This window comes from Frondihabitans sp. PhB188, from assembly GCF_003752365.1.
Classification (GTDB): Bacteria; Actinomycetota; Actinomycetes; order Actinomycetales; family Microbacteriaceae; genus Frondihabitans.
In genome coordinates, this window is the sequence record NZ_RJUO01000001.1 from 571393 (window position 1) to 686188 (window position 114796).

Annotated in this window: 106 protein-coding genes, 2 tRNA genes and 1 pseudogene (2 of these 109 running past the window's edge); 28 read left to right on the plus strand and 81 right to left on the minus strand. The window is 70.3% G+C overall.

The genetic code is table 11. The features are described from left to right. Positions 1-86, minus strand: the 5' end (the start) of a protein-coding gene (locus EDF46_RS02665; protein ID WP_123504716.1) for a hypothetical protein. The gene continues 331 nt to the left of window position 1, outside the view; 86 of the gene's 417 nt are visible here — the first part of the coding sequence; it begins with the start codon at positions 84-86; its stop codon lies beyond the left edge, outside the window. An 82-nt stretch (positions 87-168) separates the two neighbouring features. Between EDF46_RS02665 and EDF46_RS02670 the strand changes: the two genes are divergently transcribed. Further along, the gene (locus tag EDF46_RS02670) at positions 169-378 is read left to right on the plus strand and encodes a hypothetical protein (protein ID WP_123504717.1); all 210 of its coding nucleotides are present in this window, start codon (positions 169-171) and stop codon (positions 376-378) included. On the opposite strand, the gene EDF46_RS02675 is transcribed toward EDF46_RS02670, so the two are convergent. The 3 genes from EDF46_RS02675 to EDF46_RS02685 all read right to left on the minus strand — a co-directional run bounded on the left by EDF46_RS02675 (position 376) and on the right by EDF46_RS02685 (position 2747). After that, a tRNA-Ile gene (locus EDF46_RS02675) sits at positions 376-449 on the minus strand. The two genes, EDF46_RS02670 and EDF46_RS02675, sit on opposite strands and share 3 nt — an antisense overlap. Before the next feature lie 31 nt (positions 450-480). Next, the gene (locus tag EDF46_RS02680) at positions 481-1755 is read right to left on the minus strand and encodes a glycosyltransferase (RefSeq protein WP_123504718.1); all 1275 of its coding nucleotides are present in this window, start codon (positions 1753-1755) and stop codon (positions 481-483) included. 77 nt (positions 1756-1832) lie between these two features. Further along, entirely contained in the window at positions 1833-2747 is a 915-nt protein-coding gene (locus EDF46_RS02685; protein ID WP_233579764.1) for a DMT family transporter, read from the minus strand. Between the two features lie 40 nt (positions 2748-2787). Here EDF46_RS02685 and def point away from each other — a divergent pair, with 40 nt between their 5' ends. Together def and EDF46_RS02695 are read left to right on the plus strand one after the other, a co-directional pair. Then, on the plus strand, positions 2788-3363 hold the full coding sequence (gene def / locus EDF46_RS02690; protein ID WP_123504719.1) for a peptide deformylase: 576 nt from the start codon (positions 2788-2790) through the stop codon (positions 3361-3363). A gap of 85 nt (positions 3364-3448) precedes the next feature. Further along, positions 3449-3521: transfer RNA gene (locus EDF46_RS02695), tRNA-Asn, on the plus strand. A 131-nt stretch (positions 3522-3652) separates the two neighbouring features. On the opposite strand, the gene EDF46_RS02700 is transcribed toward EDF46_RS02695, so the two are convergent. The 9 genes from EDF46_RS02700 to dusB form a co-directional block, all read right to left on the minus strand. Next, complete coding sequence (locus tag EDF46_RS02700) at positions 3653-4660, minus strand: D-isomer specific 2-hydroxyacid dehydrogenase family protein (protein WP_123504720.1); 1008 nt, start codon at positions 4658-4660, stop codon at positions 3653-3655. Between the two features lie 41 nt (positions 4661-4701). Continuing rightward, positions 4702-5553 (minus strand): ATP-binding cassette domain-containing protein, encoded by an 852-nt coding sequence (locus tag EDF46_RS18510; RefSeq protein ID WP_123504721.1) that lies wholly within the window; start codon positions 5551-5553, stop codon positions 4702-4704. A 3-nt stretch (positions 5554-5556) separates the two neighbouring features. After that, positions 5557-7242 carry an ABC transporter ATP-binding protein gene (locus EDF46_RS02710; protein ID WP_123504722.1) on the minus strand — a complete coding sequence of 562 codons (1686 nt, stop codon included), beginning with the start codon at positions 7240-7242 and terminating at the stop codon, positions 5557-5559. Beyond that, on the minus strand, positions 7239-8249 hold the full coding sequence (locus tag EDF46_RS02715; RefSeq protein ID WP_123504723.1) for an ABC transporter permease: 1011 nt from the start codon (positions 8247-8249) through the stop codon (positions 7239-7241). The genes EDF46_RS02710 and EDF46_RS02715 overlap by 4 nt, the downstream gene beginning before the upstream one ends. A 2-nt stretch (positions 8250-8251) precedes the next feature. Further along, the gene (locus EDF46_RS02720; RefSeq protein ID WP_233579867.1) at positions 8252-9304 is read right to left on the minus strand and encodes an ABC transporter permease; all 1053 of its coding nucleotides are present in this window, start codon (positions 9302-9304) and stop codon (positions 8252-8254) included. Between the two features lie 120 nt (positions 9305-9424). Next, a complete protein-coding gene (locus tag EDF46_RS02725) occupies positions 9425-11083 on the minus strand; it encodes an ABC transporter substrate-binding protein (protein ID WP_233579766.1) in 1659 nt (552 codons plus the stop codon). Between the two features lie 180 nt (positions 11084-11263). Next, positions 11264-13165 carry a DNA primase gene (gene dnaG, locus EDF46_RS02730; RefSeq protein WP_123504726.1) on the minus strand — a complete coding sequence of 634 codons (1902 nt, stop codon included), beginning with the start codon at positions 13163-13165 and terminating at the stop codon, positions 11264-11266. Positions 13166-13226: 61 nt separating this feature from the next. Continuing rightward, on the minus strand, positions 13227-14540 hold the full coding sequence (locus EDF46_RS02735) for a deoxyguanosinetriphosphate triphosphohydrolase (RefSeq protein ID WP_123504727.1): 1314 nt from the start codon (positions 14538-14540) through the stop codon (positions 13227-13229). Positions 14541-14591: 51 nt separating this feature from the next. Further along, on the minus strand, positions 14592-15740 hold the full coding sequence (dusB, locus tag EDF46_RS02740) for a tRNA dihydrouridine synthase DusB (protein ID WP_123504728.1): 1149 nt from the start codon (positions 15738-15740) through the stop codon (positions 14592-14594). A gap of 167 nt (positions 15741-15907) precedes the next feature. Between dusB and EDF46_RS02745 the strand changes: the two genes are divergently transcribed. Then, positions 15908-16396, plus strand: a complete 489-nt coding sequence (locus tag EDF46_RS02745) for an aminoacyl-tRNA deacylase (protein WP_123504729.1) — start codon at positions 15908-15910, stop codon at positions 16394-16396. A 7-nt stretch (positions 16397-16403) separates the two neighbouring features. On the opposite strand, the gene EDF46_RS02750 is transcribed toward EDF46_RS02745, so the two are convergent. The 5 genes from EDF46_RS02750 to EDF46_RS02770 form a co-directional block, all read right to left on the minus strand. Further along, the gene (locus EDF46_RS02750) at positions 16404-16592 is read right to left on the minus strand and encodes a hypothetical protein (RefSeq protein ID WP_123504730.1); all 189 of its coding nucleotides are present in this window, start codon (positions 16590-16592) and stop codon (positions 16404-16406) included. After that, positions 16589-17260: a DsbA family protein gene (locus tag EDF46_RS02755; RefSeq protein ID WP_123504731.1), complete on the minus strand. Its 672-nt coding sequence runs from the start codon at positions 17258-17260 to the stop codon at positions 16589-16591. Before EDF46_RS02755 ends, EDF46_RS02750 begins: the two co-directional genes overlap by 4 nt. A 51-nt stretch (positions 17261-17311) precedes the next feature. After that, positions 17312-18160: a type IV toxin-antitoxin system AbiEi family antitoxin domain-containing protein gene (locus EDF46_RS02760; RefSeq protein WP_123504732.1), complete on the minus strand. Its 849-nt coding sequence runs from the start codon at positions 18158-18160 to the stop codon at positions 17312-17314. A gap of 136 nt (positions 18161-18296) precedes the next feature. Beyond that, positions 18297-19682: a glycine--tRNA ligase gene (locus tag EDF46_RS02765; protein ID WP_123504733.1), complete on the minus strand. Its 1386-nt coding sequence runs from the start codon at positions 19680-19682 to the stop codon at positions 18297-18299. 68 nt (positions 19683-19750) lie between these two features. Continuing rightward, on the minus strand, positions 19751-20776 hold the full coding sequence (locus EDF46_RS02770) for an aminotransferase class V-fold PLP-dependent enzyme (RefSeq protein ID WP_123504734.1): 1026 nt from the start codon (positions 20774-20776) through the stop codon (positions 19751-19753). Between the two features lie 70 nt (positions 20777-20846). Between EDF46_RS02770 and EDF46_RS02775 the strand changes: the two genes are divergently transcribed. Together EDF46_RS02775 and EDF46_RS02780 are read left to right on the plus strand one after the other, a co-directional pair. Then, positions 20847-21794, plus strand: a complete 948-nt coding sequence (locus tag EDF46_RS02775) for a LysR family transcriptional regulator (protein WP_123504735.1) — start codon at positions 20847-20849, stop codon at positions 21792-21794. Positions 21795-21919: 125 nt separating this feature from the next. Continuing rightward, positions 21920-22597, plus strand: a complete 678-nt coding sequence (locus EDF46_RS02780; protein ID WP_123504736.1) for a hypothetical protein — start codon at positions 21920-21922, stop codon at positions 22595-22597. Between the two features lie 168 nt (positions 22598-22765). Here EDF46_RS02780 and EDF46_RS02785 read toward each other — a convergent pair whose 3' ends face one another. Both EDF46_RS02785 and recO read right to left on the minus strand, forming a co-directional pair. Next, positions 22766-23554: an isoprenyl transferase gene (locus EDF46_RS02785; RefSeq protein ID WP_123505167.1), complete on the minus strand. Its 789-nt coding sequence runs from the start codon at positions 23552-23554 to the stop codon at positions 22766-22768. Between the two features lie 86 nt (positions 23555-23640). Continuing rightward, a complete protein-coding gene (recO, locus tag EDF46_RS02790) occupies positions 23641-24399 on the minus strand; it encodes a DNA repair protein RecO (protein WP_123504737.1) in 759 nt (252 codons plus the stop codon). 34 nt (positions 24400-24433) lie between these two features. On the opposite strand from recO, the gene EDF46_RS02795 reads away from it, so the two are divergent. After that, positions 24434-25129 (plus strand): trimeric intracellular cation channel family protein, encoded by a 696-nt coding sequence (locus tag EDF46_RS02795; protein WP_233579769.1) that lies wholly within the window; start codon positions 24434-24436, stop codon positions 25127-25129. A gap of 33 nt (positions 25130-25162) precedes the next feature. On the opposite strand, the gene leuA is transcribed toward EDF46_RS02795, so the two are convergent. The 11 genes from leuA to hrcA all read right to left on the minus strand — a co-directional run bounded on the left by leuA (position 25163) and on the right by hrcA (position 36337). Then, positions 25163-26923 carry a 2-isopropylmalate synthase gene (gene leuA, locus EDF46_RS02800; RefSeq protein WP_123504738.1) on the minus strand — a complete coding sequence of 587 codons (1761 nt, stop codon included), beginning with the start codon at positions 26921-26923 and terminating at the stop codon, positions 25163-25165. 138 nt (positions 26924-27061) lie between these two features. Then, positions 27062-27769, minus strand: a complete 708-nt coding sequence (locus EDF46_RS02805; RefSeq protein WP_123504739.1) for a response regulator transcription factor — start codon at positions 27767-27769, stop codon at positions 27062-27064. Then, positions 27766-29049 (minus strand): sensor histidine kinase, encoded by a 1284-nt coding sequence (locus EDF46_RS02810; protein ID WP_123504740.1) that lies wholly within the window; start codon positions 29047-29049, stop codon positions 27766-27768. The genes EDF46_RS02805 and EDF46_RS02810 overlap by 4 nt, the downstream gene beginning before the upstream one ends. 104 nt (positions 29050-29153) lie before the next feature. Next, positions 29154-30074: a GTPase Era gene (gene era / locus EDF46_RS02815; RefSeq protein WP_123504741.1), complete on the minus strand. Its 921-nt coding sequence runs from the start codon at positions 30072-30074 to the stop codon at positions 29154-29156. After that, positions 30071-31453, minus strand: a complete 1383-nt coding sequence (locus tag EDF46_RS02820) for a hemolysin family protein (protein ID WP_123504742.1) — start codon at positions 31451-31453, stop codon at positions 30071-30073. The genes era and EDF46_RS02820 overlap by 4 nt, the downstream gene beginning before the upstream one ends. Before the next feature lie 6 nt (positions 31454-31459). After that, on the minus strand, positions 31460-31921 hold the full coding sequence (gene ybeY / locus EDF46_RS02825; protein WP_123504743.1) for an rRNA maturation RNase YbeY: 462 nt from the start codon (positions 31919-31921) through the stop codon (positions 31460-31462). Then, positions 31918-33009: a PhoH family protein gene (locus EDF46_RS02830; RefSeq protein WP_370454037.1), complete on the minus strand. Its 1092-nt coding sequence runs from the start codon at positions 33007-33009 to the stop codon at positions 31918-31920. Before EDF46_RS02830 ends, ybeY begins: the two co-directional genes overlap by 4 nt. Further along, on the minus strand, positions 33002-33367 hold the full coding sequence (locus EDF46_RS02835) for a histidine triad nucleotide-binding protein (protein ID WP_123504745.1): 366 nt from the start codon (positions 33365-33367) through the stop codon (positions 33002-33004). Before EDF46_RS02835 ends, EDF46_RS02830 begins: the two co-directional genes overlap by 8 nt. A gap of 46 nt (positions 33368-33413) precedes the next feature. Beyond that, positions 33414-34145, minus strand: coding sequence for a 16S rRNA (uracil(1498)-N(3))-methyltransferase (locus tag EDF46_RS02840; protein WP_123504746.1), 732 nt, complete (start codon positions 34143-34145; stop codon positions 33414-33416). A gap of 2 nt (positions 34146-34147) precedes the next feature. Continuing rightward, positions 34148-35254 carry a molecular chaperone DnaJ gene (dnaJ, locus tag EDF46_RS02845; RefSeq protein ID WP_123504747.1) on the minus strand — a complete coding sequence of 369 codons (1107 nt, stop codon included), beginning with the start codon at positions 35252-35254 and terminating at the stop codon, positions 34148-34150. 45 nt (positions 35255-35299) lie between these two features. Continuing rightward, positions 35300-36337 carry a heat-inducible transcriptional repressor HrcA gene (gene hrcA, locus EDF46_RS02850; protein ID WP_123504748.1) on the minus strand — a complete coding sequence of 346 codons (1038 nt, stop codon included), beginning with the start codon at positions 36335-36337 and terminating at the stop codon, positions 35300-35302. Between the two features lie 164 nt (positions 36338-36501). Between hrcA and EDF46_RS02855 the strand changes: the two genes are divergently transcribed. Beyond that, entirely contained in the window at positions 36502-36975 is a 474-nt protein-coding gene (locus tag EDF46_RS02855; protein ID WP_123504749.1) for a DUF4870 domain-containing protein, read from the plus strand. A 68-nt stretch (positions 36976-37043) separates the two neighbouring features. On the opposite strand, the gene hemW is transcribed toward EDF46_RS02855, so the two are convergent. The 5 genes from hemW to EDF46_RS02875 all read right to left on the minus strand — a co-directional run bounded on the left by hemW (position 37044) and on the right by EDF46_RS02875 (position 42335). Next, positions 37044-38270 (minus strand): radical SAM family heme chaperone HemW, encoded by a 1227-nt coding sequence (gene hemW / locus EDF46_RS02860; protein WP_123504750.1) that lies wholly within the window; start codon positions 38268-38270, stop codon positions 37044-37046. 2 nt (positions 38271-38272) lie between these two features. Beyond that, a complete protein-coding gene (locus tag EDF46_RS02865) occupies positions 38273-38923 on the minus strand; it encodes a DUF1990 family protein (RefSeq protein WP_123504751.1) in 651 nt (216 codons plus the stop codon). A gap of 133 nt (positions 38924-39056) precedes the next feature. Then, positions 39057-39218 carry a hypothetical protein gene (locus EDF46_RS18250; protein WP_158614137.1) on the minus strand — a complete coding sequence of 54 codons (162 nt, stop codon included), beginning with the start codon at positions 39216-39218 and terminating at the stop codon, positions 39057-39059. Positions 39219-39262: 44 nt separating this feature from the next. Beyond that, positions 39263-41113 (minus strand): translation elongation factor 4, encoded by a 1851-nt coding sequence (gene lepA / locus EDF46_RS02870; protein WP_123504752.1) that lies wholly within the window; start codon positions 41111-41113, stop codon positions 39263-39265. Positions 41114-41192: 79 nt separating this feature from the next. After that, the gene (locus EDF46_RS02875) at positions 41193-42335 is read right to left on the minus strand and encodes a pyridoxal phosphate-dependent aminotransferase (RefSeq protein WP_123504753.1); all 1143 of its coding nucleotides are present in this window, start codon (positions 42333-42335) and stop codon (positions 41193-41195) included. Positions 42336-42537: 202 nt separating this feature from the next. Here EDF46_RS02875 and rpsT point away from each other — a divergent pair, with 202 nt between their 5' ends. Next, entirely contained in the window at positions 42538-42798 is a 261-nt protein-coding gene (gene rpsT, locus EDF46_RS02880; RefSeq protein ID WP_123504754.1) for a 30S ribosomal protein S20, read from the plus strand. A 192-nt stretch (positions 42799-42990) separates the two neighbouring features. Here rpsT and holA read toward each other — a convergent pair whose 3' ends face one another. The 5 genes and pseudogenes from holA to EDF46_RS02905 form a co-directional block, all read right to left on the minus strand. Next, entirely contained in the window at positions 42991-44019 is a 1029-nt protein-coding gene (gene holA, locus EDF46_RS18640; protein ID WP_123504755.1) for a DNA polymerase III subunit delta, read from the minus strand. A gap of 580 nt (positions 44020-44599) precedes the next feature. Continuing rightward, positions 44600-46261, minus strand: a pseudogene (locus tag EDF46_RS18645) (ComEC/Rec2 family competence protein); the annotation flags it as partial. Positions 46262-46341: 80 nt separating this feature from the next. Continuing rightward, entirely contained in the window at positions 46342-46995 is a 654-nt protein-coding gene (locus EDF46_RS02895; RefSeq protein WP_233579772.1) for a ComEA family DNA-binding protein, read from the minus strand. A gap of 100 nt (positions 46996-47095) precedes the next feature. Then, the gene (leuS, locus tag EDF46_RS02900; protein WP_370454039.1) at positions 47096-49708 is read right to left on the minus strand and encodes a leucine--tRNA ligase; all 2613 of its coding nucleotides are present in this window, start codon (positions 49706-49708) and stop codon (positions 47096-47098) included. Positions 49709-49782: 74 nt separating this feature from the next. Next, positions 49783-51168, minus strand: a complete 1386-nt coding sequence (locus EDF46_RS02905; RefSeq protein ID WP_123504759.1) for an anthranilate synthase component I family protein — start codon at positions 51166-51168, stop codon at positions 49783-49785. 12 nt (positions 51169-51180) lie between these two features. Between EDF46_RS02905 and EDF46_RS02910 the strand changes: the two genes are divergently transcribed. Continuing rightward, a complete protein-coding gene (locus tag EDF46_RS02910) occupies positions 51181-51909 on the plus strand; it encodes an aminotransferase class IV (protein WP_123504760.1) in 729 nt (242 codons plus the stop codon). A gap of 31 nt (positions 51910-51940) precedes the next feature. Continuing rightward, positions 51941-54295 (plus strand): excinuclease ABC subunit UvrA, encoded by a 2355-nt coding sequence (locus tag EDF46_RS02915; RefSeq protein WP_123504761.1) that lies wholly within the window; start codon positions 51941-51943, stop codon positions 54293-54295. Positions 54296-54416: 121 nt separating this feature from the next. Here EDF46_RS02915 and cydC read toward each other — a convergent pair whose 3' ends face one another. The 9 genes from cydC to EDF46_RS02960 form a co-directional block, all read right to left on the minus strand. Further along, positions 54417-56093: a thiol reductant ABC exporter subunit CydC gene (gene cydC, locus EDF46_RS02920; RefSeq protein ID WP_123504762.1), complete on the minus strand. Its 1677-nt coding sequence runs from the start codon at positions 56091-56093 to the stop codon at positions 54417-54419. Then, positions 56090-57766, minus strand: a complete 1677-nt coding sequence (gene cydD, locus EDF46_RS02925) for a thiol reductant ABC exporter subunit CydD (RefSeq protein WP_123504763.1) — start codon at positions 57764-57766, stop codon at positions 56090-56092. Before cydD ends, cydC begins: the two co-directional genes overlap by 4 nt. Positions 57767-57804: 38 nt before the next feature. Then, positions 57805-58809: a cytochrome d ubiquinol oxidase subunit II gene (gene cydB, locus EDF46_RS02930; protein WP_123504764.1), complete on the minus strand. Its 1005-nt coding sequence runs from the start codon at positions 58807-58809 to the stop codon at positions 57805-57807. Positions 58810-58826: 17 nt separating this feature from the next. Further along, positions 58827-60239 carry a cytochrome ubiquinol oxidase subunit I gene (locus EDF46_RS02935; protein WP_123504765.1) on the minus strand — a complete coding sequence of 471 codons (1413 nt, stop codon included), beginning with the start codon at positions 60237-60239 and terminating at the stop codon, positions 58827-58829. A 254-nt stretch (positions 60240-60493) separates the two neighbouring features. Then, on the minus strand, positions 60494-61420 hold the full coding sequence (locus EDF46_RS02940) for an ABC transporter substrate-binding protein (RefSeq protein WP_123504766.1): 927 nt from the start codon (positions 61418-61420) through the stop codon (positions 60494-60496). Further along, complete coding sequence (locus EDF46_RS02945) at positions 61420-62226, minus strand: ABC transporter permease (RefSeq protein WP_233579773.1); 807 nt, start codon at positions 62224-62226, stop codon at positions 61420-61422. The genes EDF46_RS02940 and EDF46_RS02945 overlap by 1 nt, the downstream gene beginning before the upstream one ends. Next, positions 62163-62843 carry an ABC transporter permease gene (locus EDF46_RS02950; RefSeq protein ID WP_123504767.1) on the minus strand — a complete coding sequence of 227 codons (681 nt, stop codon included), beginning with the start codon at positions 62841-62843 and terminating at the stop codon, positions 62163-62165. Before EDF46_RS02950 ends, EDF46_RS02945 begins: the two co-directional genes overlap by 64 nt. Then, positions 62840-63685, minus strand: coding sequence for an ABC transporter ATP-binding protein (locus EDF46_RS02955; protein ID WP_123504768.1), 846 nt, complete (start codon positions 63683-63685; stop codon positions 62840-62842). Before EDF46_RS02955 ends, EDF46_RS02950 begins: the two co-directional genes overlap by 4 nt. A 152-nt stretch (positions 63686-63837) precedes the next feature. After that, positions 63838-64476: a TetR/AcrR family transcriptional regulator gene (locus EDF46_RS02960; protein ID WP_233579775.1), complete on the minus strand. Its 639-nt coding sequence runs from the start codon at positions 64474-64476 to the stop codon at positions 63838-63840. 92 nt (positions 64477-64568) lie between these two features. Between EDF46_RS02960 and EDF46_RS02965 the strand changes: the two genes are divergently transcribed. From EDF46_RS02965 to EDF46_RS02975, 3 genes are all read left to right on the plus strand, one after another. Beyond that, complete coding sequence (locus tag EDF46_RS02965; RefSeq protein WP_123504770.1) at positions 64569-65273, plus strand: SOS response-associated peptidase; 705 nt, start codon at positions 64569-64571, stop codon at positions 65271-65273. A gap of 113 nt (positions 65274-65386) precedes the next feature. Then, the gene (locus EDF46_RS02970) at positions 65387-66394 is read left to right on the plus strand and encodes an App1 family protein (protein ID WP_123505170.1); all 1008 of its coding nucleotides are present in this window, start codon (positions 65387-65389) and stop codon (positions 66392-66394) included. 65 nt (positions 66395-66459) lie between these two features. Then, positions 66460-66948, plus strand: coding sequence for a GNAT family N-acetyltransferase (locus tag EDF46_RS02975; RefSeq protein ID WP_123504771.1), 489 nt, complete (start codon positions 66460-66462; stop codon positions 66946-66948). A 93-nt stretch (positions 66949-67041) separates the two neighbouring features. Here the strand turns inward: EDF46_RS02975 and EDF46_RS02980 are convergent, their stop codons facing one another. Continuing rightward, positions 67042-67794: an SDR family oxidoreductase gene (locus tag EDF46_RS02980; RefSeq protein ID WP_123504772.1), complete on the minus strand. Its 753-nt coding sequence runs from the start codon at positions 67792-67794 to the stop codon at positions 67042-67044. Positions 67795-67959: 165 nt separating this feature from the next. Between EDF46_RS02980 and EDF46_RS02985 the strand changes: the two genes are divergently transcribed. Together EDF46_RS02985 and EDF46_RS02990 are read left to right on the plus strand one after the other, a co-directional pair. Further along, complete coding sequence (locus EDF46_RS02985; RefSeq protein WP_123504773.1) at positions 67960-68301, plus strand: DUF6504 family protein; 342 nt, start codon at positions 67960-67962, stop codon at positions 68299-68301. A gap of 60 nt (positions 68302-68361) precedes the next feature. Continuing rightward, on the plus strand, positions 68362-70218 hold the full coding sequence (locus tag EDF46_RS02990; protein ID WP_123504774.1) for a glycoside hydrolase family 15 protein: 1857 nt from the start codon (positions 68362-68364) through the stop codon (positions 70216-70218). Between the two features lie 184 nt (positions 70219-70402). On the opposite strand, the gene EDF46_RS02995 is transcribed toward EDF46_RS02990, so the two are convergent. Further along, the gene (locus tag EDF46_RS02995) at positions 70403-71779 is read right to left on the minus strand and encodes a glucose-6-phosphate dehydrogenase (protein WP_199738176.1); all 1377 of its coding nucleotides are present in this window, start codon (positions 71777-71779) and stop codon (positions 70403-70405) included. A gap of 303 nt (positions 71780-72082) precedes the next feature. Between EDF46_RS02995 and EDF46_RS03000 the strand changes: the two genes are divergently transcribed. The 3 genes from EDF46_RS03000 to EDF46_RS03010 all read left to right on the plus strand — a co-directional run bounded on the left by EDF46_RS03000 (position 72083) and on the right by EDF46_RS03010 (position 77311). Then, positions 72083-75580, plus strand: coding sequence for a DNA polymerase III subunit alpha (locus tag EDF46_RS03000; protein ID WP_123504775.1), 3498 nt, complete (start codon positions 72083-72085; stop codon positions 75578-75580). Between the two features lie 229 nt (positions 75581-75809). Beyond that, positions 75810-76847 (plus strand): glutathione S-transferase family protein, encoded by a 1038-nt coding sequence (locus tag EDF46_RS03005; protein ID WP_123504776.1) that lies wholly within the window; start codon positions 75810-75812, stop codon positions 76845-76847. After that, positions 76844-77311, plus strand: coding sequence for a TraR/DksA family transcriptional regulator (locus EDF46_RS03010; RefSeq protein ID WP_370454040.1), 468 nt, complete (start codon positions 76844-76846; stop codon positions 77309-77311). Before EDF46_RS03005 ends, EDF46_RS03010 begins: the two co-directional genes overlap by 4 nt. A gap of 7 nt (positions 77312-77318) precedes the next feature. Here EDF46_RS03010 and EDF46_RS03015 read toward each other — a convergent pair whose 3' ends face one another. Continuing rightward, positions 77319-78062: a TetR/AcrR family transcriptional regulator gene (locus tag EDF46_RS03015; RefSeq protein ID WP_123504777.1), complete on the minus strand. Its 744-nt coding sequence runs from the start codon at positions 78060-78062 to the stop codon at positions 77319-77321. A 115-nt stretch (positions 78063-78177) separates the two neighbouring features. Here EDF46_RS03015 and EDF46_RS03020 point away from each other — a divergent pair, with 115 nt between their 5' ends. The 4 genes from EDF46_RS03020 to EDF46_RS03035 all read left to right on the plus strand — a co-directional run bounded on the left by EDF46_RS03020 (position 78178) and on the right by EDF46_RS03035 (position 82489). Then, complete coding sequence (locus EDF46_RS03020; RefSeq protein WP_158614138.1) at positions 78178-79098, plus strand: NAD(P)-binding domain-containing protein; 921 nt, start codon at positions 78178-78180, stop codon at positions 79096-79098. Positions 79099-79161: 63 nt separating this feature from the next. Then, on the plus strand, positions 79162-80427 hold the full coding sequence (locus tag EDF46_RS03025) for a GAF domain-containing protein (protein ID WP_123504779.1): 1266 nt from the start codon (positions 79162-79164) through the stop codon (positions 80425-80427). Positions 80428-80540: 113 nt separating this feature from the next. Next, positions 80541-82082, plus strand: a complete 1542-nt coding sequence (locus EDF46_RS03030; protein WP_123504780.1) for an aldehyde dehydrogenase family protein — start codon at positions 80541-80543, stop codon at positions 82080-82082. Then, positions 82082-82489 (plus strand): DUF779 domain-containing protein, encoded by a 408-nt coding sequence (locus EDF46_RS03035; RefSeq protein WP_123504781.1) that lies wholly within the window; start codon positions 82082-82084, stop codon positions 82487-82489. Before EDF46_RS03030 ends, EDF46_RS03035 begins: the two co-directional genes overlap by 1 nt. Before the next feature lie 15 nt (positions 82490-82504). On the opposite strand, the gene EDF46_RS03040 is transcribed toward EDF46_RS03035, so the two are convergent. Then, a complete protein-coding gene (locus EDF46_RS03040; protein WP_123504782.1) occupies positions 82505-83074 on the minus strand; it encodes a hypothetical protein in 570 nt (189 codons plus the stop codon). Positions 83075-83207: 133 nt separating this feature from the next. Here EDF46_RS03040 and rplU point away from each other — a divergent pair, with 133 nt between their 5' ends. From rplU to EDF46_RS03055, 3 genes are all read left to right on the plus strand, one after another. Further along, positions 83208-83519, plus strand: coding sequence for a 50S ribosomal protein L21 (gene rplU, locus EDF46_RS03045; RefSeq protein WP_123504783.1), 312 nt, complete (start codon positions 83208-83210; stop codon positions 83517-83519). A 15-nt stretch (positions 83520-83534) separates the two neighbouring features. Further along, the gene (gene rpmA / locus EDF46_RS03050) at positions 83535-83789 is read left to right on the plus strand and encodes a 50S ribosomal protein L27 (RefSeq protein WP_123504784.1); all 255 of its coding nucleotides are present in this window, start codon (positions 83535-83537) and stop codon (positions 83787-83789) included. A gap of 301 nt (positions 83790-84090) precedes the next feature. Then, complete coding sequence (locus EDF46_RS03055; protein WP_123504785.1) at positions 84091-85056, plus strand: phosphodiesterase; 966 nt, start codon at positions 84091-84093, stop codon at positions 85054-85056. Between the two features lie 22 nt (positions 85057-85078). On the opposite strand, the gene EDF46_RS03060 is transcribed toward EDF46_RS03055, so the two are convergent. The 9 genes from EDF46_RS03060 to EDF46_RS03100 form a co-directional block, all read right to left on the minus strand. After that, a complete protein-coding gene (locus EDF46_RS03060) occupies positions 85079-86605 on the minus strand; it encodes a stealth family protein (protein WP_370454041.1) in 1527 nt (508 codons plus the stop codon). 148 nt (positions 86606-86753) lie between these two features. After that, positions 86754-87128, minus strand: coding sequence for a DUF6804 family protein (locus EDF46_RS03065; RefSeq protein WP_123504787.1), 375 nt, complete (start codon positions 87126-87128; stop codon positions 86754-86756). A 41-nt stretch (positions 87129-87169) separates the two neighbouring features. Further along, entirely contained in the window at positions 87170-87739 is a 570-nt protein-coding gene (locus EDF46_RS03070) for a GDSL-type esterase/lipase family protein (RefSeq protein ID WP_233579777.1), read from the minus strand. A gap of 2 nt (positions 87740-87741) precedes the next feature. Next, positions 87742-89295 carry an SDR family oxidoreductase gene (locus EDF46_RS03075; protein WP_123504789.1) on the minus strand — a complete coding sequence of 518 codons (1554 nt, stop codon included), beginning with the start codon at positions 89293-89295 and terminating at the stop codon, positions 87742-87744. A 33-nt stretch (positions 89296-89328) separates the two neighbouring features. Continuing rightward, the gene (locus tag EDF46_RS03080) at positions 89329-90321 is read right to left on the minus strand and encodes a bifunctional riboflavin kinase/FAD synthetase (RefSeq protein WP_123504790.1); all 993 of its coding nucleotides are present in this window, start codon (positions 90319-90321) and stop codon (positions 89329-89331) included. A gap of 2 nt (positions 90322-90323) precedes the next feature. Continuing rightward, positions 90324-90791: a hypothetical protein gene (locus tag EDF46_RS03085; protein ID WP_123505173.1), complete on the minus strand. Its 468-nt coding sequence runs from the start codon at positions 90789-90791 to the stop codon at positions 90324-90326. A gap of 46 nt (positions 90792-90837) precedes the next feature. Next, positions 90838-91206 (minus strand): hypothetical protein, encoded by a 369-nt coding sequence (locus EDF46_RS03090; protein ID WP_123504791.1) that lies wholly within the window; start codon positions 91204-91206, stop codon positions 90838-90840. After that, complete coding sequence (truB, locus tag EDF46_RS03095; RefSeq protein WP_370454061.1) at positions 91203-92120, minus strand: tRNA pseudouridine(55) synthase TruB; 918 nt, start codon at positions 92118-92120, stop codon at positions 91203-91205. The genes EDF46_RS03090 and truB overlap by 4 nt, the downstream gene beginning before the upstream one ends. 31 nt (positions 92121-92151) lie before the next feature. Next, positions 92152-92715, minus strand: a complete 564-nt coding sequence (locus EDF46_RS03100; protein ID WP_123504793.1) for a hypothetical protein — start codon at positions 92713-92715, stop codon at positions 92152-92154. 23 nt (positions 92716-92738) lie between these two features. On the opposite strand from EDF46_RS03100, the gene EDF46_RS03105 reads away from it, so the two are divergent. Beyond that, positions 92739-93608 carry an A/G-specific adenine glycosylase gene (locus EDF46_RS03105; RefSeq protein WP_233579779.1) on the plus strand — a complete coding sequence of 290 codons (870 nt, stop codon included), beginning with the start codon at positions 92739-92741 and terminating at the stop codon, positions 93606-93608. 97 nt (positions 93609-93705) lie between these two features. Here EDF46_RS03105 and rbfA read toward each other — a convergent pair whose 3' ends face one another. The 16 genes from rbfA to EDF46_RS03185 form a co-directional block, all read right to left on the minus strand. Further along, entirely contained in the window at positions 93706-94206 is a 501-nt protein-coding gene (gene rbfA / locus EDF46_RS03110) for a 30S ribosome-binding factor RbfA (RefSeq protein WP_123504794.1), read from the minus strand. Positions 94207-94289: 83 nt separating this feature from the next. After that, a complete protein-coding gene (infB, locus tag EDF46_RS03115) occupies positions 94290-97082 on the minus strand; it encodes a translation initiation factor IF-2 (protein ID WP_123504795.1) in 2793 nt (930 codons plus the stop codon). Positions 97083-97248: 166 nt separating this feature from the next. Continuing rightward, a complete protein-coding gene (locus EDF46_RS03120; RefSeq protein WP_123504796.1) occupies positions 97249-97527 on the minus strand; it encodes a YlxR family protein in 279 nt (92 codons plus the stop codon). A 47-nt stretch (positions 97528-97574) separates the two neighbouring features. Then, positions 97575-98588 (minus strand): transcription termination factor NusA, encoded by a 1014-nt coding sequence (nusA, locus tag EDF46_RS03125; protein WP_123504797.1) that lies wholly within the window; start codon positions 98586-98588, stop codon positions 97575-97577. 62 nt (positions 98589-98650) lie between these two features. Next, positions 98651-100402 (minus strand): proline--tRNA ligase, encoded by a 1752-nt coding sequence (locus EDF46_RS03130; RefSeq protein ID WP_123504798.1) that lies wholly within the window; start codon positions 100400-100402, stop codon positions 98651-98653. A gap of 49 nt (positions 100403-100451) precedes the next feature. Further along, positions 100452-101378, minus strand: a complete 927-nt coding sequence (locus EDF46_RS03135; RefSeq protein ID WP_123504799.1) for a hypothetical protein — start codon at positions 101376-101378, stop codon at positions 100452-100454. Further along, positions 101375-102406, minus strand: coding sequence for a VWA domain-containing protein (locus EDF46_RS03140; RefSeq protein ID WP_123504800.1), 1032 nt, complete (start codon positions 102404-102406; stop codon positions 101375-101377). Before EDF46_RS03140 ends, EDF46_RS03135 begins: the two co-directional genes overlap by 4 nt. Continuing rightward, positions 102403-103404: a VWA domain-containing protein gene (locus EDF46_RS03145; RefSeq protein WP_123504801.1), complete on the minus strand. Its 1002-nt coding sequence runs from the start codon at positions 103402-103404 to the stop codon at positions 102403-102405. Before EDF46_RS03145 ends, EDF46_RS03140 begins: the two co-directional genes overlap by 4 nt. Further along, positions 103395-103871 carry a hypothetical protein gene (locus EDF46_RS03150; protein ID WP_123504802.1) on the minus strand — a complete coding sequence of 159 codons (477 nt, stop codon included), beginning with the start codon at positions 103869-103871 and terminating at the stop codon, positions 103395-103397. Before EDF46_RS03150 ends, EDF46_RS03145 begins: the two co-directional genes overlap by 10 nt. Next, positions 103858-104745: a DUF58 domain-containing protein gene (locus EDF46_RS03155; protein WP_123504803.1), complete on the minus strand. Its 888-nt coding sequence runs from the start codon at positions 104743-104745 to the stop codon at positions 103858-103860. The genes EDF46_RS03150 and EDF46_RS03155 overlap by 14 nt, the downstream gene beginning before the upstream one ends. Positions 104746-104748: 3 nt before the next feature. After that, the gene (locus tag EDF46_RS03160) at positions 104749-105777 is read right to left on the minus strand and encodes a MoxR family ATPase (protein ID WP_123504804.1); all 1029 of its coding nucleotides are present in this window, start codon (positions 105775-105777) and stop codon (positions 104749-104751) included. Beyond that, positions 105774-106922, minus strand: a complete 1149-nt coding sequence (ispG, locus tag EDF46_RS03165; protein WP_199738177.1) for a flavodoxin-dependent (E)-4-hydroxy-3-methylbut-2-enyl-diphosphate synthase — start codon at positions 106920-106922, stop codon at positions 105774-105776. The genes EDF46_RS03160 and ispG overlap by 4 nt, the downstream gene beginning before the upstream one ends. Before the next feature lie 150 nt (positions 106923-107072). Beyond that, the gene (locus tag EDF46_RS03170; protein ID WP_123504806.1) at positions 107073-108440 is read right to left on the minus strand and encodes an RIP metalloprotease; all 1368 of its coding nucleotides are present in this window, start codon (positions 108438-108440) and stop codon (positions 107073-107075) included. 103 nt (positions 108441-108543) lie between these two features. Further along, positions 108544-109626: a 1-deoxy-D-xylulose-5-phosphate reductoisomerase gene (gene dxr, locus EDF46_RS03175; RefSeq protein WP_123504807.1), complete on the minus strand. Its 1083-nt coding sequence runs from the start codon at positions 109624-109626 to the stop codon at positions 108544-108546. Positions 109627-109681: 55 nt separating this feature from the next. Next, positions 109682-110674, minus strand: coding sequence for an FKBP-type peptidyl-prolyl cis-trans isomerase (locus tag EDF46_RS03180; RefSeq protein WP_123504808.1), 993 nt, complete (start codon positions 110672-110674; stop codon positions 109682-109684). Between the two features lie 94 nt (positions 110675-110768). Further along, on the minus strand, positions 110769-111257 hold the full coding sequence (locus EDF46_RS03185; RefSeq protein ID WP_123504809.1) for an OsmC family protein: 489 nt from the start codon (positions 111255-111257) through the stop codon (positions 110769-110771). Positions 111258-111302: 45 nt separating this feature from the next. On the opposite strand from EDF46_RS03185, the gene EDF46_RS03190 reads away from it, so the two are divergent. Further along, on the plus strand, positions 111303-112322 hold the full coding sequence (locus tag EDF46_RS03190) for an asparaginase (protein WP_123504810.1): 1020 nt from the start codon (positions 111303-111305) through the stop codon (positions 112320-112322). Between the two features lie 19 nt (positions 112323-112341). On the opposite strand, the gene EDF46_RS03195 is transcribed toward EDF46_RS03190, so the two are convergent. Both EDF46_RS03195 and EDF46_RS03200 read right to left on the minus strand, forming a co-directional pair. Beyond that, positions 112342-112890 carry a hypothetical protein gene (locus EDF46_RS03195; RefSeq protein ID WP_148061126.1) on the minus strand — a complete coding sequence of 183 codons (549 nt, stop codon included), beginning with the start codon at positions 112888-112890 and terminating at the stop codon, positions 112342-112344. 199 nt (positions 112891-113089) lie between these two features. After that, a protein-coding gene (locus EDF46_RS03200; RefSeq protein WP_370454042.1) for a zinc-ribbon domain-containing protein crosses the window boundary here: on the minus strand, positions 113090-114796 show its 3' portion. It continues 312 nt past the right edge of the window; the window shows 1707 of its 2019 coding nt (coding positions 313-2019); the start codon falls outside the window, past its right edge — the gene reads right to left on this strand; its stop codon occupies positions 113090-113092.

Here is a 114796-nt window from a genome sequence, read left to right on the forward strand (position 1 = left end):
GTGGCCGTGCCGCCGATCGGGGCGATCTCGACGCGCCAGGCGTCCTCGTCGCGGGACACGGTCACGTCGTACTTCAGAGAAGGCATGCGTCGAGTCTGGCAGACCGCCGGGCCGCGCGTTCCGCCTGCCACCACGCGTCGAGACTCGCGACGGCGTAGGTTGAGGCCCATGGACTCACGGACCGGGCGCATCACCCTCATCGTCGTCGGCGCGATCGTCGTGGTGGTCGGGGGCGTGTTCGCTGGCCAGGGGGCCGATCTGATCCCCGGCAGCTCCATGACCGGTGACCGGAAGTGGCTGGTCATCGGCGGCATTCTGGTGATCGTCGGGCTCGTGCTCGTGGTCCGGGGCCTTCGCAGGCGCCGTTCTGACACGTAGGGCGGACGGGACTTGAACCCGTGACCGAGCGATTATGAGTCGCCTGCTCTGACCAGCTGAGCTACCGCCCCGCATCCGCGCTCGGGCCGCTGGACGGCCCGGCTACGACGACGAAGAGGACTCGGTCTGCGAAGCACGCGCGGTGTCGGCGACCGGGTCGGCCACCGCCTGACCACGATACAGCTTCTCGAATGTGTCGAGTGTGCGGCCGATGTCGTGCGGCTCGATCATCTTCAGGCTCGCCGTGCGCATCGCGACGTAGTTGGCATCGGACTTCTCGAGCACGAGAGTCAGCTTCTCAGCGAGGTCGTCGGCGTCGCCCGGGCGGAACAGATAGCCGTTCGACCCGTCGTCGACGAGGTGCGGCAGGGCCATGGCGTCGGCCACGACGATGGGCAGCCCTGAGGCCATGGCCTCGAGGCTCGCGATGCTCTGGAGCTCGGCCGTCGACGGCATGCAGAAGACGGTCGCGTCGGTGAGCGTGCGGCGCAGCTCGTCGTCGGAGAGGTAGCCGGCGAACGTGACACGGTCGGCCAGACCGAGGTCGGCCGTCATCTGCGTGAGACGCCCGAGGAGGTCGCCGCCGCCGACGATGACGAGCTTCGCGTCGAGGGTGGGCGAGAGCTTGGTCATCGCCTGCAGGAGCACGTCGATGTGCTTCTCGCCAGTGACGCGGCCAACGAAGACGATGGTGTTGTCTTTCGGGCGTCCCGGCTTGGCCGTGTAGTCGGAGGCGTCGATTCCGCAGGAGATGGCGTAGACGCCGGTGATGTTCGTCGCCGCCTCCAGGAAGCCCGCGGCCTTCTTGGTCGGCGTCGTGATCTCCTGCACGTACTCGTAGGTGTGAGCGGCGTCCTGCCAGGCCTTCGTCACGATCCAGTCTTTGAGGCGCTTCGGCATCGGAGGGAAGTGATCGACGAGGTTGTCGGGCATGAAGTGGTTGGTCGCGATGATCCGGATGCCGCGATCGTGGGCGACCTTGGTGAGGCCGCGACCGATGATGATGTGCGCCTGGATGTGCACGACGTCGGGCTTGAACGACTCGACGATGCGGCGGGAGTGGAATTTGACGGTCCACGGCGTCGCGAAGCGGAGCCAGTCGTGCAGCGGCCAGCGGGTCGAGTTGAGGCGGTGGACCGTGAGCACCTGCCCGTCGTGCTCCTCGCGGAAGGTGCCGTGCTTGCGAGTCGCTGCGGGAGCGACGACGTGCACGTCGTGGCCGCGTCCGGCGAGGCCGACCGCCAGGCGCTCGGTGAAGTTCGCCGCGCCGTTGACGTCGGGCGGAAACGTGTCGCCGGCGAGGAGCACCCGCAAGGGCCTCTGCGGGGTGACGGTGGAGGGGGCGGGACTGTCGCCGGGGGCGGTGTCGTGGGTCACGGGGAGGTGGCGTCCTTACCGGTGGTGACGGGCGGCTGGAGAAACGGCCTGAGGCCAGTGGTTGGGCCCAGGCTAGCTCAGCGGCTCGCCTGCGGGTGGTGTTTGGCGAGCTGGAAGACGCCGTAGACGGCCAGAGCGCCCGCGGCGAGGTAGAAGATGGCAGCCCACCACGGGGCCGTCGAGGCCTCCCCCAGAACCAGGACGCCCACGCCGACGGCGACGAGCGGATCGACCACGGTGAGTCCCGCGATTACCAGGTCGGGCGGTCCGGACGAGTAGGCGTTCTGCACGAAGTAACCGCCCAGGGAGCCCGCGGCGATGAGGAACGCGGCGCAGACGAACGTCAGAGCGTCGAAGTTCGACGACTCGATCCTGTTGATGATCACCTTCGCCAGTGTGGCCACGAAGCCGTACAGGAAGCCGGCGCCGATGATGTAGAACAGCGCCCGGATCCGGGTGCGGAAGAGCAGGAAGGCGGTCAGCCAGATCGCGAAGACGAATGCGAGGATCACCAGCACAGTCACGAGCTGGCCGGTCGTGATGGCGGGCTCGGTCGCCGTCAGGGCGGCGACGGTGACGAACAGGCCCACGCCGCCGACGCAGAACAGGATGGCGCGTTTCGACTGGCGGTCGAGACGCTGACGCGTCGTCCGGGAGTTCAGGATCGCCGTGACCACGAGGGCCACGGCGCCGAGGGGCTGCACGACGATCAGCGGCGCGAAGCTGAGGCTCGTGAGCTGGAACACGATGGCGAGCCCGAGCATGGCGCTGCCGATGACCCAGGACGGGCGACCGAGGAGACGCAGCATCTGGCCGACCTTGAGGCCCTTGGCGGCTCCGCCCGAGGCGCGCTCCACCTTGGCCACGCCGCGGTGCTGGAGCTGCGCGCCGACCGACAGGAAGATTGCTCCGACGAGCGCGATGGGGATCCCGATGGCCTGATGCGTGCTCAGCGTGACCGGCGTGGCGAGGACGTCGAGAGGCAGTGGCACTCCCTCACGCTACCGCGACGGCCGCCGATAGGCTGAGTGAATGGCTGTACGACCGATAACCATCACCGGCGAGCCCGTGCTCCACGAGCCCGCTGCGCCCGTCACCGAGTTCGACGAGTCGCTCCGCGAGCTCGTCGCCGACATGTTCGACACGATGGACCAAGCGCCCGGCGTGGGCCTCGCCGGGCCGCAGGTCGGCGTGGGCCTGCGGCTCTTCGTCTACTCGTGGTCGGACGACGACGGCGAGGCCTGGCGCGGCGTCGCGATCAATCCGCAGCTGTGGCAGACGCCGCTCGTCCCCGAGTCGGTCGACGAGCTCGACGACGAGCTCGAGTCGGAGGGGTGCCTGTCGATCCCGGGCGAGCGGTTCCCGCTTCGACGCGCCGACGGCGTCCTCCTCCGCGCGGTCGACATCGACGGCGAGCCCTTCGAGATCGAGGCGTACGGCTGGCTGGCACGCATCTTCCAGCACGAGTACGACCACCTCGACGGCCTTCTGTACGCCGATCGCGTCGACTACCCGTTCGCCAAGGCCATCTCGAAGGTGGCCAAGAAGAAGGGCTGGGGCGTGCCCGGCAACACCTGGATGCCCGGTCTCGACCACCCCGAGGGCTGAGGTGTTCATCAGCGGCCGAAACGTTTGCTAGAGTTGTGGTCGCTGTTCAAACGGATCACATCCAAGCGACACGAACAGCTGCCATTCCTCGATAGCTCAATTGGCAGAGCAGCCGGCTGTTAACCGGCAGGTTCTTGGTTCGAGTCCAAGTCGGGGAGCGAAGCCCCCACGGCTCCACCCGTGGGGGCTTTTTTCCTGTCCGCGCGCTGATCACACGTGGGGCGGCGATCTATCGGGGCGGCCCCAGGGGCTGGTGCGGCGTCGGAGGCGGCTACCGCCCGGCGGCGGTCTAGTAGCCGGCCGCCGGGTCGACCACGCCGATGAACTCCCCGTCGCCCGAGAGGGCGGCGACATTGTGCCGGATCCGCTCGGCGAGGAGCGGAGCCGTCATCTCGGGCGTGTCGGCCTGGTGCGGCGTGATCAGGGCGCGGGGCTCGGTCCAGAGCGGGTGTCCGTCGGGCAGGGGCTCGGGGTCGGTGACGTCGAGTCCGGCGCCCCAGAGCGACTCGGCCCGGAGCGCCTCCACGAGCGCATCCGTGTCGACGAGGCCTCCTCGCGCGATGTTCACGAGCACCGCCGTGTCTTTCATCAGGTCGAACTGGCTCGCGCCGAACATCTTCGCGGTGTCGTCTGTCATCGCCGCGGCGACGATCACGACGTCGGCGTCGGGAAGGACCTCGTCGAGCGACGACGCCGCCACGGTGCGGGCGGCGCCCGGAACCGGCGACGTGCTGCGGCGCACCACGGTGATCGACGTGTCGAACGGCTCGAGCAGGCGCATGATCTCGAGGCCGATGCCGCCGGCGCCGACGATCACGACGTTGAGGCCGTAGAGCGAGATGCCCTTGGGTACTGTCGCCCAGCTCGACGCGCGCACTCGTTCCGGGAACACGCGGAGGAGCGCCAGCGTCAGCGCGACGGCGTGCTCGGCGACCGGCTCGGAGTAGGCGCCCTTGGCACTCGTCCACAACGGCCGCGGCGAGTCGGCGTACTTCTTCATGATGGGCGCGAACATGTCGACACCGGCCATGGGCAGTTGCACCCATTCGATGTTCGGGTGCGTCGTCAGCACCTCGTCGAGCTCGTCGATCGCCTTGTGCGACAGCCACATGAGCCCGCGGGTCTCGTCGTCGATCGGTCCGAGAGTCCCGCCGCCCGCCTCGACAGCGTCGACGACGTGCTGCTCGACCGACGGGCCGACGGCGATCGGGCCGGGGGTGGGGCGGCGCTCGTCGGGGACGACGGGGGACGGGGTCAGGACGGCGCGGTGGCCGCGCGCGGCGGAGCTGGAAGTCACGGGTGCCTTTCTGGCGGTGGTGCTCGGGATCGGGCTCGGCCTCAGCGGTGTTTCTTGGGTGTGCGGTCGGATGCCGGGATGATGTCGATGGGCGACGTCTGCGACAGCACCTTCACGTACGGGTCGACCGTCTGCTCCAGCACGACGTCGAGCTCGCCGAGGCCGACCAGGCGCCCCGCCCGCAGGACGGCGACGCGGTCGGCCACCGCGCGGGCCTCGCCCACGGACGACGTCACGACGACGGCCGAGAACGAGCGGCCGGTGTGGATGCTCCTGAGCAGCTCGAGCACCGACTGGCGCACGAGGGCGTCGACGCCCCGGGCGGGCTCGTCGGCGATCAGGACGGTCGGCTCGAGCACGAGGCTGCGGGCCAGGGCGATGCGCTGGCGCTGGCCGGAGCTGAGCTCCCAGGTCTGCTTGCGCATCGTCGACATCGGAAGGTGGACGGCGTCGACGAGCTGGGCGACGCGGTGGCCCGCCTCGATGCGGTCGAAGCGGCGGTCGCGCTCGTACAGCGGCTCGGCGACGGCCTCGGCGACGGTCAGATCGGGCTTGAGCGCGTCGCCGTCGCTCTGCGACAGGTAGCCGACCCGCGAGGTCAGGCGGTCGCGTCGGCGCGACGAGATCGTGCGGATCCGCTCGCCGAGCACGAAGAGCTCGCCGCCAGCGATCCGGGGCGAGCCCTCAGGTGGTCGTCGACCGTGGGCCAGACCGGCCAGAGCGCGTGCGAGCGTGGACTTGCCGGAGCCCGCCTCGCCCAGCACGCCGAGGATCTCCCCCGACGCGACGGTCAGCGTGACGCCGTCGACAGCCCGGACCTCCGCGTGGCCCGACCGGGCCGGGTACAGCAGCGACAGGTCGTCCGCCACGAGGACGGGAGCTTCGACGGCCATGACTCAGGACTCCTGGTTCGTTTCTGCTCGGGTGAGCGCAGCCAGAGCCTCGCGGCGCCGCGCCTGCTCGGCCGGATCCGGGACGGGGAGCGACGCGAGCAGGCGCTTGGTGTACGCGTGCTCCGGAGCCCCCAGGACCTGGTCGTTCGGCCCCGATTCGACGAGGTCTCCATGGAACAGTACGCCGATCCGGTCAGCGAGGATGTTCACCACGGCCAGGTCGTGGCTGATGAAGAGCGCCGCGAAGCCCAGGTCTTTCTGCAGCTCGGCGAACAGCTCGAGCACGCGCGCCTGCACCGACACGTCGAGCGCGCTGGTCGGCTCGTCTGCGATCAGCAGCGTGGGGTCGAGGGCGAGCGATCGTGCGAGGCTGGCGCGCTGGCGCTGGCCGCCGCTGAGCTCGTGCGGGTAGCGGTCGCCGAACGCCTTGGGCAACTGCACCGCCTCCAGGAGCTCGTCGACCCTCCCCCGGGCCGCGCGGGCGTCGCCCGCTCGTCCATGCACGATGAGGGGCTCGGCCACGCACTCGGCGATCGTGAGCAGCGGGTTGAACGACGAGGCCGGGTCTTGGAAGACGAACCCGATGTCGGCTCGCTTCGGCTTGAAGTCGCGCTCCCGGACGCCGTTCATCTCGACGCCGAGCACCTCGAGAGACCCGCCCGTCACCCTGGTGAGACCCGCGATCGCCCGGCCGATGGTGGTCTTGCCCGAGCCGGACTCGCCGACGAGGCCGAGCACCTGCCCCTTCGCGATCGTGAAGTCGACGCCCTTGACGGCGCGGAAGCCGCCCCGGCCGAGCCGACCCGGGTACTCGATCTCGAGCCCCGAGGCGCGTACGACGACCTCGGCGTCGGCGGCAGGCGCCGCCTGGTGGCCGCGCGCCTCGAGACGCGGCACGCTGCCGAGCAGGCGCTTCGTGTAGTCGTCCTGCGGGCTGGCGAACAGCGTCGCTGCGTCGGCCTCCTCGACGACCCCCCCGAGGTACATCACGGCGACGCGGTCGGCGAGGTCGGCGACCACGCCCATGTTGTGCGTGATCAGCACGATCGCGGCGCCGAACTCGTCGCGGCACCGGCGCAGCAGGTCGAGGATCTCGGCCTGGACCGTCACGTCGAGCGCGGTGGTCGGCTCGTCGGCCACGATCACCGACGGGTTGAGCACGAGGGCCATCGCGATGACGACCCGCTGCTTCTGGCCGCCCGAGAACTGGTGCGGGTAGTAGTCGACACGGGTCGCAGGATCAGGGATGCCGACGCGACGCAGGATGTCGATCGCCCGCTTCCTCGCCTCGCGCCTCGACACCTTGCCGTGCGCGCGGATGCCCTCCGCGATCTGCCAGCCGACCGTGTAGACGGGGTTGAGGGCCGTGGAGGGCTCCTGGAACACCATCGCGACATCGGTGCCGCGCAGCTCGCGCACGCGCTTGGGCCCGACCGAGAGAACGTCTTCGCCAGTGAGGAGCACCGCACCCGAGGCGACGGCGGTGTCGGGGAGGAGGCCCAGGATCGTCTTGGCGGTGACGGTCTTGCCCGATCCTGACTCCCCTACGATCGCGAGGACCTCGCCGGCTCTCACCTCGAGCGACACTCCCTGGACGGCGGGCACGTCGCCGCCGTCGGTGGCGAAGGTGACCTCGAGGTCTCGGATGTCGACGGCCTTCAGGCGGTCGTCGTGAGCGGTGTCGGTCATGCTCCGGCCCCTTCGGTCGTGGCGGCCGCTGGCAGCGGCGTGGTCGCGGCTGTGCGCCGCTTGGCCCGGCGTCGGGTGCGGAGGCGCGGGTCAGCCAGGTCGTTCAGGCTCTCGCCGACGAGGGTGACGCCGAGCACGAGCAGCACGATCGCCGCGCCGGGGAAGACGCCCGTCCACCAGATGCCGCTCGCCGTGTCGGAGAGGGCCCGGTTGAGGTCGTAGCCCCACTCGGCGGCGGCGGTGGGACCGATGCCGAAGCCGAGGAACCCGAGGCTGGCGAGGGTGAGGATGGCCTCGGACGCGTTCAGCGTCAGGATGAGCGGAAGGCTGCGCGTGGCGTTCCTGAGCACGTGCTTGAACATGATGCGGGCGGTCGACGAGCCCACCACCTTGGACGACTCGACGAAGGCCTCGGCCTTGAGCCGGACCGCCTCGGCGCGGACCACGCGGAAGTACTGCGGCACGAACACGACCGTGATCGAGATCCCGGCCGCGACGATGCCCCCGAGCAGGCTCGACTGGCCGCCCGAGATCACGATCGACACGACGATCGCGAGCAGGAGCGACGGGAAGGCGTAGACCGCGTCGGCGATGACCACGAGAACGCGGTCGAGCCAGCCGCCGAGGTAGCCGGAGACGAGTCCGAGCACGACGCCGATGGTGACCGACAGGATCACGGCCACGATGACGACCGAGATCGCCGTCTGCGCGCCCCAGACCACGCGGCTGAACACGTCGTACCCGCCGACGGTCGTTCCCCAGATGTGCTCGCCGCCCGGCGCCGCCTGGCGGGGGAAGGCTCCCGCGTCGTCGCGGAGCTGGCCGAACCCGAACGGGGCGATCAGCGGGGCGAAGATCGCGGTGAGGATGAACACCAGGCAGATGACGATGCCGGTGATGAGCATGCCGCGCTGGAGGCCGACGCTCCGGCGGAGCTGCGCGACGACGGGGAGGCGCTTGTACCAGGGTGCGCGCTTGTCTTTGGCTGCGGCGAGGACGTTCGTCATGATCAGTACCTCACTCGCGGGTCGATGAACGCCGCGACGATGTCGACGATGAAGTTGGTGACCGCGACGATGACCGCGAGAAGGGCGACGATGCCCTGCACCGCCACGAAGTCGCGTGCCGAGAGGTACTGCTGGAGCTCGAAGCCGAGGCCGCGCCAGCCGAACGTGGTCTCGGTCAGGACGGATCCGCCGAGCAGCATGGCGATCTGCAGGCCCATGACCGTGATGATCGGGATGAGCGCCGGCTTGAGGGCGTGTGCGCGCACGAGCTTGATCTCGGAGACCCCGCGCGAGCGGGCGGCGTCGATGTAGTCGGCGCCGAGCGTGCCGATGACGTTCGTGCGGACGAGGCGCAGGAACACGCCGCCGGTGATCAGGCCGAGGGCGAGGGCGGGCATGACCGCGTGGGCGAGGACGTCGGTGATGATCGTCGGGTTTCCCGTGCGGAGCGCGTCGATGATGTAGATGCCCGTCGGGTTCGGGATGCCGCCGAGCGCCAGCTCGATCCGGGTCGACGCGCGGCCGCCGAGCGGGAGCCAGCCGAGCCAGACCGAGAAGACGAGCTTGAGCAGGAGGCCGGCGAAGAACACCGGGGTCGCGTAGGTGAAGATCGCGAAGACGCGGAGGATCACGTCGGGCCAGCGGTCGCGCACGTAGGCGGCCAGCATGCCGAGCGGGATGCCCACGATGAGCGCGACGATGAGCGCGTAGAACACCAGCTCGATCGTGGCGCCGCCGTAGGTCAGGAGGATGTCGATGATCTTCTGGTGATCGGTCAGCGTCGTGCCGAAGTCTCCGCGAGCGAGCTGCCCGAGGTACTCGCCGTACTGGACGATGATCGGCCGGTCGTAGCCGGCGGCGTGCAGCCGCTCCTGCAGCTGGGCCGGGGTCAGGCGTCCGCCGACCGCGGCCGTGATCGGGTTGCCGACCACGCGCATGAGGAAGAACACGAGGGTGACGAGGATGAACACCGTCGGGAAGATCAGCAGGAAGCGGATCAGGACGTAGCGCCCGAGCCCGCCTCCCCGCGTTCGCTCGCGGCGGGGGCCGGACACGGCGGGCGCCGTCGGCGAGGTGTCGTTGAGAACTGTCACGTCACTCCTGGGATTGCGAGGGAAGGGGTGTCTGCCCCGACGACTGAGGTCGCCGGGGCAGACACCCCGATGGAGCTGCTGCTACTTCGAGAGAGCGGCGTAGCGGAACTTGAAGGAGGCGTCGAGCGTGTCGTCGACACCCTTGACGTCCTTGCCGGAGACCGCGACCTGAGCACCCTGCAGGAGGGGCAGCGTCGAGATGTCGCCCGCCTCGAGGGTCTGGATCTCCTGGATGTCCTTGGTGCGCGTCGCCTTGTCGGTCTCGCTGCGCTGAGCCTCGATCAGCGAGTTGACCTTCGAGTCGCTGTAGTGGTTCAGCAGGAATCCGCCGGGGACGTCCTTGCCGTCCGATCCCGGCGAGGGGAGGAAGAACGGCGTCAGGTAGTTGTCGGCGTCGCTGTAGTCGGGGAACCAGCCCAGCTGGTACAGCGGGTAGGCGTCTTTGGTGCGCTGCGTGCTGTACGTGTCGTAGAGCGTCGACTGGAGGTTGACCGTGAAGAGACCGGTCTCTTCGAGCTGCGACTTGATCAGGGCGTACTCGTCGTCGGAGGACGCGCCGTAGTGGTCGGGCGTGTACTGCAGGTTTAGCGTGACCTTGCCCGAGATGCCGGCGTCTTTCAGGGTCGACTTGGCCTTGTCGGCGTCGGGGCCGCCGTCGCCGTCGCCGTAGAGGGTCTTGAACGGCGTGATGGCGCCGGTCAGGCCGTCGGGCACGGGCGAGTAGAGCGGCGTGTAGCTGCCCTTGTAGACGTCCTCGGAGAGCGCCTGGCGGTCGACCGAGTCGGCGACGGCCTTGCGGACCGCGAGAGCCTTCGCGGCGTCGGCGTCGGCGGTCTTGGCGCCGTAGGGCATGGTGTCGAAGTTGAAGACGATGTAGCGGATCTCGCCACCGGGACCGTTGTGCACGGTGACGTTGGAGTCTTTCTTCAGCGAGGCCAGGTCGGTCGGGCTCAGCGAGCGGTACGCCACGTCGACGTCGCCCTTCTGGACGGCCAGCTTGAGGTCGGTCTCGTCGGTGAAGTACTGGGCGGTGACCGACTTCGACTTCGGGGTTCCGAGAAGGCCCTTGTAGCCGTCGAACGCCTTGTACTGGATCAGCTCTTTCGGCTTGTACTGGGTGATCGAGTACTGACCGGCGAAGCCCTCGCCCTTGACGATGGCGGCATCGGAGGTCACCTTGGTGGCGCTGAAGACCTGCTCGTCGACGATCGGGCCCGCGGGGCTCGACAGCACCTGCGGCCAGGTCTGGTCGTTCGCCGTCTTGAGCGTGAACACGACGGTGGTGGGGTCGGGGGCCGCGGTGCTCTTGAGGTTGGAGAGCAGCGACGACGGGCCGTTCGCGTCGGCGATGGCCAGCTGGCGGTCGAACGTGAACTTCACATCGGACGACGTGAGGTCGTCGCCGTTCGCGAACTTCAGGCCGCTCTTGAGCTTGACCGTGTACTCGGTCGGGGCCGTGAACGAGGCGCTGGTCGCGATGTCGGGCTTGACGTCGGGCGAGCCGTACGGGGTGTTCAGGAGGAACGGGTACACCTGGTTCATCACGGCGAAGGAGCCGTTGTCGTACGAGCCCGCCGGGTCGAGCGAGGTGATGACGTCGGAGGTGCCGACGATCACGCCGTCGAGGCTGTCGGTGGTGGTGGAGCCGCCGGAGGCGCAGCCTGCGAGGACCAGGGCGGCAGCGACAGCGCCGCCCACTCCGATCGCGGCGCGACGACCGAGCGAAGACTTCGAATTCACGTGGTGTACCCCTTTGTGTCGGTGCGTGAGCCCCGCGGCTGCCGATGCTGTGATCGCCGGCGGGGCTTTCATTCTTTCGATAGGACCGGGCCGCTGCGCAATTTGAGGCGAAGTGTTTACAGGCCCGCAACGAGCCGCGCACGACTTGTGCGTCAGCGCACGACTTTTGCGTGCACGAGCCTACTCGTTGCGCAGAGTGCGTCGTGCCGCCTCGACGGACACGAGCTTCTCTCCGATCTCGCGCCGCCGCTCGGGCTCGGTCTTCGCGTCGGTGCGGTGCATCTGGCCGAGGAGCTCGGCCTTCTGCCGGAGCAGGTCGCGCTCGACGAGCGACGACAGGATCCCCTGACAGTAGGTCGCGACGTCGCGCCCCTCGCGCTCGGGAAGGGGCCCGCCGGCGAGCTCCTTCACCAGCCCCAGGAAGGGAGCAGGCGTCTGCTCCAGCACGGCCTCGACGAAGTCGCGGTCGGTCAGGCGGTCGAGGCTGGCGGCGACGGCGTCGCGGACGACGGCGAGCGAGCCGTTGACGAAGACGGCGAAGGCCGCCTGGGCGGTCAGCTCGGACGGCACCGCGTCAGGGTGCTGCAGGATCGCCATCAGGGCGTCTCGCTCGAGGCGGGTCGACGGGTCGTCGGGCAGCCGCAGGATGCTCGGACCCTCGTCGATCGGCCCGGCCGGCCGCTCGGGAAGACTGGTGATGGACTGCCGCGAGGAGTCGCTGGACGGCGCGAGCCGCTCGATCGCCTTGGGGGCGGTCTTGGCCGCGAACACGGCCGGCTCGACGTCGGACGGGTCGAGGCCGAGCCAGCCCGCGAGCTGTCGGATGTACCCCTGGAACAGCGCCGTGTCGCGAATGCCCGCGACGACGGGTGCGGCGCTCCGGAGCGCAGACGATCGACCCTCGACGGTCTCGAGGTCGAAGCCCTCGAGCGTGCGCTTGATCATGAACTCGAACATCGGACGGCGGCTGGTCACCAGTCGACGGACGGCGTCGTCGCCGCGGTTCAGGCGCAGATCGCAGGGGTCGAGCCCGTCGGGAGCGACTGCGACGAAGGTCTGGGCCGCGAAGCGCTGCTCCTCGGCGAAGGCGCGGCTCGCCGCGTTCTGCCCCGCCGCGTCGGGGTCGAACGTGAATACGACCTCGCCGGCGACCGACTGGTCGAGCCCGCTCAGGTCGCCGAGCATCGGCCGCAGCGCCTTGATGTGGTCGACGCCGAACGAGGTGCCGCAGGTGGCGACGGCCGTGGTGACCCCGGCGAGATGGCAGGCCATGACGTCGGTGTAGCCCTCGACGATGACGACCTGCTTCTGCTTCGAGATGTCGCGGCGGGCGAGATCGAGCCCGTAGAGCACCTGCGACTTGTGGTAGATCGGCGTCTCGGGCGTGTTGAGGTACTTCGGGCCCTGGTCGTCGTCGAGGAGCCGCCGGGCGCCGAACCCGATGGTGGCGCCGGTCACGTCGCGGATCGGCCACAGGAGACGCCCGCGGAACCGGTCGTAGGGGCTGCGGTCGCCCTGGCTGAGGAGCCCGGCGGTGACGAGCTCCTCGTCGCTGAAGCCGCGGCCCTTGAGGTGCGACCGGAGCGCGTCGAACGACTTCGGTGCGAAGCCGGTGCCGAAGCGGGCGGCCGCTGCCGGGTCGAAGCCGCGCTCCCCCAGGAACCGGCGCGCCGGATCGGCGTCGGGTGCGGTCAGGTGCTCGACGAAGAACTCGCCCGCGGCCTGGTTGGCCGCGAGCAGCCGCGCGCGGTTGCCGTGGTCGCTGGCCTGGCCGCCGTCTTCGTAGTGGAGGGTGAAGCCGACGCGGGCGGCCATGCGCTCGACGGCCTCCTGGAACGTCGTGTGGTCCATCTGCTGCACGAAGCTGAAGACGTCGCCGTCTTCGCCGCAGCCGAAGCAGTGGTAGCGGCCCACCTGCGGGCGCACGTGGAAGCTCGGGCTGCGCTCGTCGTGGAACGGGCACAGGCCCTTCATCGAGCCGATGCCGGCGCCCTTGAGGGTCACGTAGTCGGAGACGATGTCGACGATGTTGATGCGACTGCGCACCTCGTCGATGTCGGCGCGCTTGATCAGCCCCGGCACGCGGCACCCCTTTCGAACTCGCTCACTCTACGGCCGCCCACCGACGTTCGCGACGCGGGCACTACGGCCGCACGAGGCGGTCATGCCAGGCCATCGCGCTCTGGTCGGTGAGCGACGCCACCTGGTCGACGATCACGCGCCTGCGAGCGTCGTCGTCGACGGCGACGGCCCAGTCGGCGCGGAATCCGGCGTCGAGCTCGGAGGACCCCGTCGCCCACAGTGCGTCGGCGAGGCTCGAGAGCACCTCGCGCTGCTGCACGTAGATCGGCTGGCGGGTGTTGCGGGTCATCACGAAGGCGGCGACGATGCCCTTGAGGGCGGCGATCTCGCCGATGATCTCGGCGGGGATCACGACGCTGGCCGAGAAGCGCGTCAGGCTCGCCTGCGGGTAGTGCTGGTGCGTCGCCTCGGTGGCCGAGCCGGCGAAGCGGCCGATCAGCTGGCTGGTGAGGTTCTTCAGCCTGGCCTGGTCGAGGCGGCCGCCGTCGTAGTCGTGCAGCCAGACGTCGAGCGATCGCAGGCGGTCGAAGGCCTCGGTCAGCTCGTCTCGGCTGAGCTCGCCGCCCACCCACGCGTGCATCGCGTCGATGAGCGAGTCGTGACCCACCTTCGACGAGAGCGAAGCCACGTCGATGTAGCCGTTGACCACGGCGTCTTCCAGGTCGTGGACGGAGTACGCGATGTCGTCGCTGAGGTCCATCACCTGGGCCTCGATGCAGCGCTGGCGACGCGGGGCGCCCAGGCGGAGCCAGTCGAACGCCGGGGTGTCATCGTCGTAGAAGCCGAACTTGGTGCGACCGCCGGGGTCGGCGACACCCTGGGCCGCGGGCCACGGGTACTTGCAGCTCGCGTCGAGGCTGGCCCGGGTGAGATTGAGCCCGTAGCTGCGACCCGAGCCGTCGATGACCTTGGGCTCGATCCGGGTCAGGAGCCGGAGCGTCTGGGCGTTGCCCTCGAAGCCGCCGATGCCCTCGGCCCAGTCGTTCAGGGCCTTCTCGCCGTTGTGCCCGAACGGCGGGTGCCCGAGATCGTGGGCCAGGCACGCGGTGTCGACGACGTCGGGATCGAGGCCGAGGCTCGTGGCGAGCTCTCGACCCACCTGCGCGACCTCGAGCGAGTGCGTGAGGCGGTTGCGGGCGAAGTCGAGACCCGCGGTCGGGCTCAGCACCTGCGTCTTGGCGGCGAGTCGCCGGAGCGCGCTCGAGTGGAGGAGGCGCGCTCGGTCCCGGGCGAAGTCGCTGCGGCGGTTCGAGTGCTCCTCCGGGAGCCAGCGGTCGCTGTCGCGCTCGTCGTAGCCCGCAGCGGGCTCGGCGAACCGGGCGTTGCCGGCCGCGGTCGTCGACTCGGACGCGGTGACGTGTGTGCTGTTGTCGATGACTGTGCCCTTCGGGCGGTGGGAGGACGGTCGGGTGGAGCGGCGGACGCGTCAGCCCCCGCTGTGGTGCAGCTCGGCGGCGGCCAGCTCTTCGCGGAACGACTCGTCGAGCTCGCGGCTCTCGAGCCAGCGGTCCGGGAGCGACGGGCGCTTCGGGCTGCCGGCGCGCCCGCGCGGGCCCTCGGCGTCAAGGCCCGGGTAGCCCTGCGACCAGTCCATGGTGCCGAGCAGGTCGTCGATCTCGGGGAGGCTCGACGAGGCGGCCAGCGCCGCGCGGACGTCGCCGCCGACCGGGTAGCCCTTGAAGTACCAGGCGACGTGCTTGCGCATGTCTCGGCAGGCGCGCCCCTCGTCGCCCTCGTAGAACTCGATCAGCAGCTCGGCGTGCCGGCGGAAGGCCTGCGCGACCTCGCCGAGCGTGGGCTCGGCCTTCAGGTCTTCACCGCGGAACGCAGCCGCCAGGTCGCCGAACAGCCAGGGCCGCCCGAGGCAGCCGCGGCCGACGACGACGCCGTCGCAGCCGGTCTCGGCGACCATGCGAATGGCGTCGGCGGCCGACCAGATGTCGCCGTTGCCGAGCACCGGGACGTCGGTGATCGCCTCTTTGAGGGTCGCGATGGCCGACCAGTCGGCGTGCCCCGAGTAGAACTCGGCGGCTGTCCGCGCGTGGAGCGCGATCGACGCCACGCCGGCGCCCTCGGCGGCCTTGCCGGCCTCGAGGTACGTCAGGTGGTCGTCGTCGATGCCCTTGCGCATCTTGATCGTCAGGGGGACGTCGCCGGCGGCCTTCACGGCCCGCTCGACGATCTCGCGGAACAGCCCGAGCTTCCAGGGCAGAGCCGACCCGCCGCCGCGCCGCGTGACCTTGGGCACCGGGCAGCCGAAGTTGAGATCGATGTGGTCGGCGCGGTCTTCGGCGACGAGCATCGTGACGGCCTCGGCGACGGTGTTGGGCTCCACCCCGTAGAGCTGGATGCTGCGCAGGGTCTCGCTCTCATGGTGCTTGATGAGGCGCATCGACTCCGGGGTGCGCTCGACGAGGGCACGGCTGGTGATCATCTCGCTGACGTAGAGCCCGGCGCCGTACTCGCGGCACAGCCTGCGGTACGCCGTGTTGGTGATGCCCGCCATCGGCGCGAGTACGACGGGCGAGCCGACCTCGATGGGGCCGATTCGCAGCGGGGCGGTCGGCAGCGCCATGGCGCGTGCGGGCGGAGTGGCCGCCGCAGGAGCTGGCGACACCGGTACCGGGTGCGAGAGAGTTGTTGTCATCGGGATCGATTATCCCATCCCCTCGTACGTCCCACCGGCTGAGCGCCCAGCCTGTGGAGACCGTCCCCCTCTGTGGCGACCCGTGGAGAGACCAGATGACCGCAACGCCCGGAACCGACCGTCTGCTCGCCGACGCCGAGGCGCGAGGGCTGGCCGTCGAGGTCGTCGACCGTCCCGAGGCGGGGAGCCTGGTGGAGGCCGCTTCGGTGCTGGGAATCGACCCGTCGACGATCGTGAAGAGCCTCGTGGTGAAGAGGCACGACGGGCAGTTCCTGTTCGCGCTGGTTCCCGGTGGTCGGCAGATCTCGTGGTCGAAGCTGCGCGCGGTGGTGGGGGTGAACAAGCTGTCGATGCCGTCGCCCGACGTCGCCCTCGAGGCGACGGGCTACGAGCGCGGCACGATCACGCCGATCGGGAGCACGACGGCGTGGCCGGTGTACGCCGACGAGCGGATCGCAGGAACCCGCGTCGCCCTCGGAGCCGGAGCCCACGGGCGCAGCGCCTTCGTCGAGGCCGACGCGCTCCTCGCCGCCTACGGGGCGACCGTCGCCGACATCACCGACGACGAGAGGCCGCGCGACTAGCGCCCGTTCAGAGGGCTGCGCCCTCGTCGAGAGCCGCGGCCACGGCACGGGCCGAAGCCGCTGCGGCCTCGTCATGGGTGGGCTCGATGTCGACGTCGCCCGCCGTCACTCCGTTGAGAGGCAGCGGCACCAGGCAGGAGTCGCCCTCGCACGCCATCGCGTCGGCATCGCCGAGCATGGTGAACGGGGTGCTCACTCGGCGCCCGTCGGCTGGGGCGCGGCCTCGGCGGCCACCGTCTCGAGCACGTTCGCGAACGTCGCGGGATCCTGCGCCCCCGACACCCCGTACTTGCCCTCGAAGACGAAGAACGGCACGCCGTTGATGCCGAAGGCCCGCGCCTGCTCCTGATCGGCACGCACCGACGGCAGGAACTCGCCCGACTCGAGCGCAGCCAGCGCCTCCGCGCGGTCCAGCCCCGCCTCGGCGGCGACGTCGGCGAGCACATCCAGGCGGCCGAGGTGCCGGCCGTCCTCGAAGTAGGCCTGGAGCAGGCGCTCCTTCATGTCGACCTGCATGCCCTTCGACTTCGCGAAGTGGATCAGCTCATGCGCCTTCACGGTGTTGGTGTGGTGCATGGCCTCGAAGTCGTAGGCGAGTCCCACCGATGCGGCGATGCCGCGGACGTTGTCGAGCATGCCCTGGGCCCGGTCGGTCGGGATGCCCTTGTGGACGGCGAGGAACTCGGCCTCGTTGCCCTCGAAGTCGACGGGGGTGTCGGGCGACAGCTCGAACGAGTGGTACTCGACCTCGACGTCGCCGTCGAACGCGTCGACGGCCTTCTCGAACTTGCGCTTGCCGATGAAGCACCAGGGGCAGGCGATGTCGGACCAGATGTCGACCTTGATGGGGGCTGCAGAACTCACGGTGGCCCGAACACGGCACGGCTCGCCCGTATTCCGGCCTTCAGCCAGTCGTTACCTGCGCGGCCGTGGTCGTGATCGCCGAGGCGCCCAATGCGTGGTCAGTGCCGTCTCGATTGCGCCCAGGACCCTCGGCCAATCGGCGCGCACCATCGCGTAGGAGGCGCGCATCGCGATCCGGCCATCGGTCAGGATAGCGAGGTCCTTGAGCCGGTCGGTCTCGAACGTGTCGGCGTGGAACGTGCGGCCATCGAGCTCGAGAGCGACGACACCGTCGATGACCAGGTCTATTGCGCCCAGGCCGAGCGGCACCTGAGAGGTCACGTGGTGTCCCGCGCTTCGAACGCGAGTTCGGACGATGCTCTCGAGCACGCTCTCGCACGAGATGTCGACCCAAGCGGCGATGTCTCGCAGAGGCGTCGGTAGCCCCGCTGCGAACACATGGAGATCGACGACGTCGAGCTGGTCGGTGTGGTGGGCCCAGTCGAGCACCGCCACGGCCTCCTCGAAGGGCAAACGCCTCACCGCGTGGCCCAGGGCCTCGGCGAGAGGCACGACCGGAGATCCCCGGGGGGCGCGCCCGTGAAAGATCCGGACGTTTCGCGGGATGGACGGAGGCACGGGCGATCCAGCAGTCAGGACGACGTCGATGACACAGGCACGATTCCAGAGCCACGAGCCATAGAGCTGCAGCGCGGAGACGCCGGTGAGGGAACCTCCGAGGCTTACCGCGATAACCCGGGGGTCATGGGGTGGAAGCGTCGAGTACCAGCCGCGGATAACCCGACGCACTTGACCGGAACGCACGGCGCGGGTGAGGTCGGCACCCGTGAGGCCGCTCGCTACGAGCTGCTGCCGGGTGGCCAGGCCGCCGAGGGTGCGGACGGCGGGTGCGGCTTCCATCCGTCAAGCCTGGCGGAGGCGGGCGGGTTCCTGCTCGCGCTCTCCACAGGAGCAGAAAAATGGCAAAACCGACCCGGAAGGCTCCGCGAGGGGCGATCTGGGCCGGTTTTGCCAGATTTCTGGAGACAGGGCGGGGTCAGCAGCCGAGCAGCCGCGCCCCGAGGTACGCGTCGAGCTGGTCGAGCGGCACGCGCTCCTGCGACATCGTGTCGCGCTCGCGCACGGTCACCGCGTTGTCGTCGAGCGAGTCGAAGTCGACCGTGACGCAGAACGGCGTGCCGATCTCGTCTTGGCGGCGGTAGCGGCGGCCGATGGCTCCGGCGTCGTCGAAGTCGATGTTCCAGAGCTTGCGGAGGCCGGCTGCGACCGAGCGGGCCAGCGGCGAGAGGTTCTCGTTGCGCGAGAGCGGCAGCACGGCGACCTTGACCGGCGCGAGGCGACGGTCGAGCTTGAGCACGGTGCGCTTGTCGACGCCGCCCTTGGCGTTGGGGGCCTCGTCTTCGTGGTACGCGTCGACCAGGAACGCCATCAGCGCGCGGGTGAGGCCGAACGCCGGCTCGATGACGAACGGGGTCCAGCGCTCGTTCTTGCCCTGGTCGAAGTACGACAGGTCGACGCCCGATGCCTTCGAGTGGGTGGTGAGGTCGAAGTCGGTGCGGTTCGCGACGCCCATGAGTTCGCCCCACTCCGACCCGGTGAAGCGGAACTTGTACTCGAGGTCGACGGTGCGCTTCGAGTAGTGCGACAGCTTCTCGGTCGGGTGCTCGTACCGGCGCATGTTCTCGGGGGTGATGCCGAGGTCGAGGTACCAGGCCTCGCAGGCGTCGATCCAGTAGTCGAACCAGGTGTCGTCGGTGCCGGGCTCGACGAAGAACTCCATCTCCATCTGCTCGAACTCGCGCGTGCGGAAGATGAAGTTGCCGGGGGTGATCTCGTTGCGGAACGACTTGCCGACCTGCGCGATGCCGAAGGGCGGCTTCATGCGGGCCGCGCCCATGACGTTGTTGAAGTTCACGAAGATGCCCTGGGCCGTCTCGGGGCGGAGATAGGCCATGCCCTGCTCGTTGTCGACGGGGCCGAGGAAGGTCTTGAGCAGGCCCGAGAAGTTCTGCGGCTCGGTCCACGAGCCCTCCTGGCCGGTGTCGGGGTCGCGGATGTCGGCGAGGCCGTTGACCGGAGGGTGGCCGTGCTTGGCCTCGTACGCCTCGAGCAGGTGGTCGGCGCGGTAGCGCTTGTGCGTGTGGAGCGACTCGACGAGCGGGTCGCTGAAGACCTCGACGTGACCGGAGGCCTCCCACACGGTCCGGGGCAGGATCACGGAGGAGTCGAGCCCGACGATGTCGTCGCGGCCCTGGACCATGAACTTCCACCACTGCTGCTTGATGTTCTCCTTCAGCGCAGTGCCGAGGGGCCCGTAGTCCCATGCGGAGCGGCTGCCGCCGTAGATCTCGCCCGCCTGGAAGACGAAGCCGCGGCGCTTGGCCAGGGCGATGACGGAATCGAGACGGTTCGGTGCTGCCACGTGAGGTACTCCCAGAGTTCTGCCCGAGCTGGATGCGCGGGGATGCGACAAAGCCTATGGCACAGCGCCTACCTGCCGACGGCGCGGAGCACGGCCTCGACGTCGGCTCCGTCGTTCCAGACGTGGAACGCGACTCTCACCCGCCCGGCCCGCCCCGACACGGTCAGCCCGGCCTCGGTCAGACGTACGAGGTCATCGCCGGACTGGTCGGGCCAGGTCACGATCGCCTGCCCCTGGCGGCCGATCCCGAGCCCGTCGCACAGCGCGTCGCCGAGCGCCGTCGCGTGCTCCCACGACGCCTGGGCCGATGTCGAGGCGAACAGCTCGAGCGCGGGCGCCGCCCCGACGACGGCCTGCCACGCGGGCGACACGTCGAATCGCCGCGCCGACGATGCGAGCTCGAATCGGCTGCCGTAGCAGGACGCCCACACGTCCTGCCCCGCGTACCAGCCGGCCTGGATCGGCACGAGAGCCGCCGCGAACGCCGGTGACAGCGTCAGGAACGACACCCCGCGCGGGCAGCACAGCCACTTGTAGGCGTGGGTGACCGTCGCATCGTAGAGCGACGCGTCGACCGGCAGGACGCCCGCCGCCTGGGTGAGGTCGACGAGGGTGCGGACACCCGCCGCGCGCGCGACGGGCGCGATGCGCGGTGACGCGACCTCGCCGGTCGCCGACTGCACGAGCGAGTAGGCGACGAGCCAGGTCTGGTCGGTGAGGGAGTCGGCGAGGGCGGCGAGCGGCACGGCGCGCACCCGCAGCCCGTACGCCGCGAAGGGTGCGACGACGGACGAGAACTCGCCCTCGGCGCAGAGGATCTCGGCGCCGTCGGGCGCGGCGGCCGCGATGACCGACACCTGCGCCGACACCTGAGACCCGATGGCGATGTCGTCGACGGGGACTCCGACGATCCGGGCGAACGCGGCGCGGCAGTCGTCGGCCACGCGGCCGTATTCGGCCGGCGACACGACCCCCGACTCCCACGCGTCGAGGTCGGCGCGCAGGGCGTCGAGCGTCGGCCGGGCGGGGAGCCCGCCGGTGCAGGCGGCGAGGTAGCCGGTGCCCGACGGAAAGAGCGCTGCGAGGGGGTGCATGCACCCAGCGTCCCGGGAAGCCGCCCATCACACAACGGCCAGCTGCGACGGGAGGCCATAACATCGGGTTATGGATGTCCACGACCTCCGCGCCCTCCGCGCCCTCGCCGAGACCGGCAGCATCACCGCCGCCGCAGCGCGACTCGGCTACAGCCAGCCCGCGATCACCCAGCGCCTGCGCCGGGCCGAGGCGGAGGCCGGCCAGCCTCTTCTGCTCCGAACCGGCCGCACCGCGACGCTGACCGAGGCTGGTCGGCGCCTCGCGCGCCACGCCGTGCACGTCGAGGCCGCCCTGGCCGCGGCGCACGACGAGCTCGACGCCCTCGCCGGCACCGAGAGCGGGGCACTCCGCCTGGCCGGGTTCCCGAGCGCCTCCCCCACCCTCGTGCCGGCCCTGCTCGCCGACCTGGCCGCGCGGCACCCGGGGCTGACCACGTCGTACCTCGAGGCCGAGCCTCCCGAGGCCGTCGAGCTTCTGCGCCGGGGCGAGATCGACCTCGCGCTCACGTTCACCTACCCCGGCGACGGCGGGCTGCCCGACGCGGACGTGGTCGAGGTGCCCCTCTTCCGCGACACGATGCTGGCGGTGGCGCCCGCCGGGACGTTCCCGGCGCAAGATGCCGGCCATCTCGAGTTCCTGCGCGAGATGCCCTTCATCGCGGGGTGCCCCCGCTGCCGCGGCCACCTGCTCGCCGTGTGCCGCCTCGCCGGGTTCGAGCCGCGCATCGTGCTCGAGACCGACAACGCCCTGGCCGTGACGGGGCTCGTCGCGGCCGGACTCGGCGTGGCCCTGCTGCCCTCGCTCTCGCTCGTGCCCGCAGCGCTTCCCGACGGCGTCGAGGTGCGAGCCCTGGGCGATGACAGCGACCGGATCGTGGCCGTCGCGCACGCTCGCGGTGCGGAGGGGATCCCCGCGGTGGGGGCCGGGCTCCGTGCTGCCCGCCGGATCGCTCCCGCGTCGTTCGGGCTCCGTGCGGCCGAGCGCCGTCGCGCCGAGCAGCCCGCCGCCGCCGGCTGAGCCCGGGCGGGGCCCCGCGCCGTGCCGCCGTCGTGCCCTCCGCCCCGGCAGGCCCCGCGCCGCCCCGCCGCCCGCCCAGCCCCCGCCGGTTAGGCTTGACGCGTTCCCACCGAAAGGCCCGACCCGTGCGCAGACGACTCCCCGCGGCGCTCACCGCCGCCGCCCTCGTGGCCGTGCTCGCCGGGTGCGCTCCGAGCGTCGGAACCCTGACGCCCCTCGGCGACAGCGGCTCGCAGGCGGGCACCGGCACGGGCGGATCGACCTCCGCTCCGCAGCCGCAGGTGACGGGCGGTACCGGCTCGGGCGGCTCCTCGTCGTCGAGCGTCGACCCGCAGACCCTCGCGCCGGGCGGCACGCTTCTCAACCAGGTCAACTACAAGGACCTCACGATCTACGTGTACCGCGTCGGCGAGATCACGACCTCGGCGAAGTCGATCTACGCCCGCCCGGACGGCACCGATCCGTACCCCGCCGGCACGAAGGTGGAGGTGACGGCCTACGTGCTCGTCAACGACTCCAACCAGCGGCTCGACCTCACCGACCTCTCGGCCGACTACTCGTCGTACGGCAACAAGCTCGCCACGCAGGACACCTTCGCCGGCCAGGACCTCCTGGAGAAAGACGGCTACTCGACCGACCTCGGCTCGCAGTTCCCGGCCGGGTCGTCGACCTGGTACCTCCTGCCGGGCAAGGGCGTCGTCTTCGCCAACGCGTGGTTCCACCGCACGAGCGACGGACCTCTCACGTTGCAGTTCCTGTGGCCGTCCGAGCGGATCTTCCTCGGCGCGAACATCACCTTCTGAATTTATCGCGGCGCCGCGCAGTGGCGCCGGACCTCGGACACGCCTCGGTCGTCCGGCGTCACGGCGAGCCACCACCGGTCTTATCGCGGCGCCGCGCAGTTGCGCCGGACCTCGGACAAGCCTCGGTCGTCCGGCGTCACTGCGAGCCACCACCGCGGCGCCTCGGGATCAGGCGGGCGACGGCGCGTCGACAGCGCCGCCGAACCTCCGGCCTCGGTTCGTGTACTGGTCGATCGCGCCCCACAGGTCGTCGCGCGTGAAGTCGGGCCAGAGCCGGTCGAGGAACACCATCTCGGCGTACGCCGACTCCCAGAGCTGGAAGTTCGACGTCCGCTGCTCGCCCGACGACCGCACGAACAGGTCGACGTCGGGCAGCTGCGACTGGTACAGGTGACGCTGGATCACCTTCTCGGTGATGCCCGTCGGCTTGAGCCGGCCGGCCGCCACCTCAGCGGCGATGGACTGCATCGCGTCGGTCAGCTCGTTCCTGCCGCCGTAGTTGACGCACATGTTGAGCGTCATGGTGCTGTTGCCCCGCGTGGCCTCTTCGGCGACACGGAGCTCGTTGATCACGGAGGCCCAGAGCTTGGGGCGGCGGCCCGACCAGACGATCTTGACGCCCCACGCGTTGAGCTGCTCGCGGCGGCGGTGCAGCACCTCGCGGTTGAAGCCCATGAGAAAGCGGACCTCTTCGGGCGAGCGCTTCCAGTTCTCGGTCGAGAAGACGTAGACGCTGAGGTGCTCGACACCGGCCTGGATCGCGCCCGCGACGACTTCGAGCAGCGCCGCCTCGCCCGCCTTGTGTCCCTCGATCCGCGGCAGCCCGCGGGCGTTGGCCCAGCGCCCGTTGCCGTCCATGACGACCGCGACGTGCTTCGGCACCGTGCCCGGCGCGTAGCTCGGCGGGGTGCCTCCCTGCCAGTCGAGCGCCTTGTACTCCATGTCGGCGGGCATCATCGAGGCGGGAGCGCTGACCGGTGCGGCCGAGCGGCGGAAGAGTCCGCGCTTGGGAGCCGGCGGGGTCGAGATCGGCGGGGTGGAGCTCAAAGGACTTCTCCTGTTCGTGCGACGACCGACGGCGTGCGGTCGAGGTGCGGCAACGACCGGAGCCCGCGCTCCAGGTGCCACTGCGTGTAGGCCGCGACGACGCCGCTGGCCTGATTGCGGGTGTCGTCGGGTGCTGCCTCGGCGATGCCCCAGTCGCCGCTCAGCAGGGCGCCGAGCAGTTCGAGGGTCGCAGGATTCAGGCGCGGCGCCCCGGGGGGTGCCGCGGCGTCGGCCACCACCCCGCCGAGCTGCACCACGAACGCGCTGTGCGGCCCGGGGGCTCCGGTCACGGCGCAGTCGCCGAAGCTCGGCGCCCACCCGGCGATCGAGAGGGCGCGGAGCAGGTACGAGTCGAGGATCAGCTGCGGGTCGTGCTCCCGCCGCGCCAGGGACCGGAGCGCCCCGACGAGCAGGAGGTACTGCTGCAGGCCGGCCTCGGCGTCGGTGAGCTTGTCGGCGGTCTCGACCATGACGTTCGCGGCCGTGTAGCTGGCGTAGTCCGAGACGATGTCGGCCCCGTACGAGCCGAGCGACACGGCCTGAGTGACGATGTCGAGCGAGCGGCCCTCGTAGAGCTGCAGGTCGGCGACCATGAACGGCTCGAGCCGGGCGCCGAACTTCGAGGCGGTGCGGCGCACGCCCTTCGCGACGGCGCGGATCTTGCCGTGCTGACGGCTGAGCATCGTGAGGATGCGGTCGGCCTCACCCAGCTTGTGGGTGCGCAGGATCACGCATTCGTCTCGGTACACGGGCACCGTCCCAGTATCCCCCGCATGGCAGAATCACTGGGTGTCCGCCACAGCCTTCTCCATCCCCCTCTGGGCGGATCTTCTGGCCGTAGCGATCGGCAGCCTGCAGGGCGCGCTGTTCGCGAGCCAGTTCCGTGAGCGCCGGGTCGACCTGCTCGGCGTCGCGATCATCGGCACGGCGACCGGGCTCGGCGGCGGGATCCTGCGCGACGTCCTGATCGGCGAGGTGCCCCGGGCGATGCAGAGCAACTGGTATCTGCTGACGGCTGTGCTCGCGGCGCTGCTCGGCATGCTCCTGCAGCGGATCTTCACCCGCCTGGCCGGCTTCATCACCGTGCTCGACGCGCTCACCATCGGCCTCTTCGGGGCCATCGGGTCGACCAAGGCGCTCGCTCTCGGCCTGCCCGAGATCCCCGCCGTGTTCGTCGGCGTCATCTCGGCCGTCGGCGGCTCGGTGCTGCGCGACCTCCTGATGAATCTGACGATCGCGATGATGCACGTCGGCTCGCTCTACGCCGTGGCGGCGGGCGCCGGCACGGCCGTGCTCGTGGCGCTCGTCACGTTCGGCGTGCCCACCCTGGCCGCAGCGATCGCAGGAACTGCCACGACCTTCAGCATCCGCCTTCTCGCGGTGCGCTTCGGGTGGAGCCTGCCGGAGCAGCGCGCCCTCTCGCGGCTGCCCCGCTGGCGCACCCGCACGCCGAAGACTCCCGAGACGCACGAAGACACCGCCTAGCGACGGTGTCTTCGCGCGAGAGCGGTATCGGGGCTAGGCCGTCGCGAGCTCCGGCTCGGCCACCGTGGAGCGCAGCGCGCGGTTGACCGCGGACACGATGGCCTTGAGGCTCGCCGTCGAGATGTCGGCGTCGATGCCGACGCCCCACAGGCGGGTTCCGTCGACGTCGAGCTCGACGTAGGCCGCGGCCTGCGCATCGCCCGAGGCGCTGAGGGTGTGCTCGACGTAGTCGTACAGCTTCACCTCGACGCCCTGCTGCGACAGCACCTCGATGAAGGCCGCGATCGGCCCCGACCCGGTGCCCTCGGTGGTGACCGCGCTCGTTCCTGCGCGCAGATCGACAGAGAGGTGCGTGACGCCCGACATGTCGCTCCGGGTGCCGGTACGGGTCAGCTCGAAGTGGCCCCACTTGTCTTCGGCGACGCGCGACGGGAGGTACTCGTCTTGGAAGATCTCCCAGATCTGCTCGCTCGTGACCTCGCCGCCCTCGCTGTCGGTCGTCGACTGCACGACGCCCGAGAAGTCGATCTGCAGCTTGCGTGGCAGGTCGAGCGAGTGGTCGGTCTTCAGCAGGTAGGCGACTCCGCCCTTGCCCGACTGCGAGTTGACGCGGATGACCGCCTCGTACGAGCGGCCCAGGTCTTTCGGGTCGACGGGCAGGTAGGGAACGGCCCAGACGAGGTCGTCGACGCCCTTGCCCTGTGCCTGAGCCGACGCGGCCATGGCCTCGAAGCCCTTCTTGATGGCGTCCTGGTGCGAGCCGCTGAACGCCGTGTAGACGAGGTCGCCGGCCCACGGGCTGCGCTCGGGCACCGGCAGCTGGTTGCAGTACTCGGCGGTGCGCTTGACCTCGTCGAGGTCGGAGAAGTCGATCTCGGGGTCGATGCCCTGCGTGAACAGGTTGATGCCCAGGGCGACCAGGTCGACGTTGCCGGTGCGCTCCCCGTTGCCGAAGAGGCAGCCCTCGATGCGGTCCGCGCCGGCCATGTAGCCCAGCTCGGCCGCGGCGATGCCGGTGCCGCGGTCGTTGTGCGGGTGCAGCGACAGGATGACGTTCTCGCGGTGCGCCAGGTGGCGGCTCATCCACTCGATCGCGTCGGCGTAGACGTTGGGCGTGGCCATCTCGACGGTCGCCGGCAGGTTGATGATCACGTTGCGCTCGGGCGTCGGCTCGAAGACCTCGATGACGGCGTTGCAGATGTCGCGGGCGAAATCGAGCTCGGTGCCGGTGAACGACTCGGGGCTGTACTCGTAGTAGACCGTGGTCTCGGGGACCGTCTTCTCGGCCTCCCTGCAGAGACGCGCACCCTCGAGAGCGATGTCGATGATGCCCTGGCGGTCGGTGCGGAAGACAACGTCGCGCTGCAGGATGCTGGTCGAGTTGTACAGGTGGACGATGGCCTGCTTGGCGCCCTTGATCGACTCGTAGGTGCGGTTGATCAGGTGCTCGCGCGCCTGGGTGAGCACCTGGATCGTGACGTCGTTTGGGATCGCGTTCTCGTCGATCAGGCTGCGGACGAAGTCGAAGTCGGTCTGCGAGGCCGACGGGAAGCCGACCTCGATCTCTTTGTAGCCCATCTTCACGAGCAGGTCGAACATGATCCGCTTGCGCTCGGGGCTCATCGGGTCGATCAGCGCCTGGTTGCCGTCGCGGAGATCGACCGCGCACCAGCGCGGTGCCTTCTCGATGCGCTTCGTCTGCCAGGTGCGGTCGGGCAGGTCGACGACGATCTGCTCGGAGTACGGCACGTACTTGTGGATCGGCATCCCGGAGGACTTCTGGTTGTTCTGCATTGGTCTCTCTACCTCATTCGAAAGTGCGGCCGGATACGACGGACACCGCGACGAGGGAGGCCTTTAGAACGAGGTCTCGTCGCGGCAGCTAAGAAGGAGCAGGCCGAACAGCACGAGAACACGCTAGCACTGGTTTTGTTATGAGGTCAGCCCGTGCTCGTACGCGTAGACGACGAGCTGCACGCGATCGCGCAGCGACAGCTTGGCCAGGATCCGCGAGATGTGCGTCTTGACCGTCGCCTCGCTGAGGAACTCCCGCTGGGCGATCTCGGAGTTCGACAGGCCGCGCGCCGCCGACTGGAAGATGTCGCGCTCGCGCGTGGTGAGCGACTCGAACGCCTCGGGCACGGCCTTCGAGCCGGCGCTCCCGCCGTCGAAGTGCTCGAAGAGCTCGCGCGTGGCCGATGCCGCGATGACCGCCGTGCCGGCGTGCACGGTCCTGATCGCGGCGAGCAGGAACTCGGGGTCGCTGTCTTTGAGCACGAAGCCGCTGGCCCCGCCCCGGATCGCCCGGGTCGCCGCCTCGTCGAGGTCGAACGTGGTGAGGACGAGGATGCGCGGCGCTGGCCTGCCCTCGCGGTCGGCCTGCTCGAGGATCGCCGTCGTCGCCGCGATGCCGTCCATGACGGGCATGCGGATGTCCATCAGGACGACGTCGGGGCGGGTCCGCGCCACGACCTCGACACCCTCCGCGCCGTCGCCCGCCTCCCCCACGAACTCGAGGTCTCGCTGCGACGAGACGACCATGCGGATTCCCGCGCGGAAAAGCGCCTGGTCGTCGACGAGCACGACCTTGATCGTGGTGGACGGAGCCGCGGTCGCGGTGGATTCGGGGGCAGAGCTCATCGGAGGCGGACTTCCTGGGTCAGGGCGGTCGACGGAATGGTCGCGCGGACGATGAAGCGCCCGCCGGCCTGGTGCGTGGTGAGAGTTCCGCCGGCGAGGGACGCGCGCTCGCGCATCCCCACGATGCCATGTCCGCGGCGCTCGTCGGGTCGGAACTGGCCGCTCGTCGTCAGAGCGGAAGGGTCGATCGCCTCGGTCGGGAGCACGGTCGACGCGATCACGATGATGAGGTCGTCGGGCCGCCAGTCGAAGAGCACGTCGACGGTGGAGCTGCGGTCGCCGTGGCGGAGGACGTTCGTGAGCGACTCCTGCACGATGCGGTAGATCGCGAGCTGGCGGTTGCCGCCGAGCTGGGCGGGAGTGCCGCTCGAGCGCAGGTCGATCGAGAGGCCGGCGGTCGTCATCTGGTCGACGAGCTTCTCGAGGTCGCCGAGGACGGGCTGCGGCGCCGCGCCCTGACTGTGCCGCAGCTGGCCCAGGAGCACCCGCACCTCCACCAGGGACTCCCGGGCGGTCGCCGCGATGGTGCTCAGGCTGTCCTCGACGGAGCCCGGGTCGGCGCGGTAGGCGTACCGGGCGCCGTCGGCCTGGGCGATGACGACGGCGAGCGAGTGGGCGACCACGTCGTGCATGTCGCGCGCGATGCGCGAGCGCTCCTGCTCGACGGCGATGTCGCGCTCGGCGCGGGCCGCGTCGCTGGCCGCGCGGGCGGCCTCGCTCTCGGCGCGAGCCGCTTCGCGCTCGGCGACGAGCTGGGCGTCGCGGCTCTCGCGGGCGGCGTAGCGCGTGCGGACCAGCTGACCGCCGACCCACGGGAGCCCCAGGAGCGCGAGGAAGCCGAGGAAGGTGATGCCGATCTGCAGGAGCAGCTGGATCAGGTCGGTCGCATTCGTCACGTCGTGCGGCACGCCGAAGAGCGACAGCTGGGCGAAGGTCACGTAGAACATGCCGACGGCGGCCCCGACGCCGACCGAGCCGAGTCCGAGCCACTTGACGCGCGGGCTGCCGTGGGCGGCGGTCGCGTAGAGCACGGCGCAGATCGCGAGATTCGAGACCTGGGGCGTCGACAGGGTGAGCATCTCGAACGCCGCCGTCGCCCACGCGAGCGAGAGCGCGGCCGCCGGCGACAGGCGGCGGAACACGAGGCAGAGGACCATGCCGAGCGTGATGACGAGCGACAGCGGATTGGCGTGCAGATCGAACGGGAGGCTCGCGAGCCCGACGACCACGGCGATCGCGATGTCGGCGACGATCTGAGAGGTGCGGAGGCGGACGTTCACCCCACCACGGTACGGGGTCGAGGCTTCTCGATCAGGCTCTGCGAGGCGGCGTGCGACTCGCGGCGGCCGGAATCATCCCGGGGATGTAGTCCGAGCCGGCCCGGCTAGAAGCCGAGGCGCCCCAGGAGCTTCGGGTCGCGCTGCCAGTCCTTCGCGACCTTGACGCGGATCGACAGGAAGACCTGCTTGCCGACCAGGGGCTCGATCTGCGCCCGAGCCCGTTCGCCGACCTCGCGGAGCCGCTGCCCCCTGTGGCCGATGACGATGCCCTTCTGGCTGTCGCGCTCGACGAAGAGGTTCGCGTAGATCTCGACGAGCTCCTTGTCGTCGCGCTCGACGATGTCGTCGATGGTGACGGCCAGCGAGTGCGGCAGCTCGTCTTCGACGCCCTCGAGCGCGGCCTCGCGGATGAGCTCGCCGACGCGGTCCTCCAGGACCTCCTCGGTCGCGACGTCGGACGGGTAGAGCTGGGGTGAGAGCGGCAGCAGCTTGATCAGCTCGGTGACGATCGTGTCGAGCTGGATGCCGGTGACGGCCGACACCGGGATGATGGTGTCCCAGTCGCGGAGCTGGCTGACGGCCTGCAGCTGCTCGGCGACGGCCGGCCGCGAGGTGGCATCGACCTTCGTGACGATGGCGACCTTCTTCGCGCGCGGGAACGCGTCGAGCTGCTCGTTGATGAAGCGGTCGCCGGGGCCGAGCTTCTCGTCGGCGGGCACGCAGAAGCCGATGACGTCGACGTCGCCCAGGGTGTCCTGGACCACGCTGTTCAGCCGCTCCCCCAGCAGGGTGCGGGGCCGGTGCATGCCCGGCGTGTCGACGAGGACCAGCTGGCCCGTCGCCGAGTGCACGATGCCGCGGATCGCCCGGCGGGTCGTCTGCGGCTTGGACGACGTGATGGCGACCTTCTCGCCGACGAGGGCGTTGGTCAGGGTCGACTTGCCGACATTGGGGCGGCCGACGAACGAGACGAAGCCCGCTCGGAAGCCGGCGGGTGACTCGGGGATGGAGCTGGAGGTGGTCATCGGGTGGTCCGATCGCTGGTGGTGCTGGTGGCTGTGCTGGTGGGAGACGAGGAGGCAGAGGCCGCGGCGAACGCCGCCTGGGAGGCCTCGAGGGCGGCGTCCCGCTTGACCAGCACGGTCTGCAGGTCGCGGCGGCGGCCCTCGGTGCGGTTGGCGGTGAGGATGAGGCCCGACACGGTGACCTGCGAGCCGCGCTCCGGGAGGCGCCCGAGCGCCTTGGTGAGCAGGCCGCCGACCGAGTCGACGTCGTCGTCGTCGAGCTCGATGCCGAAGAGGTCGCCGAGCTCGTCGACCGGGAAGCGGGCGCTGACGAGGAACGTGCCCTCGCCCATCGGACGGTACGAGACCACGGTCTGGTCGTACTCGTCGCTGATGTCGCCGACGAGCTCCTCGATGAGGTCTTCCATCGTGACCAGGCCGGCGATGCCGCCGTACTCGTCGACGACCATCGCGAGGTGGTTCTTCTCGGTCTGCATCTGGCGCAGGGTCTCGTCGGCGCGCTTCGACTCGGGGATGAACACGGCCGGCTTCGAGAAGTCGGCGGCGAGGCGGTCTGCTCCAGGGCGCCCCTCGAACAGGCTGTGCCCCTCGAAGATCCAGCGCGTGACGTCGCGCAGATACACGATGCCGAGAACGTCGTCGCTGTCGCGGCCGATCACGGGGATGCGCGACACGCCCTTGCCGAGGAACGTCGACATGGTCTGCTCGATGGTCGCGTCGGAGTCGACGGTGACCATGTCGGTGCGCGGGATCATGACCTCGCGCACGACGGTCTCGCTGAACTCGAAGATGGAGTGGATCAGCGTCCTGTCGTCTTCGTCGAGCACGTCGAGCTCGGTGGCCTCGTCGACCATGCTGAGCAGCTGCTCCTCCGACGAGAACTGGGCGCTCCGCGGGCGGCCGGGCGTGACGCGGTTGCCCAGCCAGACGAGGGCCGCGGCGACAGGCCCGAGGACCACGCGCAGCGCGCGCAGGAAGCCGGCGACGACGCCGACCAGGGTGCGCGCGTGGGCCCGGCCGACACTCCGCGGACTCGACCCGACGAGCACGAACGAGACGGCGGTCATGATCAGAGCCGAGAGCAGCAGCGCGAGCCACCACTCGGCGAACGAGTAGGCGAACGCGAGCGAGACGAGCACGGCGGCGGCGGTCTCGGCGAGCACGCGGACGAAGTTGATGGCGTTCACCTGCGCGCCGACGTCGTCGGCGATGGCGAGGATCGCGCGGGCGCTGCCCTCGCGCCGTGCGGCGCGGCGCTGCTCGGCGAGCTCGATCAGGTCGTGGCGGCTGAGGACCCCGAGGGCGGAGTCGCTGGCGGCGAGGAGCCCGCCGATGACGACGAGGACGACGGCCGCGGTGATGAAGATCGCGATCATCATCGGCGGCTACCTCTGCGCGTCGGACGCGGCGAAAGCGGCGAGGATCTCGCCCTGGATGCCGAACATCTCTGCCTTCTCGTCGGGCTCCGCGTGGTCGAAGCCGAGAAGGTGCAGGATCCCGTGCGTCGTGAGCAGCAGGAGCTCGTCGAGCGTCGAGTGCCCGGCCGTGACGGCCTGGGGCGCGGCGACCTGGGGGCAGAGCACGATGTCGCCGAGCAGCCCGGGCGGCGTCGGCTCGCCTTCCGTGCCGGGACGGAGTTCGTCCATCGGGAAGCTCAGCACGTCGGTGGGGCCCGGTTCGTCCATCCACTGCACGTGCAGCTGCTCCATGGCGCCCTCGTCGACGAGCACGATCGCGAGCTCGGCCTCAGGGTGCACGTGCATCTGGTCGAGGGCGAAGGTCGCCAGGCGGAGGATCGCCGCTTCGTCGACCTCGACGCCGGACTCGTTGTTCAGCTCGATGGTCATGCGGGGGTCTCCTGGTCGGCAGCGGTCACCTGGTCGGCCGCGGTCACCTGGTCGGCAGCCGGCCGCGCAGCCGGCGAGGCGGCCTCGGTGCGCGCGTGCAGCCGCGCCATCTTCTCGGCGTCGAACTTCGTGTACGCGTCGACGATCTTCGCGACCAGGGTGTGCCTGACCACGTCGTCGCTCGTGAGGCGGGCGAAGTGGATGTCGTCGACGTCGCCGAGCACGCGGGTGACGAGCTGGAGCCCGCTGGAGCCGGTCGGGAGGTCGACCTGCGTGATGTCGCCGGTGACGACCATCTTGCTGCCGAAGCCGAGGCGGGTGAGGAACATCTTCATCTGCTCGGGAGTGGTGTTCTGCGCCTCGTCGAGCACGACGAAGGCGTCGTTGAGCGTCCGGCCGCGCATGTAGGCGAGCGGAGCCACCTCCACCGTTCCCGCGGCGAGGAGCTTGGGGACGATCTCAGGGTCCATCATCTCGTTGAGCGCGTCGTAGAGCGGCCGCAGGTACGGGTCGATCTTGTCGGTGAGCGTGCCGGGCAGGAAGCCCAGGCGCTCCCCCGCCTCGACCGCCGGACGCGTCAGGATGATCCGCGACACCTCGCGACGCTGAAGCGCCTGAACAGCCTTCGCCATCGCGAGGTACGTCTTGCCGGTGCCGGCGGGGCCGATGCCGAAGACGATCGTGTTGTCGTCGATCGCGTCGACGTACTCCTTCTGGCCGAGGGTCTTGGCGCGGACGCTCTTGCCCTTGTTCGTCACGATGGCGGCGCCGAACAGCTCGGCGGGGTGGCCCTGCCCGTCGGCGAGGATGCGGCCGGTGGTGCGCACCTCGGCAGGGCCGACGTCGTGGCCCTGGCGCACCATCGTCACGAGCTCGTCGACGAGCTCGCGGGCGCGGCGGACGTCGTCGGCCGGACCCTCGAGGGCGACCTCGTTGCCTCGGACGAGGACTCGGACTGAGGGGTACTGCTGCTCGACGGCGCGGAGCAGGCGGTCCTGCGGGCCGAGGAGCTGCACCATGGCGACCCCGTCGACGATGAGGTCGTCGCGAATGGCCCCGTCGGGGATGTTGCTGGAGGAGCTAGGCAAGTGAGCCTTCCTGGAGGTTCCCCGCCATGACGTGCGCATGGACGTGGAAGACGGTCTGACCGACGGCTTCGCCGGTGTTGAAGATCAAACGGAATTGACCGCGCGGATAGTCCCCGAACAGCTCGGAATCCTCCGAGAGGGCCTTCGCGACGGCCACCATGTCGGCCAGGAGGGCCGGATCGCCAGCCGCGAGCTCCGCGACGTCTGCGTACTGCGGGTCCTTCGGGATCACGAGCAGGTGCACCGGCGCCTTGGGCGCGATGTCTCGGATCGCGATGACCGTCTCGGTCTCGTGCACGATCGTCGCAGGGATCTCGCGCGCGATGATCCGAGAAAAGACTGAAGGCTCCGAACTCATGCGCTCATCGTAACGAAGGCCGCCGACACGGGGCCGGGGCGCCGGCTCACCAGCGGCCGAGGCGGACGCTGAGCACGGCGATAGCGGCGGGCCCCGCGGTGGAGGTGCGCAGCACGCTGTCGCCGAGCCGCACCGCGACCGCACCCGCGGCGACCAGGCCGTCGACCTCGTGGGGGGTGATGCCGCCCTCCGGGCCGACCACGACGACGACGTCGCCGACGTCGGGCAGGGCGACGCTCGACAGCGCCTCCGTGGCGGTGGGGTCGAGCACGAGGACCCGCGCGGTTCCTGCGCGCGATTCGAGCTGTCTGGTGGTCGCCACGTCGCCGACCCGCGGCTGCCACGCCCGCACCGACTGCTTCGTCGCCTCGCGCACGATGGCGCTCCAGCGGGCGAGGCCCTTGGCGACCTTCGGGCCCTCCCACTTCGAGATGCTGCGGGCGGCGGCCCACGGCACGATCTCGTCGACGCCGAGCTCGGTGGCGGCCTGCACGGCCAGCTCGTCGCGGTCGCCCTTGGCGAGGGCCTGGGCCAGGACGAGGCGGCGATCGGGCGCAGGAACGTGCCCGACCTCCGCCGCTTCCAGCACCAGGCGGTCGCCCGAGGCCTCGAGCACCTCCCCCTCGACGACCAGCCCGCGGCCGTTGCCGACCCGGAGGGTCTCGCCGACCCGAACCCGGCTCACCGTCACCGCGTGGCGAGCCTCGGGGCCGGTGACGACCACCTGGGCGCCGACCCCGGTGTCGCCGAGCTCTTCGACGAGGTAGAAGTGCGCCACGATCAGAAGTTCAGGAAGCGATCGCGGAGCTTGCCGAACAGGCCCTGCTGGAACTGCGAGAGCTGGGGCGAGTCGTGCTTGCGGCCCGAGGCGAACTTCTCGATCAGGTCCTTCTCCTTGTGGCTGAGCTTGGTCGGGGTCACGACCTGCACGCCGATCTTGAGGTCGCCGCGGCCGGAGCCGCGCAGGCGCGTCACGCCGCGGTCTTTGATCGTGATGACGTCGGCGCTCTGCGAGCCGGGCTTCACCTCGACCGTCACGTCGCCGTCGAGCGCCTCGACGGTGGTCGTCGTGCCGAGGATCGCGTCGGCCATCTGCACCTCGAGGGTCGCGAGGAGGTCGTCGCCGTTGCGGCTGTACACATCGTGGTGGCGCACCTTGACCTCGAGGTAGAGGTCGCCGTTCGGGCCGCCGGCGGGGCCGACCTCGCCCTGGCCGGGCATCTGGAGGCGGATCCCGGTGTCGACGCCCGCGGGGATGTCGACGGGAATCGTGCGGCGAGCCCGGACGCGGCCCTGGCCCTGGCAGGTGGGGCAGGGGTTGGGGATGACGGTGCCGTAGCCGCGGCAGGTGCCGCAGGGACTCGACGTCATGACGTTGCCGAGGAGCGAGCGCACCTGGCGGTTGATCGAGCCGGTGCCGTGGCAGATGTCGCAGGTCTGCGGGCTGGTGCCCGGGGCGCAGCACGAGCCGTTGCAGGTGTCGCAGAGGACGGCCGTGTCGACCTCGATGTCGCGCTGGACGCCGAAGACGATGTCGTCGAGGTCGACCTCGAGGCGGAGCAGGGCGTCCTGCCCGCGCTCACGGCGCGACCGCGGACCCTGCCGCTGCTGCTGGCCGCCGCCGAAGAACGCGTCGAAGATGTCGCCGAACCCGGCCGCGCCGGCACCGCCGCCGAACCCGGCCTGCGGGCCGAGGTCGTAGCGCTCCCGCTGCTGCGGATCGCTCAGCACGTCGTACGCGTGTGTCACCTCCTTGAAGCGCTCCGATGCCTCGGGGCTGGGGTTCACGTCGGGGTGGAGCTGGCGCGCCAGCTTCCGGTAGGCCTTCTTGATCTCGTCGGAGCTGGCCTTGCGGTCGACTCCGAGGACGTCGTAGTGATCTGCCACTTGTCTCCGTGCTCGTTCTCGTGGGGGTTTCGGGGCGGACTCGGCTCAGCGTTCGCCGAGGAGGCCGCTCAGGTAGCGGGCGACGGCGCGAACGGCCGCCATGTTGGTCGAGTAGTCCATGCGGGTCGGGCCGAGAACGCCCAACCGGGCGATCTCACCACCCGATGCCGTGTATCCGCTGGCGAGCACCGACGTCTGGGCGAGCCCGAACGACTCGTTCTCGCGGCCGATGCTGGCGATGACGCTGTCACCGCCGGCGAGATCGGCGCCCTGGTGCATCTCGCCGAAGAGGCGCAGCAGCGTGACCTGCTCCTCGATCGCCTCGAGCACCGGGAAGAGGTTGCCGGCGAAGTCCTCCTCGGTGAGCACGAGGTTCGCGGCGCCCGCCATGACGAGCTTCTCCTGGCGACCCGCCTTCGCCTCTTCGACGAGGGCCCGGCACACCGCCTCGACGAAGGGGGCGCGATCGGGCAGGAACTCGACGGTGAGAGTGGAGAGGACGGCGGCGGCCTCGGCCAGCGTCCTGCCGCCGACGCGGGTGTTCAGCTTGGCTCGCAGCTCGCCCACGAACAGCTCGTCGATCTCGTGGCCCGCGTCGATCGTGCGCTGCTCGACGTGGCCGGCGTCGGTGATGAGCACCGTCATGAGGCGGGTGTCGCTGAGTCGCACGAGCTCGATGTGCCGGACGGTCGCCGCCGAGAACGTCGGGTACTGGACCAGCGCCACCTGGTTGGTGAGCTGCGAGAGCAGGCGCACCGTGCGCGAGAGCACCTCGTCGAGGTCGGACGAGTTGCCGAGGAACGTCTCGATCGCCGTCCGCTGCGCCGCCGTGAGCGGTCGCAGGTCGGCGAGCTGGTTCACGAACAGCCGGTAGCCCTTGTCGGTCGGCACCCGACCCGACGAGGTGTGCGGGGCTGCGATCAGCTCCTCCTCTTCGAGCAGGGCCATGTCGTTGCGGATCGTCGCCGCCGAGACGCCGAACTGGTGCCGCTCGACGATCGACTTCGAGCCGACCGGCTCGCGCGACTCGACGTAGTCGTGGACGATGACGCGGAGCACTTCGAGACCTCGTTCGCTGACCACGCAGGCCTCCCATCGTCTGTCTGGCACTCGCTGAGTAAGACTGCCAATCGTACTCCACGGGGCACCGCAACCCTGGTTGCGGGGACGCGTCCGCCGCTAAGCTCGGCGCGAACTCGGTGCCCGGGACCCCGCGCACCGCCAGCGCAGACGATTGGTGAGATCACATGACCGACGCCCCGCCCCCGCCCAAGGACGACCAGCCCACGCCGCCGCCCACCGGCTCCTACGGCAATCCCGGTCAGTACGGTCAGTCCGGTCAGTCCGGACAGGCTCCCTACGGCGGCACGCCCGGCTACCAGCCGCCGCAGCCCCTGCGCCCGGAAGACGAGAAGCTGTGGGCGACCCTGATCCACATCGGCGGGATCCCCTTCGGGTTCATCCCCGCGCTGATCGGCTACCTGGTGCTGCGCGACCGGGGCCCCTTCATTAAGGAGCACACCCGCGTCGCCCTTAACTTCCAGATCACGATGGCCATCGCGTACGCCGTGGGAGCCGTCCTGACGGCGGTCGTCATCGGCGGCTTCATCATCTTCGCCGTGCTCGTCGTCAACGTGATCTTCTCGATCATCGCCGCCGTCGCCGCCAACCGCGGCCAGTACTACAAGTACCCGCTGTCGATCGAGTTCATCAAGCCGTAACAGTCGCCGGCCGTCGCCGTCGCCGTGGTCCGCCCCCGTCGCGGCGACGGCGGCGGCCCGACGGCGGATCAGTCGGGGAGGAGGCGGCGGACGACCGCGTCGGCGAGCAGCCGGCCCCGGAGGGTGAGGCGGAGCGCGCCGGCGATCGCCGTGCGACCGTCGATCAGCCCGTCGGCGATCAGGCCGGCCACCTCGGCGCGGCCCGTGTCGCCGAGCTCGGCGATGCGCAGGCCGTCGCGGATGCGGACGGCGAGGAGCACGCGCTCCGTAGCCCGCGTCTCGGCGTCGAGCGTCTCGCGTCCGGCCGCGGGCGACAGCCCGGCGACGATCCGCTCGGCGTAGGCCGCGGGGTGCTTGACGTTCCACCAGCGGACCCCGCCGACGTGGCTGTGCGCGCCGGGGCCGACGCCCCACCAGTCGTGGCCGCGCCAGTACGACAGGTTGTGCCGGCTCTCGTGGCCCTCGCCCCGCGCCCAGTTGCTGACCTCGTACCACTCGTAGCCGGCGGCGGCGAGCACCTCGTCGGCCAGCTCGTACATGTCGGCGGCGGTGTCGTCGTCGGGCTGGGCGACCTCGCCGCGGCGGATCTGCCGTGCGAGCTTCGTGCCGTCCTCGACGATCAGCGAGTACGCCGACAGGTGGTCGGGCTCCTGCGCGATGGCGTGGTCGAGCGAGCGGCGCCAGTCGTCGAGCGACTCCCCCGGCGTGCTGTAGATCAGGTCGAGGCTCACGTCGAGCCCGGCGTCGCGCGCCCAGGCCACGACCAGCGGGATCCGAGCCGGATCGTGAGTGCGCTCCAGGGTGGCCAGCACGTGCGGCACGGCGGACTGCATGCCGAAGCTCACCCGCGTGAAGCCGGCGCGCTTCAGGTCGACGAGGTAGTCGGCGTCGACGGAGTCGGGGTTCGCCTCGGTCGTGACCTCGGCGCCGGGCTCGATGCCCCAGGTGTCGCGGACGGCCGTCAGCATGCCGCCGAGATCGGAGGAGGGCAGCATCGTCGGGGTCCCGCCCCCGAAGAAGACCGACGAGGCCGAGCGTGGCGGGAGCCCGGCGTCGTGCAGCACCCGGTCGGCCCCCCGGATCTCGGCGATGGCCTGCGAGGCGTAGTCGCTCCGCTTGGCGCCTCGCAGCTCGTCGCCGGTGTAGGTGTTGAAGTCGCAGTAGCCGCAGCGGACACGGCAGAAGGGCACGTGAACGTAGACGCCGAAGTCGCGCGACTCGACACCGTCGACGACGCTCGCCGGCAGGCTGCCGTCGGCGGGTGCCGGGTCGGCGAGCGGAAGGGCGCTCGGCACTGTCAGTCGCCCACCAGCACGCGGAGGTAGCGCTGGGTGTACTTCGTCTGCTGGAGGCGCAGGAACGGCGCGACCAGGCGCCACTTCCAGTTCGCCGGCTTCGAGAACACCCGCACGGTCAGCCAGACGGAGCCGTCGTCGGTCTGGTCGATGACCCAGCTCTCCTCGCCGCTCTCGGGGTGGCCGTCGAGCGTGCCGTAGGCGAAGCCCTTGCGCGTCGGGTCGTCGATCACGTAGACGACGCGGACCGGCGCGTGGACGGTGCGGCCGTAGGCGTGGATGTCGAGGACGGCCTCGGTTCCGGCGACCAGGAACGGCTCGCCCTCGGGGCTGAAGTGCGACTCGCCGGTCGGAGCGGCGTAGTCGGCGGGGTCGAGCGGGTTGCCCTCGTCGTCGAAGGTGACGGGCGTGTACGCACCCTCCTCGAACGACGGGGTGCTGGTGACGCGCACGCGGATGCCGCTGCGCTCCTGGACCTTCCACGTCATGATCGCGGCCCAGGCGGCCTCGAAGCGGGCGTCGCCGTGGCCGATGCGCGTGCGGTACTCGGCGGGGCGGAATCCCTTCGGCGGGTACTGCAGGAGGTCGGGCGCCTGGGTAGCCCCGACCTGCCCGTAGGTGGTCTGGATCTCGGTGTGGGTCTGACGGCGCATCCGACGATTCTAGACGGGGCCGCGTCGCCGCGTCCCGGTCACGTGGTGGCCGCAGGCGCAGCGGCATCGAGATGGCCGTGGCCGTCGCCACCCTGGCGGGCGGGCGACGGCCACGGCCATCTCGCGACGCGGGTCAGGCCTTGCGGCCCGTGAGCGCGCGCACGATCCAGCCGATGATCCCGATCGCGACGATGATGAGGCCGACGAAGAGCAGGAACTTCAGGGCGGCGCCGAGGAAGCTGAGCCCGAAGACGATGATTCCGACGATGATGATGACGATGAAGAGAGCAGGCATGCGTCCAGCATGCTCCCAGCGGCCGGCGAGTGCCGCCCCGCCGCCTACTTCTTGTCTTTCTTCTCCACGTCACCGGAGAGCGCGGCGATGAAGGCCTCCTGCGGCACGTCGACCCGGCCGATGGTCTTCATGCGCTTCTTGCCCTCCTTCTGCTTCTCGAGGAGCTTGCGCTTTCGGGTGATGTCGCCGCCGTAGCACTTGGCCAGGACGTCCTTCCGCATGGCGCGGATCGACTCGCGGGCGATGATCCGGGCGCCGATGGCGGCCTGGATCGGCACCTCGAACTGCTGACGCGGGATCAGCTCGCGCAGGCGGCCGGTCATCAGCACGCCGTACGCGTAGGCCTTGTCGCGGTGGACGATCGTCGAGAACGCGTCGACCTGCTCGCCCTGCAGCAGGATGTCGACCTTGACCAGGTCGGCCTCCTGCTCGCCGCTGGGCTCGTAGTCGAGCGACGCGTAGCCCTGGGTCTTGCTCTTGAGCTGGTCGAAGAAGTCGAAGACGATCTCGCCGAGCGGCATGTTGTAGCGCAGCTCGACGCGGTCCTCGCCGAGGTACTCCATGCCGAGCAGGTTGCCGCGGCGCGACTGGCAGAGCTCCATGATGACGCCGACGTAGTCTTTCGGCGCGAGGATCGCGGCCTTCACCATGGGCTCGGCCACGCTCATGATCTTGCCGTCGGGGAACTCGGACGGGTTCGTGACCGTGGTGGTCTTCTTGTCTTCGGTCGTCACCTCGTAGATCACGCTCGGCGCGGTCGTGATGAGATCGAGGTTGAACTCGCGCTCGAGGCGCTCCGTGATGATCTCGAGGTGCAGCAGGCCGAGGAAGCCGCAGCGGAAGCCGAAGCCGAGCGCGACCGAGGTCTCGGGCTCGTAGACGAGCGCCGCGTCGGACAGCTTGAGCTTGTCGAGCGCCTCGCGGAGCACCGGGTAGTCGCTGCCATCGATCGGGTAGAGCCCCGAGAACACCATCGGGAGCGGCTCGGTGTAGCCGGCGAGGGCGACGGTGGCCGGCTTGGCGGCCGTCGTGACCGTGTCGCCGACCTTCGACTGGCGCACGTCTTTCACCCCGGTGATGAGGTAGCCGACCTCGCCGACGCCCAGACCCTGAGAGGCAAGGGGCTCGGGCGACGAGACGCCGATCTCGAGGATGTCGTGGACCGCGCGGGTCGACATCATCTGGATCTTCTCGCGCGGCTTCAGGCTGCCGTCGATCATGCGGACGTAGGTGATGACGCCGCGGTAGCTGTCGTAGACCGAGTCGAAGATCATGGCGCGGGCCGGAGCGTCTTTGTCGCCCTTTGGCGACGGGATGCGGTTCACGACGACGTCGAGGAGCTCCTCGACGCCGACGCCGGTCTTGCCGCTGACGCGCAGCACGTCTTTCGGGTCGCCGCCGATGAGCTGCGCGAGCTCGGCCGCGTACTTGTCGGGGTCAGCCGCGGGCAGGTCGATCTTGTTGAGCACCGGGATGATCTCGAGGTCGTTCTCGAGCGCCAGGTAGAGGTTGGCGAGCGTCTGCGCCTCGATGCCCTGGGCCGCGTCGACCAGCAGGATCGCGCCCTCGCAGGCCGCGAGCGACCGGGAGACCTCGTAGCTGAAGTCGACGTGGCCGGGGGTGTCGATCATGTTGAGCGCGTAGGTCGTGCCGTCGACGGCCCACGGCATGCGGACGGCCTGGCTCTTGATCGTGATACCGCGCTCGCGCTCGATGTCCATGCGGTCGAGGTACTGGGCACGCATGGCGCGGTCCTCGACGACGCCGGTGATGCCCAGCATGCGGTCGGCGAGAGTCGACTTGCCGTGGTCGATGTGCGCGATGATGCAGAAGTTGCGGATCGCGTCGGGCGCGGTCGAGGCGGGCTCGAGGGCGGTAACGGCTTTGGGGCTCACGTGGTCTCTCTGGCGCAGTCGGTCTAGCGGTCGGGACATTCTCCCACGAGCGCGCTCGGGCGGGGACCGCGGCCTTCCGTCAGGCGGGGACCGGCAGGGCGCGCAGGCCGCGCTCGAGCACGTCGAGGGGTGCCGCGAGGCTGATCCTGATCCAGCCCTCGCCCGAGCGGCCGAAGGCGCTGCCGGGGGCGATGGCGACGCGCTCGGCGATCAGGAAGTCCTCCGCCCATTGAGCGACGTCGCCCCGGGAGGCGTGCGAGACGTCGACCCAGAGGTAGAAGGCGCCGGCCGGGTCGAGGAAGGCCAGACCCCGCTGGCGCAGGATCTCCCGAGCCGCCTCGAGGTTCTCCCGGTAGTGCTCGCGCGCATCGGCGACGGGCTGGTTGTCGCCGGTGACGGCGGCAAGGGCCGCCCACTGGTCGGGCTCGGCGACGCAGCTGATCTGCGCCTCCTGCACCGTTCTCATCGTCTCGGAGAGCCCTCGGGGCGTGACGAGGTAGCCCACACGCACGCCGGTCATCGCGTAGGTCTTGCTCAGGGAGAAGACGCTGAACACCCGGTCGTCGTCGTCGAGCGCCGCGAGGCTCACGTGCGCCGTGCCGTAGGTGAAGTACTCGTACACCTCGTCGCTGATCACCCAGAGGTCGTGGCGGCGGGCGAAGTCGAGGATCCGGCGCAGCAGCGCCTCGCCGAACACCGTGCCGAGGGGGTTCGAGGGCGAGTTGACGATGATGGCGCGCGTCCGGTCGGTGACCAGGGGCTCCAGGGCGTCGACGTCCGGCTCGAAACCGTGCTCGGCCGAGAGCGCGTACGGCACCGCGTGCGCGTCGAGCATGTGCGCGTTCATGGTAAAGGTCGTGTAGCCGGGATCAGGAACGAGCACCTCGTCGCCCGGCCCGAGCAGCAGGCCCATCGCCTGGTGCAGGGCCTGAGTCGCCCCGACGGTCACCCAGACCTGCTCCTCGGCCACGTGCACGTCGTTCTCGCGCGCCAGCTTGGCCACCAGGGCGGCCCGGAGCGGCGCGATGCCGCCGTTGGGCGTGTAGCTCGTGCGGTCCTCGGCCCAGGCGCGCCGGGCGGCGTCGATGATGTGGCGGGCGACCGGCACGTCGGGCTCGCCGACGACCAGCATCGCGACGTCGTCGAGCTTCATCGCGATCTCGAACACCCGTCGGATACCGGAGCCGGGCACGGACAGGATGTGCGGGGCGAGGGAAGGCATGCCGAGACGTTACTACGACACGCTCGGCCCGCTTGATTGCCGCTCGGCAGACGCCCTGGTAGTGTTGATTCTTGGCTTCCGCCGCCGCTTCCCCGCTGCGCGGCGATTCGCAGTCAGTTCGCCTAGGCGACCAGGTCCACCCTCTATGGGCCTGATCGGCTGCGTACACACTCTTATCAATCCAGACAGAAGGTTCACCACAGTGGCAAACATCAAGTCGCAGATCAAGCGCATCGGCACCAACAAGAAGGCCCAGGACCGCAACAAGGCCGTCAAGAGCGAGCTGAAGACCGTCATTCGCTCGACGCACGCCGCCATCACCGGCGGCGACAAGGCCGCTGCGACCGCCGCTCTCGTCGTCGCGACGAAGAAGCTCGACAAGGCCGTCAGCAAGGGTGTCATCCACCAGAACCAGGCTGCCAACCGCAAGTCGGCGATCGCCAAGCAGGTCGCGGCCCTCTAGGTCCCGCGCCGCTGTACGAAGGCCCCGCCTCCCGATTCGGGAGGCGGGGCCTTCGTCGTGCGGGGGCGTCGGCCCCCGGGACCGGCTCGAGCGCGCCCTGCGGCGACTCGGCCCCGCCGCAACGGCTCAGCCCCGCCGTCGCGACGGCGGGCGCGTGCCGATTCGGCGGGCCCGAGCTGCCGGGCCCCGCCTCTAGCGCGTAGCGCCTCGACGGCTGACGACGCTGACCATGCGCTCGAGGGCGTACACGGCGTCGCGCTCGGCGCCCTTGACGGCGGCGTCGGTGGTGGCGATGAGGTCGATGGCGCGGCCGAGCCCCTCGTCGGACCACCCGCCGAGGTCGCGCTGCGCGCGCTGCACCTGCCAGGGCGCCAGCCCGAACCGCGACGCCAGCTCGCCCTGGCTGGAGCGCCCGCCGCCGCTGACCTTGGCCATGGTCCGGAGCTTGGACGCGAAGGCGGCGACGATCGGCACGGGGTCCTGCCCCGAGGCCAGCGCATGCCGCAGCAGGATCAGGGCCTCACCCTGCCGCCCGGCGATCGCGGTGTCGGCGACCTTGAACGCGTTGGTCTCGACGCGACCCGAGTAGTACTTCTCGACGGTCACCTCGGTGATCTCGGCGGCCCCGTCGGCAAGGAGCTGCTGGCACGCGGAGGCGAGCTCCGAGAGGTCGTCCTGGAACGCCTGCACCAGCGCACGAAGGGCTCCGGCCGATACGCGCCGCCCCTCGGCGGCGAACTCGGCGGCGGCGAAGTCGAGCTTCTCGGTGTCTTTCTTGAGCTCGGCGCAGATGACCTCGATGCCGCCGCCGAGGCCGCCGCGGAGCGCGTCGAGCAGCTTCTTGCCTCGGACTCCCCCGCCGTGGCGGAGCACGAGGTAGGTGTCGTCGGCCGGCGCCTCCAGGTACGAGAGCGCCTCCTGCAGGAATGCGTCGGTGCACTTCTCGACGTTGGCGACTCGGATGAGGCGCGGCTCGGCGAACAGCGACGGGCTTGCCAGCGTGATCAGCTCACCGGGGCCGTACTGGTCGGCCGAGAGATCGTGGACCTCGAGCCGAGGGTCTTCGGCGACAAGCTGGTCGCGCAGCTGCCGGACGGACCGGTCGGCGAGAAACTGCTCGGGCCCCGAGACCAGGATCACGGGCGCCGGACGAATGGCGTCCCATCCGACCTGGGCGATCTGGACGGCCTTCGTCGCCTTGCCCGCGGTTCGCGCTGCCATGTCTCTCCTCCGGGCGGTCCGTGCCGGGCCGTGTCGAGCGGCCCGGGGCCGCGACCGGTTCGGCGAGGCCGGGGTCAAGCCTAGGTGCACCGGCCGTCACGCGTGCTCCTGCGCGCCAGACGGCGATGCCGCCGTCGGAGTCGCGGGCGAGGGCGACGGTGCCGTCCTCGTCGCTGCGGACGACGGCGGCGCCGACCGACTGCAGCAGGTCGACGGTCTGCGCGACGGGGTGGCCGTAGGTGTTGTCGGCCCCGACGCCGATCAGGGCGATGCGGGGCCGTAGTTCCTGGTACAGAGAAGGGCTCTGGTCGCGCGACCCGTGGTGCGACACCTTGACGACGTCGACCGGGCCGAAGTCGGTGCGTCCGCGCAGGCGCGCCTGCTCGCGTTCGCCGAGGTCGCCCAGCAGCACCGCGGTCAGCTGCGCCGGCGCGCAGACCGAGGCGCACGAGACCGAGAGCACGACGCTCGCCTCGTTGCCCGGCGTCGTCCCGTCAGGCGGCCACAGCATGGTGAGCCGCGCGTCGCCCAGCCGAGTCGACGCACCCGGCGTCGCGGCGACCACCGCCCGAGCCCTGAGCGCAGGAACGACGTCGCCACCGCCCGGCCCCACGAGCACGGTCTCCACCCGCCCGGCCAGCGACCCGGACGCGCCGACGTGGTCGGCGTCGAAGTGGGTGAGCACGAGGAGGTCGATCCGGCCGATGCCGAAGGACTGCAGGCAGGTGGCCAGCAAAGCCGCATCGTCGCCGGTGTCGACGAGCGCCACCCTGCCCGCCGACCGGACGAGCACGGCGTCGCCCTGGCCCACGTCGCACTGCGCGATCTGCCAGTCGGCGGGGAGGGTCGCGCGGCGGCCGAGCGTGCCGCCGGCGGTGGTCGCGGCCAGGGGCACGAGGAGCGCGAGCAGGGCGGAGGTCGCGACACGGCGGGCGCGGCGGTGCGACGGCGCGAGCACCGCGGCGGCGGCCAGCAGCACGACGAGTGCGGCGACCCCGACGGCGAGAGCGCCCGCGCCCCACTCGAGCCGCGCCCCGGGGACGCCGGCCGCGAACCGGGCCACCGCGGCGATCCAGGTCGAGGGGAGCCCCGCGGCGTGAGACACGGCGACCGCGGCGGCGGGCCAGACGGGGCCGAGCAGGCACGCGACCAGGCCGAGGACCGTCGCGACGGGTGCCGCCGGTTCGGCGAGGACGTTGGCGGGGATGCCGACGAGCGGCACACCGGGGTCGAGCAGGAGCAGCAGCGGCTGGCAGGCCAGCTGCGCCGCGATCGGCACGGCGAGAGCGACTGCGATCGGCGACGGCACGACCCGGGCCAGGACGAGGCTGAGCGGCCCGGTCAGCACCACGAGCCCCGCGGTCGCCAGCACCGACAGGGCGAACCCGAACGATCGCGCGAGCCACGGGTCGCTCAGCAGGAGCACGACGACGGCGAGCGACACCAGAGGGAGCCCGCGCACGGGTCGTCCCCACGCAGTCAGGGCGAGCCCCGCCAGAGCCATGACGGCGGCGCGCTGGACGCTCGGCTCGGGAGTCACCAGCACCACGAATCCGCCGAGCACCAGGGCGGCTGCCCCGTAGCGAACGAGCCGCGGCACCCCGAGCGCGGCCGCCAGCATTAGCGTGACGGCGACGACGACGGCGCAGTTCGCACCCGACACCGCCGTGAGGTGGGCCAGAGACGACCGTTTCATCGCCTGGTCGAGGTCGGCCGAGACGCGTGCCGTGTCGCCGAGCGTCAGCCCCGGGAGCAGGTCGCCGCCGTCGCCCGGGAGACCGGCGGTGGTGCGCGCGAAGCCGTCGCGTAGGTCGGCGGCCCACCCGCCGAGCCCCGACGCAGGCCTCACCACCTCGACCGGCGAGGACGGCCGCAACGCCAGCGCATGGGGATCGCCGGGGGTGAACTCGGAGAGCCGGCCGGTCACGGCGACGGTGTCGCCGGCGGTGGGCCAGGCGGCGCCCGGCTCCGCGCCGAGGACGAGGGTGCGGAGGGGGTGGGCGGGTTCCTGCGCCCCGACCCTGCTGATCGACAGGGTGAGCGTGCCGGTACGCGGATCGGGCAGGCCGACGACCTCGCCGACGACGGCCGTCGAGGTGTTCGGCAGCGACTCCGGCGACGGCAGGCGGATCCACGCCGACCCGGCGAGGGCTGCGACGACGCCGAGCATCACGGCCACGAGCCCGAGCCGCCGACCGACGAGCAGCACGCACGACCCGACCGCGGCGACTCCCGCGATCATCGGCAGCGCGGCAGGGTGAGGCAGCGCGAGCACCAGCGCACCCCACCCCGCCGCCGCCGGCGCCGCCAGCCGCACGTCGATCACCCCGCCACCACGCTCTCCCGCAGCGCCTCGAGCTTCTTCTCGCCGATCCCCGGCACGTCGAGAAGGTCTTCGACGGCGGCGAACCGCCCGTGCTCGTCGCGCCACGCGAGAATCGCGGCGCTCGTCGCCGGCCCGACGCCCGACAGCGTCTCGAGGGTCGCGGCGTCGGCCGCGTTGAGGTCGACCATGCCCGAAGGCGCCGACGACGACGACGTGCCGGCTGGCGGCACCGGCGAAGCCGACTCCCCCACCCTCGGCACGACGATCTGCTCGCCGTCGGCGACCGTGCGAGCGAGGTTCAGCGCTGTCTGGTCGGCATCGCCGCGAAACCCGCCGGCCCGGGCCACCACGTCGACCGCCCGCGACCCGGACGCCACCTCGTACAGTCCGGGCCGCTCGACCCGCCCCAGGATGTGCACGAACACCCGCCCCGGCGAAGGCGTCGAGAGCGCCGGGGCCGGCGTCGTGAACGACGACACGGGCGCAGGAACATCGGCTACCGCCTGCCGCCCCGCCGTGATGGCCGACACCGCCACCACGATCCCGACCAGGACCACCGCCGCCACGACCGCCGCGCCCACGGCCACCCGCCACCGCGGCGCCGACCCCGGCTCGCGGAAGTCCGGCGTGCGCCCCTCTGAACTGCTCATGCGGCCACGCTAGGAAAGCGGCGGCCCCGGAGACGACGGAGCCGCCGATCTGTGCAGAGATCGGCGGCTCCGAGGCCCTGTGGAGAACAGGACGACAGCGTTACTTCACGGCGATGTTCACCACGCGCGGCGCCCGCACGATCACGTTGACGATCTCTTTGTCGCCGACGGCGCGCCTCACGGCCGCCGACTCGCGAGCCAAGGCCTCCAGCTCGTCGGCGCCGATCTTCGGCGAGACCTCGAGACGGTCGCGCACCTTGCCGTTGACCTGGATCACCGCGGTGACGCTGGTCTCGACGAGCAGCGTCGGGTCGGCCTTGCGCCAGCCGAAGGTCGCGACGTCGGAGTCGTAGCCGAGGCGCTCCCACATCTCGGCCGCGGTGTGCGGCGAGAACAGCGACAGAGCGAGAGCCACGGTCTCGGTGGCCTCTCGCACGGCCGGGTCGGCGGGGCCCGCGCCCGAGTCGACGGCCTTGCGGATCGTGTTGACGAGCTCCATGAGGCGCGCGACGACGACGTTGAACTTGAACGCCTCGACCAGGCTCGGGGCCTCCGACAGGAAGCGGTGCGTCGAGCGGCGGAGGTTCTGGTCGCCCTCGGCCCACACGGCGTCGGGCGTCGAGGCGACGTCGTTCGCCAGGCGGAAGGCCCGCGCCAGGAACTTGGCGGCGCCGGCGGGCGACACGTCTTCCCAGTTGATGTCGTCTTCGGGCGGGCCGGCGAACGCCATGGTGAGGCGGATCGCGTCGACGCCGTGCTCGGCGAGCTCGTCGCTCAGGTTGACGCCGCCCTTCGACTTCGACATCTTCGAGCCGCCCGAGAGCACCATGCCCTGGTTCAGCAGCGCGCTGAAGGGCTCGGTGAAGCCCACGTAGCCGAGGTCGAACAGCACCTTGGTGATGAAGCGCGCGTACAGCAGGTGCAGGATCGCATGCTCGACACCGCCGACGTACTGGTCGACGGGCGCCCACTTGTCGGCCTCCTTCGGGTCGAAGGCCATGGTGTCGTCGTTCGGGTTGAGGTAGCGCAGGTAATACCACGACGAGTCGACGAAGGTGTCCATCGTGTCGGGGTCGCGGAGGGCCGGACTGCCGTCGCGAGGGTCCTCGACGGTGACCCACTCGGTGGCGGCGCCCAGCGGCGACTGGCCCTTGGGCTTGAGGTCGAGGCCCTCGGTCGACGGCAGCTCGACGGGGAGCTGGTCGAGCGGAACAGGGATCTCGACGCCGTCGGCGCCGTGGATGATCGGGATCGGGGTGCCCCAGAAGCGCTGGCGCGAGATGAGCCAGTCCCGGAGGCGGTACGTCTTGGCGGCGCGGCCGTCGCCGGCGGTCTCCAGCGCCTCGATGATGCGCTTGATGCCGTTCGACTTGCTCAGCCCGGTGAAGACGCCCGAGTTCAGCAGGCGGCCCTCGCCGGTCAGGGCGGTGCCCGTCTCGGCGGGGTCGGTCGGCTCCAGATCGTCGGGCAGGATCGCCTGGCCGTTCTCGTCCAGCTCGAGCGCGGGGATCACACCGGTCACGGGCGCGTTCACGTCGACGACGACGCGCACGGGCAGGTCGTACTTCAGGGCGAAGTCGAGGTCGCGCTGGTCGTGCGCCGGCACGGCCATGACGGCGCCGTGGCCGTAGTCGGGCAGGACGTAGTCGGCGGCCCACACCGGGATCCGCTCGCCGGTCAGCGGGTTCTTGGCGTAGCGGCCGAGGAAGACGCCCTGCTTCGGGCGGTCGGCGGTCTGGCGCTCGATCTCGGTGCTCTTCTGCACCTCGGTCAGGAATGCCTGGAACGTCTCGGCGATCGCGGCGTCGTCCGCGCCGGCGACGAGCTCCGCCGCCAGGTCGGACTCCGGCGCGACGACCATGAAGGTGACGCCGTGCAGGGTGTCGGGGCGCGTCGTGAAGACCGTGATCTTCTCGGCGCGGCCCTCGACGGCGAAGTCGACGTCGGCACCCGTCGAGCGCCCGATCCAGTTGCGCTGCATCGCCAGCACCTTCGACGGCCAGCGGCCCTCGAGCTGGTTCAGGTCGTCGAGCAGGCGGTCGGCGTAGTCGGTGATCTTGAAGTACCACTGCGTGAGCTTCTTCTTCACCACGACGGCGCCCGAGCGGTCGGACGTGCCGTCGGCGAGCACCTGCTCGTTGGCGAGGACGGTCTGGTCCACAGGGTCCCAGTTGACCCAGCTGTCTTTCCGGTAGGCCAGGCCCTTCTCGTACATCTTGAGGAACAGCCACTGGTTCCACTTGTAGTACTCGGGGTCGGAGGTGTGGATCTCGCGGGTCCAGTCGACCGACACGCCGTACGCCTTCATGGCGGCGCGCTGCTGGTCGATGTTCGCGTACGTCCACTCGCGCGGGTCGGTGCCGCGCTTGATCGCGGCGTTCTCGGCGGGCAGCCCGAAGCTGTCCCAGCCCACGGGGTGCAGCACCTGGAAGCCCTGCTGCCACCAGTAGCGGGCAACGATGTCGCCGAACGCGAACGCCTCGGCGTGACCCATGTGCAGGTCGCCCGACGGGTACGAGAACATGTCCATGATGTACTTGCGCGGGCGCTTGTCGGTCGGGTCGTCGATCGTGAACGGCTGGCGCTCCTCCCAGACGGCCTGCCACTTCGTCTGCAGGGCGGCGAAGTCGTAGGCGTTCGGGTCGACGACGGTCGACTCGCCGTCATCGCCGGCGGCGTCGGTCGTCAGGTTCTGCTCGTGCTCGTGTGCCACGGAGGTTCTCAATTCACGTCTGGGGGTGCGGGCCCAGGAGCGCATCGCACTGGCGACGCCGCGGACCCAAGGATCTAGATTAGCGAGTCCGGCACGCCGGAGGCGCCGAGGGCGGTCAGCAGGGCGCGGGCCTTGATCGCGACCTCGGCCAGCTCGTCGGCCGGGTCGGACTCGTTCGTGATCCCGCCGCCGACGCCGACGCCGGCCTCGCCGGTGGGGAGGTCGAGCACGATCGACCGGATCACGACGGCCAGATCGACCGTGCCGTCGAATCCGAACCGCCCCGCGACCCCCGAGTAGAGTCCGCGAGGCCCGGCCTCCAGCCCCGCCAGGATCCGCACCACGCTGTGCTTCGGCGCCCCGGTCATCGACCCCGGCGGGAACGTCGCCCGCAGCACGTCGATGCCGGTGAGCCCGGGCCGCACCACGGCCGTCACCGTGCTGACGAGCTGGTGCACGTGCTCGAAGCCCTCGACGGCGAACAGCGACGACACGGCGACGTGCTCGGGCCGCGACACCCGCGAGAGGTCGTTGCGCATGAGGTCGACGATCATCAGGTTCTCGGCGCGCTCCTTGCGGTTCGACGCGAGTTCCTGCGCCCGGGCCTCGTCGAGTCGCGAATCGGCCGAGCGCTCGCGAGTGCCCTTGATCGGCGACGTCGAGACCCGGCCCTCGGCATCGATGCGCAGGAACTCCTCGGGACTCGCCCCCAGCACGGCCGTCTCGCCGAGCCTGATGAACGACGCCCTCGGCGCCGGAGACGACCGCCGCAGCCGCGCGTAGAGGTCGAGGTCGCTCTCGCCGGTCACGACGGAGGCGCTCGTCGTCAGGCAGATGACGAAGGCGTCGCCGCGGTCGATCGCGGCCAGGCAGCCGGCGATCAGGTCGAGGTAGCGGGCGTCGTCGTCGGCCCACGCTGCTGTCGCTCCCGGCGCAGGAACGGCCTTCTGCCGCGGCTCCCGCCCGGGCCACCAGTTCCGCAGAGCCTCGCCGAGCTCCGGCTCAGCGCCCCGCTCCACCAGCTCGACGAGGCCCGTGCCGTGGTCGAACACGAGCGCGCGGTCCACCTCCAGCAGGAGCAGGTCGGGCCGCACCGGGTCGCCGAGAGTCCCGGCCCAGGTCGCGTCGCCGGGCGCGAGCAGCTCGGCCGAGACGCCGTAGCCGACGACGCCCCACCAGCCGAGCGGGTCGGCGTCGGGATCGTCGTCGCGGAGGGAGGCGTCGACGCGGGCCAGGGCCGCCTCGACGTCGCCGGGCACCGCGGCGCGGGCGTCGAGGCGTCGGCGCCCCCAGCCGACCAGCGAGCGCGCCGGATGACCGGGTGACGGAGCCGCGCCCTCGGCGTCCGCGGCCGCGCCGGCGTCGATCCAGACGACGTCGCCCTCCGCCCCGAACGCGCGGACGACCGCCTCGGGCGTCACCCACCCGGCGAGCGGGGTTCGGGTCGGAGGCTGCCGCATAGGGTTGATTCTATGAACGACGCACCCCCCACCTCGCTGCTCGTGGCGGACTCCCTCCTCGTCGACGGCGGGCTGGCGCTGGCGGCCGGGGTGCACCGGTCGCGGTTCGTCGACTCGGTGCGGGCGCAGGCGCCCGACCTCGGCGATGCGGCGGGAGCGTTCTGGGATCGGGCGGTGCGGGGAGTTCCTGCGACCGGGTCCTGGTTTCCGCGGATCACCCTCGACACCTCAGGGGCCTTCGGCGTCTCGCTGCGGTCGGCTCCCGCTCGGACTACCTCGCTGAGACTGCACTCCGCGCGCGTCGATCCGCGGACGACCCCCCTGATCAAAGGCCCGGACCTCGCTCGCCTCGACGCCCTGCGCCAGGAGGCCGTGCGGGCCGGAGCCGACGAGGCCGTCATTGTCTCGCCCGAGGGACTCGTCGTCGAGGGCGGCTACTCGTCGATCGCGTGGTGGCGAGGCGATGCGCTCTGCGTGGTCGACGACACGCTCGAGCGGCTGCCCGGGGTGACGGAGAACTCGCTCGTGACCATCGCGACGGCGTTCGGCGTCACCGTGCTGCGGGAGCTCGTCGAGCCGGACGACCTCGCCGACCACGAGGTGTGGAGCCTCGGATCGCTGCACGGGCCCCGGATCGCCACCTCGTGGGTAGGCGGGCCGACGGTCGCCGAGCAGCCCGGGCGCCTGCGGCTGTGGCGGGCGCGGCTGGACGCCCTCAGGCGGTCCGTCCACTCGCACTAGCTTTGTCACCGGTACTCGATATATTGGGCGCATGCCTCATGCCGATCGCACGTTCGAGACCATCCGCGTCAGCGGAGCCCGCGAGCACAACCTGAGAGACATCAGCGTCGCCATCCCGAAGCGGCAGCTGACCGTCTTCACGGGCGTCTCGGGGTCGGGCAAGAGCTCCCTCGTGTTCGGCACCATCGCGGCTGAGTCGCAGCGGCTGATCAACGAGACCTACAGCGCGTTCGTCCAGGGGTTCATGCCGACGCTGGCCCGTCCCGAGGTCGACGTGCTCGAGGGGCTCACCACCGTCATCATCGTCGACCAGCAGCGCATGGGCTCCGACCCGAGGTCGACGGTGGGCACGGCGACCGACGCCAACGCCATGCTGCGGATCCTCTTCAGCCGGCTCGGCTCGCCCCGAGTGGGCTCCCCCAACGCCTTCTCGTTCAACGTGTCGTCGGTGCGCGGCTCGGGCACCCTCACGGTTCAGAAGGGCGGCGCCTCGAAGGACATCCCGGCGAACTTCTCGCGCAACGGCGGCATGTGCCCGCGCTGCGAGGGCCGGGGGTCGGTCAGCGACATGGACTTCACCGAGCTCTACGACGACTCGAAGTCGCTGATCGACGGCGCCGTCCGAGTGCCGGGCTACACCGGCGACGGCTGGATGATGCGCGTCTACATCGAGTCGGGCTTCCTCGACGGCGCGAAGCCGATCCGCGACTACACCGAGGTCGAGCTGAACGACTTCCTCTACCGCGAGCCGACCAAGGTCAAGATCAACGGCATCAACCTCACCTACGAGGGGCTGGTGCCCAAGCTCCAGAGGTCGATGCTGTCGAAGGACCGCGAGTCGATGCAGCCGCACATCCGCGCCTTCGTCGACCGGGCCGTGACCTTCACCTCCTGCCCCGACTGCGGTGGCACCCGGCTGAACGAGGCCGCGCGCTCGTCGCTCATCGACGGCATCAGCATCGCCGACGCCTGCTCGATGCAGATCAGCGACCTCGCCGAGTGGGTCCACGCGCTGGAGGAGCCGTCGGTCGCCCCGCTGCTCCAGTCGCTGCGGCAGGTGCTGCACTCGTTCGTCGAGATCGGACTCGGCTACCTCTCGCTCGACCGCGCCACCGGCACGCTGTCGGGCGGCGAGGCCCAGCGCGTGAAGATGGTCCGCCACCTCGGCTCGGCGCTCACCGACATCACCTACGTCTTCGACGAGCCGACCACCGGCCTGCATCCGCACGACATCCAGCGGATGAACGAGCTCCTCCTGCGACTGCGCGACAAGGGCAACACGGTACTGGTCGTCGAGCACAAGCCCGAGACCATCGCGATCGCCGACCATGTCGTCGACCTCGGGCCGGGTGCCGGCGCGAACGGCGGCACGGTGTGCTTCGAGGGCACGGTCGACGGCCTGCGCGGCGCCGACACGGTGACCGGCCGGCACCTCGACGACCGGGCGGCGCTCAAGTCGACGGTCCGAACGCCGACGGGGTCGATCGCGGTGCGCGGAGCCACCACGCACAACCTCCAGGGCGTCGACGTCGACGTGCCGCTCGGAGTGCTGACCGTTGTGACGGGCGTCGCGGGCTCGGGCAAGAGCTCGCTGATCCATGGCTCGGTATCCGTGGGCGACGACGTCATCTCGGTCGACCAGAGCCCCATCCGCGGATCCCGCCGCAGCAACCCGGCGACCTACTCCGGGCTCCTCGAGCCGATCCGCAAGGCGTTCGCCAAGGCCAACGGCGTCAAGCCGGCCCTCTTCAGCTCGAACTCGGAAGGGGCCTGCCCGACCTGCGGCGGCGCCGGCGTGATCTACACCGACCTGGGCATCATGGCGACGGTCTCGACCGTCTGCGACGACTGCGAGGGCAGACGGTTCGACTCGTCCGTGCTCAAATACACCCTCGGGGGTCGCGACATCTCCGAGGTGCTGGCCATGTCGGTCGCGGACGCCGAGGAGTTCTTCGCCGCCGGTGCGGCGAAGACGCCGGCGGCCCACGCGATCCTGCGCCGGCTCGCCGACGTCGGGCTCGGCTACCTCACCATCGGCCAGCCGCTGACCACGCTCTCGGGAGGAGAGCGGCAGCGCCTCAAGCTCGCGGTGCACATGGGCGAGAAGGGCAGCGTGCTCGTGCTCGACGAGCCCACCACGGGCCTTCACCTCGCTGACGTGCAGCAGTTGCTCGCGCTGCTCGACCGCCTGGTCGACTCGGGCAGGTCGGTCATCGTCATCGAGCACCACCAGGCCGTGATGGCCCACGCCGACCGCATCATCGACGTCGGGCCGGGCGCCGGCCACGACGGAGGGCGCATCGTCTTCGAGGGCACGCCCGCCGAGCTCGTCGCCGACCGGTCGACGCTCACGGGGCAGCACCTCGCCACCTACGTCGGGGCGTAGCGCGCTGCCGCCGCCGCGCGGTCCGGACCACGTCGAGAGTGCGCTCTTCGTCGCCAGCGGCACCGATATCGACACAGTGCGCACTCTCGGCGACGGGCCGAGAGGGCCGACACGGAGCCGGCTAGGCGAACCGCCCGCCGACGAGGCGCAGCCGCCGCGTCACCAGCGCTGACGGAACCGGCACGTGCGAGATGAGCACGACGGTGGTCCCGTCGGCCTCGGCGGCCCGCAGCAGGTCGGCGAGCAGGGCGTCCGCCAGGTCGGGGTCGACCCCGGCGGCGGGTTCGTCGAGAACCAGCACCGGGAACCCGCGCAGCAGCGCCCGGGCCAGCGCGAGCCGCTGCGCCTGGCCGCCCGAGATGAGCGCGCCGCGTTCACCGGGACGCGCGTCGAGCCCGCCGCGCGACTCGAGCCACTCGCCGAGGCCGACCCGGGCGAGCACGGCCTCCAGCTCGGCGTCGGTCGAGGTGTCGCGCGCGAACAGCAAATTCTGCCGCACGTTCTCGTCGAACACGTACGGGGTCTGCTCCAGGAGCCCGACGGTGGCGCGCGCGTCGGCCGGCCGCACCGACCGGGCATCGACCCCGCCGATCTCGTACGAGCCGGAGTAGTCCACGAACCTCACGAGCACCGAGGCCAGGGTCGACTTGCCGGCGCCGCTGGGCCCCTCGACGACGATCCGCTCCCCCACGGCGACCTCGAGGTCGAGACCTGGGAGCGCAGGAACTCCCGCCCCCGGCCACGTCGCTGCCACCCCGCTGAGGCGCAGGGCGACCGCTCCCGGCCCACCCAGCCCGAGGGGCTCGGGAGCCGCGGCGTCGTCGGAGTCGTCGTCGAGCACCACGCCGGCGGGCACCTCGGCCGGCGCCGCCGTGTCGACGCGTGCGGCGCTGGCGCGGACCTTGCGCCAGGCGAGCACCGCGACGGGCACGGCGCCGACGACCTCGAAGACGGCGAGCGGCACGAGGGCGACGAGGGCGAGCTCCGGGCCGAGCAGGCCGTGCCCGACGGTCGGGGCGGCGGCGGCGATCGCGCCCAGCACGGTGGCTCCGGAGACGAGTGCGATGAGGGCGGTGACCACGCCGGAGGTGGAGGCACGCGTGAGCGCCACGGTCCGGAGCCGCGAGTCGAGGTCCGTCATCCTCTGGAGCTGGGCATCGACGGCGTCGAACGCGACAAGCACATCGAGGTTCTGGACCGTGTCGAGGATCGCGGCCGAGAGGTCGCCTCGGAGCCCGGCGAGGTCGCGTTCGCTACGGCGGGCGAGCACGGTGGCGACGAGGCAGCCGACGCCGAACGCGATGACGAGTCCGGCGAGGAGCACGACCCCGGCCGCCGGCGAGAAGACGAGCACGGCGACGACCGCGGCCAGCGCCGACAGGCCCGAGATGACGAGGGGCTGCACGACGCGCAGCGGCAGATCCTGGAGGGCGTCGACGTCCGACACGACACGGCTCAGCAGGTCGCCGCGCGACGTGCGGCCGAGCCCGGCCGGAGCCACCCGCACGAGCCGTCGGTAGAGCGTCGTGCGCACGGTCGCGAGCTGCCGGAAGGCGGCGTCGTGGCTGAGGAGGCGTTCCAGATACCGGAAGACCGCGCGGGTGAGCGAGAACAGCCGCACCGACACGATGGCGATCGACAGGTAGAGGATCGGCGGCTGCTCGGCGGCGCGCGTGATCAGGTAGGCGCTGGTGGCGAGGAGGGCGACGCCGCTGAGCGCGCTGAGGGCTCCCGCCGCGAGTCCGCGCCAGCTGCGCGACAGCGGCGGCTGCGCGGTCCGGATGATCGAGTCGGTCATGCGCTCACCCCGGCGGTCCGCCCCTGCTCGACCAGTCCCGCGGAGGTGAGCGTGAGCACCCGGTCGGCGGCCGCGGCCACCGCCGGTCGGTGCGTGACGACCAGCACGGCGACGCCGCTCGCCGCGACCGACCTCAGGCCGGCGACCAGGAGAAGCTCCGTCTCGGAGTCGAGCGCCGACGTCGGCTCGTCGACGAGGAGCAGTCGGGCGCCGAGCTGACGCACCCGGTAGATCGCCCGCGCGAGAGCCACCCGCTGCGCCTGGCCGCCCGAGAGACCCGCACCGCCGGCGTCGATCACGGCGTCGAGGTCGACGTCGGAGCCTGCCGCGGTGTCGAGGGCGGCGCGCACCGCGTCACGATCGAGAGCCGCGCCGAGCGCTACGTTCGAGGCCACCGTGCCCCTCATCAGGCCCGGCCTCTGGCCCGACCACGCGACATCGGCGGGCGAGGGCGCACCCGATGCAGCACCGGCCCACCGCACCGTGCCGTCGAATTCGACGGTGCCGAGCAGAGCCGCGACGAGGCTCGACTTGCCCACGCCGCTGGGGCCGGCGATCGCGGTGATCTCCCCGATCGGCACATCGAGGTCGACGCCGTCGAACACGCTCCGCCCCTCGTAGGCCACCGAGAGCCCGCGGACCTCGAGACCGACGGCGCCGACGGCGGAACCTGCCGACGGCACGGCCGAAGACGCCGGGGGCGCAGGAACTGCCCGCCCGCCGTTGGGCTCCTCCAGCACCGCGAAGACCTCCTCGGCCGCCGCCACGCCGTCCGCCGCCGCATGGAAGTGGGCGCCGACCTGGCGCAGCGGCAGGTAGGCCTCGGGCGTGAGCAGCAGGAGGAAGAGGCCGAGGGGCAGCAGCATCGATCCCTCGACCAGCCGGATGCCGATCGTGACGGCGACGATGGCGACCGACAGCGACGCCGCCATCTCGAGCGCGAAGCCCGAGAGGAAGGACACCTGCAGCACCTTCATCGTCTCGCGGCGGTACTCGTCGGTGATGTCGCCGATGCGTCGCACCTGACGCCGTTCGCGCCCGAAGACCTTGAGCGTGGAGAGGCCGCTCACGGCGTCGAGGAACGACGACGCGAGCTTCGCCAGGCGGTCCCACTGACGGGCCTGGGCCGACCGGGTGGTCCACCCGATGAGAACCATGAAGACGGGGATGAGCGGCAGGGTGACGACGACGATGATGCCCGACAGGAGATCCTGCGAGAACATCACGACGACCAGGATCGGCGTCGCCAGAGCCGTGAGGATCAGCTGGGGGACGTACTTCGCGAAGTAGTCGTCGAGGGCGTCGAGGCCGGGGCCCGTCAGCGTCGCGAGTCGCGCCGAGCCCGTCTTCGCCACCCAGCCGCCACCGCGCCGGACGACCGCGTCGACGACCTGGCCTCGGAGCTCGCTCTTGACCCGGACGGCCGTGCGCGTCGCCAGCGACTCCAGCCCCCAGATCAGCACCGACCGGACGACCACGGTGATGCCGATGCCGACGAGATAGCCGGGAAGGCGGTCGGCGTGGCCGTCGACGACCGACACCACGGCGCGCGAGACGAAGAACGCGAACGCGACGGTCGCGATGGTCTGGACGACGCCGAGGACGGCGCCCAGGCCGAGGAAGCCGCGCACGCTCCGGGCGTAGCGGAGGAGCCTCGGATCGAGGGGCTTCACGATGTCGGTGCCTTCACGATGTCGGTGCCTTCACGAGATCAGTGCGCCGAGGCGGTGACGACCGCCCGGGTGACCCGCTTGCGGAACATCCAGTAGGTGAACCCCTGGTAGAGCAGGATCAGCGGCACGAAGATCAACGAGATCCAGCTCATCAGCTGGAGCGTGTACGTGCCGCTCGCCGCGTTCTCGATGGTCATCGTGTTGGCCGGATCGTTCGTCGCGACGAGGACGTTCGGGAACAGCGTCGCGAACAGGCTGGCCACGACGGCGGTGATGGTCAGCGCCATGAAGCCGAACGCGACACCCTCGCGACCACGGAGGTTGGCGGTGAACGCGACGATCAGAGCGACGACCGCGACCGCGGCGAGGGCCGTCGAGACCGGCGTGCCGAACGCAACGACCGTGGCGACCAGGAACCCGCCGCCGACGACGACGGCGACGACGCCGACGCGGACCGCGAGGCGACGAGCGCGGAGCCGGATCTCGCCGTCGGTCTTCAGCGCGATGAAGAACGTGCCGTGCAGGAAGAACAGCAGCAGGGTGGCGAGGCCGCCGGCGATCGCGTACCAGTTGAAGAGGTCGCCGAGCGAGCCGATGTAGTCGAAGTTGCTGTCGAGGGCCATGCCGCGCACGATGTTGGCGAACACCACGCCCCAGAGGAACGCGGGGACGACCGACCCGATGAAGATCATCCGGTCGAAGTTGCGCTTCCACCTGTGGTCGGGCCGCTGGTGGCGGTACTCGAACGAGACGCCGCGCAGGATCAGCGCCAGCAGGATCATCAGCATGATCAGGTAGAAGCCGCTGAACACCGTCGCGTACCACTCCGGGAACGCGGCGAACATGGCGGCGCCGGCGACGATGACCCAGGTCTCGTTGAGATCCCAGACCGGGCCGATGGTGTTGATGAGGACCCGGCGGTCGGTGTCGTCGCGGCCGAGGAACGGCAGCGACATCCCGACGCCGAAGTCGAAGCCGTCGAGCACGAAGTAGCCGGTGAAGAACAGGCCGATGAGGAGGAACCAGAGGTCGGGCAGAGTCATGATCGCGCAGTCACTTTCTAGTACACCGTCGCCTCGTGGAGGAGCCTGCCCGTGGTCTCGTCGACCTTCGTGGGCGCTTCGGGGCCCTTCTGCGCCGCCCTGAGGATGAGCCGGAACTCGACGACGGCGAGCGTCGCGTAGATGGCGGTGAAGGCGACCAGCGAGATCAGGACCTCGACACCGGTGGTGCCCGGTGAGACGCCGTCGCTCGTCTTCAGCAGCCCGAACACCAGCCAGGGCTGCCGGCCCATCTCGGTGAAGACCCAGCCGATGACCATCGCGGCGAGCGGGAGCGGGAAGCTCCAGGTCGCGGCTCGCCAGACCCACCTGTTCGCGGGCATGCGGCCCTTGCGGGTGATCCAGAGGCCGACCGCCGAGATGAGGATGGCGATCATGCCGAGGCCCATCATCCAGCGGAAGGACCAGTACGTGACCCAGATGATCGGCGAGTAGTCGCCGGGGCCGTAGGCCGCGGTGTACTGAGCCTGCAGGTTGTTGATGCCCTCGACCGTGCCGTCGAAGGTGTGGGTCGACAGGAACGACAGGAGGTACGGCACCCGGATGCTGAAGAGCTCGTGCACGCCGTCGGGGGTGCCCAGCGTGAAGATCGAGAACGAGGCGTCGAAGCCCGTCGACGTCTTGTAGAGCGCCTCGGCCGAAGCCATCTTCATCGGCTGGGTCTCGACCATGGCGAGGCCGAGCTGGTCGCCCGAGAGGATGGTGAGAGCACCGGAGGCGATCATCATCCACATGCCGAAGCGGAGGGCCGGACGCATGGTGTCGAGGTTCTGGTTGCGGTGCAGGTGGTATGCGGCGACGGACACGATGACCGCGGCCGACACCATGAAGCAGGCGAACAGCGTGTGCGGGAAGGCGGCCAGCGCGACCTTGTTGGTCAGCACCGCCCAGATGTCGGTGAGCTCGGCGCGGCCCTTGGCCTTGTTGATCTCGAAGCCGACGGGGTGCTGCATGAACGAGTTCGCGCAGATGATGAAGTAGGCCGAGAGGATGCTGCCGATCGTGGCGCCCCAGATCGCCATGAGGTGGATGCGGGCGGAGACGCGGTCCCAGCCGAAGATCCAGACACCCAGGAACGTCGCCTCGAGGAAGAAGGCCAGCAGGCCCTCCAGGGCGAGAGGCGCGCCGAAGACGTCGCCGACGAAGCGGGAGTACTCCGACCAGTTCATTCCGAACTGGAACTCCTGGACGATGCCGGTGACGACGCCCATCGCGAAGTTGATCAGGAAGATCTTGCCGAAGAACTTCGTCAGCTGCAGGTAGTGGGCGCGGCCCGTGCGGTACCAGGCCGTCTGGAAGACGGCGACGGTGAAGCCCATGCCGATCGTCAGGGGGACGAACAGGAAGTGGTAGACGGTCGTCAGACCGAACTGCCAGCGGGACAGCAGGAGGGGATCGAGCAGTTCGTTCATGTCGTGCTCACGCGGTGGCGCATGTCGTGCTTCCTCGACCGATAGGGGTGGTGGGTCTCGCCTTCGGGACTTCCAGGACACTTCGACTCTAGGGCGCGGTTCGCGGCAGAACGGACCGTCGTACCTGCGAAGAACCTGATCACAGGCGGTATTGCTCGACGCCGAGACACCACGACCCGGGCCGTCGACGGCGCACGAACGAGAACGGCCTCCCCGACAGGTGTCGGGGAGGCCGTTCGTGTCGCGGGGCTGGGCTACTTGACGAGGCCCGTGTCGCTGAGGAACTTCTTGGCGATCACAGCGGCCGACGACTTGTCATCGACACTGGTCGTGTTGAGATCGATCAGCGCGGACTGCGTGAGCTTCGCGTTGACGTCCTCGATGATCCCGGCCGCCTTCGAGTCGACCTTGGAGTCGACCACGGGGATGACGTGCTGGGGCAGGATCATGTTCTCGGGGTCTTCCAGGCTGACGAAGTCGTTCGCCTTGATCGCCGGGCTGGCCGAGTAGATGTCGGCGAGCTGGACCTGGCCGTTCTTGAGCGCGGCGACGGTGTTCGCTCCGCCCGAGTCGGCGATGGCCTTCAGCGTCGCGGTCGCACCGTAGACGCTCTTCAGGCCGGTGATGCCGTAGGGGCGGGTCTGGAACTCGGCGTTGGCGCCGACGACGAGCTTGCCGGAGTAGTCCTTGAGGTCGGCGAGGCTCGTGATGTCGTTCTTCGTCGAGAAGTCCTTCGTCACGGTGTAGGTGTCCTGGTCGGTCGCCTCGGCGGCCTTGAGGGTCTTCAGGCCCGACGGAAGCGCGTCGGGGAGAGCCGACTCGATGTCGGACTCCGACTTGGCGGTCGTCTTGGCGTCGTAGTACTGCAGCAGGCTGCCGCTGTAGTCGGGGATCACGTCGATGGTCCCCTTCTCGAGCTCGGGCAGGTAGACGCTGCGCTGGCCGATGTTGAACTGGCGGTCGACCTTGAAGCCGGCGTTCTCGAGAGCCTGCGCGTATGCCTCCGCGATGATCTCGTTCGAGTAGTACTGCTGCGAGCCGATCACGATAGTGTCGCCCGAGGCGCTGGAATCCGATCCCGACTTGAGCGGATCGCCGGACGAGCACCCTGCCAGGGCGACCATAGCCCCGATCGCGACTGCGCCCACCAGGGCGAGTCGGCCTCTCTTCGCTGTGAACATCACTTGTTTCCTTCCTGGAGTGGAGAACCCACTACCGAGCGGGAGCGGGTTGCTCCCGACCGGTCGTTCTGAGGTCGTATCGCGCGGACACCCGCGGGCACGACGAGGCGCTGGATGATCGAGTAGACGATCTCCAGGACGACCGCCAAGGCGACGACGAGGATGGCGCCGACGAGGGTGGTCGGGTAGTCGTTGGTGCCGAGGCCGAGGAAGATGAAGCTTCCGAGCCCCTCGGCGCCGACGTAGTAGGCGAGGGTGGCCGTGGCGACGATCTGAAGCGTCGCCGACCGGAGTCCTCCGATGATCAGCGGCAGCCCGAGGGGCACCTCCACCTGGCGGAGGATCTGCCACTCGGTCATGCCCATGGCGCGGGCCGCGTCGATGGTCTTCCGGTCGACCGCCTCGAGGCCCGAGTAGGCACCCGCCAGGATCGACGGGATCGCCAGGATCACGAACGCGATGAGCGGCGCACGGAGGCCGATGCCGATCAAGACGGCCAGCAGTGTGATCACACCCAGCGTGGGCAGCGCCCTGGCTCCACCCGAGATCAGGACCGCCGCCTGGCGACCGCGGCCCGTGTGGCCGATGAGCAGGCCGATGGGGAGCGCGATCGCAGCCGAGATCACGAGCGCGAGGAGGGTGTACCAGAGGTGCTCGCCCAGGCGCGACCCGATCGGGTTCGCCTCCGACGCGCTCCAGTTGACCGGGTCGAGGATGAAGGCGAAAGCCGAGCCGAAGTAGTTCATGCGGTGGCCAGGACCCTTCGCGCGGCTCGTCGGCTGGGTGTCGCCGTCGCCCTGGTCCACGGCATGAGCGCGCGCCCGAGCAGCACGAGGAGCGCGTCGAGGATGAGGGCCATGACGACGACGAGGACGATGCCCGTCACGATCTCGGGGATGATCGCGCGCTGCAGTCCGTCGGTGAAGAGCAGGCCGAGCCCGTTGACGCCGAGCACGCCTCCGACGGTCACGAGGCTGACCGTGCTCACGACGACGACGCGCATGCCGGCGAGCAGGACCGGACCGGCCAGGGGGAAGTCGACCGACCAGAAGCGACCCCAGGGGCTGAACCCGACGGCGGTGGCCGACTGGCGGACATCCGGCTCGACCGCTTCGAGAGCGTCGGCCGTCGACCGGACCATCAGGGCCATGCCGTAGAGCGTGAGGACGACGATCACGTTGACGGGACTCCGGAGGCCCGTCCCGATGAACAGCGGCAGCACGATCAGGAGCGGCAGCGACGGGATCGCGTACAGCAGGCCGGCGACCGTGAGGAGGACGCCGCGCACGGGCCGGTACCGGTTGGCGACCCAGCCGAGCGGAACGCTCAGCACGAACGAGAGGATGATCGGCGGGATGCTGAGCTGCAGGTGGGCCAGTGCCGAGTCGCCCACGTACGAGGCGTTCTGGACGACCCAGTTCACGGCTGGGCCCGACCGCCGGCTGCCGGGACCGACCCGGTGAGCGTTCCGGCGGGCCGACCGTCGTCGTCGACGAGGATGGAGCCGGTGGCGGTCTCCTCGATGTGCAGCGCGCGCTTGCCGCGGTTCGCCCCGATGAAGTCGGCGACGAAGTCGTCGGCGGGGTCGGCGAGGATCTCGGCGGGCGAGCCGACCTGCGCGATGTGGCCGCCCTTCTTCAGGATCACGACCTGGTCGCCGAGGTAGAAGGCCTCGTCGATGTCGTGCGTGACGAAGACGACCGTCTTGTCGAGGTCGCGCTGAAGGCGGATCAGCTCCTCTTGGAGGTCGGAGCGCACCAGCGGGTCGACGGCTCCGAACGGCTCGTCCATCAGCAGGATGTTCGGGTCGACGGCGAGACCGCGGGCGACGCCCACACGCTGCTGCTGACCGCCCGAGAGCTGACTCGGGTAGCGGTCGGCGAAGGCGCGGTCGAGGCCGACGGTGTCCATCAGCTCGAGGGCCTGCAGGCGGGCCTCCCGCTTCTTGACGCCTTTGAGGAGCGGCACGGTCGCGATGTTGTCGACGACCTTGCGGTGCGGAAGGAGCCCGGAGTTCTGCATGACGTAGCCGATGCTGCGACGCAGGGCGACGGGCTCGAGCCCGCCGATGTCTTTGCCGTCGATCTGGATGCTGCCGGACGACGGGTCGACCATGCGGTTGATCATCCGGAGGATGGTGGTCTTGCCGCAACCGCTGGACCCGACGAAGACGGTGGTCTTCCGTGACGGGATCACGAGGCTGAAGTCTTCGACGGCTCGGGTTCCGTCGGGGTACTGCTTGGTGACCGAGCGGAACTCGATCATCGCTGTCGTTCAATCATTGCGGTGGCTCATTCCTCGTGGGCAACACGAATCGACACTTGCCAGGGCGTCAACTGAACCACAGATCATCGATAGGCGTTACACGGCTGTCGTTTACTGTCACGGAGTCGTAATGATTCGACCCACGGCGTCATTCAGGCCCCGGCGAGGTAACCCGTGACCACGGAACGGCATTCCTCGATGAAGCGCGAATCACCCTCGGGCGAGGCCTGGAACGCGCGGGCCAGGATCGCGCTGCCCATCTCGATCGCGACGTCGAGAGCGAAGTCGAGGTCGGCCGATCGCTCGACCGGGTAGCGGACGGCGAGGAGCGCCGACATCTGCTCGGCGAAGGGGCGACGCCCCTCGGTCTCGCCGGACGTGGAGTCGGCGACCTCGGCGTCGCCGAAGCGGATAGCGCGGAAGCCGGGCTCGGTGCGGTACATGTCGACCTGCGCGTCGATGGCGAAGTCGACGGCGTCGTGCCACTCCTGCGACCCGCTCTCGACGATGACCCCGTCGATGCGCTCCATGAGACGGCCGACGCAGCGGGCCGCGAGGGCCTCGACGACGGCGATGCGGTCGGGGAAGTAGCGGTAGACGGTGCCGATGGAGGCGCCGGCGCGCTCGGCCACCATGGCCGTCGTGAGGCGCTCGAAGCCGATCTCGTCGATGATCGCCGCCGCCGCATCGAGGAGGCCTGTCAGCCGAGCCGAGCTCCGCGCCTGGACCGGCTCGTTCCTGAGCAGTGATGATCCCCCGGGCAGTGCTTCATTGGTCTCGGTGACGAGCAATGGGTCTCCTTCAGTATGAGCGGCGCTTCTCGTGCGACCGGCGACGTCGCTGCTGTCGCTCGATGTCCGACGCATGCGCTTGACTTGTGGTCATGTGCGGAAGATTCGTGATGTCGCGCGCCTCGAGCGACCTGGTGGCCCTCTTCGACGTCGACGTGACGGGAGATACTCTTCCAGAGCCTTCCTGGAATATCGCTCCGACCGCGCCGGTGAGTCTGATCGTCGATGCCGCGCCTCGCGGCGAGGATGCCGGCGGGCCCCCGGTGCGCCGCCTGGCCTCCGCCCGGTGGGGGCTGATCCCGGCGTGGGCCGACGATCCGGCCGTCGGCGCCCGGGCGTTCAATGCCCGGGTCGAGACGGCGGCCGAGAAGCCGACGTTCCGCGACGCCGTCGTCTCGCGACGAGGCATCGTTCCGGCGTCGAGCTACTACGAGTGGACGACCGGCCCCGAGGGCGCGAAGGTGCCGATGTCGATCTCGCTGCCCGACGACGAGCTCATGCTGTTCGCCGCGCTCTACGAGTGGTGGCGCGACCCGAAGAAGGCTTCGGACGACCCGTCGCGCTGGGTGCTCAGCACCACGATCCTCACGCGCGACTCGACCGGACCGCTCCGGGGGGTCCACGACAGGATGCCGGTGTTCGTCGGCGCCGACATCATGGACGACTGGCTCGACCCGCACACCGAGGGCGACGGCGACCTGCTCGAAGGCATCGCCGGCGAGGCGGAGCAGCACGCCGCCCGCGTGCGCATCGAGCCGACGGACGGACCGCACGGGACGCCGCCGCCCACGGAGTGAGGGGGCGGGCATGCCACAATGAGGGCATGCCGGGTCACCGCAAAGCCTCTTCCGCGCCTCCCGCCGCGTTCGGGTCGAACGCGCAGGCGGTGGTCGCGCAGAGCGTCGAGCCGATGCTGCACCGAGCCGCGCGGATGGAAGACGCGATCCACGAGTTCCGCGAGCAGAACGCCCGCCGACGCGGCCTGATCCCGACCATCGTGCCGTACACCGGCTACGGCGCTCCCGGCTGGATCCGCGTGCTCTGCCGCGTGCTCCTGACCAAAGAGGGGGAGAAGCTGTCGACCGGGCACACCCACGTGCGCGGCTGGCGCAGCTTCACGAGCGTGCCGATCAACGAGGTCGTGGTCGACGCCGTGATCGACGGGGTCACGCACCACATGACCGCCGACCGCGGCGGGGTCGTCGACACGCGCATCGAGGTCGACCTCCAGCCGGGCTGGCACTCGATCGTGCTGCGCACCGAGGGATCGCTCGAGGTGCACGCGCCCGTCTTCGTGATCGACCCCGCCGTCAAGTTCGGCATCATCTCCGACATCGACGACACCGTCATGGTGACGGCCCTGCCCCGGCCGTTCCTCGCGGCCTGGAACACCTTCGTGCTCGACGAGCACGCGCGCCGACCCGTGCCCGGGATGGCGGTGCTCTACGAGCGCCTCCGTGCTTCGGCGCCCGGCACCCCCGTCATCTACGTGTCGACGGGCGCCTGGAACGTGGCGCCGACGCTCAACCGATTCCTGACCCGCAACTTCTACCCGCGGGGCCCGCTGCTGCTGACCGACTGGGGGCCGACGCACGACCGCTGGTTCCGCAGCGGCCGTCAGCACAAGTACCAGACCCTGCGGCGCATCGCCGCCGAGTTCCCCGAGATGAAGTGGCTGCTCGTCGGCGACGACGGCCAGCACGACGAGGACACCTACGGCAACTTCCTCGCGGAGCACCCGTCGAACGTCGCCGGCGTGGCCATCCGCCAGCTGTCGTCGACCGAGGCCGTCTTCGCCGGAGGCCGCTCGCGGGCCGAGGAGCACGAGCGCACCACGAAGACGCCGTGGATCTACGCGCCCGACGGTGCCGGCATCTGGGACCAGCTCGTCGAGAAGGGCATGGTCGGCGGGGCGTAGCGCTCTCGCCGTCGGCTTCGCACCACGCCCGCCGGGCCGCCGGGCCCGGCCGGTATCGTCGACGAGTGCTCCCCCGACCGACCCCGCGCCTGCGCTTCCGCGAGATGGGCGCCGCCGACCTCGACGCCATGGCCGGCCTGCTCGGCGACCCCCGCGTGATGGAGTTCTACCCGGCGCCGAAGACGCGCGACGAGGCCGCCGCGTGGATCGCCTGGAACCAGCGCAACTACGCCGAGCACGGCTACGGACTCTGGATCATCGAGACGCACGGCGGCGCCTTCGTCGGAGACTGCGGGCTGACGTGGCAGGACGTCGACGGGGTGCTCCGGCTCGAGGTCGGGTACCACGTGGGCACCGAGTTCCTGCGCCGGGGGCTCGCCACGGAGGCCGCGGGAGCGTGCCGCGATCTCGCGCGCGACGAGCTGGGGGCCGCGGAGCTGGTCGCCATCATCGATCCGGCGAACACGGCCTCGCGGCGGGTGGCCGAGAAGATCGGGCTGCGCGAGCTCGGGACGACGGGGTGGCGCACCGTGCTCGGCACGACCTTCGGCTGACCGGGGCCGCTGCGCACCACCATCGGGACTCGGCACCACGAGATCTCGCGGTGCGGAGTCCCGATCATGGGCTGCGGGGCGATGCGAGGCGGATCAGTGCGAGCCGGCGAGCATGTGCAGCACCCGGTCGTAGGCGCCGTCGACCTCGGCGAAGCGCAGCATCTTGACCCGCTCCACCATGACCTGCTTCTCGTCGGGCCGCGTGCTCAGGATCTCGAACACCTCGTCGAGGTACTCGTCGACCGGCATGGCCCGGCCGCTGGTGTCCTCGTCCTGACCGAGCAGCGTCGTCGCAACTGCCGGCGGGATCAGCTCGAGCACCTCGACGCCCGACTCGGCGAGCTGCAGGCGCAGGATCTCGGTGAACGAGTGCACCGCGGCCTTCGTGGCGTTGTAGGTCGGCGTCATCGCGAGCGGCACGAAGGCGAGTCCCGACGAGACGGTCATGAACGCGGCGTCGGGCCTGCCCTGCAAGAACTCGGTGAACGCCGCGACGGTCCGGATCGTGCCGAGCAGGTTCGTGGTGATGGTCGCCTCGGCCGTCTCGAGGAAGCCCGCGGTCGTCAGGTCTTCGGGCTGCATGATGCCGGCCATCGTGATGACGACGTTGAGGTCGGGGTGGCTCGCGGTGATCGTCTCGAACCCGTTCTGAATGGACGCAGGAACTGCGACGTCCATCTCGAGGCCCGTGATCCCCGGGTTCTCCGCTTCGATCTCGGCCAGGAGCGCCGTGCGGCGTCCGGCCACGACGACGGTGTTGCCCGCCGCCGCGAAGCGCTGCGCGAGGCCCAGGCCGAGACCCGAGGTGCCGCCGGTGATGAGGATGGTGTTTCCAGTCGTTTTCATGTCTCCACTGTGGCGCCGCGCTCGGACGACGTGAAGGGAGCGGTCAGCCGGGGATTCGCAGTCCGTCCCTTCTCACGGCTCGGGGCTTCTGGTCGCGGGGTCGCGAATGTCGGAGGCGCGACGTAGAGTTCGAACATACTTTCGAACAGAGCCAGAGGGGCCAGCATGCGGATCGACGCGCAGCGGATCGACGAGCGGATCGCCGTCGAGACCACCGACGAGGGCACGCCCCTCCGATTCACCTGGCGGCGGGTCGTCTACGGCGTGGTGAGCGCACCCGAGGTGTGGATCACCCGGCAGGCCTGGTGGCGCAGCGCGACGCGGGCCCCGCGCGGCTCCGGCAGCGAGCTGCTCGAGATGCACGTCTGGCGCGTCGACGCGCTGCCGCTCACCGACGGCGCGCACCGGGTCGACGGCACGTTCGACCTCGCGCGAGACCCGATCAGCCGCGAGTGGCTGCTGCTCGGGGTGTTCGACGACCAGATCGACCAGCAGCTGTTCGCATGAGCCGGCCCGCCTCAGCATGCCACGGCGGGCTTTCATGGCATCGGCTGATTGGATGAGCGCATGCCCCTAGCGATCGAAGACTACGCACTGATCGGCGACTGCCACACGGCCGCCCTCGTCGGCCGGAACGGCAGCATCGACTGGCTCTGCCTGCCGCGCTTCGACTCCCCCTCCCTGTTCGCCGGCCTCCTCGGCGACGACGACAGCGGTCGCTGGCTGCTCGCGCCGGCCGACCCGACCGCGACCGCCACCCGACGCTACGTCGACGACACGTTCGTGCTCGTCACCCGCTGGTCGACGCCGACCGGCGAGGTCGAGGTCACCGACCTCATGCCGTACGGCGACCGCCGAGCCGACCTGGTGCGCCGCGTGCGGGGCCTCTCGGGCACCGTCACGATGACCGAAGACCTCCGCATCCGCTTCGGCTACACGACGGCGATCCCGTGGATCCGGCAGCTCGACGACGACACCCCGCCCGACGACCCGTCCATGCCGCACGAGGCCGAGGCCGCCGGCCGAGGCACGCTCGTCGCCGTCGCCGGGCCCGACGCGGTCGTCGTCCGCGGGCCGAGGCTCACGGCCAGCGACCACGCCCACCGCGCCGCCTTCGACGTGACGGCCGGCGACACCGTCGACCTCGTGATGACCTGGTACCCGTCGTACCGCGAGCCGCCGGCGCCGATCGACGTGTCGGCCAGCATCGACACGACGATCGACTGGTGGCGCGACTGGGCGTCGCACTCCGAGGCGCCCGAGGCGTACGGCGAGGCGGTCCGTCGCTCGCTCCTGATCCTGCGCGCCCTGACCCACGAAGACACCAGCGGCATCGTGGCCGCGGCCACGACGAGCCTCCCCGAGCAGTTCGGCGGCGGCCGCAACTGGGACTACCGCTACGTCTGGCTCCGCGACGCCTCGATGACGCTGCAGGCGCTGTTCTCGCACGGCTACGCCGACGAGGCGATGGGCTGGCGCGGCTGGCTGCTCCGCGCCATCGCGGGCGATCCCGACGACGTCCAGATCATGTACGGCCTCGGCGGCGAGCGGTACCTCGCCGAGACCACCCTCGACGAGCTGCCCGGCTACCAGGGCGCCTCGCCCGTCCGCATCGGCAACGGCGCCTACACGCAGTATCAGGGTGACGTGTTCGGCGAGGTGATGGTCGCACTCCACGAGGCCCGCCAGCTCGGCAGCGAGGAGACCTACGACTCGTGGGCGCTCCAGCGCGCGCTGATCCAGCACGTCGAGGAGAACTGGTCGAAGCCCGACAACGGCATCTGGGAGATTCGAGGGCCCGAGCAGCACTTCACTCACTCGCGCGTCATGCTCTGGGCCGCCATCGACCGGGCCGTCCGAGGCGCGCAGGAGTTTCACCTCGACGGTCCCGTCGAGCGGTGGCTCGCCCTGCGCGAGAAGATCCGCGACGAGATCGAGACCAACGGCTACGACGCGGAGCGCGGGTGCTACGTGCAGTACTACGGGTCGCACGAGGTCGACGCCTCCCTGCTGCAGCTGTCGCAGGTGGGCTACGTCGATGCGCACGATCCGCGCATGCTCGGCACCGTGAAGGCGATCGAGCACGACCTCCTGCACGACGGCCTGCTGCTGCGCTACCGCACGCAGTCGGGTGTCGACGGGCTGTCCGGCACCGAGAACCCGTTCCTCGCCTGCTCGTTCTGGCTCGTCGAGCAGTACGCCCGCAGCGGCCGGCTCGACGACGCGACCGCGCTGATGGACCGCCTCGTCGGGTTCCGCAACGACGTCGGGATGCTCTCCGAAGAGATCGAGGTCGCGACGGGGCGCCACGTCGGCAACACCCCGCAGGCGCTGTCGCACCTGGCGCTGGTGCGCGCGGCCGACGCCATCCAGACGGCGATCGAGCATTCGCGCGGCGGCGAGGCGCGGCGGGCGCGGGCCTAGCCCGGCTGCCGCCGACCCTGGCGGCCGGACACCCCGGATCGGCCGATACGCCGCACCGCGGACAGGCATCCGGGCCGGACCACGGAGTCTGCGCCGAACCCGCGGGTCCGGGCCGCCCCGCCCCTGGTCCCGGCACGACGAAGCCCCGCCGAACCAGGTTCGGCGGGGCTTCGCGAGCGGGTGGCTACGCCTCTTTCGAGGTGGTCCAGTGGGCCGGACCAGCCGACCCGGCGGGGTACTTGTCGAGCGGAACCTCGCCCGACTCCCAGGCATCGACGACCGGCGCGACGATCGCCCAGCACCGCTCGGCCACGTCGCCGCGGATGGAGAGGGTGGGGTCATCGTGGAAGATGCCCGAGAGCACCTCGCCGTAGGGAGTCAGCTCGGGCTTGCCCAGGTCGGTCGACAGGGTCGACTTCTCGAGGTGGAACGGGTTGCCCTGACCGTTGGTCGTGACTCCGAGCTCGATGGTCTCGGGGCTGATCTCGATCTTGAGCGTGTCGGGCGACGACGAGCCCTGGAGCCCCTCGGGCAGCGCCGGCACCGGCTTGAAGGTGATCAGCACCTCCTTGCGGACCTTGGTCATCCCCTTGCCGGAGCGCAGGATGAACGGCACGCCGGCCCACCGACGGGTCTTGATCTCGAATTCGACCTCGGCGAGCGTCTCGGTCTCGCGGGAGTTGTCGACGCCGTCCTCGTCGGAGTACGCGGGGACGTCTTTACCCGAGATCGTGCCGGCCGCGTACTGGCCGCGACGGCTGTTGGCGACGGGGTCTCCGTCTTTCACCCAGGTGGCGCGCAGGACGCGGGCGATCTCGCTGCGGAGCTCGACGGCGTCGATCGACGACGGGGCGTCCATCGCGATGACGGCGAGCACCTGCAGGAGGTGGCTCTGGATCATGTCGACGAGAGCGCCGGCCTTGTCGTAGTACTGGGCGCGACCCTCGAGGCCGAGGACCTCGTCGTAGAAGATCTCGACCTTCTCGATGTTGTCGCTGTTCCAGACCGGCTCGAAGAGGCGGTTGGCGAAGCGCAGGCCGATCATGTTCAGCACGGTCGAGCGGCCGAGGAAGTGGTCGGTGCGGTGGATGCGCTCCTCCGGGATCACCTTGAGGAGCTCCTCGTTCAGCTCGCGAGCACCCTGCTCGTCGCTGCCGAAGGGCTTCTCGAGGGCCAGCCGGAGGCCGTCGGGCACGTCGATCTCCTCGAGGGCCTTGATGACCTTCGTCGAGATGGCCGGCGGGAGCGCGAAGTACATGACCGGCTCGCCCTCGGAGGCCGCGAAGAGCTTCTTCAGGTGCTCGGGGTCGGTCGGGTCGCCCTGGATGTACTCGCTCGAGGCGAGGGTCTTCTTGGCGAGCTCCGAGCCGGCATCGCCGTTGAAGGCCGTCTTGACGACGTCGTCCCATTCTTCGGGGCTGCGCTCGCTGCGGCCGGTGCCGATCAGCTTCACGTCGACGCCGCGGTCGCTCTTGAGCAGGCTCGCGAGGCCGGGGAGGAGGAGGCGCTCGGTGAGGTCACCGGAAGCGCCGAGGATGATGAGGGTGCTCGTCTCCGCCATCAGACGGTCTGCTCGGAGTGAGTCGCGGCGCTGGAAGGCGCAGTGCGGGTGGTCATGGACTTCCTTTCGAGGTGAACCTAGCTGTGGTCCACGTGGCTCAACACACCGGACCGGCAGGCATTCCCATGAGGTTCGAGGATGCGAGAGAAGGGGCACGGGCGCGAGTGGCCACGATGCCACCATCAACCGTACTGCTCTGCGGCGACTCCGGTACGCACCTGACCAGCCCTGTGGAAACCCCTCTCCCGCCGCCTGGCGAATGACCTACACTGTTCGAACACACGTTCGAACGAGAGGGCGGCCATGAGCTTCACGCACCTGCACGTCGCCTCGGCGTTCAGCGCCCACTACGGCACTGCGCAGCCGGGCCACCTCGCCGCTCAGGCCGCCTCGAACGGCGCCGACGCAGCGGCGATCACCGACCGCGACGGCCTCTACGGAGCGATCCGCCACGTCGGCGCGTGCCGCGCGCTCGGCATCGACCCCATCGTCGGCGTCGAGCTGGGCGTATCGACCCCCTCCCCCGACGACCACGACAGCCCAGGGCGGCATCCCGCAGGGCAGCGCCCCGCAGGGCAGCATCCCGCAGGACCTCCTAGCGGTTCCCCGCCCATCGCCGCCGACGCCGACCGCGTCGTGTTCCTCGCCCACGGCGGCGGCGCCGTCGGGGTCGGCCCGGGCGCCGGCTGGGCCTCCCTCTGCCGCCTCATCAGCGCGGCTCACGGCCGCGCCACACGCAAGGTCAACGGCAGCGCGAACAGCGTGGCGACGATCCCCCGCGCCCGGGTCCGCGCTTTCCTGATGGGCGACGACGGCCCCACCGGCACGGTGCTGCTCGGCCCCGACTCCGACGTCGGACGAGCTGTGGCGCACGGCGCGCACGGCCGGGCGGCCGCACTGCTCGAGGCCTGGAAGGCGGAGGTGCCCGGCGGCGTCGCCATCGAGGTCGTCTGCCACCTCACCGAGCCGGGCGAGAGCCGCAGCCTGCGCCACGCCGCGCGGATGCTCGAGCTCGCCGACGCCGGGCGAGTTCCTGCGGTGCTCACCAATGCCGTGCGCTACCGCGAGCCCGACGAGGCCCTGACCGCCGACGTGCTCGACGCCGCCGGGCACCTCGCGGCACTCGGCAGCTTCGAGCCGCAGCCCAACGCCCAGGCCTTCCTCAAGACCCCCGACGCGATGCGCGCGCTCGCCCGGATGATCGCCGACGCGTCGTCGCTCGATCGCCGCGCGGCCGAGGAGATGCTCGCCGCCACCGAGGAGCTCGCCGACCGGTGCCGACTCGACCCCGACGTCGACCTCGGCTGGCGTCGCGCGAAGGTGCCCGAGCTGTCGGCGATCGGCGTCGAGGGCGACCCCGACCAGGTGCTGTGGCGGCGGGCCGAGGCCGGGGTGACCGAGCGCTTCGGCGACGCGTCGATGGCCAAGCGCGAGCAGATCGAGCGGCGCATGCGCGACGAGCTCGAGACGATCACCTCGTTCGGCTTCGCCGGGTACTTCCTGACCGTCGCCGACGTCTCGGCGATGATGCGCGACATGCGGGTGCGGAACGCCGCGCGCGGCTCGGGCGCCGGCAGCCTCGTCACCTACCTGCTCCGGATCTCGAACGTCGATCCGCTCGAGCACGACCTGCTGTTCGAGAGGTTCCTCGGCAACAAGCGCGAGACGCTGCCCGACATCGACATCGACGTCGAGTCGGCCCGGAGGCACGAGGTGTACCGGGCGATCTTCGACCGCTACGGCAGCAACCGCGTCACGCTGATGTCGATGCAGTCGACCTACCGGGGGCGCGGCGCCGTCCGCGACGCCGGGCTGGCGCTGGGACTCGACGAAGACCAGATCGATCTCGTCGCGAACAACGTCTGGCGCTCGAACGCCCGCGACATGCGCAAGGCTCTCACGGAGAAACCCGAGCTCCGCCAGATCGCCGACCTCGTCAAGACCAACGCCCAGATCGACCTGCTGGTCGACCTCACCGAGCGGCTCGACCGACTCCCCCGCCACATCTCGATGCACCCGTGCGGGGTGATCCTGGGCAATTCCGACCTGCTCAGCATGACTCCGGTGCAGCCGAGCGGCATGGGCCTGCCGATGAGCCAGTTCGACAAGCACGACATGAATGACGCCGGCCTGCTCAAGCTCGACGTGCTCGGCGTGCGCATGCAGTCGTCGATGGCCTTCGCCCTCGGCGAGATCGAGCGGCTGAACGGGCCGCGCACTGCCCTCGCCGGCGCCCTGCCGATCGACGCGCCCTATGTGAACCGCCAGGGGCGGATCGAGCTCGACGCGATCCCCCACGACGACGAGCCGACGTACGAGGCGATCCGCACCACGCACACGCTCGGCATGTTCCAGATCGAGAGCCCGGGCCAGCGCGAGTTGATCGGCAAGATGCAGCCCGACCAGTACGAAGACCTCATCGCCGACATCTCGCTGTTCCGCCCCGGCCCGATGAAGGGCAACATGGTCGCGCCCTACCTCGACACCAAGCACGGGTTCCAGAAGCCCGACTACATCCATCCGACCTTCGCGCCCTTCCTTCAGGACAGCTACGGGGTCGTGATCTACCACGAGCACGTGCTGCGGATCCTCAACGCGACCATGGGCATCTCGCTCGCCGAGGCCGACGAGATGCGCCGGCAGATGGAGAAGCGTGCCGACCTCGAGGGCGAGTTCCGCAGCAAGACCGCCGCGAACGTCGATGAGCACGGCAGACGGCGCTACACCGACAAGGAGATCGACCGGATCTGGGGCGTGCTGAAGGGCTTCGGGTCGTTCGGGTTCTGCAAGGCGCACGGTGCGGCGTTCGCCCTGCCGACCTACCAGACGGCGTGGCTGAAGACGCACTACCCGGCGGAGTTCCTGGCAGGCATCCTCACCCACGATCCCGGCATGTACCCGAAGCGGCTGCTGCTCGCCGAGGCGAAGCGGATGGGCGTGCCGGTCCTGCCGCTCGACGTCAACGCGTCGAGCGAGGTCTACCACGTCGAGCGGCTGCGCCCCCCGCGGACGCCCGTCGCGCGCACCTACGCCGGCGACCTCGGCATCCGCCTCTCGCTCCTCGACGTGCAGGGCATCACCGAGCACGAGACCACCCGGATCCTCGAGAACCGCCCGTTCACGTCGATCGCCGACTTCTACCAGCGGGCCACGCCTTCGCGGCGGCTCTTCGAGCGGCTCGGCCAGGTCGGCGCACTCGACTCGCTGGGAGGCGACGGGCGCAACCGGGGCGATGTGATGGCGCGCATCCGGCAGCTGACGAGCCGGGCATCGCGTCCGAAGCCCGCCGACACGATCAACCAGCTCGACTTCGATGTCGACGACTCGGCCTCGGTTCCCACGGGCAGCCCCGAGATGCCGGCGCACGAGCGGATTAGCCGCGAGCTCGACATCCTGTCGATGGAGGTCACCGAGCACGTCATCGAGAGCTACCGGCCCATGCTCGACGACCTCGGGGTGATCCGCGCGGCCGACCTCATCGACAACTGGAACGGCACCACCGTCCTCGTCGCCGGCATCCGCATCGCCACGCAGACGCCGCCGATGCGCAGCGGCAAGCGGGTCGTGTTCATCAGCCTCGACGACGGCTCGGGGTGCTCCGACTCCACCTTCTTCGAGGAGGCCCAGAATCGCGCCGGCTCCCTCCTGTTCGGCACGAAGCTGCTGCTGATCCAGGGGCGCACCCGCCGCACCGGCGAGCGCGGCATCTCTCTCGAGGCCGACAACGCGTGGGATCTCAAGGCGCTGTGGCGCGACTGGCAGGCGACCCGCGCGGCCGCCGGCCGCGACGTCCTCACCTGAGCCGACTCCCTGGCGTCCGTGTCGCCCTGTCGATCACGTCGTTCGTGTCGACCACGTCGTTCGTGTCGTTCGCGTCGTTCGTGCAGTCCTTATCGAAGGACGCCCTGCCCGCTCACAAGGAGAACCACGCCGCCGCGCACGCCCCACAAGGAGAATCCTCGCCGCACGCCCGCCCCGCAAGGACGCCTACCCCGCAGATCCTTCCGAAGCCACGCGTAGGGTGAGCCGCATGAGCGACAGCAGCACGGCCAGCACCGACGAACCCGGCACCTACGTCACCCCGGGCCAGGAGTACACCCGCGACACCAACTACATCGAGGACCGCATCACGAAGGACGCCGTCGACGGCTGGCCGGTCGAGGCCGGCCGCTATCGCCTCGTCGCCGCCCGGGCCTGCCCGTGGGCGAACCGCTCCGTCATCTCGAGGAGGCTGCTCGGCCTGGAGGACGCGATCTCGCTCGGCCTCCCCGGCCCGACGCATGACGCCCGCTCCTGGACGTTCGACCTCGACCCTGACGGACGCGACCCGGTGCTCGGCATCGAGCGCCTGAAGGACGCCTTCGAGAAGCGGACGCCCGGCTACCCGCGCGGCATCACGGTGCCGGCCATCGTCGACGTTCCGACCGGCAAGGTGGTCACCAACAACTTCCCGCAGATCACGCTCGACCTCGCCACGGAGTGGACCGACTTCCAGCGCGACGGCGCACCCGACCTCTACCCCGACGGGAAGCGCGACGAGATCGACGACGTCGCCGAGGTCGTCTTCCGCGACGTCAACAACGGCGTGTACCGCGCCGGCTTCGCCGGGTCGCAGGGCAGCTACGAGCGCGCCTACACGCGGCTGTTCGACCGGCTCGACTGGCTCGAGCAGCGCCTCGAGAACCAGCGGTACCTGGTCGGCGACACGATCACCGAGGCGGACATCCGGCTGTTCACGACCCTCGCCCGGTTCGACGCGGTGTATCACGGCCACTTCAAGTGCAACCGGAACAAGCTGACCGAGATGCCGGTGCTCTGGGCCTACGCGCGCGATCTGTTCCAGACGCCCGGGTTCGGCGACACCATCGACTTCGAGCAGATCAAGAAGCATTACTACATCGTCCACAGCGACATCAATCCGACGGGGATCGTCCCGGCCGGCCCGGATCCGCGCGGGTGGCTGCTGCCTCACGGCCGCGACGAGCTGGGCGGGCGCCCGTTCGGCGACGGGACTCCGCCTCCGCCACCACGCCCCGGCGAAGAGGTCCCTCCGATCCTCGCCGAGTGACAGCCCGCGACGACGAGGCGGCGGGCGACCGCCACTCGGCAGACGGCAGCCGCTCGGCACACGACGGCCAGACGGCACACGGCAGCCGCTCGGCACACGTGGGCCGCTCGGAACACGACAGCGAGGCGTCCCCCGACGTCCGCGCCCGCCTCGAGGGCATCCTCGCCGACGCACGACGCCTCGCCGACCGTCTCCTGCTCGACATGGAGGCCGTCTCCGACGCCCGCGAGTCGTCGAACGTCGACGACGAGCACGACCCGGAGGGCGCGACGATCGCATTCGAGCGCTCGCAGCTCGAGGCGATCCGCAAGTCGACCCTCGAGCGCATGGCAGCCGCCGACACCGCCCTCGCACGACTCGCCGCCGGAACCTACGGCGTCTGCGAGGTCTGCGGCCGCCCCATCGCACCGGCCCGTCTCGAGGCCCGGCCCACGGCCACCCGGTGCATCGAGCACGCCGTCTAGAACGCAGCTACCGCAGCCCCACCCGGCCGAGCTCCTCGTCGAGGAACGCCTCGAACCACGCGTCGCGGTCGGCGACCACGTTCGTGTACTGGCCGAGCACCTCGAACGAGAGCCGGCCGAAGAGCGCGGTCCAGATCGCGACCCCCGCGGCGATCGACTCGGCGGGCGCATCGACTGAAGACGACCCAGTCGACGAAGACGGCCCAGCCATCGAAGACGACCCCGCCGGCAGAGACGACCGCGCCGGAGACAGCACCGACGCCAGCTCCTCGAACCCGGGTCGCAGCCGCTCGTCGACCGGCGGCCAGACGACGTCGGGCGACGCGAGGAGCGCGTCGAGCAGCAGGTACGCCACGGTCAGCGCCGGCCCGGTGGTGTCGGCGGGCGCGTCGTACCCGGGCACCGGAGTGCCGTAGAGGAGCGCGAAGCGGTGCGGGTTGTCGAGCGACCAGCTCCGGGCGGCTCTCGCGATGGCCCGAAATCGCGGTGCCCCCGCAGGAACTGCCGCCGCTTCCGCAGCCGCCGCCCCCAGGTCGGTGTAGGCATCGATGATGAGGCGGGTCAGCAGGGCGTCCCGAGACGGGAAGTACCGGTAGATGGCCGACGACGAGATGCCGAGCTCGCGGGCGATGGACCGCACCGAGAGGGCCGCCGGGCCGACCTCGCCGAGCTGGCGGTTGGCCACGGCGAGGGCCCGGGCGGTGGTCTCGGCTCGGGCACGCGCGCGGACGCCGGTTTCGGAGGGGCTCATGCGCCGATCCTGCCACAGTGATGAGAGCAGTGCTCTTGCAATTCGCCCAGCAGACGCGCTACGGTCGTCTCATCGACCGAGAGCAGTGCTCTCTAAACGACTTCAAGGAGCACTCATGGCCACGCACCTCATCATCGGCGCAGGGAACATCGGCACTCCGCTGGCCGCGAAGCTCGTCGCCCGGGGCGACTCGGTCCGTGTGGCGACCCGCCGCGGCACGCAGCTGCCGGGCACCGGCGCCATCGCGCTCGACGCGAAAGACGCCGCGGCCGTCACCGAGGCGGCTCGCGGTGCCGACACGATCGTCGTCTGCTCCAACCCGCCCTACCCCGAGTGGGCCGCCCGGTGGCCGCCGATCTTCGCGGCTCTCGAGGAGGCCGCGACGGCGACCGGCGCCCGTATCGTGCTCATGGGCAACCTGTACGGGTACGGCGCGGGCAGCGGCGTCATGGGCGTCGACACCCCGCTCGCCACGACGGAGAAGAAGGGGATGATCCGCGTCGCCGGCTGGAACCGCCTGCTCGACGCCGAGCGCCGCGGCGACCTGCGCGTCGCCGAGGTCCGGGCCAGCGACTACTTCGGCCTCGGCGCCGGCGCCAACGCGCACATCGGCGGCAACTTCTTCGGCCCGCTCCTGAAGGGCAGGACAGCCTGGTGCGTCGGCGACCCGACGCAGCCGCACGCGTGGGCCTACCTTCCCGACGTCGTCGACACGCTGATCGCAGCAGCCGACGCCGACCAGACCGGCCGCGCGTGGATGGCCCCGCATTCGACGAGCATCTCCCGCCGCGAGATCGTCGCCCAGGTCAACTCGATCACCGGCCGGAACGGAACGGCCCGCAGCTACCCGGGCGTCGTGTTCGGCGCGATGGCGCTGGCGATGCCGTTCATCCGCGAGGTGAAGGCGATGTCGTATCAGTTCACAGCGCCGTTCCTCGTCGACTCGGCCGAGTCGGAGCGGGCGCTCGGGATCACCGCGACCCCGTGGGCCGAGGCGCTGTCGGCCACTCTGGACTCGTACGGACGCCAGGTCTAGGCTGACCCCCATCACACAGGTGCTGATCAGAGCATCTGCGCAATCGCCGTCGATTGGTGTGGCATGGCATTCAGTCCGAGCCCGTGGGCCTCATTCCCCCCGGAGGTTCCGCGGGGCCCGCAGGCCGCCCACCGCCGCATCGTCAGCGAGTCCTGGGAGCGCGCCCGCCGCCGCCGTCTCGATCCCGAGAGCGTGCTGGCCGACGTCGAGCTTCCCGAAGACATGCTCGCGGACTACCGCAGCGCGCATCCGCTCTTCCTTCTCCTCCCGGTCGCCCGCACCCTCCTGCTGCGCGACATCGAGGGCTCGGGTCTCATCGTCGCCATGGGCGACGAGCAGGGACGCCTCCTCTGGGTCGAGGGCGACAACTCGGCGAAGCGCTCTGCGGAGGACATGCGCTTCGTCGAGGGGGCAGGCTGGGCCGAGAGCCGAGTGGGCACCTCGGCTCCCGGCACGGCTCTGGTGCTCGACCACGGCGTGCAGATCCGCGGCCACGAGCACTACAACGTCTTCGTGCAGAACTGGAGCTGCTCCGCGGTCCCGGTGCACGACCCGGTGACCCGCCGGATCCTCGGCTTCCTCGACATCACCGGCGACGAGCGGGCTGTCGGCCCCCACACCCTCGCTCTCCTCGAGGCCACGGCCACCGCGATGGAGGCCGAGCTCATGGTGTCGCGCCTCACGTCGGCTCCGCCCCGCTCGACGCCGGCCCGCCAGCGCATCGCCCGGCCGACCGCCTCAGCCCCGGCGAGCCTCACCACCCTCGGGCGCGACGTCGCCCTCATGTCGGACGGCCGCCGGATCGTCAGCCTGAGCGCGCGGCACAGCGAGCTGATGACGCTTCTCTCCTGGCACCAGCGCGGCCTCGGAGCCGACGAGCTCGCCTCCCTCGTCTACGGCGATCCGCATGCGATCGTCACCCTGCGCTCCGAGATGGTGCGCCTGCGTCACGCCCTCGAGGTGCTCGACCCCCGGATGGCTCCCCTCTCGCGCCCCTATCGTCTGATCAGCCCGCTCGAGACCGACGTCGCGAAGGTGATGTCGCTGCTCGACCGCGGCTCGTACCGGCGGGCCGTCGGGGCGTACACCGGCCCCGTGCTCCCGAACTCGACGGCGCCCGGCATCGAGGAGATCCGCGACCTCCTGGCCGCCCGCGTGCGCGAGTCCCTCCTCTCGGACGCCGGCGTCGACGTGCTGCTCGACTACGCCAGGAGCTCGGCGGCCGAGTCCGACCGGGAGATCCTGATGGCCGCGCTCGGCAGGCTCCCTCCGCGATCGCCGCGCCGGGCGGGGATAGTGGCGCGTCTGGAGCAGCTGGACCGCCTGTAGTTCCTGCGCCCGTGCACAGCGCGCAGCGCAACCGTTCGCAACCTGCCCGTTCGTATCGTGGAGGAACGCCGCTACCCGCGGCGACCGACAACGACGTCGAAAGGGATACGACAATGACCGTCACGACTCCTCCGAGCACCTTCGCGAACCCCGGAAGCCCGGATGCCAAGGTGCAGTTCAAGCCCCGCTACGACCACTTCATCGGCGGCGAGTACGTCGCCCCCTCGTCCGGCAAGTACTTCGAGAACCCCTCGCCCGTCAACGGCAAGGTCTTCACCGAGGTCGCGCGCGGCAATGCGGCCGACGTCGACAGGGCCGTCGAGGCCGCCTGGCGCGCCTTCGACTCGTGGAAGAAGACCACGATCACCCAGCGCGCGATCATCCTGAACAAGATCGCCGACCGCATGGAGCAGAACCTCGAGATGCTCGCCGTCGCCGAGACCTGGGACAACGGCAAGCCGATCCGCGAGGCTCTCGCCGCCGACGTGCCGCTGGCCATCGACCACTTCCGCTACTTCGCCGGCGCGATCCGCGCGCAGGAGGGCTCGACCGGCGAGATCGACAACGACACCGTGGCCTATCACTTCCACGAGCCGCTCGGCGTCGTCGGCCAGATCATCCCCTGGAACTTCCCGCTCCTCATGGCCGTCTGGAAGCTCGCCCCGGCGCTGGCGGCCGGCAACTGCGTCGTGCTGAAGCCGGCCGAGCAGACACCCGCGTCGATCCACGTGTTCATGGAGCTGATTCAGGATCTCCTCCCCGCCGGCGTCCTGAACATCGTGAACGGCTTCGGCGTCGAGGCGGGCGCTCCCCTTGCCTCCCACCCGAACATCCGGAAGATCGCCTTCACCGGCGAGACGACGACCGGCCGCCTGATCATGCAGATGGCCTCCGAGAACCTGATCCCGGTGACCCTCGAGCTCGGCGGCAAGAGCCCGAACGTCTTCTTCGCCGACGTGGCCGACGAGCGCGACGACTTCTACGACAAGGCGCTCGAAGGCTTCTCGTTCTTCAACCTGAACTCGGGTGAGGTCTGCACCTGCCCGTCCCGCGCACTGGTCCAGCAGAGCATCTACGACCAGTTCACCGCCGACGGAGTGGAGCGCGTCAAGCAGGTCAAGCAGGGCAACCCGCTCTCGCTCGACACCATGATCGGTGCTCAGGCGTCGAACGACCAGCTCGAGAAGATCCTCAGCTACATGGACATCGGCAAGCAGGAGGGCGCGAAGCTGCTCCTCGGCGGCGACCGTGCCGACCTGGGCGGCGACCTCACCGACGGCTACTACGTCAACCCGACGATCTTCGAGGGCCGCAACTCGATGCGCATCTTCCAGGAGGAGATCTTCGGCCCCGTGCTCTCGCTGACGAGCTTCAGCGACTACGACGAGGCCATCAAGATCGCCAACGACACCCTCTACGGCCTCGGCGCCGGCGTGTGGAGCCGCAACGGCGCTCAGCTGTACAAGGCGGGCCGCGACATCCAGGCCGGCCGCGTCTGGTCGAACACCTACCACCAGTACCCGGCGGGAGCCGCGTTCGGCGGCTATAAGCAGTCGGGCATCGGCCGGGAGAACCACAAGATGATGCTCGACCACTACCAGCAGACGAAGAACCTCCTCGTGTCGTACGCGGACGGCCCGATGGGATTCTTCTGATGCCGGACACCTCGGTGTCCGATACCCAGCAGGCGCTGTCGCGGGTCGACGTCTCACCCGCGGCAGCCGCCTTCCTCGTCGAGCTGACGAAGCAGCACGGCCCGCTGATGTTCCACCAGTCGGGCGGCTGCTGCGACGGCAGCTCGCCGATGTGCTACCCGGTCGGCTTCTTCCGGATCGGCGCGGTCGACGTCCACCTGGGCGACCTGCACATCGACGGGATCGACCCGATCGAGGTCTACATGTCGAGGAGCCAGTTCGAGTACTGGAAGTACACGCACCTCACCATCGACGTGGTGGCCGGCCGCGGTGCCGGGTTCAGTGTCGAATCCCCCGAGGGCAAGCGCTTCCTGATCCGATCGCGCATGCTCGACGACGCCGAGCGGAAGGCCTTCGACCTGATCTGAGAGCTGCCGCGACGTCTACGCTCTGCCCGGTTCGGGCGGCAGAGCGTAGACGCCGTGGCCTGTCCTGACCACGACACCGCGGCGGGCGAGCACCGAGAGCGTCGAGAGCACGCTCGACCGGCGGTAGTCCGGCAGGCCCGCTACGATCTCGGTGGTCGACGAGGGCCCCGTGCGCAGGAACTCGGGGATCCGCTCGGCGAGGCTCGACGCATCGGGCCCCGGCTCCCCCGCCCCGCCCGGCTCGTCCATCGCGTACTCGCGCCGTGCGTCGGCCAGGCCCTCGGCCGACACGCGGGTCACGGCGCCCGACGCCTTGGCATACGGCGCGAGGGTCAGCGACCGGCCGACGCGGTTGTAGACGTTCGACTGGCTGGTGCCCTGGTGCTCCGCGATCTCCGGGTACGACGCGCCGCCGAGCAGCAGGGTCGCCTCGCCCTCGAGGCCGAGCCACTGGCCGAGGCTCGCGATCTCCCAGCCGGCGGTGGTCACCGCCGAGCCCCAGACCTCGATGTCGTCGGCGTAGTCGGTCGTGAGCTGCTCGAGGTCGGCGACGATCTCGGCGATCCGCTCACGGGCGTCGGCCACGATCTCCGCCGTGAATCGCGGCGGCCTGCGAAGTTTGATTGATCCTGACATTTGTGAAAGACTCTACAAGTTGTCCGGCGAACCGGGCACCATCGCGCTACTGAACACCACAGTCTTTCTTCAAGGAGTACCCATGGCTTTCGCAATCGTGCGCGCCGGCGGCCGTCAGGAGAAGGTCGAGGTCGGAACGATTCTGACCGTCGACCGTCTCAAGGCCGCCGAGTCCGACACCGTCTCGTTCGTCCCCGTCCTGCACGTCGACGGCGACACCATCCTCTCGGGCGACCAGCTCGGCACGGTCACCGTCGAGGGCGAGGTCCTGAACGACCTCCGCGGCCCGAAGATCGTGATCCAGAACTACAGGAACAAGACCGGCTACAAGCGTCGCATGGGCTTCCGTGCCGACCTGACCCGCGTCAAGATCACCACGATCACCACCAACTAGTCGAGGAGCTGACTCATGGCACACAAAAAGGGCGCATCATCCACCCGTAACGGCCGCGACTCGAACGCGCAGCGCCTCGGCGTCAAGCGCTTCGGCGGCCAGGTCGTCTCGGCCGGCGAGATCCTCGTCCGCCAGCGCGGCACCCACTTCCACCCCGGCGTGAACGTCGGCCGCGGCGGCGACGACACCCTCTTCGCCCTCGCCGCAGGCAGCGTCGAGTTCGGCGCCAAGGGCGGCCGCAAGGTCGTCAACATCGTCGCAGGCGTCTGACTGCAGCAATCTCGAAAAGGCGGGTCACCTCACGGTGGCCCGCCTTTTTCGCGCACCGTCATTGAAGAACGTAATAAGTCGGCAAGGACTCGAATGGGGGCCTCGCCCTGGCCGGTGCACCCCGCTAATGTCGACCGGGTTCAGCAGTTGTTCTCACATGGTTAACCGACTCGCGCGGTCTGATTCACCGTACGACCAGCAAACAGATGGTGGACTTGGCTACGAACACCTTGCACGAGCGTGAGCGTCACACTCGCCCACGTCAGACTGGCTCCATCTGTACCACGCGAATGCGAGAATCATGGGTCTCCGCACGGCTGAGCACGCTCGGCCCGACCACTTCATCCTCCACCTCAGCGACACGCATCTCATCGAGGCCGACTCCGACCTCTACGGCGATGTCGACAGTGCCAGCCGTCTCCGCCAGATCCTGGCCGAGCTCGAAGACTCCGGGGCTCGACCCGAAGCGATCGTCGTCACCGGCGATCTCGCCGACAAGGGCGAGCCGGGAGCGTATCGCAAGCTTCGCGCGCTGATGGAGCCCGTGGCGCTCCGTCTCGGCGCGCAGATCATCTGGGCGATGGGCAACCACGACGACCGGGGCGCATTCCGCTCCGAGCTCTTCGGCCAGATTCCGAGCGACCGCCCCGTCGACTTCGTCTACGACGTCAACGGACTCCGCATCATCACGCTCGACACCACCGTGCCGGGCCACCACTACGGCGAGCTCACCGGCGCCCAGCTCGACTGGCTGGCCGAAGAGCTGTCGGTGTCTGCTCCCGACGGCACGATCCTGGCCATGCACCACCCGCCGGTTCCGAGCATCAAAGACCTCACCGTGCTCGTCGAGCTGCGCGATCAGGCCTCGCTCGCCGAAGTCGTCGAAGGCAGCGATGTGCGCTCGATCATCGCGGGCCACCTGCACTTTTCGACGAACGCCATGTTCGCCGGCATCCCGGTCTCGGTCGCCTCGGCCACCTGCTACACCGCCGACCTCAACATCCCGACCGGTGCGACCCGCGGCCAGGACGGCGCGCAGTCGTACAACCTGATGCACGTCTACCCCGAGACCATCGTCAGCTCGGTCGTCCCCATCGGCAGCTACCGCACCGTCGGCGAGTACGTGGGCCCCGAGCAGGTCGCCGCGCGACTCGCCGAGGCCGGCGTCGTCATCCCCGCCGCTCGTCCGCGCCACCGCGCCGAGCCCGACGTGCTCACCGTTCCGACGCGCGACCTGTCGCTCACGGGCCCCATCGGCACCCTCTAGCCGCGGGGCCCGCCTCGAACGGTCAGTGCTCCCAGGGTGCTCTGAAGGGGAAGTAGCGCTCGAGGAAGTCGGTGACGACCGCGGTGCGCTCTTCGTCGGTGACCTCGGGGAAGCTGCCGTCGTTGAGGCAGAAGAAGTCGTCAGAGCGCTTCTTCAGGAGCTCGGACAGGATGGCGAGACCGGCGACCATCGTCGTGTCGACGTAGCTCACCTTCGCGTTCTCCTGCACGATGGCGCGCCCCGTGACCAGCGCGTAGTAGTGGTAGAACGAGTTCGTCACCGAGATGTTGGTCGCGGCCCGGAACGGCGAGGCGGCGGTCGACACGAAGTCGGCCGCGAACTCGTGCTCCATCTCGAACAGCACGCTCTTGCGCAGCGGCGTGGCCGTGTGCTCGAGGTGGCGAGTGGTGACGCGTCCGAACCGCTGCTGCAGCAGCTGGCGGTTGACTCGGGCGGCATTCTCGTGCCCGGATCGCGTCGCGTTGTTCAGCCCCAGGCCGATCCTTGTGTCCGCCTCGATGAACTTCGTGACCGAGCCCGGTGAGAAGAACATGCTCGGGCTGACCGGCCGGCCGAAGAACATGTCGTCGTTCGAGTACAGGAAGTGCTCGCTGAGGCCGTCGATGTGGTGCAGCTGCGACTCGACGGCGAGCGAGTTGTGCGTCGGCAGGACGGACGGGTCGGCGAAGAACTCCGCGCTGCGGACGATGCGCACACGCGGGTGATCGGCGAGCCAGGCCGGGGCCGGCGAGTCGGTCGCGATGTAGATGGTGCGGATCCACGGCGCGAACATGTAGACGGAGCGCAGAGCGTACTTGAGCTCGTCGATCTGCCGGAACCGGGCGGGAGCGTCGTCGCCCTCGCCGAGCACGTGCTTCTTCTCTCGGGCGGCTCGGGCCCGCTGGTACTCGACGGAGTTGCCGTCGACCCACGAGAAGACGATGTCGACATCGAAGGTGATGTCGGTCGCATGGTCGTCGAACATGTGCTCGATCGTCTGCCAGTGGAAGCCGTAGCGTTCGATGTCGGTCAGGTTCGCCTCATCGAGCGGGAGGGTCCTGCGCATGAGAGCGTTCTCGACCGGGGCGAGCACCTCGGTCTCGGTGGTGATCCAGAACTCGACCTGGACGGCGAAACCGGCGCCGTAGCGGAGACGGCCGAGCGGCTCGACGCGCGGGCGGAACAGGCGGATGACGCGCTCGGTCTCGGAGCCGAAGCCGTCGGCGATTACGAGGGCCGCGCGACCGTGGCTGCCCTTCGAGTAGAACGGCTCGCCCTGAGCTGCGGCGCGGAAGGCCGTCTCGAACTCGGCGCGTCGCTCGGCGTCGACGGCGATGACGGGACGCTCCCCGTTGCCACGGACGAGCAGGTGGGGAATCACGGAATCGTCGAGCACGCCCTTCACGAAGGCGAGGTCTTCGAGCATGGACTGCTGCGGGGTGAGATGGCCGTTGAGGAGCGTGTACTGCCCCTTGCGGATCACGAGGTCGTCGCGCTTGAGAGCGGCGCCTTCGCGGTCGCGACCGCCGGTGGTGGAACGGGGGGTCAAGAGAGGACTCTCCGCCGAGCCGACGATCTCCGTAGCCATTCAGACTCCACTTCCTGCGACGGCCCGGGCGGCCGTGAGTGCAATTAGACGATTTTACTCTGTCGGCGACCGGTTGCGCTGACGCGGTGCCGATACCGGGTCGGTGGGCCTAGCGAGAGCGAGGAGTACGAGCCGGAGTCGTCGAGGCCGGAGCGTCGGCCGACGCCACTTTCACCCGGACGCCCACGACGATGAACACCCCGGCGGCCGCGAACTGCATGCCCTGCCAGAGTTGTCCCGTGATCGGCACGGGCCACACCGGATTCCAGAGCACCGCGATCGCGGCCAGGAACGGCAGGTAGCCCCACGCTCTGCCCCGCCAGGCGAAGACCAGCACGATCAGGGCGAGGATCGCCACGACGTAGCGGAAGAGCACGAATGCATCGCTCGAGATCAGGGCACCGCCGGCGATCAGAGCGATCGCGGCCAACAGCCCCGGTGCCAACGCCGGACGCGTGAACGCGGCCTTCTGCGGTGTGGGCATGCTCCGATCCTAGCGCCCGCGGCAGGACCGGCCGGGCGGCGTCAGCGAGCCTCGCTGGGCCGGATGATCGTGATCGGCCTGCTCATCGGCGGCTCCTCGCGCAGCCTCTCGAGCCCGGGCTCGAGCTCCGACACCCAGGCGTCGTAGCCGGCCGTCGTGAGGTGCAGGCCGTCCTCGGTGAAGTCGGGGTCGAGCGCGTCGCCCACGGCCAGGGCGGGCCACAGGTCGAGGTACTGCGCTCGAACGGTCGCCGCGAACTGGCGGAGGTGCCGATTGGCGTCCTGGATGCGCGCGGAGTACTCGACGTCGCGCGGGGCGATCGACTGCAGCAGCAGGCGGACTCCCGGCAGCAGGCGCCGCAGGTCGACGAGAATGGTCTCGATATTGCGCACCACCTGCTCGACGCTCCGCTTCGACGCGAAGTCGTTCGTGCCGATCAGCAGCACGATCGAGTCGGGGTCGGCCGCCACGACGTCGTCGATTCGCGCGAGCACATCCATCGTGGTGTCGCCGCCGACACCGAGGTTCACGACCTCGTCGTTCGGGAACCGCGCCGCCCAGTCGCCGCCCTCGGTGAGGCTGTCGCCCAAGAATACGAGCTTCTCGCCCATCGTCATCGCCTTCTTTCCTGCTCGGAGACCGCCGACCGCTCGACCGGTTCTTTCGATGCGGCGGAGGAGATCCTGTTCAGCATGCCGGAGAAGATGACTCCGTGGAAGGGCAGGATCGCGAACCAGTAGAGCCGCCCGCTCAACCCGGTCGGGAAGAACACGGCGCGCTGCCGGTAGTGGGCCCCGCCCTCGGGGCCGTCCGACACGAACATCTCGAGCCACGCCTTACCCGGGACCTTCATCTCGGCTCGGAGCCGCAGGAAGTTCCTGCGCTCGATGCTCTCCACCCGCCACCAGTCGAGAGCGTCGCCGGGGCGGAGGCTCGTGGGGCTGCGGCGGCCTCGGCGCAGGCCCACTCCCCCGACGAGCCGGTCCATCCAGCCGCGCGCGGCCCAGGCCAGGGGGAACGAGTACCAGCCGTTGTCGCCGCCGATCCCCTCGATGACCCGCCAGAGCTGCTCGGGCGACGCCTTCATGTCGGTGGAGCGGTCGTCGGTGAAGACGGTGTGGCCCGACCAGTCGGGGTCGCTCGGCAGCGGGTCGCTGGGAGCGCCGTCGACGGAGCCGTCCTGCCAGCTGGTCTCGACCTCGCCGTCGCGCATCTTGCCGAGAGCCAGGCGCACGGCTCGACGGTAGCCGGTCAGGCCGCCCTCGGGCTTCGGCACGACCTCGTCGATGTCGTGCTCGCGCACCACGCAGTCGTACTGCAGCGACGCCACGAGAGGGATGGCCAGCGACCGCGGAATGGGTGTGACGAGGTTGACCCACTGCGACGCCAGCCACGGGGTCAGGACCGGCAGGGGCGCGATCGGCCGCTGCTTCAGGCCCGCCTCGACCGCGTAGCCGTTCATCATCTGCCCGTAGCGGAGCACGTCGGGGCCGCCGATGTCGAAGGCGCGGTTCACATCCGCGGGCACGTCGGCCGAGCCGATCAGGTAGTGGAGCACGTCGCGCACGGCGATCGGCTGGATCCAGTTGCGCACCCAGCGCGGCGCGGGCATGTACGGCAGCACGTCGGTGAGGTGGCGGATCATCTCGAACGAGGCCGACCCGGACCCGATGACGACACCCGCCTGCAGGGCCGCAGTCGGAACCCCCGAGGCGAGCAGGATCTCGCCGACCCTCTTGCGCGACTCCAGGTGGGGCGACAGCGGCCCGTCGGGGTGCAGTCCGCCGAGATAGACGATGCGCGAGACTCCGGCCGCCTTCGCCTCGGCCGCCACCGTCCGGGCCGCCTCGGCCTCGGTCTCCTCGAACGCCCCCTTGCCGGCCATGGCGTGCGCCAGGTAGTAGAGCACGTCGACGCCCTCGAGCGCCGCCCTGACCGAGTCGGCGTCGGTCAGGTCGCCCTGGGCGACCTCGACGTCACCGGCCCACGGCACTCCGATGAGCTTGTCGGGGCTGCGGACGAAGACGCGCACGTCGAACCCGGCCTCGATGAGGCGGGGCGCGAGGCGGCCGCCGATGTAGCCGGTGGCTCCGGTGACCAGGACACGGCGCTTCGGCGTCGACCGGCGGTGCTGCGGGGCGTGAGGCTGTTCTGGCGAGTCGGGCATCGGCCCAACCTACGCCGCGGTTGCGGCAGCCTCTCAGCCGCGGGCGTCGAGATAGGCGCGGATCTCGGCCACGTCTCTCGTGATCTGCGCGATCAGCGACTCGAGCCCGTCGAACTTCACGTTGCCGCGCACCCAGCTGAGGAACGACACCGTGACCTCCTTGCCGTAGAGGTCGCCGTCGAAGTCGAGGAGGTTCGCCTCGACCTGCTTCTCGGGCACGCCCTGGAAGGTCGGGTTGTTGCCCACGGACACGGCCGCACCGTGCGCCAGGCCGTCGATGATGACGTCGGCCGCGTAGACGCCGTCGGCCGGCACGAACCCCTCGCTCCTCGGCTCGAGGTTGGCGGTGGGGAAGCCGAGCTCGCGCCCGCGCATCTCACCGTGAACGACGACCCCGCGGACGGACGGCGCGCGACCGAGCAGGGCGGTGGCCTCGACGATGCGGCCGGCGTCGAGGAGCTGGCGGATCCAGGTCGAGGAGACGCGGCGTTCGCCCAGCTCCGGCGCCCCGGCCTCGGAGAGCGCCCCGGACTCGACGAGAGAGCCGATCTCGAAGAGCACGTCGGGGATCAGCTCGACGTCGAACCCCCGCGTGCGCCCGAGCTCGCGCAGGGTGTCGACGGTGCCGGCGCCGCCCTTGCCGAAGCGGAAGTCGCCCCCGACCAGGATCACCTCGGCCTGCATCGCCTCGACCAGCACGCGGTCGACGAACTCCTCGGGGGTCAGGTCGCGGAGGTGCTCGTCGAAGGTCAGCATCAGCGTCGCCTCGACGCCGGTCGACTCGAGCAGCTCGCGCTTCTGGCGGTTGCTCGTCAGCGCCGCGGGCACGGCGCCGGGGTGGAGCACCGCCAGCGGGTGGCGGTCGAAGGTGACGACCGCCGACACGAGATCCCGGTCGCGCGCCACGGTCTCGAGCGCGGCGATGACGGCGCGGTGGCCCAGGTGGACTCCGTCGAACTTGCCGATCGTGACCGCGGAGGGCCCGAAGCCCGCCGGCACGTCGGCGAGGTTCGTGAAGAAGTCCACGCTCAGACCTCTCGCGGTGCGGCCCCGACGGCCGCGTCGCCGCGGGAGGGGCGGGTGCGGCGCAGCCACAGCATCCCGAGGATCGGCAGCACGAGCGGCACGAAGCCGTAGCCGATGCCGAAGTAGGTCCAGACGGTGGAGTGGTCGGAGTGGGCGTACTTGGCGCTCGGCACGAAGACCTCGGGAGCGATGATCGACATGAGGCCGACCAGCACCACGCCGGCCAGCTCGAAGGTGATCGTCGCCCAGGCGAGGCCGTACGACTTGCGGCCCGGCACGATCAGCGCGATGGTCGCGACGATGTAGACGACGGCCGACAGCCCGCTGAGCGAGTACGCCAGCGGCGCCTGCTCGAACTGGGTCGCGATCTGGAACACCGAGCGTCCGGTCGCCGCGAGGGCGAGGATCGCGTAGACGGCGATGAGGACGCGGCCGATGCCGACCGCTCGTGTTGACTGCTTCTGGACCATCATGACAAGGATATGACCCGGCGGGCACCGGCGGCGACCGCGACGGTCACGAGGCCGTCGCCGTCCAGATCTGAAGCATGCGCACGACCATCACGGCGACAGCGAAGACGGCGGCGCCGAGCACGACGTTGCTCCAGCGGGTGCGGTCGACGAGAGCCCACACGACCGCGAGGGGCGGCAGGAGCAGGGCGACGACGAGGTAGATGAAGAACTCGAGGACGCTGCCCGAGGCGCGGTTGCCGGCGAACGGGGCGATGATCGCCACCACCAGCTGGGCGATCAGAAGCAGCTCGACCAGGGCGACGGCGCCGAGCGTGTAGTCGTTGGGGATGCGGCGGGCCAGCCCCATCACGATGCAGAACAGCGCGACGGCGGCGCCGATGGCGGCCTGGACCCAGGTGAACCACTCGATCATGACCGGACCTCGTCCGTAGGGAAGTTGACGATGGGACGGGCCGTGCCCCGGGACACCGAGACGAGCCCGACGAGCCGCTCGCCGGGCGAGATCGCCGCGACGGGGCGCTTCGTGTCGGCGAGGTCGACGGCCAGCTTCTTGCCGTGACCGAGGTCGACCGCCTGCTCGGCGGTCAGCTCGAGCACGGAGAAGAGCCGACGGGCGACGACGGCGGGCGCCAGCAGCGCGGGCCGGACCGACTCGGCGTCGAGCGTCTCGATCGCGTCGGCCACGTCGAACGGACCGATCTTCGTACGCCGGAGGGCGGTGAGGTGGCCGCCGACGCCGAGACCCGCGCCGAGATCGCGCGCCAGTGCACGGATGTAGGTGCCCGAGGAGCAGTCGACGACGACATCGAGGTCGATCGCGTCGGACGAATCCTGGCGCCCAACGATCTCGAAGCGCGATACCGTGACGGCCCGGGCTTTCAGCTCCACCTCGACACCTTCGCGGGCCAGGTCGTAGGCGCGCCTGCCGTCGACCTTGATCGCGCTGACGGTCGTCGGCACCTGCTGGATGTCGCCGGTGAGCTCGGCCACGCCCGCCGCGATGGCGTCGTCGGCCACGGCTGCGATCGCATCGGGATCGGCCGTCGCCGTGACCGTGCCGTCGGCGTCGTCGCTGTCGGTCGAGGAGCCGAGGCGGATGGTCGCCTCGTAGGTCTTGCCGAGACCGACCAGGAAGGTGAGGAGGCGGGTCGACGAGTTGACACCCGTGACGAGGAGTCCGGTCGCCATCGGGTCGAGGGTGCCCGCGTGGCCGACCTTGCGCGTGCCGGCTGCTTTGCGGACACGCGACACGACGTCGTGGCTCGTGATGCCCTGCGGCTTGTCGACGAGGAGGATGCCGCTGTGCTGGGGGCCGCTGTTCACGATCGCCTAGCCTAGCGGGCGGGGTGCGCCGGCCTCAGCACGCGTCGTCGAAGAGACGGCGCGGGTGCTCGGGGTCGGTGTTGTCGATGATCGCCTGAGCGCGCCTTCGGCCATCGGGACTGCGGTCGCCCGCGTCGGAGCCCTCGACCCAGACCGCGTAGTGCCACAGGGTGCCGAGAGCAGAACGGCCCTCGAGCGCCCCGTCGACGACCAGGACGGCGTCGGCCGGACCCGTGACCCAGTCGGCCTCGACCTGCCGGTCGGCCACCGCGTCGAAGGCCGCCGGCACCCACGCGGCGCTGCCGCCCAGGCGGAACGGCTCGATCAGCATGCGGCGGAGCGCCGACTCGTCGACCGCGGAGTCGTCGCCTCGGCGCTCGCGCTCGGCCCGGGGCAGCAGGAAGTCGTCGACCGAGGCGCGGAACGCGCCGTGGTCGGCCTCGTGCAGGGATTCGACGAGGTCGTCGCCGAATACCGCCGCGGCGGCCCGGTCGGGACCGTCGACCGCGACGAGCACCCGGCCACGGCCGTAGTTGTGCAGGATCTCGTCCGCCAGGGCGCGAACGGTGTCTTTCTTCTCGGGTGCCCATCGCATCATGGCTCAGAGCCTAGGCTCGACGGGTGACAATCTCCCCCGCGATCGTCTCGTGGTTCCGCGAGAACGGCCGCGACCTCCCCTGGCGGCAGCCCGGCTTCCCCGCCTGGGGCACGCTCGTCAGCGAGTTCATGCTGCAGCAGACCCCGGTCGTGCGCGTGATCCCCAAGCTCGAGGCCTGGCTGGAGCGCTGGCCGACCCCGGAGTCGCTCGCCGCCTCCCCCGCCTCGGAGGCCGTGCGCGCCTGGGATCGCCTCGGCTACCCCCGCCGCGCCCTCAACCTGCATGCCTGCGCCGTGGCCATCACAGAGAAGCACGGCGGCGTGGTGCCGTCCGACGTCGACGAGCTCCTCGCCCTGCCCGGGATCGGCGACTACACCGCGCGGGCGATCGCGGTGTTCGCGTACGGCAAGCGAGTTCCTGTCGTCGATACCAACGTGCGGAGGGTGCTGGCCCGGGCCGTCGAGGGCCTGGCCGAACCGGGCTCGCCCCACGCGAAGCGCGACCTGCCGCTGATGGAGTCGCAGCTGCCCGACGACCTCGCCGACGCGCACGACACGAATGCCGGGACGATGGAACTGGGGGCTCTCGTCTGCACGGCCCGCTCGCCCCGCTGCGCCGAGTGCCCCCTCGAGGCCCAGTGCGCGTGGGTGCTCAGAGGCCGTCCCGCCCACGACGGCCCGCCGCGCCGCACGCAGAAGAAGTACGAGGGGTCGGACCGCCAGGTGCGCGGCCTGCTGCTGGGGGCCCTGCGGGCGAGCGAGATCCCGGTGCCCGCCTCGGAGCTCGACGAGGTGTGGGGCGACGACGTGCAGCGGTCGCGAGCACTCGCCAGCCTCGTGCGCGACGGCCTGGTGGTCGGGACGCCGTCGGCCGGATACGGTTTGCCCGACTGACGCGCGGGGGCTAGACCCCTCGGATCGGCCAGTGCACCTGTCCGCGGACTGGCGCCCAGGCCGATCGAGAGGGTTCAGCCCTCAGCCGGTGCAGGAACTAGCGGGTGCCGCCGTCGGGCTCCTCCGAGCCGCCCGCGGGACCGTCGAGCGAGTACTCCGCCTCGTCGTCGTCGTGCAGCTCGCGCGGCTTGACGTACGGGTCCTCGTCGCCGGCGTACTCGGCCGTCGAGGCCAGCGCGATGCTCTCGGCGTCGCGCTGTCGTGCCTCGATGAGCAGGGCGTCGATGGCCGCCGCGTTCTCAGGGATGCCGTCGGGTATGAACTCCAGCGACGGGGTGAGCCGCGCCGTGATGTTCTTGCCGACCTCCGAGCGGAACATGCCGGTGGCCGCCTTGAGTCCTGCGGCGGTGTCGGCGCGCTCCTCGTCGGAGCCGTAGACCGTGTAGAAGATCGAGGCGTGCTGGAGATCGCCCGTGACCTTCACATCGGTGATGGTGACGAAGCCGATGCGGGGATCCTTGATACCGCGCTCGAGGCGGCGGGCGACGATCTGCTGAATGCGATCGGCCATCTTGCTGGCGCGCTGTACGTCGACCATGGGGCCTTCTTTCCGGGGTACTGGCCTTGCAGGGGGAAGGGCCCGCAGGATCACGTGATCCTGCGGGCCCAGTGCCTCACGTTCTATACGCGGGGCTTTTCGACCATCTCGATGGTCTCGATCTCGTCGCCGATCTGGATGTCGTTGAACTTGCCCAGACCGATACCGGCCTCGAAGTCCGTGCGGACCTCGGTGACGTCGTCCTTGAAGCGACGCAGCGAGTCGATGGCGAGGTTGTCGCCGACCACCACGCCGTCGCGGATGACGCGCGCCTTGGCGTTGCGCGTGATCGTTCCGGAGCGGACGATGACACCCGCGATGTTTCCGACCTTGGAGGAGCGGAAGATCTCGCGGATCTCGGCCACACCCGACTGGACCTCTTCGAACTCGGGCTTGAGCATGCCCTTGAGCGAGTTCTCGATGTCTTCGAGGGCGCCGTAGATGACCGAGTAGAAGCGGATGTCCACTCCCTCGCGGGCAGCACGCTCGCGCGCCTTCGTGTCGGGGCGCACGTTGAACCCGATGATGACCGCGTTGTCGACGGTCGCCAGGTTGACGTCGCTCTCGGTGACCGCACCCACACCACGGTGGATGATGCGCAGCTGCACGCTGTCGTCCACCTCGATCTTGAGCAGCGACTCTTCGAGTGCCTCGACGGCACCCGAGACGTCGCCCTTGATGATGATGTTGAGCGCTTCGACCTTGCCCTCTTCGAGTGCACGGGTGAAGTCCTCGAGCGAGATGCGCTTGCGGGCCTTGGCCAGCTGGGCATTGCGCTCGACGGCTTCGCGCTTCTCGGCGATCTGACGGGCCGTGCGGTCTTCCTCGGTGACGAGGAAGGTGTCGCCGGCTCGCGGAACACTCGAGAGGCCCTGCACCTGGACGGGACGCGAGGGGTAGGCCTCGTCGACCGGGTCGCCGTTCTCGTCCATCATGGCGCGGACGCGGCCGTAAGCCGTTCCCGCGACGATGGCGTCTCCGACCCGGAGGGTTCCGGACTGGATGAGGACGGTGGCGACAGCACCGCGGCCCTTGTCGAGTCGCGCCTCGATCGCGATACCGCGGGCGTCCTTCTCGGGGTTCGCACGCAGATCGAGACCCGCGTCGGCCGTGAGGAGGACAGCCTCGAGCAGCTTGTCGATGTTCTTGTGGTCGCGAGCCGACACGTCGACGAACATGACGTCTCCGCCGTACTCCTCCGCGACGAGCCCGTACTCGGTCAGCTGCTGACGGACCTTGGCGGGGTTGGCCCCCTCCTTGTCGATCTTGTTGACCGCGACCACGATCGGCACTCCTGCCGCCTGGGCGTGGTTCAGCGCCTCCACCGTCTGCGGCATGATGCCGTCGTCGGCTGCGACCACGAGGATCGCGATGTCGGTGACCTGGGCACCACGGGCACGCATGGCGGTGAACGCCTCGTGACCGGGGGTGTCGATGAAGGTGATGGCGCGCTCGACGCCCTCGTGCGGAGCCCACACCTGGTAGGCGCCGATGTGCTGCGTGATTCCGCCGGCTTCACCCGCGACGACGTTCGCGTTGCGGATGGCGTCGAGAAGTCGCGTCTTACCGTGGTCGACGTGACCCATGACCGTGACGACGGGAGGACGGATCTGGAGAACCGACTCGTCTTCGTCTTCGAGCTCCTGCTCGAGGTCGATGTCGAAGCCCTCGAGGAGCTCCTTGTCTTCGTCTTCCGGCGAGACGACCTGGATGCGGTAGCCGAGCTCTTCGCCGAGCACCTCGAAGGTGGCCTCGTCGAGCGACTCGGTCGCCGTGGCCATCTCACCGAGGTGGAACAGCACGGTCACGAGGTTGCCGGGGCTCGCGTCGATCTTGTCGGCGAAGTCCGAGATGGACGCGCCGCGACGCAGGCGGACGACGGTCGTGCCGTCGCCGCGCGGGACGCTGACACCGCCGAGCGACGGTGCCTGGCGCATCTCGAATTCGGCCCTCTTCGTCCGCTTCGACTTGCGTGCCTTGCTCTTGCCGCCACCGCGACCGAACGCACCGGCGGTACCACCACCGGGGCCGCGACCGCGACCGCCGCCACCGCCGCCGGCCGGGCGCGGAGCGCCGAAGCCGGGTCGGAATCCACCGGGTGCGCCTGCACCTGCGCCGGCACCAGGGCCGCCGGGGCGCTGGAAGCCGCCGGGGCGCGAGCCCGCACCGGCCGGACGCTGGCCGAAGCCGCCGGGGCGCGGTGCGCCACCCGGACGCGGAGCGCCCGGACGGGGTGCGCCGGGGCGCGGCGCCTGGGGACGCGGACCAGCGGCGCCGCCAGGACGAGGACCGGCTGCGCCGGTTCCGCCCGGACGCGGGGCCGACGGGCGGCCCATGCCCTGGTTGGAAGCGAAGGGGTTGTTGCCCGGACGCGGAGCGCCGGGACGAGGACCGCCGGGACGAGGCGCACCCGCAGTGGCCTCGGCGGTGTCCGCGTCGGCCTTCGGGGCGTTGCGAGCGGCTTCGGCCTGAGCCTGGCGCTCGGCGACCGTCAGGGGCGCCGGCGTGACCAGGACCTCGGCGGCGGGTGCCGGCTCGGCCTCGGGGGCCGGGGTCTCGGCGACGGGGGCCTTGGGAGCCGCCGGGCCGGGGGTGGGCGCGGCGGGGCGCGGAGCGCCGGGTCGCGGCGCGCTGCTGGCAGCGGTCGCCGGTGCCGTGGCGGCGGGCGCCTTGGCAGCGGGTGCTTTGACAGCCGGTGCCGCAGCGGCCGAGCCGGACTGGCCGGCGAAGGCGGCGCGCAGCTTGCGCGCGACGGGCGGCTCGATGCTGGACGACGGGCCCTTGACGAACTCGCCCATCTCTTTCAGCTTCTCGAGCGCTGCTTTCGATTCGATACCGAGCTCGCTTGCGATCTCGTGTACGCGTGGTTTTGCCACTGTTCTCCTGTCTCGGGCCTCCACCCGGGGTCAGGAGGAAGCCATTAGTGCTGGACGCAACTCATTTCGAGGTGCTCATTAGTTGTCCATGGGCTGATCAGCCTTTTCTGTCTGTGTAGTGACTCGCGGCGCCCGGTTGGCGCCACTGGCTAGTTCGCGGCGGCCGTCACTGGGTGACGACTTCTGCGGGAGGTGTCGTACGCGCCTCGAGAAACTCGCGGAGCGCACTGGTGTCGGGTTCGGAATCGAGTCGGAGTGCCCGGCGAAACGCCCTGCGCTTGACTGCTGATTCGAACGCCGGCATCGACGGGGTCAACCAGGCGCCCCGCCCGGGGAGCGACGCTGCCGTATCGGGTACGACGCGCCCTTCGAGGGCAATGACCCTCAGGAGAGAGGATCGTGGAGCGCGCGTTCGAGAGCCGATGCACGTTCTGACGGGTTCCACTCTACCCCTCCCTTGCTCGGACGCCCAGACGCCACGAGCGAACCGGCTTAATCCTCGAGGATCGAGTCGGGCTGGATGTCGATGCGGGCGCCCGTGAGCTTGGCGGCGAGGCGGGCGTTCTGGCCCTCCTTGCCGATGGCGAGCGACAGCTGGTAGTCGGGCACGAGCGCGCGGACGGCCTTGGTCGCGGCGTCGATCACGAACGCGCTCGACACCTTGGCGGGCGACAGGGCGCTCGCGACGAACGTCGGCAGGTCGGCCGAGTAGTCGACGATATCGATCTTCTCGTTGTTGAGCTCGGCGGTGACGGCCCGGACGCGCTGGCCCAGCTCGCCGATGCAGGCGCCCTTGGCGTTGACCCCGGGCTCGGTCGCGCGGACGGCGATCTTCGTGCGGTGGCCGGCCTCGCGAGCCAGTGACACGATCTCGACCACACCCGACGCGATCTCGGGAACCTCGAGCGCGAACAGCTTGCGCACCAGCGAGGGGTGGGTTCGCGAGACGGTCACGCTGGGGCCCTTCAAGCCCTTCGAGACGCTGGTCACGTAGACGCGGATGCGTCGCCCGTGCGAGTAGTCTTCGCCGGGCACCTGCTCCTCGGGGGGCAGGATCGCCTCGAACGAGCCGAGGTCGACGTGGATCATGCGCGGGTTGGGACCCTGCTGGATCACGCCGGCGACGATCTCGCCCTCGCGGCCCTTGAACTGCCCGAGGACCTTGTCGTCGCCGATGTCGCGCAGACGCTGGTTGATGACCTGCTTCGCGGCGAAAGCGGCGATGCGGCCGAAGTCGTCTGGGGTCTCGATCGCCTCGCCGACGACCTCGCCGTTGTCGTCGTGCTCGATCGAGAAGACCGACACGTGGCCGGTCTTGCGGTCGAGCTCGACGCGGGCCGACGAGCGCGACTCGGCTCCGGGTGCCTCGGCCCCGTGGCCCTCGCCGTTGCCTTCGTGCTTCAGGTAGGCCGTGAGAATGGCCTGCTCGATGATCTCCACGAGTTCGTCGAAGGGAATCTCGCGCTCGCGCTCCATGAGTCGCAGCACACTCAGGTCGATGTCCACTGAGGGCCTCCAATATTTAAGAATCGTGCCGTTCTAGCGGTGGCCGAACAGCAACAAGCAGTCTACCTGGTCGTCAGAGCGGCGACGGCCTCCGCCACGGGAACAGGGGTCCGCTCGCCCGTGCGGCGGTCCCACAGCTCGACGATCCCCTCGCCGGCCGAGCGGCCTACGACGACGATCTGCGGCACGCCCAGCAGCTCGGCGTCGCCGAACTTGACACCGGGCGAGACCTTGGGCCGGTCGTCGAACAGGACGTCGAGGCGCGCGCCCTCGAGGGCCGACACGAGCTCTTCCGCGACCTCGTAGACGACGGCGTCCTTGCCCGTGGCGACCACGTGCACGTCGAAGGGAGCGACGTTGTCGGGCCAGATCAGGCCCTTGTCGTCGTTGTTCGACTCGGCGATGACGGCGAGGATGCGCGTGACGCCGATGCCGTACGAGCCCATCGTGACGGTCACCTGCTTGCCGTTCTCGTCGAGCACCTTCAGCCCGAGGGCATCGGCGAACTTGCGCCCGAGCTGGAAGACGTGTCCGATCTCCATGCCGCGGGCGGTCTCGATGGGGCCGGAGCCGTCGGGCGCGGGGTCGCCCTCGCGCACCTGAGCGATCTCGTAGACGCCGTCGGCGGCGAAGTCGCGGCCCATGACCAGGTCGCGCACGTGCACGCCGTCTTCGTTGGCGCCGGTGACCCAGGAGCTTCCGGACACGACGCGGGGGTCGACGTAGTAGCGGATGCCCGACTCGCTCTCCGAGCCCAGCACCTGCGGGCCGATGTAGCCCTTCACGAGCAGCGGGTTCTTCGCGAAGTCGGCTTCGCCGGCGGCCTCGACCTCGGCGGGGTAGAAGGCCACCTCGACGCGCTTCATGTCGACGTCGCGGTCGCCGGGGAGGCCGAGCGCGATGATCTCGCGGGTGCCGTCGAGGTGCGTGAGCGCCACGATGACGTTCTTGAGCGTCTCGGACGCCGTCCACTCGCCGGCATCACGAGGCTGCGTGGCGTTCAGGTGCTCGACGAGCGTCGCGATCGTGGGAGTGTCGTGCGGGTCGAGCAGGGTCGCCTCGGCGAGCCCCTCGAGTGCGATCTCGTCGGGGACGATGGTGGTGAAGGCCTCGACGTTCGCCGCGTAGCCGCCGGCCGAGCGCACGAAGGTGTCCTCCCCCGCTTCCATGGGGTGCAGGAACTCCTCGCTCTTCGAGCCGCCCATCGCGCCGGCGTCGGCCTTCACGATCACGTACGAGAGCCCGAGCTTGGCGAAGATGCGCTCGTACGCGTCTCGCTGCAGCTGGTAGCTGGCGTCGAGACCGGCGTCGGACGAGTCGAACGAGTAGGCGTCCTTCATCGTGAACTCGCGTCCGCGCAGGAGGCCGGCACGGGGGCGGGCCTCGTCGCGGTACTTGTCCTGGATCTGGAACAGGGTGAGAGGGAGGTCCTTGTACGACGAGTACAGGTCTTTGACGAGCAGCGTGAAGGCCTCCTCGTGGGTGGGCGCGAGGAGGTAGTCGGTGTCCTTGCGGTCCTGCAGGCGGAACATGCCCTCGCCGTACTCGGTCCAGCGGCCGGTCGCCTCGTAGGGCTCGCGGGGCAGGAGCGCGGGGAAGTGCACCTCCTGTGCGCCGGCGGCCGTCATCTCGTCGCGGATGATCGCCTCGATCTTGGCCTTGACTCGCAGCCCCAGCGGCAGCCACGCGAAGATGCCCGGCGCCTGGCGCCGGATGTAGCCAGCCCGCACGAGCAGGCGGTGGCTGGTCACCTCCGCGTCGGAGGGGTCTTCACGGAGGGTGCGGACGAAGAGCTGAGAGAGGCGCGTAGACACGCCGCAAGCTTACCGACCGCCCGCAACTCCGGGATTCACGCGCTCACCCCTACCAGGGCTTGCCCGTGTAGTCCTTCGGCGTCTGGTCGAACTGGCGGTTGCGGTCGTTGTTGCGCTGCTGCTGCTCCTGCGCGTCGCCGTTCTGCTGCTGGAGCTTGTCGAGCGGGTCGGAGCCCGAGCCGCTCCCGGACCCCTGGTCGGAACCCGAGCCGCTTCCCGAGCCGGAGTCGTCGCCCTGGCCGGAGTCGCCCTTCGACTGGTCGCCCTGGCCGCCCCCCTGGCCCTGATCGCCCTGCTGGTCGCCGCCCTGACCCTGCGAGCCGCCGGACTGCCCCTGCCCCTGCGCCTGCTGCTGCTTCTGCTCGAGCCGGCTCTTGGCGTCGTCGAGGGGCTTCTTGCTCGGCGGCGCCGAGTCGCTGTCGGGATCGTCGAAGCAGCCGTCCGGCGCCTGGTCGATGAGCGCGAGAGCGTGCGTGTAGAAGGCTGACGCCTTGTCGAGATCGCCGTCGAGCACCGCGCTGTCGCCCTGCTGCTCGACAACCAGCGCCAGGTCGGTCTGCACCCGGCAGGTCGCGGCGACGTTGGAGTCGGGCACGAGCGCGAGCGCCCGTTCGAGCTCCGTGCGGGAGTCGACGAGGACCCCAATGCCCGCCAGACCCGTGCCCCGGTCGAAGTGGCGGACCCAGGGCTCGAGGACGTTCACCGGACCGAGACCGTCCGAGGCGGCGACGACCTGGTCGAAGTTCCTGCGCTCGTACTGCCCCTGGGCGACACCGGCGAGAATCGGCATGCTGAGCAGCTTGACGGCGACGACGAGGACCAGGAGCACCGGCACGAGCGACCACCAGAACAGGCGGCGCCGGTAGCGACGGCGGTAGGCCACGAGGTCGGCCGGCACCTCGGGAGCGGCGTCGAGAGCGTCGACGTCGTCGGGCGGCGGCGGCGGCGCGACGGGCGGCAGGAGCGTGGTGGTCATGGGCGACCTCCCCCGGCCGCGATCCGGCGCGGTCGCACGTCGCCGAGGGCGCGGGCGACCACGGCGATCTCGATGAACAGGAGCAGGAACAGGGCGATCGCGGGGATCCAGTAGAGGTCGCGCGTGCTGTCCGTGCTGCCCGCGGCGCTGGTGACGTGGCCCTTCTTCGCGTCGTCGACGACCGAGGCCAGCGACCTTCCCGCCTCCCGGTGCAGGTACGGCACCCCGAGCTGCGAGGCGATCGTGTTCAGGTTGCCCTGGTCGATCACCGAGACGGCATCGGGCGAGCCCGACTTCGTCTTGTCTTCGATGTAGCCCTTGGCGGAGTACTGGTCGCCGTAGCCGTCGAAGACCTTCATGCGTCCGCCAGCGGCGGTTCCGTAGCCCAGGACTCCCCCGCCATCGGTCGACGCCCGGTCGGCGGAGAACGAGCCGGGGGCGGTGTCGGCGGTCTGCTCGCCGTCGCCGAGGTAGTAGACGACGTTCGCGCGGCGCGGGTCGGCCGTGTGGGCGGCCTTGAGCCGGTCCCCGAGGAGCGAGGCGGCCTCCGAGATGGTGCTTCCCTTGGAGTAGTAGGTGATCTCTTGCCGCATGCTCTGCGCCGAGGTCACCACGGCCGAAGCGTCTTCGGTCAGCGGAACCCGCTGAATGGCGGTCTGGTCGAACGAGATAAGCGAGAACCGGGCCCCGGCGAGGTCGGCGGTGATCGACTCGATGTCGGCGCGCATGCCGTCGAGGCGGGGCTCGGTGCCGTCCCAGTCCTCCGCCGCGGAGCTCGACGTCGTGTCGACGACGAAGAAGACGTTCAGCTCGGCGACCGACGCCTTGGCCGTGCCGCCGGGGATGCCCGGACGCGCGGCGACGATCAGCAGCAGGACCACGATGGCGGCACGCCGCACCCACGCGGTCAGCATGCGGCGGTCGCCGCGCTCCGAGACGATGCGCCAGGCGACGAAGCCCACGAGCACGACCGCCACCACGACGAGCAGCGGCCAGGGCAGGACGGGACGCCAGACGAGGTCTCTCACAGTCTCACCCGCCAGAGCAGCCCCAGGGCCCCCATCACCAGCAGGATCCCGGCGATCGTGAGCGGCACCGGGTTGTCGGCGACCACGAGCCGCCGCGACCCCGTGAAGAGGCCGGCCTCCTGCTCGTCGATGCGCTTGACGATGGCCGGCACGGTGTCGGTGCCCGACAGGCCGTAGAAGCCTCCGTTCGTCGCGTCGACGACGCTCTTGAGCTCGGCGGCGACCGTGTCGCTCGTGCTCTCGGAGGAGCCGGCGACCGGATCGATCGCGTAGACCCGGATGCCTCGCTTGGTCGCCAGGGCGCCGGCCTGCTTCAGAGTCAGGATCGGGCTGCCGTTCACGTAGTTGTCGGTCGCCAGGATGATCGACTTCGGCCGCTTCGACGAGGTGTCGCCGTCGAATCCGAGCACGCACGAGCCGAGCCCGTCGCCGATGAGCGAGGCACCCTGGCCGAGGTCGGTGCCGGTCCAGTAGCGGACGCCGGTGTCGCCCTGCGTCTCGAATGAGTCGCGGTAGGTCTTCAGCTGCGCGGTGATGTAGTCGTAGTCGTCGGTGAGCGGGAACACCTGGACGGCCGAGCTGTCGAACACGGTGAGGCCGATCCGCTCGCCGTTCAGGCCCTCGGCGAGCGAGGCGAAGGTGTCGACGATCTTCGCGTCGACGTCGGTCATCGACCCCGAGACGTCGAGGCAGAGCATGATGTCGCGCTTGTACGACTGCGGCTCGACGGTCTCGACGCTCGACACCCGTGACGCCAGGAGCACGCCCGAGCCGGCCGCGACGACGACGACGGCGAGCAGGGCGCCGAGGAGGGCGCGATACCGGCGCATCACGCGGCGGTACTCGGGCAGCTCGGTGAGGCGCTCGCTGTGCGCGACCGGCACGCCGTCACGGCGCAGGAGGTCGCGGGTACGGCGACGCCAGCGCACGTAGAGCGCTGCGCCCACGATCGCCAGGCCGAGGGCGGCGAGCGGCATCCACCAGAAGATCAGCTCCACGAGCGCACCACCTCGCGGGCCGTCGCGACGGCGGCGGCAGGGTCGCCGGGGTGCTGCTTCTGGAACGCCGGCGGATAGTACTGCTCGACGGCGCCGGTGACGCGCGGAAGCGGCGCGCTCCGGAGGTCGGACAGCGTCATGACCTGCGCCTCGATGCCGGACGCCTCGGAGGCGAAGAAGCGCAGGAGCAGGCTGAGGCGGCTGTGGACGGCGCGCTCGGAGAGCTCGCCCGTCTCGGAGAGCGCGTTCACCTCGTCGATCATCGCGCCGTACTTCGCCTGCAGGAGGCCGAGCTCGACGCGCGGCTTCGGGCCGTCGACCACCGGGCGCGGGAAGCGCGTGCGCGAGAACCGCACCAGGAACACGTACCAGGCGACGAGAAGCGCGACCAGCAGCACGCCGATCACGAGGTACAGGACGAACCGGTCGTACTGGGCCGGCCCGAAGAAGCCCCTATCGTCCAGCACGGCGGTGCTTCTCGAGGAGGGCGAACAGACCGGGGACGACGTCGGACTGAGAGGCGATGCGATGGCTGGTGACGCCGAGCTGCCGCAGCTCGCGCTCGGTGGACTCGACGGTGACGGACGCCTCCTGAGCGAACAGCACCTGGAGCGACCGGTTCGACCGCACGTAGGCGGGCAGCGCCGCAATCTCCTGAACGTCGTAGACCTCGCGACCGCCGCGCGCCGGGTGCATGAGGTCGGCGTCGCCGATCGTGAGCCAGAGCACCTCGTGCCGCACGCGGAGCCGCTTCAGCAGCGCGAAGTGCTCGTCGGCGAGCCGGACGTCGTCGGTGACGACCAGCAGCATCGAGCGGGTCGTGAGACGCCGGGCCACGTGCTCGAGCAGGCCCACGACGTCGCTGCGGGGCGACTCGAGGGTGATCCGCTCGTCGACGGCGCGGAGCAGCCGCTCGAGGTGCTCGTCTTTCTGCCCGGGCGGGTAGCTGCGCGAGCCGCCCTCGTCGCCGACGATCAGCGAGACCACGTCGCCGTGGCCGGTGGCGATCGAGGCCAGGGCTCCCGAGGCCATGATCGCGATGTCCTTCTTCGGCTCGCCGCTCTCGGCGGTCGCCGCCATGTTGCGGCCGGTGTCCATGAGCAGCACCAGGTGGTGCCGCCGGGCCGCGACGTAGCGCTTGACCAGGGGCTCGCCGTGGCGGGCGGTGGCCTTCCAGTCGATGTCTTTCACCTCGTCGCCCGGCACGTACTCGCGCAGGTCGTCGAAGTCGTGGCTGCGCGCGCGATGGACCGACGCGTAGCCGCCCTCGAGCAGGTCGAGGGTCTTTCGGTGGGCGAAGAGGCTCATCTTCGTCTTCACCCGGAGGAGGAGGCCCGCCACGGATCAGGGGGTCTGGACGGCGCCGAAGATGGCGTCGATGATCGTCTCGGGCTTCACCTCGTCGGCCGCGGCCTCGTAGCCGAGGATCAGGCGGTGGCGCAGGACCGAGTGGCGGAGGTGCTTGACGTCGTCCGGGATCACGTAGTCGCGGCCGTTGAGCACGGCGAGTGCCCGGGCGGCGCGCGTGAACGCGATGCTCGCCCGAGGGCTGGCGCCGAACTGGATGTAGTCGGCCATCGTGCCGGGGATGTACTGGTGCGGATGACGGGTCACGTAGATGACCTGCACGATGTAGTTGACGATCGACTGGTCGATGTAGACGCGCTTCGCGACATCCTGCAGGAACGTGACATCGTCGAGATGCACACCCGTCGCAGTGTCGCCGCGGTCGTACACCCCGGACTCGATGCGCCGGATGATCTCGGCCTCCTCGGCGGGAGTCGGGTAGTCGAGCACCTCTTTGAGGAGGAACCGGTCGAGCTGCGCCTCGGGCAGCTGGTACGTGCCCTCCTGCTCGATCGGGTTCTGCGTCGCGAGGACGAGGAACGGCTGCGGAAGGCGGTACACGGTTCCGCCGATCGACGTCTGCTGCTCCTGCATCGCCTCGAGCATCGCGCTCTGCGTCTTGGCGCTGGAGCGGTTGATCTCGTCGAGGAGCACGAAGTTCGAGTGCACGGGGCCGAGCTGGGTGACGAACGTCGCCTTCTGCGCGTCGTAGATCTGCGTGCCCGTGATGTCGCTCGGCAGGAGGTCGGGTGTGCACTGGATGCGCCGGAAGCTCGCCTCGACCGCCTGTGCCAGAGTCTGCGCCGCCGTGGTCTTGGCGAGCCCGGGCACGCTCTCGAGCAGCACGTGGCCCCCCGTCAGGAGAGCGACGAGCAATGCCTCGCGCAGACCTGTCTGGCCCACGACCTTCGCCTCGAAGGCCGTCGACACCCGCTTCACGATCGCGGTCGCCCGCTCGAGCTCGGCCGCCGTGACCGGGCGAGGCCCGGGGGCCTCGGCCGTGGGGGTGGTCGAGACGTCCGTCACGCGGTGACGACCTCGGGCGAGCCGATCTCTCCGGGAGGCATCTCGTCGGCGAGGCGGTTCGCCTCGCGGATGAGCGTCTCGACGATGTCGGCCTCGGGCACGGTCGCGATGACCTCGCCCTTGACGAAGATCTGGCCCTTGCCGTTGCCGGAGGCGACGCCGAGGTCGGCGTCGCGCGCCTCGCCCGGGCCGTTGACGACGCAGCCCATGACGGCGACGCGGAGCGGCACGGTCATGCCCTCGAGGCCGTCGGTCACGTCGTTGGCGAGCTTGTAGACGTCGACCTGGGCGCGGCCGCAGCTCGGGCACGAGACGATCTCGAGCTTGCGCTCGCGGAGGTTGAGCGACTGCAAGATCTGCAGGCCGACCTTGACCTCTTCGGCCGGGGGCGCGCTCAGCGACACGCGGATGGTGTCGCCGATGCCCTCGGAGAGCAGGATGCCGAACGCCGTGGCGCTCTTGATCGTGCCCTGGAAAGCGGGGCCGGCCTCGGTCACCCCGAGGTGGAGGGGCCAGTCGCCGCGCTCGGCGAGCAGGCGGTAGGCCTTGACCATGACGATCGGGTCGTTGTGCTTGACCGAAATCTTGAAGTCGTGGAAGTCGTGCTCCTCGAAGAGGCTGGCCTCCCAGACGGCGCTCTCGACGAGCGCCTCGGCCGTGGCCTTGCCGTACTTCTGCATGATGCTCGGCTCGAGCGAGCCGGCGTTGACGCCGATGCGGATCGACACGTCGGCGGCCTTCGCGGCCGCGGCGATCTTGCCGACCTGGTCGTCGAACTTGCGGATGTTGCCCGGATTCACCCGGACGGCGGCGCAGCCTGCGTCGATGGCCGCGTAGACGTAGTTCGGCTGGAAGTGGATGTCGGCGATCACCGGGATGTTGCTTTTCTTGGCGATGATCGGCAGGGCCTCCGCGTCGTCGCGGCTCGGAACGGCCACGCGGACGATGTCGCAGCCCGAGGCGGTGAGCTCGGCGATCTGCTGGAGGGTGGCGTTGATGTTCGTCGTCGGCGTCGTGCACATCGACTGGACGCTCACTTGAGCGTCACCGCCGACGAGCACCTTGCCGACCTTGATCTGGCGCGACTTGCGGCGCGGCGCAAGGACTTCGGGGATCTTGGGCATTCCGAGATTGACTGCAGGCACGCTTCATCGTAAGCCTCGCGGGCTGGAAGAGGCGCGAGCCGCGTGTGTCGCTCAGCGGGCTGCCAGGCGAGAGGGACGCAACCCGGCACGGGCCGGCGGGAGCCCCCGGCGCGGCGGGCGGCGAGTGGCTCCCCTGGATGCTCTCCCGGATCAGCCGACGGAGATCGGGTTGACCAGATCGGCGTAGATCAGCAGGAGGCTCATGGCGCCGAGGATGGCCACGACCACGAACGTGAGCGGGATCACCTTGGCGGTGTCGACCGGGCCCGGATCAGGGCGGCCGAAGAGCTTCGCGAAGAAGCGGCGGACTCCCTCGATGATCGCGCCGGCGACGTGGCCGCCGTCGAGCGGCATCAGCGGGATCAGGTTGAAGACGAAGAGGGCGACGTTGAGGCTCGCCAGCAGGCCGACGAGGTAGCTGGCGCGGTCGAGGATCGGCACAGAGTCGAGGCTGGCGACCTCGCCGGCCATGCGGCCGACTCCGACGACGCTGACGGGGCCGTTCGCATCGCGCTCGCCGCCGCCGAAGGCCGCCTGGGCGACGCCGACGAGGCGCTGCGGCAGGTGGATGATGAGATTGCCGACGTTGGTGACGTTCGACCAGACGGCCGGGATGACCGCGGTCACCGGCTGCTGGGTGCGGGCGTAGGCGGCGCCGATGCCGACGAAGCCGACCTCCTGGGTCTCTTTCGCCCCGCTCGAGTCGGTGACGTAGTTGCCGTTCGCATCGGTCACGTAGCGCTTGGTGAGCAGCGGGGTGACGTCGAGGGTGGTCTTGGCGCCGTCGCGGAGGACGACGAAGTCGACGGTCGTGCCCGCGGCCTTCTGGATCAGGGCGGTCGACTGGTCCCAGTTGTCGATGGCGGTGCCGCCGATGCTCAGGATCCGGTCGCCGGGCTCGATGCCGGCGGCGGCACCGGGCGACGGCGTGGCGTTCGCCGGGCAGGTCGTCTCGGTCGAGCCCGCGGGGAGCACGCACTGCGAGACGCTGCCCACGGTCGTCGACGCCTGCTGCACGCCGAAGCCGCAGAGCACGACGCCGAACAGCACGATCGCGATGAGGAGGTTCATCACCGGGCCGCCGAGCATGATGACGATGCGCTTCGGCACGGCCAGGCGGTAGAAGGTGCGCTTCTCGTCGCCCTCGTCGATGGTCTCGGCGCTGGCGGTGCGGGCATCCTGCACGAGGGTCTGGAAGATGCCGGTGGTCGACGTGCGGCCGCCCTGCGCCCGGTGGTTCGTCGCCAGGGCGTCCTCGGCGACGACGGCGGTCTTCTGCGGCGGGAACATGCCCGACATCGAGATGTAGCCGCCCAGCGGGATCGCCTTGACGCCGTACTCGGTCTCGCCCTTCGTGCGTGAGAAGACGGTCGGCCCGAAGCCGATCATGTACTGCCCCACCTTGACGCCGAACGCCTTGGCCGGAACAAGGTGACCGATCTCGTGCAGGCCGATCGACAGCACCAGGCCGACGACGACGATCAGGATGCCGACGATGTAGAGCAGGACAGTTTCCACGTGTGCACAGTACGGGACTCACTCAGTGAGGGAGCCGAGCGGGGCGGAACCAGCCCGGATTGGGGGTGCGCTGCCTTCGCGGGGCCCGTTTCGGGCGCAGGAACTAGCGCGAGGCCAGCACGCGGTCGGCCTCCGCGCGCGCCCACACCTCGGCGGCCAGCAGCGCCTCGAGGTCGAGCTCGGCTGCGGGCTCGTGGAGGTCGACCACGGCGCGGATCGTGTCGACGATGTCGAGGTAGCCGATGCGGCCGGCGTGGAAGGCGAGGACGGCCTGCTCGTTCGCGGCGTTGAAGACGGCGGGGTAGGTGGATCCTGCGGTACCGACCTGCTTGGCGAGGCCGACGCTCGGGAACGCCTCGGCGTCGAGGGGCTCGAACGTCCAGGTGGAGGCCGTCGTCCAGTCGAGCGGTACGCCGACCCCGGGGACGCGGTCGGGCCAGGCCATGCCGAGGGCGATGGGGAGCCGCATGTCGGGCGGCGACGCCTGCGCGAGGGTGGAGCCGTCGACGAACTCGACCATCGAGTGGACGATCGACTGCGGGTGGACGGTGACGTCGATGCGGTCGTAGTCGACGTCGAAGAGCAGGTGGGCCTCGATGACCTCGAGGCCCTTGTTGACCAGGGTCGACGAGTTCGTCGTGACGACGAGGCCCATGTCCCAGGTCGGGTGGGCGAGGGCCTCGCGCGGCGTGACGTCTTCCAGCTCGTCGCGGCTCCGGCCTCGGAAGGGGCCGCCCGACGCGGTGAGCACCAGTCGACGCACCTCGCCCGCCGTGCCCGAGCGGAGCGCCTGGGCGATGGCGCTGTGCTCGGAGTCGACCGGCACCAGCTGGCCGGGCGAGGCCTTCGCCTTCACCAGGTCGCCGCCGACGATCAGGCTCTCCTTGTTCGCGAGAGCGAGTGTCGCGCCCGACTCCAGCGCGGCGAGCGTCGGGCCGAGCCCGACCGACCCGGTGATCCCGTTCAGGACGACGTCGGTCTCGACGTCGCGCACCAGCGCCACGGACTCCTCGGTGCCGAGCGCGGTGTGCTGCACGCCGAACTTCGCGGCCTGCTGCTCCATCGCCTCGCGGTTGGTGCCGGCCGAGAGGCCGACGAGCTGGAACAGGTGGGGGTTGGCTTCGATGACCTCGAGGGCCTGGACCCCGATGGAGCCGGTGGAGCCGAGAACCGTGATGCGTCGCATTCGGCCAGCCTAGTTCCGGCTGACGGTCTGGTCCTGGCTGGCGGTCTGGTCCTGGCTAGTTGGTCGCCAGGATGTCGACGACGAAGATGAGCGTGTCGGTGCCCTTGATGCCGGCGGTCTCGTTGCCGCCGGTGCCGTAGCCGTCGGCGGGCGGAAGGATCGCGACGACCTGCGAGCCGACGGTCTGGCCCACGAGCGCCTTCTCGAAACCGGCGACGACCGACGACGTCGAGAAGGAGGTGGGGCCGCTCCCCCAGCTCTGGTCGAACACCTTTCCGGTGCGCCAGAGGGTGCCCTGGTACTGGACGGTGACCGTGGCGCCGCTGGCGACCTTCGCACCGTCGCCCTTCTTGAGCACCTCGAGCTTGAACGTCGAGGGCGCCTCCGTCTTCGGGATCGTGACGGTCGGCTTGCCGTCGTCGGCGAGCTTCACGGTCGGGAACCCGCTCTTCGGCGCGACATCGGTGCCGGTCGCCGTGGTCGCCACCTTTGACAGGAGGTCCATGACGACGACCATGTCGTCGTTCGCTCCCACGCCGAGCGACTCGGAGCCGGTGGCGCCGAACATGTCGGCGGCGTCGGCGACGGTCACGGTGCGCGAGCCGATGGCGGCGCAGTGCATGCCGTCGACCAGGCCGGCGAGGTAGAGCTTCTTCGAGACCGTGAACTGCGTCGCGTCCGTGCCCTTGTAGCCGGCCTGCGACACCTGCTTGCCGGTCTTCGCGTCGTAGATCGTGAACGCCACGTCGAGCAGCGTGCCGGTCAGGGCCTTCTCGCCGGTGCCCTCGATGACGGTGGAGCGCTGGGTGCTCGACACCGACAGCCCCTTGGCGAACTTCACCGTCGGCGCGGCGTCGAGCGAGCCGGTGACTTTCACCGACTTCGCCGCCGCGCCCGACGCGGGAGCCGTGCAGTTCGTCTGCGACTCGGCCTTGGCGGTCGCCGTGGCGGTGGCAGTGCTGTCGGCCGAGCCGCTCGACGTGCAGCCTGCCAGCGCGACGGCGACGACGGGGACGAGGGCGAGGAGGCTGAGGTTTCTGCGGCGCATGACGGCTTTCGATCGGGAGCTGACCCGGTCGTCGTGGCCGGCCCTCGGGCAGGGCGCGCTTCCGGGCGCGGAAGCCAGCAGTCTCGCCGACGTATCAGGCGGGAAGCTGAGTGCTCTCCCGGACGACGATCGTCGGCTCGTGCCGCACGGGGAAGTTCATCGACGACGCGATGAAGCACTTCTCCGACGCCTCGCGGTGGGCTGCGCGGGCCCGCTCGACCATCGACTCGTCGGCGACGGTGACAGTCGGGCGGAGGACCACCTCCGTGAAGTGACCGCCGCCGTCTGTCGTCTGCACCATCGTCCCGACGGCGTCGTCGACGTAGCCGGTCACCACGACGTCGACCGTCGTGCACACCCAGAGGTAGCTCAGCAGGTGGCACTGCGAGAGGGCGCCGAGCAGCATCTCTTCCGGGTTCCAGCGGTCGACGTCGCCGCGGAACGGCTTGTCGGCGGAGCCGAGGATGTCGGGCTTGCCTGCCACTGACAGGGTGTGGTCGCGCCCGTACGAGCGGTAGTCGGCGGTGCCCTGGCCGCGGTCGCCTGTCCAGACGGTCTTCAGCGCGTAGTGGTGGTCGATCACGGGGTGCTCCTGTCGCTGCGGGCCTCCAAAGTTACACTCGGTGGCATGACGCACCAGCACCAGGAACTCGCCGATCTCGCCACCCGCCACCCGCTGGAGGTCGCCGGAAGCGTCGAGCTCGCGGTGCTGACCCGCTCGGGAATGGTCGAGAGCCGTCACATCGGCGCCGCGGCCGTGGTCGATGCCGACGGAACCCTGGTGCGGTCGCTCGGCGACGCCTCGGCCTCGATCTACCCGCGGTCGTGCATGAAGCCGTTTCAGGCGCTCACCGTGCTCCGGTCGGGCGTGTCGCTCGACGGTCCGCAGGCCGTCCTGGCCACGGCGAGCCACGCGGGTACCGAGCGCCACCAGCGGGTCGTGCTCGACATGCTGGCCCGCATCGACGCGACCGAGGCCGACCTCCTGTGTCCCGTCGACTGGCCGTTCGACCGCGAGACGGCCCGGGCCGCGGCCGAGCCCCGCCGCCTCACGATGAACTGCAGCGGCAAGCACGCCGGCTTCCTCCTCGCCTGCGCCGACAACGGCTGGGACCCCGCGCGCTACGACGACCTCGACCACCCGCTGCAGGCCGCCGTGCGGGCGACCGTCGAGGACTCCCTCGGCGAGCACGTCGACCAGATCGGCATCGACGGCTGCGGCGCTCCCGTCTTCGCGCTCACCCTCGCCGGGCTCGCCGGCGGCATCGGCCGGCTCGTGCACTCGGCGACGACGAACGCCGACCCCGACGCCGGCCACCTCGCGCGAGCTGTCTTCTCGGACGCGTGGGCCATCGACGGCCCCGGCCGCGCCAACACGGTCACGATCGACGAGCTCGGCGTGTTCGCCAAACTCGGCACCGAGGGCGTCATGGTCATGGGCACCCGGGCCGGGCTCGGTGTCGCCGTCAAGGTGCTCGACGGCAACCTGCGCGCCGGAACCCTGACGGCCCTGCACCTGCTCGTCGCCGAGGGCGCCGTCGACGCCGCCGCCGCGCAGCGCGTGCTCGACAGGATCCTCGACCCGGTGCTCGGCGCCGGCCACCCCGTCGGCGCCGTGCTGCCGGGGGCAGGGCTGCTCGTCGCCTGACCTCTCCGCCGCCGGCGGCTCACACCGGCCAGCCCATCGCCGGCTCGAGAGGCACCCACTGGCCGTCGGCCTGACCGGCCTCCCTCGCGCAGCAGCGACCATCGGGGCTGATCCAGACCTCGGCCACTCCCGGCTGGACCGCCCGACCCGGCGTCGGCCCGGACCGCCGCGCGGTGCTGATCCGCACCGGCAGCGGCACGCCGGCGACCGCCACGTCGACGCACCACGGCCCGGCGCCCGGGTGCTGCACGCGGGCCGCTCGCACGGCGTGGCGCCCGTATCTCGAGGCGATCTGGCGCAGGAACTCCTGCGCCACCGCCTCGGCCAGCCGCCCCGGGGCATGCACCCGCACCTCCGGGGCGCGCGTCGCCATCGGGGCGTCCTCCACGTCGGGCGCCCCGACCCCGGGCATCCGCACGCCGACGACGGCGCCCCGGCCCAGCACCACCTCGACACGCGCGGCCCCGACTGGGACTTCGCCGGCGCGGCGTTCGAGCCGTCGCCGATCGTCGGCGACCGACGGCGCTTCGGCTACCGGACCACGCCGTGGAGCAGTTCGTCTTCTCATGCCATCAGCGAAGCGGAGTCCAGGGCCAGCCGGTCATCATCCGGCGCGATCTGTGGAGAACTCCGGCCCCGCGAGGCCTGTGGAGAGCTGCGCCCCGCTGTCAGCCGTGTTTCTTATGAGCTGCGCCTCTTATGAGCTGCGCCTCTTGTGAGCTGCGCCTCTTGTGAGCCGTGCTGTCGAGAGCCGCGCCGTCGGCGAGTCAGTTGACGATGAAGAACTGCTCGCCAATCTCGATCCGCGAGCCGCGGGCGACTCGGACGCGCTTGCCCGGCTCGACCCGGCGCACCTCGCTCGTCGGCATGTGCACGACGGTGCCGTTGCCGCTCCAGCGGTCGGAGATCCAGAGGGCGCCGTCGTCCTGGCCGAACTCGAGGTGGGTCTTCGAGACCGAGCGGCCCGGATCGAAGATGCGCACGAGCAGGTCGATCGCCTCGCCGGGCTGCGGGGTCGGGGCGCGGCCGACGAGGCCGGTCCCCTGCACCGTGAAGCTCTCACCCGTCGAGAACTGCAGCACGAAGGGCTCGCCGAGGGGGGCCCGCGCGACGATCCGGGTGTTCTCGGTGTCGTCGGCGGGCGCGCCGAGGTGCACGGCCCACGGGGCTGCCGAGGGCTCCGGCTGCGGCACCGGCGGCACGTCGGGGATGGCGGCGGGAAGCGGCTGGACCTCTGACGTCGGGGTCGCCCGCACCGGAGGCTCGCTCGGCCCCGAGGCCGGCGCGGGCACAGAGGACGGCAGCGGCGCGGGAACGGCCTGCGCGGCCACCGGCGGCTCCGACTGCGCCGGCGCCGAGGCCGGTGTCGCCGGGCCGGCCGCAGGCATCGGCGGCACCTCGGCGGTCGGCGATGAGGCGCTGGCTCCCGACCAGAGCTGAGGCCCGCGGTCGGCCTGGCGGCGGCCGAACAGGCGCCGGCGCTTCGCCGCGGGCTCAGGGTCGGCGACGAACGGCGGCAGGGCCGGCGTCGACGCGGACGGCAGCGGCGTCGGGGCGAGCGGTGCCTCGCGCGGGGCGGGGACGTCGGCGGGTGCGGCGACCGGCGTGCTGACGGGCCCCGAAGCAGACGCGGGCCGATTCGGCGTCGGAGCCGGCGCGGAGGCCGGCGCCGACTGCGCTGACGCGGGCGGCAGCGACGGGATGGGGCCGGTGAACGCCTGGGCGATGTGCTCGACGACGATGCCGCACTCGCCGCAGAAGATGTCGTCCTCGCCGATGGGCGCGCCGCAGTTCGTGCAGCGGACCCGTCCCGCCTCCCGGTGGGCACCGGGGGCGACCAAGGGGGCGGCGGCAGGCGCCGCTGAGGCGAGCGGCGGGATGACGTCGGTGTCGCCCTGCGCGGACGCGTCGCGGGCGGCCTGCGTGGCGGCGGGACGCACGTCGGCCGGAGCCGAGACCGGAGCTGACGCCGGGGCGGGCGCCGCGGCAGACGAGGGCGCGCCGGCAGACGAGGGCGCGTCGGCAGACGAGGGCGCGGCGGCAGACGAGGGCGGCGTGAGCGGCGATGCGGGACGCACGGCAGCGGGAGTAGCCGACTCCGACTCCGACGCCTGAGGCGCGGCGGACACCGGCTCTCCATCGGCGGTGATCGGCGTGATCGACGCCGTCCAGAGAGGGACGGAACCTGGGCGCGACCCGCTCTCCGCCGCACCGGGCGGGCGGAGGGGCGTGGGTGACGACGCGGCGGGCGGAGGGAGCTCGGCAGGAGCGGGCGAGGCCGCCGCAGGCGGACCGGACGGCGCGGGGGCGGACGGCGCGGCGTGAGCCCCGGCGACCGGAGCCGCCGGCGCGGGTGCGGGCTCGGCGGGGGCGGCCCGGAGTTCCTGCGCCCCCGGCTCGTCGTCGACGCTCGAGGAGGCGACTGCCGCCGTGTCGTTCAGGAAGGCCGACGACTCGTCGAATGCCGAGGCGGG

Coding starts and splice junctions, on each gene's coding strand:
- ybeY (WP_123504743.1), bottom strand. CDS start 31,921: ATGACCATCGAGCTGAACAACGAGTCCGGCGTCGAGGTCGACGAAGCG.
- EDF46_RS02745 (WP_123504729.1), top strand. CDS start 15,908: ATGACCGCAACGCCCGGAACCGACCGTCTGCTCGCCGACGCCGAGGCG.
- EDF46_RS03020 (WP_158614138.1), top strand. CDS start 78,178: ATGGCCACGCACCTCATCATCGGCGCAGGGAACATCGGCACTCCGCTG.
- EDF46_RS03030 (WP_123504780.1), top strand. CDS start 80,541: ATGACCGTCACGACTCCTCCGAGCACCTTCGCGAACCCCGGAAGCCCG.
- rplU (WP_123504783.1), top strand. CDS start 83,208: ATGGCTTTCGCAATCGTGCGCGCCGGCGGCCGTCAGGAGAAGGTCGAG.
- EDF46_RS02895 (WP_233579772.1), bottom strand. CDS start 46,995: ATGAGCAGTTCAGAGGGGCGCACGCCGGACTTCCGCGAGCCGGGGTCG.
- dusB (WP_123504728.1), bottom strand. CDS start 15,740: ATGGCGCTGCCGACCGCCCCGCTGCGAATCGGCCCCATCGAGGTCGGC.
- EDF46_RS02955 (WP_123504768.1), bottom strand. CDS start 63,685: ATGATCGAGTTCCGCTCGGTCACCAAGCAGTACCCCGACGGAACCCGA.
- EDF46_RS03075 (WP_123504789.1), bottom strand. CDS start 89,295: ATGCCCGACTCGCCAGAACAGCCTCACGCCCCGCAGCACCGCCGGTCG.
- EDF46_RS18510 (WP_123504721.1), bottom strand. CDS start 5,553: ATGGCCGTCGAAGCTCCCGTCCTCGTGGCGGACGACCTGTCGCTGCTG.
- EDF46_RS02990 (WP_123504774.1), top strand. CDS start 68,362: ATGCCCCTAGCGATCGAAGACTACGCACTGATCGGCGACTGCCACACG.
- EDF46_RS02915 (WP_123504761.1), top strand. CDS start 51,941: ATGCCTCATGCCGATCGCACGTTCGAGACCATCCGCGTCAGCGGAGCC.
- EDF46_RS03035 (WP_123504781.1), top strand. CDS start 82,082: ATGCCGGACACCTCGGTGTCCGATACCCAGCAGGCGCTGTCGCGGGTC.
- EDF46_RS03090 (WP_123504791.1), bottom strand. CDS start 91,206: ATGATCGAGTGGTTCACCTGGGTCCAGGCCGCCATCGGCGCCGCCGTC.
- EDF46_RS02980 (WP_123504772.1), bottom strand. CDS start 67,794: ATGAAAACGACTGGAAACACCATCCTCATCACCGGCGGCACCTCGGGT.
- leuA (WP_123504738.1), bottom strand. CDS start 26,923: ATGCAGAACAACCAGAAGTCCTCCGGGATGCCGATCCACAAGTACGTG.
- EDF46_RS02805 (WP_123504739.1), bottom strand. CDS start 27,769: ATGAGCTCTGCCCCCGAATCCACCGCGACCGCGGCTCCGTCCACCACG.
- EDF46_RS03135 (WP_123504799.1), bottom strand. CDS start 101,378: ATGACCACCACGCTCCTGCCGCCCGTCGCGCCGCCGCCGCCGCCCGAC.
- EDF46_RS03195 (WP_148061126.1), bottom strand. CDS start 112,890: ATGAGAAGACGAACTGCTCCACGGCGTGGTCCGGTAGCCGAAGCGCCG.
- EDF46_RS03070 (WP_233579777.1), bottom strand. CDS start 87,739: ATGGGCGAGAAGCTCGTATTCTTGGGCGACAGCCTCACCGAGGGCGGC.
- EDF46_RS02985 (WP_123504773.1), top strand. CDS start 67,960: ATGCGGATCGACGCGCAGCGGATCGACGAGCGGATCGCCGTCGAGACC.
- cydC (WP_123504762.1), bottom strand. CDS start 56,093: ATGACCGACTCGATCATCCGGACCGCGCAGCCGCCGCTGTCGCGCAGC.
- EDF46_RS02935 (WP_123504765.1), bottom strand. CDS start 60,239: ATGAACGAACTGCTCGATCCCCTCCTGCTGTCCCGCTGGCAGTTCGGT.
- EDF46_RS03000 (WP_123504775.1), top strand. CDS start 72,083: ATGAGCTTCACGCACCTGCACGTCGCCTCGGCGTTCAGCGCCCACTAC.
- EDF46_RS02940 (WP_123504766.1), bottom strand. CDS start 61,420: ATGTTCACAGCGAAGAGAGGCCGACTCGCCCTGGTGGGCGCAGTCGCG.
- rbfA (WP_123504794.1), bottom strand. CDS start 94,206: ATGGTCGACGTACAGCGCGCCAGCAAGATGGCCGATCGCATTCAGCAG.
- dxr (WP_123504807.1), bottom strand. CDS start 109,626: ATGCGACGCATCACGGTTCTCGGCTCCACCGGCTCCATCGGGGTCCAG.
- EDF46_RS02865 (WP_123504751.1), bottom strand. CDS start 38,923: ATGCGCCGTCAGACCCACACCGAGATCCAGACCACCTACGGGCAGGTC.
- EDF46_RS02835 (WP_123504745.1), bottom strand. CDS start 33,367: ATGAGTTCGGAGCCTTCAGTCTTTTCTCGGATCATCGCGCGCGAGATC.
- EDF46_RS02770 (WP_123504734.1), bottom strand. CDS start 20,776: ATGCACCCCCTCGCAGCGCTCTTTCCGTCGGGCACCGGCTACCTCGCC.
- EDF46_RS03180 (WP_123504808.1), bottom strand. CDS start 110,674: ATGCGCCGCAGAAACCTCAGCCTCCTCGCCCTCGTCCCCGTCGTCGCC.
- EDF46_RS02995 (WP_199738176.1), bottom strand. CDS start 71,779: ATGGCGGAGACGAGCACCCTCATCATCCTCGGCGCTTCCGGTGACCTC.
- holA (WP_123504755.1), bottom strand. CDS start 44,019: ATGGCAGCGCGAACCGCGGGCAAGGCGACGAAGGCCGTCCAGATCGCC.
- EDF46_RS02855 (WP_123504749.1), top strand. CDS start 36,502: ATGACCGACGCCCCGCCCCCGCCCAAGGACGACCAGCCCACGCCGCCG.
- def (WP_123504719.1), top strand. CDS start 2,788: ATGGCTGTACGACCGATAACCATCACCGGCGAGCCCGTGCTCCACGAG.
- EDF46_RS03100 (WP_123504793.1), bottom strand. CDS start 92,715: ATGATGCGATGGGCACCCGAGAAGAAAGACACCGTTCGCGCCCTGGCG.
- EDF46_RS02785 (WP_123505167.1), bottom strand. CDS start 23,554: ATGATGCCCGCCGACATGGAGTACAAGGCGCTCGACTGGCAGGGAGGC.
- cydB (WP_123504764.1), bottom strand. CDS start 58,809: ATGACTCTGCCCGACCTCTGGTTCCTCCTCATCGGCCTGTTCTTCACC.
- EDF46_RS02715 (WP_123504723.1), bottom strand. CDS start 8,249: ATGACGAACGTCCTCGCCGCAGCCAAAGACAAGCGCGCACCCTGGTAC.
- EDF46_RS02710 (WP_123504722.1), bottom strand. CDS start 7,242: ATGACCGACACCGCTCACGACGACCGCCTGAAGGCCGTCGACATCCGA.
- EDF46_RS03085 (WP_123505173.1), bottom strand. CDS start 90,791: ATGGTCCAGAAGCAGTCAACACGAGCGGTCGGCATCGGCCGCGTCCTC.
- EDF46_RS02820 (WP_123504742.1), bottom strand. CDS start 31,453: ATGATGATCGCGATCTTCATCACCGCGGCCGTCGTCCTCGTCGTCATC.
- EDF46_RS18250 (WP_158614137.1), bottom strand. CDS start 39,218: ATGCCTGCTCTCTTCATCGTCATCATCATCGTCGGAATCATCGTCTTC.
- EDF46_RS02965 (WP_123504770.1), top strand. CDS start 64,569: ATGTGCGGAAGATTCGTGATGTCGCGCGCCTCGAGCGACCTGGTGGCC.
- EDF46_RS03190 (WP_123504810.1), top strand. CDS start 111,303: ATGACGCACCAGCACCAGGAACTCGCCGATCTCGCCACCCGCCACCCG.
- EDF46_RS02670 (WP_123504717.1), top strand. CDS start 169: ATGGACTCACGGACCGGGCGCATCACCCTCATCGTCGTCGGCGCGATC.
- EDF46_RS03015 (WP_123504777.1), bottom strand. CDS start 78,062: ATGAGCCCCTCCGAAACCGGCGTCCGCGCGCGTGCCCGAGCCGAGACC.
- EDF46_RS02775 (WP_123504735.1), top strand. CDS start 20,847: ATGGATGTCCACGACCTCCGCGCCCTCCGCGCCCTCGCCGAGACCGGC.
- era (WP_123504741.1), bottom strand. CDS start 30,074: ATGACCACCTCCAGCTCCATCCCCGAGTCACCCGCCGGCTTCCGAGCG.
- EDF46_RS02970 (WP_123505170.1), top strand. CDS start 65,387: ATGCTGCACCGAGCCGCGCGGATGGAAGACGCGATCCACGAGTTCCGC.
- EDF46_RS02875 (WP_123504753.1), bottom strand. CDS start 42,335: ATGCCTTCCCTCGCCCCGCACATCCTGTCCGTGCCCGGCTCCGGTATC.
- EDF46_RS03025 (WP_123504779.1), top strand. CDS start 79,162: ATGGCATTCAGTCCGAGCCCGTGGGCCTCATTCCCCCCGGAGGTTCCG.
- rpmA (WP_123504784.1), top strand. CDS start 83,535: ATGGCACACAAAAAGGGCGCATCATCCACCCGTAACGGCCGCGACTCG.
- EDF46_RS02760 (WP_123504732.1), bottom strand. CDS start 18,160: ATGGAAGCCGCACCCGCCGTCCGCACCCTCGGCGGCCTGGCCACCCGG.
- EDF46_RS03065 (WP_123504787.1), bottom strand. CDS start 87,128: ATGCCCACACCGCAGAAGGCCGCGTTCACGCGTCCGGCGTTGGCACCG.
- EDF46_RS02905 (WP_123504759.1), bottom strand. CDS start 51,168: ATGCGGCAGCCTCCGACCCGAACCCCGCTCGCCGGGTGGGTGACGCCC.
- EDF46_RS02910 (WP_123504760.1), top strand. CDS start 51,181: ATGAACGACGCACCCCCCACCTCGCTGCTCGTGGCGGACTCCCTCCTC.
- EDF46_RS03055 (WP_123504785.1), top strand. CDS start 84,091: ATGGGTCTCCGCACGGCTGAGCACGCTCGGCCCGACCACTTCATCCTC.
- EDF46_RS03005 (WP_123504776.1), top strand. CDS start 75,810: ATGAGCGACAGCAGCACGGCCAGCACCGACGAACCCGGCACCTACGTC.